The organism is Alitabrizicola rongguiensis, from assembly GCF_021491355.1.
Classification (GTDB): domain Bacteria; phylum Pseudomonadota; class Alphaproteobacteria; order Rhodobacterales; family Rhodobacteraceae; genus Aliitabrizicola; species Aliitabrizicola rongguiensis.
Genome location: NZ_JAKENF010000001.1, coordinates 57,381 through 170,191 on the forward strand (window position 1 = coordinate 57,381; position 112,811 = coordinate 170,191).

At 64.6% G+C, this 112,811-nt stretch carries 113 protein-coding genes and 1 pseudogene (2 of these 114 cut by a window edge); 52 read left to right on the plus strand and 62 right to left on the minus strand.

Annotation, left to right across the window (positions count from 1 at the left end; translation table 11 throughout):
- The 4 genes in view from L0V05_RS00250 to L0V05_RS00265 are tightly spaced (each overlapping or abutting the next) and all read left to right on the plus strand, a layout consistent with a single transcriptional unit that may run on beyond the window.
- Positions 1–344: the 3' portion of an ArsR/SmtB family transcription factor gene (locus L0V05_RS00250; RefSeq protein ID WP_234867210.1), read on the plus strand. 19 nt of this gene lie to the left of the window's left edge; only the last 344 of its 363 coding nucleotides appear in the window; the start codon falls outside the window, past its left edge; the stop codon is at positions 342–344.
- Positions 322–834, plus strand: coding sequence for an SRPBCC family protein (locus tag L0V05_RS00255; protein ID WP_234867212.1), 513 nt, complete (start codon positions 322–324; stop codon positions 832–834). The genes L0V05_RS00250 and L0V05_RS00255 overlap by 23 nt, the downstream gene beginning before the upstream one ends.
- A complete protein-coding gene (locus L0V05_RS00260) occupies positions 812–1,291 on the plus strand; it encodes an SRPBCC family protein (RefSeq protein WP_234867215.1) in 480 nt (159 codons plus the stop codon). The genes L0V05_RS00255 and L0V05_RS00260 overlap by 23 nt, the downstream gene beginning before the upstream one ends.
- Positions 1,288–1,731, plus strand: a complete 444-nt coding sequence (locus L0V05_RS00265; protein ID WP_234867217.1) for an SRPBCC domain-containing protein — start codon at positions 1,288–1,290, stop codon at positions 1,729–1,731. The genes L0V05_RS00260 and L0V05_RS00265 overlap by 4 nt, the downstream gene beginning before the upstream one ends.
- Positions 1,732–1,775: 44 nt before the next feature.
- Here L0V05_RS00265 and L0V05_RS00270 read toward each other — a convergent pair whose 3' ends face one another.
- Positions 1,776–1,934, minus strand: coding sequence for a DUF2256 domain-containing protein (locus L0V05_RS00270; protein ID WP_234867219.1), 159 nt, complete (start codon positions 1,932–1,934; stop codon positions 1,776–1,778).
- 127 nt (positions 1,935–2,061) lie between these two features.
- On the opposite strand from L0V05_RS00270, the gene pepN reads away from it, so the two are divergent.
- Positions 2,062–4,626 (plus strand): aminopeptidase N, encoded by a 2,565-nt coding sequence (gene pepN, locus L0V05_RS00275; RefSeq protein ID WP_234867221.1) that lies wholly within the window; start codon positions 2,062–2,064, stop codon positions 4,624–4,626.
- A gap of 71 nt (positions 4,627–4,697) precedes the next feature.
- Here pepN and L0V05_RS00280 read toward each other — a convergent pair whose 3' ends face one another.
- Positions 4,698–5,306 carry a transglycosylase SLT domain-containing protein gene (locus L0V05_RS00280; RefSeq protein ID WP_234867223.1) on the minus strand — a complete coding sequence of 203 codons (609 nt, stop codon included), beginning with the start codon at positions 5,304–5,306 and terminating at the stop codon, positions 4,698–4,700.
- Positions 5,307–5,520: 214 nt separating this feature from the next.
- On the opposite strand from L0V05_RS00280, the gene gatB reads away from it, so the two are divergent.
- A complete protein-coding gene (gene gatB, locus L0V05_RS00285; protein WP_234867226.1) occupies positions 5,521–7,032 on the plus strand; it encodes an Asp-tRNA(Asn)/Glu-tRNA(Gln) amidotransferase subunit GatB in 1,512 nt (503 codons plus the stop codon).
- A 355-nt stretch (positions 7,033–7,387) separates the two neighbouring features.
- Positions 7,388–7,771 carry a DUF4177 domain-containing protein gene (locus L0V05_RS00290; protein ID WP_234867228.1) on the plus strand — a complete coding sequence of 128 codons (384 nt, stop codon included), beginning with the start codon at positions 7,388–7,390 and terminating at the stop codon, positions 7,769–7,771.
- Positions 7,772–7,773: 2 nt separating this feature from the next.
- On the opposite strand, the gene L0V05_RS00295 is transcribed toward L0V05_RS00290, so the two are convergent.
- Entirely contained in the window at positions 7,774–8,043 is a 270-nt protein-coding gene (locus L0V05_RS00295; protein WP_234867230.1) for a BolA family protein, read from the minus strand.
- Between the two features lie 72 nt (positions 8,044–8,115).
- On the opposite strand from L0V05_RS00295, the gene L0V05_RS00300 reads away from it, so the two are divergent.
- On the plus strand, positions 8,116–8,751 hold the full coding sequence (locus tag L0V05_RS00300) for a J domain-containing protein (protein WP_234867233.1): 636 nt from the start codon (positions 8,116–8,118) through the stop codon (positions 8,749–8,751).
- 13 nt (positions 8,752–8,764) lie between these two features.
- On the opposite strand, the gene L0V05_RS00305 is transcribed toward L0V05_RS00300, so the two are convergent.
- Positions 8,765–9,664: a LysR family transcriptional regulator gene (locus tag L0V05_RS00305; RefSeq protein WP_234867235.1), complete on the minus strand. Its 900-nt coding sequence runs from the start codon at positions 9,662–9,664 to the stop codon at positions 8,765–8,767.
- A gap of 120 nt (positions 9,665–9,784) precedes the next feature.
- Here L0V05_RS00305 and L0V05_RS00310 point away from each other — a divergent pair, with 120 nt between their 5' ends.
- Positions 9,785–10,699: a sulfotransferase domain-containing protein gene (locus L0V05_RS00310; protein WP_234867237.1), complete on the plus strand. Its 915-nt coding sequence runs from the start codon at positions 9,785–9,787 to the stop codon at positions 10,697–10,699.
- A gap of 61 nt (positions 10,700–10,760) precedes the next feature.
- On the opposite strand, the gene msrB is transcribed toward L0V05_RS00310, so the two are convergent.
- Positions 10,761–11,228 carry a peptide-methionine (R)-S-oxide reductase MsrB gene (msrB, locus tag L0V05_RS00315; RefSeq protein ID WP_234867240.1) on the minus strand — a complete coding sequence of 156 codons (468 nt, stop codon included), beginning with the start codon at positions 11,226–11,228 and terminating at the stop codon, positions 10,761–10,763.
- A gap of 205 nt (positions 11,229–11,433) precedes the next feature.
- Between msrB and cobS the strand changes: the two genes are divergently transcribed.
- The 5 genes from cobS (at position 11,434) to L0V05_RS00340 (ending at position 15,087) form a co-directional block, all read left to right on the plus strand.
- Positions 11,434–12,420 (plus strand): cobaltochelatase subunit CobS, encoded by a 987-nt coding sequence (gene cobS / locus L0V05_RS00320; protein ID WP_234867242.1) that lies wholly within the window; start codon positions 11,434–11,436, stop codon positions 12,418–12,420.
- A gap of 326 nt (positions 12,421–12,746) precedes the next feature.
- Positions 12,747–13,613 (plus strand): hypothetical protein, encoded by an 867-nt coding sequence (locus L0V05_RS00325; RefSeq protein ID WP_234867244.1) that lies wholly within the window; start codon positions 12,747–12,749, stop codon positions 13,611–13,613.
- Positions 13,614–13,615: 2 nt separating this feature from the next.
- On the plus strand, positions 13,616–13,903 hold the full coding sequence (locus L0V05_RS00330) for a helix-turn-helix domain-containing protein (RefSeq protein ID WP_234867246.1): 288 nt from the start codon (positions 13,616–13,618) through the stop codon (positions 13,901–13,903).
- A 28-nt stretch (positions 13,904–13,931) separates the two neighbouring features.
- Positions 13,932–14,633 (plus strand): aspartate/glutamate racemase family protein, encoded by a 702-nt coding sequence (locus tag L0V05_RS00335; protein ID WP_234867248.1) that lies wholly within the window; start codon positions 13,932–13,934, stop codon positions 14,631–14,633.
- A gap of 64 nt (positions 14,634–14,697) precedes the next feature.
- Complete coding sequence (locus L0V05_RS00340) at positions 14,698–15,087, plus strand: hypothetical protein (RefSeq protein ID WP_234867251.1); 390 nt, start codon at positions 14,698–14,700, stop codon at positions 15,085–15,087.
- Between the two features lie 4 nt (positions 15,088–15,091).
- Here L0V05_RS00340 and L0V05_RS00345 read toward each other — a convergent pair whose 3' ends face one another.
- Positions 15,092–15,694 (minus strand): NADPH-dependent FMN reductase, encoded by a 603-nt coding sequence (locus L0V05_RS00345; RefSeq protein WP_234867253.1) that lies wholly within the window; start codon positions 15,692–15,694, stop codon positions 15,092–15,094.
- Between the two features lie 125 nt (positions 15,695–15,819).
- A complete protein-coding gene (locus tag L0V05_RS00350; protein WP_234867256.1) occupies positions 15,820–16,203 on the minus strand; it encodes a phage holin family protein in 384 nt (127 codons plus the stop codon).
- 99 nt (positions 16,204–16,302) lie between these two features.
- On the opposite strand from L0V05_RS00350, the gene cobT reads away from it, so the two are divergent.
- Positions 16,303–18,180 carry a cobaltochelatase subunit CobT gene (gene cobT / locus L0V05_RS00355; protein ID WP_234869163.1) on the plus strand — a complete coding sequence of 626 codons (1,878 nt, stop codon included), beginning with the start codon at positions 16,303–16,305 and terminating at the stop codon, positions 18,178–18,180.
- Here cobT and L0V05_RS00360 read toward each other — a convergent pair whose 3' ends face one another.
- Complete coding sequence (locus L0V05_RS00360; RefSeq protein WP_234867259.1) at positions 18,181–18,630, minus strand: Lrp/AsnC family transcriptional regulator; 450 nt, start codon at positions 18,628–18,630, stop codon at positions 18,181–18,183.
- A gap of 129 nt (positions 18,631–18,759) precedes the next feature.
- Between L0V05_RS00360 and L0V05_RS00365 the strand changes: the two genes are divergently transcribed.
- The 3 genes from L0V05_RS00365 to L0V05_RS00375 all read left to right on the plus strand — a co-directional run bounded on the left by L0V05_RS00365 (position 18,760) and on the right by L0V05_RS00375 (position 23,520).
- Positions 18,760–20,205 (plus strand): aminotransferase class V-fold PLP-dependent enzyme, encoded by a 1,446-nt coding sequence (locus L0V05_RS00365; protein ID WP_234867261.1) that lies wholly within the window; start codon positions 18,760–18,762, stop codon positions 20,203–20,205.
- Between the two features lie 199 nt (positions 20,206–20,404).
- Positions 20,405–21,628 (plus strand): VPLPA-CTERM sorting domain-containing protein, encoded by a 1,224-nt coding sequence (locus L0V05_RS00370; protein WP_234867263.1) that lies wholly within the window; start codon positions 20,405–20,407, stop codon positions 21,626–21,628.
- 86 nt (positions 21,629–21,714) lie between these two features.
- Positions 21,715–23,520, plus strand: a complete 1,806-nt coding sequence (locus L0V05_RS00375; RefSeq protein WP_234867266.1) for an aminopeptidase P family protein — start codon at positions 21,715–21,717, stop codon at positions 23,518–23,520.
- A gap of 84 nt (positions 23,521–23,604) precedes the next feature.
- On the opposite strand, the gene recN is transcribed toward L0V05_RS00375, so the two are convergent.
- The 13 genes from recN to L0V05_RS00440 all read right to left on the minus strand — a co-directional run bounded on the left by recN (position 23,605) and on the right by L0V05_RS00440 (position 38,601).
- A complete protein-coding gene (gene recN / locus L0V05_RS00380) occupies positions 23,605–25,248 on the minus strand; it encodes a DNA repair protein RecN (protein ID WP_234867267.1) in 1,644 nt (547 codons plus the stop codon).
- A 12-nt stretch (positions 25,249–25,260) separates the two neighbouring features.
- Positions 25,261–26,100: an outer membrane protein assembly factor BamD gene (locus tag L0V05_RS00385; protein WP_234867270.1), complete on the minus strand. Its 840-nt coding sequence runs from the start codon at positions 26,098–26,100 to the stop codon at positions 25,261–25,263.
- 131 nt (positions 26,101–26,231) lie between these two features.
- Positions 26,232–27,152, minus strand: a complete 921-nt coding sequence (lpxC, locus tag L0V05_RS00390; protein WP_234867272.1) for a UDP-3-O-acyl-N-acetylglucosamine deacetylase — start codon at positions 27,150–27,152, stop codon at positions 26,232–26,234.
- A gap of 315 nt (positions 27,153–27,467) precedes the next feature.
- A complete protein-coding gene (locus L0V05_RS00395) occupies positions 27,468–28,985 on the minus strand; it encodes a serine hydrolase (protein WP_234867274.1) in 1,518 nt (505 codons plus the stop codon).
- A 167-nt stretch (positions 28,986–29,152) separates the two neighbouring features.
- Complete coding sequence (gene ftsZ, locus L0V05_RS00400; protein ID WP_234867277.1) at positions 29,153–30,787, minus strand: cell division protein FtsZ; 1,635 nt, start codon at positions 30,785–30,787, stop codon at positions 29,153–29,155.
- A 204-nt stretch (positions 30,788–30,991) separates the two neighbouring features.
- Positions 30,992–32,326, minus strand: a complete 1,335-nt coding sequence (gene ftsA, locus L0V05_RS00405; RefSeq protein ID WP_234867279.1) for a cell division protein FtsA — start codon at positions 32,324–32,326, stop codon at positions 30,992–30,994.
- Complete coding sequence (locus L0V05_RS00410; RefSeq protein WP_234867281.1) at positions 32,323–33,213, minus strand: cell division protein FtsQ/DivIB; 891 nt, start codon at positions 33,211–33,213, stop codon at positions 32,323–32,325. The genes ftsA and L0V05_RS00410 overlap by 4 nt, the downstream gene beginning before the upstream one ends.
- On the minus strand, positions 33,201–34,115 hold the full coding sequence (locus L0V05_RS00415; RefSeq protein WP_234867283.1) for a D-alanine--D-alanine ligase: 915 nt from the start codon (positions 34,113–34,115) through the stop codon (positions 33,201–33,203). The genes L0V05_RS00410 and L0V05_RS00415 overlap by 13 nt, the downstream gene beginning before the upstream one ends.
- Before the next feature lie 61 nt (positions 34,116–34,176).
- The gene (murB, locus tag L0V05_RS00420) at positions 34,177–35,112 is read right to left on the minus strand and encodes a UDP-N-acetylmuramate dehydrogenase (protein WP_234867285.1); all 936 of its coding nucleotides are present in this window, start codon (positions 35,110–35,112) and stop codon (positions 34,177–34,179) included.
- A 191-nt stretch (positions 35,113–35,303) separates the two neighbouring features.
- Positions 35,304–35,846 carry a biotin transporter BioY gene (locus L0V05_RS00425; protein WP_234867288.1) on the minus strand — a complete coding sequence of 181 codons (543 nt, stop codon included), beginning with the start codon at positions 35,844–35,846 and terminating at the stop codon, positions 35,304–35,306.
- Between the two features lie 16 nt (positions 35,847–35,862).
- Entirely contained in the window at positions 35,863–36,459 is a 597-nt protein-coding gene (locus tag L0V05_RS00430; RefSeq protein WP_234867290.1) for an energy-coupling factor transporter transmembrane component T family protein, read from the minus strand.
- Positions 36,434–37,159, minus strand: coding sequence for an energy-coupling factor ABC transporter ATP-binding protein (locus L0V05_RS00435; RefSeq protein WP_234867292.1), 726 nt, complete (start codon positions 37,157–37,159; stop codon positions 36,434–36,436). The genes L0V05_RS00430 and L0V05_RS00435 overlap by 26 nt, the downstream gene beginning before the upstream one ends.
- 164 nt (positions 37,160–37,323) lie before the next feature.
- Positions 37,324–38,601, minus strand: a complete 1,278-nt coding sequence (locus tag L0V05_RS00440; protein WP_234867294.1) for a 4-aminobutyrate--2-oxoglutarate transaminase — start codon at positions 38,599–38,601, stop codon at positions 37,324–37,326.
- Positions 38,602–38,802: 201 nt separating this feature from the next.
- On the opposite strand from L0V05_RS00440, the gene dprA reads away from it, so the two are divergent.
- The 5 genes from dprA to L0V05_RS00465 all read left to right on the plus strand — a co-directional run bounded on the left by dprA (position 38,803) and on the right by L0V05_RS00465 (position 44,501).
- Complete coding sequence (gene dprA / locus L0V05_RS00445; protein ID WP_406565936.1) at positions 38,803–39,957, plus strand: DNA-processing protein DprA; 1,155 nt, start codon at positions 38,803–38,805, stop codon at positions 39,955–39,957.
- 217 nt (positions 39,958–40,174) lie between these two features.
- Positions 40,175–42,787: a type I DNA topoisomerase gene (gene topA, locus L0V05_RS00450; RefSeq protein ID WP_234867297.1), complete on the plus strand. Its 2,613-nt coding sequence runs from the start codon at positions 40,175–40,177 to the stop codon at positions 42,785–42,787.
- 82 nt (positions 42,788–42,869) lie between these two features.
- Entirely contained in the window at positions 42,870–43,574 is a 705-nt protein-coding gene (locus L0V05_RS00455; protein WP_234867299.1) for a CoA transferase subunit A, read from the plus strand.
- Positions 43,574–44,218: a 3-oxoacid CoA-transferase subunit B gene (locus L0V05_RS00460; RefSeq protein WP_234867302.1), complete on the plus strand. Its 645-nt coding sequence runs from the start codon at positions 43,574–43,576 to the stop codon at positions 44,216–44,218. The genes L0V05_RS00455 and L0V05_RS00460 overlap by 1 nt, the downstream gene beginning before the upstream one ends.
- Positions 44,211–44,501, plus strand: coding sequence for a GNAT family N-acetyltransferase (locus tag L0V05_RS00465; RefSeq protein ID WP_234867304.1), 291 nt, complete (start codon positions 44,211–44,213; stop codon positions 44,499–44,501). Before L0V05_RS00460 ends, L0V05_RS00465 begins: the two co-directional genes overlap by 8 nt.
- 74 nt (positions 44,502–44,575) lie before the next feature.
- Here L0V05_RS00465 and L0V05_RS00470 read toward each other — a convergent pair whose 3' ends face one another.
- Entirely contained in the window at positions 44,576–45,418 is an 843-nt protein-coding gene (locus L0V05_RS00470) for a lytic transglycosylase domain-containing protein (protein WP_234867306.1), read from the minus strand.
- A 390-nt stretch (positions 45,419–45,808) separates the two neighbouring features.
- Between L0V05_RS00470 and L0V05_RS00475 the strand changes: the two genes are divergently transcribed.
- The 14 genes from L0V05_RS00475 (at position 45,809) to L0V05_RS00540 (ending at position 58,444) form a co-directional block, all read left to right on the plus strand.
- Positions 45,809–46,009, plus strand: a complete 201-nt coding sequence (locus L0V05_RS00475; protein WP_234867308.1) for a Flp family type IVb pilin — start codon at positions 45,809–45,811, stop codon at positions 46,007–46,009.
- 311 nt (positions 46,010–46,320) lie between these two features.
- Complete coding sequence (locus L0V05_RS00480; protein ID WP_234867310.1) at positions 46,321–46,521, plus strand: Flp family type IVb pilin; 201 nt, start codon at positions 46,321–46,323, stop codon at positions 46,519–46,521.
- A gap of 212 nt (positions 46,522–46,733) precedes the next feature.
- Positions 46,734–46,922 (plus strand): Flp family type IVb pilin, encoded by a 189-nt coding sequence (locus L0V05_RS00485; protein WP_234867312.1) that lies wholly within the window; start codon positions 46,734–46,736, stop codon positions 46,920–46,922.
- 160 nt (positions 46,923–47,082) lie between these two features.
- A complete protein-coding gene (cpaB, locus tag L0V05_RS00490; RefSeq protein WP_234867315.1) occupies positions 47,083–47,925 on the plus strand; it encodes a Flp pilus assembly protein CpaB in 843 nt (280 codons plus the stop codon).
- 195 nt (positions 47,926–48,120) lie between these two features.
- On the plus strand, positions 48,121–49,527 hold the full coding sequence (locus L0V05_RS00495) for a type II and III secretion system protein family protein (protein ID WP_234867317.1): 1,407 nt from the start codon (positions 48,121–48,123) through the stop codon (positions 49,525–49,527).
- Positions 49,528–49,533: 6 nt separating this feature from the next.
- Positions 49,534–50,175, plus strand: coding sequence for an OmpA family protein (locus L0V05_RS00500; RefSeq protein ID WP_234867319.1), 642 nt, complete (start codon positions 49,534–49,536; stop codon positions 50,173–50,175).
- Between the two features lie 251 nt (positions 50,176–50,426).
- The gene (locus L0V05_RS00505; protein WP_234867321.1) at positions 50,427–51,692 is read left to right on the plus strand and encodes a CpaE/TadZ family protein; all 1,266 of its coding nucleotides are present in this window, start codon (positions 50,427–50,429) and stop codon (positions 51,690–51,692) included.
- 3 nt (positions 51,693–51,695) lie between these two features.
- Complete coding sequence (locus L0V05_RS00510) at positions 51,696–53,153, plus strand: TadA family conjugal transfer-associated ATPase (RefSeq protein WP_234867323.1); 1,458 nt, start codon at positions 51,696–51,698, stop codon at positions 53,151–53,153.
- Between the two features lie 9 nt (positions 53,154–53,162).
- The gene (locus L0V05_RS00515) at positions 53,163–54,131 is read left to right on the plus strand and encodes a type II secretion system F family protein (protein ID WP_234867325.1); all 969 of its coding nucleotides are present in this window, start codon (positions 53,163–53,165) and stop codon (positions 54,129–54,131) included.
- A gap of 9 nt (positions 54,132–54,140) precedes the next feature.
- A complete protein-coding gene (locus L0V05_RS00520; RefSeq protein ID WP_234867328.1) occupies positions 54,141–55,118 on the plus strand; it encodes a type II secretion system F family protein in 978 nt (325 codons plus the stop codon).
- A gap of 23 nt (positions 55,119–55,141) precedes the next feature.
- The gene (locus tag L0V05_RS00525) at positions 55,142–55,684 is read left to right on the plus strand and encodes a tetratricopeptide repeat protein (RefSeq protein WP_234867330.1); all 543 of its coding nucleotides are present in this window, start codon (positions 55,142–55,144) and stop codon (positions 55,682–55,684) included.
- Between the two features lie 25 nt (positions 55,685–55,709).
- Positions 55,710–56,576 (plus strand): tetratricopeptide repeat protein, encoded by an 867-nt coding sequence (locus L0V05_RS00530; protein ID WP_234867332.1) that lies wholly within the window; start codon positions 55,710–55,712, stop codon positions 56,574–56,576.
- A complete protein-coding gene (locus L0V05_RS00535) occupies positions 56,576–57,076 on the plus strand; it encodes an A24 family peptidase (protein ID WP_234867334.1) in 501 nt (166 codons plus the stop codon). Before L0V05_RS00530 ends, L0V05_RS00535 begins: the two co-directional genes overlap by 1 nt.
- Positions 57,077–57,130: 54 nt before the next feature.
- Positions 57,131–58,444 (plus strand): DUF8689 domain-containing protein, encoded by a 1,314-nt coding sequence (locus tag L0V05_RS00540; RefSeq protein WP_234867336.1) that lies wholly within the window; start codon positions 57,131–57,133, stop codon positions 58,442–58,444.
- Positions 58,445–58,459: 15 nt separating this feature from the next.
- Here the strand turns inward: L0V05_RS00540 and L0V05_RS00545 are convergent, their stop codons facing one another.
- A complete protein-coding gene (locus L0V05_RS00545; RefSeq protein WP_234867338.1) occupies positions 58,460–59,110 on the minus strand; it encodes a hypothetical protein in 651 nt (216 codons plus the stop codon).
- A gap of 96 nt (positions 59,111–59,206) precedes the next feature.
- Between L0V05_RS00545 and L0V05_RS00550 the strand changes: the two genes are divergently transcribed.
- The gene (locus tag L0V05_RS00550) at positions 59,207–61,609 is read left to right on the plus strand and encodes a ligase-associated DNA damage response DEXH box helicase (protein ID WP_234867341.1); all 2,403 of its coding nucleotides are present in this window, start codon (positions 59,207–59,209) and stop codon (positions 61,607–61,609) included.
- A 27-nt stretch (positions 61,610–61,636) separates the two neighbouring features.
- Positions 61,637–62,287 carry a ligase-associated DNA damage response endonuclease PdeM gene (gene pdeM / locus L0V05_RS00555; RefSeq protein WP_234867343.1) on the plus strand — a complete coding sequence of 217 codons (651 nt, stop codon included), beginning with the start codon at positions 61,637–61,639 and terminating at the stop codon, positions 62,285–62,287.
- Between the two features lie 82 nt (positions 62,288–62,369).
- Here pdeM and folD read toward each other — a convergent pair whose 3' ends face one another.
- The 15 genes from folD to L0V05_RS00630 all read right to left on the minus strand — a co-directional run bounded on the left by folD (position 62,370) and on the right by L0V05_RS00630 (position 76,581).
- Positions 62,370–63,260, minus strand: a complete 891-nt coding sequence (gene folD, locus L0V05_RS00560) for a bifunctional methylenetetrahydrofolate dehydrogenase/methenyltetrahydrofolate cyclohydrolase FolD (RefSeq protein WP_234867345.1) — start codon at positions 63,258–63,260, stop codon at positions 62,370–62,372.
- Entirely contained in the window at positions 63,261–63,575 is a 315-nt protein-coding gene (locus tag L0V05_RS00565) for a chorismate mutase (protein WP_234867348.1), read from the minus strand.
- Positions 63,576–63,645: 70 nt separating this feature from the next.
- On the minus strand, positions 63,646–65,322 hold the full coding sequence (locus L0V05_RS00570; RefSeq protein ID WP_234867350.1) for a formate--tetrahydrofolate ligase: 1,677 nt from the start codon (positions 65,320–65,322) through the stop codon (positions 63,646–63,648).
- Positions 65,323–65,495: 173 nt separating this feature from the next.
- Positions 65,496–66,095 carry an MOSC domain-containing protein gene (locus tag L0V05_RS00575; protein ID WP_234867352.1) on the minus strand — a complete coding sequence of 200 codons (600 nt, stop codon included), beginning with the start codon at positions 66,093–66,095 and terminating at the stop codon, positions 65,496–65,498.
- A gap of 3 nt (positions 66,096–66,098) precedes the next feature.
- Positions 66,099–66,869 (minus strand): methyltransferase domain-containing protein, encoded by a 771-nt coding sequence (locus tag L0V05_RS00580; protein WP_234867355.1) that lies wholly within the window; start codon positions 66,867–66,869, stop codon positions 66,099–66,101.
- Between the two features lie 16 nt (positions 66,870–66,885).
- Positions 66,886–68,799 (minus strand): ATP-dependent zinc metalloprotease FtsH, encoded by a 1,914-nt coding sequence (gene ftsH / locus L0V05_RS00585; protein ID WP_234867357.1) that lies wholly within the window; start codon positions 68,797–68,799, stop codon positions 66,886–66,888.
- A gap of 76 nt (positions 68,800–68,875) precedes the next feature.
- Positions 68,876–70,099, minus strand: coding sequence for a tRNA lysidine(34) synthetase TilS (tilS, locus tag L0V05_RS00590; RefSeq protein ID WP_234867359.1), 1,224 nt, complete (start codon positions 70,097–70,099; stop codon positions 68,876–68,878).
- A complete protein-coding gene (gene ybgF, locus L0V05_RS00595; protein ID WP_234867361.1) occupies positions 70,096–70,935 on the minus strand; it encodes a tol-pal system protein YbgF in 840 nt (279 codons plus the stop codon). The genes tilS and ybgF overlap by 4 nt, the downstream gene beginning before the upstream one ends.
- Before the next feature lie 25 nt (positions 70,936–70,960).
- A complete protein-coding gene (pal, locus tag L0V05_RS00600) occupies positions 70,961–71,494 on the minus strand; it encodes a peptidoglycan-associated lipoprotein Pal (protein WP_234867363.1) in 534 nt (177 codons plus the stop codon).
- Positions 71,495–71,594: 100 nt separating this feature from the next.
- Positions 71,595–72,932 carry a Tol-Pal system beta propeller repeat protein TolB gene (gene tolB / locus L0V05_RS00605; RefSeq protein WP_234867365.1) on the minus strand — a complete coding sequence of 446 codons (1,338 nt, stop codon included), beginning with the start codon at positions 72,930–72,932 and terminating at the stop codon, positions 71,595–71,597.
- A complete protein-coding gene (locus tag L0V05_RS00610) occupies positions 72,929–74,131 on the minus strand; it encodes a cell envelope biogenesis protein TolA (RefSeq protein WP_234867367.1) in 1,203 nt (400 codons plus the stop codon). Before L0V05_RS00610 ends, tolB begins: the two co-directional genes overlap by 4 nt.
- Positions 74,132–74,144: 13 nt before the next feature.
- Positions 74,145–74,639 (minus strand): protein TolR, encoded by a 495-nt coding sequence (tolR, locus tag L0V05_RS00615; RefSeq protein ID WP_234867370.1) that lies wholly within the window; start codon positions 74,637–74,639, stop codon positions 74,145–74,147.
- A gap of 1 nt (position 74,640) precedes the next feature.
- Positions 74,641–75,339, minus strand: coding sequence for a protein TolQ (gene tolQ, locus L0V05_RS00620; protein ID WP_234867372.1), 699 nt, complete (start codon positions 75,337–75,339; stop codon positions 74,641–74,643).
- A gap of 168 nt (positions 75,340–75,507) precedes the next feature.
- Entirely contained in the window at positions 75,508–75,921 is a 414-nt protein-coding gene (gene ybgC, locus L0V05_RS00625; protein ID WP_234867374.1) for a tol-pal system-associated acyl-CoA thioesterase, read from the minus strand.
- 63 nt (positions 75,922–75,984) lie between these two features.
- A complete protein-coding gene (locus L0V05_RS00630; RefSeq protein WP_234867376.1) occupies positions 75,985–76,581 on the minus strand; it encodes a nitroreductase family protein in 597 nt (198 codons plus the stop codon).
- A 155-nt stretch (positions 76,582–76,736) separates the two neighbouring features.
- On the opposite strand from L0V05_RS00630, the gene L0V05_RS00635 reads away from it, so the two are divergent.
- Both L0V05_RS00635 and L0V05_RS00640 read left to right on the plus strand, forming a co-directional pair.
- Complete coding sequence (locus L0V05_RS00635; protein WP_234869165.1) at positions 76,737–76,943, plus strand: sulfotransferase; 207 nt, start codon at positions 76,737–76,739, stop codon at positions 76,941–76,943.
- Between the two features lie 73 nt (positions 76,944–77,016).
- On the plus strand, positions 77,017–77,481 hold the full coding sequence (locus L0V05_RS00640; RefSeq protein ID WP_234867378.1) for a CreA family protein: 465 nt from the start codon (positions 77,017–77,019) through the stop codon (positions 77,479–77,481).
- Here L0V05_RS00640 and L0V05_RS00645 read toward each other — a convergent pair.
- The 3 genes from L0V05_RS00645 to L0V05_RS00655 all read right to left on the minus strand — a co-directional run bounded on the left by L0V05_RS00645 (position 77,478) and on the right by L0V05_RS00655 (position 78,967).
- On the minus strand, positions 77,478–78,113 hold the full coding sequence (locus L0V05_RS00645) for a DUF2927 domain-containing protein (RefSeq protein WP_234867380.1): 636 nt from the start codon (positions 78,111–78,113) through the stop codon (positions 77,478–77,480). The two genes, L0V05_RS00640 and L0V05_RS00645, sit on opposite strands and share 4 nt — an antisense overlap.
- Before the next feature lie 84 nt (positions 78,114–78,197).
- Positions 78,198–78,404: a hypothetical protein gene (locus L0V05_RS00650; RefSeq protein WP_234867382.1), complete on the minus strand. Its 207-nt coding sequence runs from the start codon at positions 78,402–78,404 to the stop codon at positions 78,198–78,200.
- 152 nt (positions 78,405–78,556) lie between these two features.
- Positions 78,557–78,967: a hypothetical protein gene (locus tag L0V05_RS00655; RefSeq protein WP_234867384.1), complete on the minus strand. Its 411-nt coding sequence runs from the start codon at positions 78,965–78,967 to the stop codon at positions 78,557–78,559.
- A 130-nt stretch (positions 78,968–79,097) separates the two neighbouring features.
- Between L0V05_RS00655 and L0V05_RS00660 the strand changes: the two genes are divergently transcribed.
- Positions 79,098–80,090, plus strand: coding sequence for a helix-turn-helix transcriptional regulator (locus L0V05_RS00660; protein ID WP_234867386.1), 993 nt, complete (start codon positions 79,098–79,100; stop codon positions 80,088–80,090).
- Here L0V05_RS00660 and ruvB read toward each other — a convergent pair.
- The 4 genes from ruvB to ruvC form a co-directional block, all read right to left on the minus strand.
- Complete coding sequence (ruvB, locus tag L0V05_RS00665) at positions 80,087–81,115, minus strand: Holliday junction branch migration DNA helicase RuvB (protein ID WP_234867389.1); 1,029 nt, start codon at positions 81,113–81,115, stop codon at positions 80,087–80,089. The two genes, L0V05_RS00660 and ruvB, sit on opposite strands and share 4 nt — an antisense overlap.
- Positions 81,116–81,180: 65 nt before the next feature.
- Positions 81,181–82,086 (minus strand): zinc metalloprotease HtpX, encoded by a 906-nt coding sequence (gene htpX / locus L0V05_RS00670; protein WP_234867391.1) that lies wholly within the window; start codon positions 82,084–82,086, stop codon positions 81,181–81,183.
- A gap of 78 nt (positions 82,087–82,164) precedes the next feature.
- On the minus strand, positions 82,165–82,839 hold the full coding sequence (ruvA, locus tag L0V05_RS00675; protein ID WP_234867394.1) for a Holliday junction branch migration protein RuvA: 675 nt from the start codon (positions 82,837–82,839) through the stop codon (positions 82,165–82,167).
- Positions 82,836–83,354, minus strand: a complete 519-nt coding sequence (gene ruvC / locus L0V05_RS00680; RefSeq protein WP_234867396.1) for a crossover junction endodeoxyribonuclease RuvC — start codon at positions 83,352–83,354, stop codon at positions 82,836–82,838. Before ruvC ends, ruvA begins: the two co-directional genes overlap by 4 nt.
- Before the next feature lie 312 nt (positions 83,355–83,666).
- Here ruvC and L0V05_RS00685 point away from each other — a divergent pair, with 312 nt between their 5' ends.
- Positions 83,667–83,870 carry a DUF1127 domain-containing protein gene (locus L0V05_RS00685; protein ID WP_234867399.1) on the plus strand — a complete coding sequence of 68 codons (204 nt, stop codon included), beginning with the start codon at positions 83,667–83,669 and terminating at the stop codon, positions 83,868–83,870.
- A gap of 99 nt (positions 83,871–83,969) precedes the next feature.
- On the opposite strand, the gene L0V05_RS00690 is transcribed toward L0V05_RS00685, so the two are convergent.
- From L0V05_RS00690 to L0V05_RS00710, 5 genes are all read right to left on the minus strand, one after another.
- Positions 83,970–84,311: a hypothetical protein gene (locus L0V05_RS00690; RefSeq protein WP_234867401.1), complete on the minus strand. Its 342-nt coding sequence runs from the start codon at positions 84,309–84,311 to the stop codon at positions 83,970–83,972.
- A gap of 193 nt (positions 84,312–84,504) precedes the next feature.
- Positions 84,505–85,377, minus strand: a complete 873-nt coding sequence (locus L0V05_RS00695) for a 50S ribosomal protein L11 methyltransferase (protein ID WP_234867403.1) — start codon at positions 85,375–85,377, stop codon at positions 84,505–84,507.
- A 51-nt stretch (positions 85,378–85,428) separates the two neighbouring features.
- Entirely contained in the window at positions 85,429–86,595 is a 1,167-nt protein-coding gene (locus L0V05_RS00700; RefSeq protein WP_234867405.1) for an NAD(P)/FAD-dependent oxidoreductase, read from the minus strand.
- Positions 86,596–86,601: 6 nt separating this feature from the next.
- Entirely contained in the window at positions 86,602–87,132 is a 531-nt protein-coding gene (locus tag L0V05_RS00705) for a YybH family protein (protein ID WP_234867407.1), read from the minus strand.
- Between the two features lie 133 nt (positions 87,133–87,265).
- The gene (locus L0V05_RS00710) at positions 87,266–89,467 is read right to left on the minus strand and encodes a primosomal protein N' (RefSeq protein WP_234867410.1); all 2,202 of its coding nucleotides are present in this window, start codon (positions 89,465–89,467) and stop codon (positions 87,266–87,268) included.
- Positions 89,468–89,574: 107 nt separating this feature from the next.
- On the opposite strand from L0V05_RS00710, the gene fsa reads away from it, so the two are divergent.
- The 5 genes from fsa (at position 89,575) to L0V05_RS00735 (ending at position 93,963) form a co-directional block, all read left to right on the plus strand.
- Positions 89,575–90,228, plus strand: coding sequence for a fructose-6-phosphate aldolase (gene fsa / locus L0V05_RS00715; RefSeq protein ID WP_234867412.1), 654 nt, complete (start codon positions 89,575–89,577; stop codon positions 90,226–90,228).
- Between the two features lie 69 nt (positions 90,229–90,297).
- Positions 90,298–90,990, plus strand: coding sequence for a DUF484 family protein (locus L0V05_RS00720; RefSeq protein ID WP_234867415.1), 693 nt, complete (start codon positions 90,298–90,300; stop codon positions 90,988–90,990).
- Entirely contained in the window at positions 90,987–91,922 is a 936-nt protein-coding gene (locus L0V05_RS00725; RefSeq protein ID WP_234867417.1) for a tyrosine recombinase XerC, read from the plus strand. Before L0V05_RS00720 ends, L0V05_RS00725 begins: the two co-directional genes overlap by 4 nt.
- Before the next feature lie 39 nt (positions 91,923–91,961).
- Positions 91,962–92,672 carry a CDP-alcohol phosphatidyltransferase family protein gene (locus tag L0V05_RS00730; RefSeq protein WP_234867419.1) on the plus strand — a complete coding sequence of 237 codons (711 nt, stop codon included), beginning with the start codon at positions 91,962–91,964 and terminating at the stop codon, positions 92,670–92,672.
- Between the two features lie 217 nt (positions 92,673–92,889).
- Positions 92,890–93,963, plus strand: coding sequence for a DUF475 domain-containing protein (locus L0V05_RS00735; RefSeq protein WP_234867422.1), 1,074 nt, complete (start codon positions 92,890–92,892; stop codon positions 93,961–93,963).
- Here L0V05_RS00735 and L0V05_RS00740 read toward each other — a convergent pair.
- From L0V05_RS00740 to L0V05_RS00760, 5 genes and pseudogenes are all read right to left on the minus strand, one after another.
- Positions 93,956–94,405: a methylated-DNA--[protein]-cysteine S-methyltransferase gene (locus tag L0V05_RS00740; protein ID WP_234867424.1), complete on the minus strand. Its 450-nt coding sequence runs from the start codon at positions 94,403–94,405 to the stop codon at positions 93,956–93,958. The two genes, L0V05_RS00735 and L0V05_RS00740, sit on opposite strands and share 8 nt — an antisense overlap.
- A complete protein-coding gene (ileS, locus tag L0V05_RS00745) occupies positions 94,405–97,317 on the minus strand; it encodes an isoleucine--tRNA ligase (RefSeq protein ID WP_234867427.1) in 2,913 nt (970 codons plus the stop codon). The genes L0V05_RS00740 and ileS overlap by 1 nt, the downstream gene beginning before the upstream one ends.
- 196 nt (positions 97,318–97,513) lie before the next feature.
- Positions 97,514–100,279: pseudogene (locus tag L0V05_RS00750) on the minus strand (DUF2339 domain-containing protein).
- Positions 100,280–100,356: 77 nt separating this feature from the next.
- A complete protein-coding gene (locus L0V05_RS00755; RefSeq protein ID WP_234867429.1) occupies positions 100,357–101,364 on the minus strand; it encodes a YcjF family protein in 1,008 nt (335 codons plus the stop codon).
- The gene (locus L0V05_RS00760) at positions 101,361–102,773 is read right to left on the minus strand and encodes a YcjX family GTP-binding protein (protein ID WP_234867432.1); all 1,413 of its coding nucleotides are present in this window, start codon (positions 102,771–102,773) and stop codon (positions 101,361–101,363) included. Before L0V05_RS00760 ends, L0V05_RS00755 begins: the two co-directional genes overlap by 4 nt.
- Before the next feature lie 118 nt (positions 102,774–102,891).
- Between L0V05_RS00760 and truA the strand changes: the two genes are divergently transcribed.
- Together truA and L0V05_RS00770 are read left to right on the plus strand one after the other, a co-directional pair.
- A complete protein-coding gene (gene truA, locus L0V05_RS00765) occupies positions 102,892–103,692 on the plus strand; it encodes a tRNA pseudouridine(38-40) synthase TruA (protein WP_234867434.1) in 801 nt (266 codons plus the stop codon).
- A 10-nt stretch (positions 103,693–103,702) separates the two neighbouring features.
- Positions 103,703–104,194, plus strand: coding sequence for a HugZ family pyridoxamine 5'-phosphate oxidase (locus L0V05_RS00770; protein WP_234867436.1), 492 nt, complete (start codon positions 103,703–103,705; stop codon positions 104,192–104,194).
- Between the two features lie 3 nt (positions 104,195–104,197).
- On the opposite strand, the gene L0V05_RS00775 is transcribed toward L0V05_RS00770, so the two are convergent.
- The 4 genes from L0V05_RS00775 to L0V05_RS00790 form a co-directional block, all read right to left on the minus strand.
- Positions 104,198–106,486 carry a glycosyl hydrolase family 28-related protein gene (locus L0V05_RS00775; RefSeq protein WP_234867439.1) on the minus strand — a complete coding sequence of 763 codons (2,289 nt, stop codon included), beginning with the start codon at positions 106,484–106,486 and terminating at the stop codon, positions 104,198–104,200.
- 124 nt (positions 106,487–106,610) lie between these two features.
- Positions 106,611–106,910, minus strand: coding sequence for a hypothetical protein (locus tag L0V05_RS00780; RefSeq protein WP_234867441.1), 300 nt, complete (start codon positions 106,908–106,910; stop codon positions 106,611–106,613).
- On the minus strand, positions 106,910–107,464 hold the full coding sequence (locus tag L0V05_RS00785) for a hypothetical protein (protein ID WP_234867443.1): 555 nt from the start codon (positions 107,462–107,464) through the stop codon (positions 106,910–106,912). The genes L0V05_RS00780 and L0V05_RS00785 overlap by 1 nt, the downstream gene beginning before the upstream one ends.
- A gap of 88 nt (positions 107,465–107,552) precedes the next feature.
- On the minus strand, positions 107,553–107,966 hold the full coding sequence (locus tag L0V05_RS00790) for a DUF4864 domain-containing protein (protein ID WP_234867445.1): 414 nt from the start codon (positions 107,964–107,966) through the stop codon (positions 107,553–107,555).
- Between the two features lie 118 nt (positions 107,967–108,084).
- Between L0V05_RS00790 and L0V05_RS00795 the strand changes: the two genes are divergently transcribed.
- Complete coding sequence (locus L0V05_RS00795; protein WP_234867447.1) at positions 108,085–108,960, plus strand: CHAD domain-containing protein; 876 nt, start codon at positions 108,085–108,087, stop codon at positions 108,958–108,960.
- Here L0V05_RS00795 and L0V05_RS00800 read toward each other — a convergent pair whose 3' ends face one another.
- A complete protein-coding gene (locus L0V05_RS00800) occupies positions 108,961–109,359 on the minus strand; it encodes a GFA family protein (RefSeq protein ID WP_234867449.1) in 399 nt (132 codons plus the stop codon).
- Positions 109,356–110,936 carry a lysine--tRNA ligase gene (locus tag L0V05_RS00805; protein ID WP_234867451.1) on the minus strand — a complete coding sequence of 527 codons (1,581 nt, stop codon included), beginning with the start codon at positions 110,934–110,936 and terminating at the stop codon, positions 109,356–109,358. Before L0V05_RS00805 ends, L0V05_RS00800 begins: the two co-directional genes overlap by 4 nt.
- A gap of 133 nt (positions 110,937–111,069) precedes the next feature.
- Here L0V05_RS00805 and L0V05_RS00810 point away from each other — a divergent pair, with 133 nt between their 5' ends.
- Entirely contained in the window at positions 111,070–111,492 is a 423-nt protein-coding gene (locus L0V05_RS00810; RefSeq protein WP_234867453.1) for a tellurite resistance TerB family protein, read from the plus strand.
- An 8-nt stretch (positions 111,493–111,500) separates the two neighbouring features.
- On the opposite strand, the gene dacB is transcribed toward L0V05_RS00810, so the two are convergent.
- A protein-coding gene (gene dacB / locus L0V05_RS00815; RefSeq protein WP_234867455.1) for a D-alanyl-D-alanine carboxypeptidase/D-alanyl-D-alanine endopeptidase crosses the window boundary here: on the minus strand, positions 111,501–112,811 show its 3' portion. Its footprint extends 207 nt past the window's final position; the window shows 1,311 of its 1,518 coding nt (coding positions 208–1,518); the start codon falls outside the window, past its right edge; its stop codon occupies positions 111,501–111,503.

Consider the following 112,811-nt stretch of genomic DNA (forward strand, 5'->3'; position numbering starts at 1 on the left):
ACCTCTCCCTGCTGTTCCAGGCGCTTTCCGACCCGACGCGGCGATCGATCCTGTCACGGTTGATGGAGGGACCGGCCCCCGTCTCGGTTCTGGCGGAACCGACGGGTATGGCGCTGCCGACCGTGCTGCGCCACCTGTCGGTGTTGGAGGATGCCCGGCTGATCGAGACCGAGAAGACCGGGCGCACGCGGCTCTGCCGGGCACGCCCGACCGCGCTTCAGGCAGCGACTGCCTGGCTCGATGACCAACGCCGCATCTGGGAGGCGCGGACTGACCGGCTCGAGGCACTCCTGGAGACATTGCAGGACAAGGGTGAGGCTGATGAAGATCGACCCGGAACGTGACCTCGTGATCGAGCGGTTGCTGATGGCGCCGCCATCCCTTGTCTGGCGCTGCTGGACCGAGCCGGACCTGTTCCGCCAGTGGTACGCGCCAAAGCCGATGCAGTTGACGGCGGTGGAACTGGAACTGCGAGCCGGTGGTCGATTCTTCATGGAAATGACCGGACCGGACGGGCAGCGGATGCCGAATGAAGGCTCGTTCCTTGTCGTCGAGCCGGAGTCGAAGATTGTCTTCACCGACCTGATGACCCAGGATTTCTCGCCGGTCGAGAAGGTGAGCGACGACTTCGGCCCGGCCTTCACCGCGGTCATCTCCTTTGCTCCAGAGGGCACAGGCACCCGCTATCGCGCCGTGGCCCGACATGCCTCGGCCAGAGAGGCAAAGATCAATCTCGATATGGGCTTCGAACAGGGCTGGGGCATCCAGGCCGCCCAACTGGAAGCACTTCTTGCGAAGATGGAGGAAACAGATGATCGCGCCATTCAACCCTGATCTCGATCTTGAGATCAACCGCCTCCTGAAGGCGCCCGTCGCCAAGGTCTGGCGGTGCTGGACCGAGCCCGAACTGGTGAAGCAGTGGTTTACACCGAAGCCGGTCGTGACGCGTGATGTCGAGATCGACCTGCGGCCCGGCGGTCGGTTCCACACGGTCATGGTGATGGTCGATGGCAGCGAGCATCCAGGCGAGGGCTGCTTTCTCGACATTGAATTCGAACGGCGGCTGGTTTGGACCGACACGCTTGAGGCAGGCTTTCGGCCGGCGACATCTGCAATGTTCGGCTTCACGGGCTGCATCTTGATGCATCCCGAGGATGGCGGCACCCGCTACATTGCCCGTGCCATCCATGGAAAGCGCGAAGTGGCCCGGCAGCACGAGGAAATGGGCTTCCACGAGGGGTGGGGAACGGTGGCGCAACAGCTGGAAGCCTTCGCGAGGACACTGGCATGACCGAGGATCGCCAGATCACTCTGAGCCGTCTGATCCGCGCACCGCAATCAAGGGTCTGGCAGGCATGGACCGATCCCCAATTGCTTCCGCAATGGTTCGGCCCCGAGGGATATTCCTGCCAGACGAAGGAAATCGACCTGCGGGAAGGTGGTGTCTGGCGCTTCGACATGATCGGCCCCGACGGAAAGGTCTGGGCCAATCGCCACCGCATAACCCGGCATGATCCAGAGCGAAGGATCGAATTCATCCTCGACAGCGATGACGATGCTTCGCCTCGGATGCAGGTGGTGGTGACGATGGAGCCGGAGGCAGACGGCACGCGACTGACCCAGGTGATGACCTTTCCCGACGCCGCGATGCGCGACGGCGCCATCAGTTTCGGCGCGGTCGAATTGGGCAAGACCACGCTCTCCAAGCTGGCGCGGCTGGTCGAAGCGTGAAGAGGGCCCGATACTCGCGGGCTTGACGGCGCCCGCCCGCCGTTTCAGCGGGCGCTCGGGCCGCGCCTTTCGGAGCGGCAGCGATCCGAGCAGTATTTCACCTCGTCCCAGATCTTGGCCCATGCCTTGCGCCAGGCGAAAGGCCGGCCACAGCTGACGCAGATCTTCGAGGGAAGTTCGGCCTTCCGGCGCATCTTGGGCATGGCTTCCTCACTTTAGGACTTAGGTACTGACAAGATCGTTCTAGAACGCGACCTGCGGCAGGAAAGCCGGGCGAATGCTTGCACCCGCCGCCCGGGCGACTAGGGTTAGGGGCTCCGGAGGAAAACCATGACCGAAGCGCCGACGATCCGCCTTTCCGACTATCAGCCCTTCACCCACCGCATCGAGCAGGTCGAACTGACCTTCCGTTTGCATCCCACCGCGACGAAGGTGATGGCGAGGATGACGCTGGAGCCCAATCCGGCGCGACCGGGCCCGCAGGATCTGCGGCTGGATGGCGAGAAGCTTCGGCTTCTGTCGCTTCGGATCGACGGCAAAGGGGCGATATTCCACCAGGACGGCACCGGTCTGACAGTGCCCGCGAGCGCGCTGCCCGCCGGTCGCTTCACCCTGGAGACCGAGGTCGAGATCGCGCCGGAAGGGAATACCGCGCTGGAAGGGCTCTACATGTCGAATGGCATGTATTGCACGCAATGCGAGGCCGAGGGCTTCCGAAAGATTACCTTCTATCCCGACCGCCCCGACGTGATGGCGCCGTTCCGCGTGCGGATCGAAAGCGACCTGCCGGTGCTCCTGTCGAATGGCAACCCTGCGGGCCGGGGCGAGGCGTGGGCGGAATGGGACGATCCCTGGCCGAAGCCCTCCTACCTCTTCGCGCTGGTGGCGGGTGATCTCATCGCTCATCCCGACCGCTTCACCACCGTCTCGGGGCGTGATGTCGAGCTGAACATCTGGGTCCGAAAGGGTGACGAGGGGAAATGCGCCTATGCGATGGAGGCGCTGAAACGCTCGATGGCCTGGGACGAGCGCACCTATGGCCGTGAATACGACTTGGACATCTTCAACATCGTCGCCGTCGATGACTTCAATATGGGGGCGATGGAGAACAAGGGCTTGAACATCTTCAACTCGAAGTATGTTTTGGCCCTGCCCGAGACCGCGACCGACGACGACTTTGCCCGGATCGAGTCGATCATCGCGCATGAGTATTTTCATAACTGGACCGGCAACCGCATCACCTGCCGCGACTGGTTCCAGCTGTGCCTGAAAGAGGGGCTGACCGTTTTCCGCGACCAGCAATTCTCGGCCGACATGCGCTCAGGCCCAGTGAAGCGGATCGAGGACGTGCTGACCCTCCGCGCCCGGCAGTTCCGCGAGGATAACGGGCCGCTGGCCCATGCCGTCCGGCCCGACCATTACGTCGAGATCAACAACTTCTACACGGCCACCGTCTACGAGAAGGGGGCCGAGGTCATCGGAATGCTGAAACGGCTGGTGGGCGAGGCCGGCTACAAGGCGGCGCTCGACCTCTATTTCGACCGCCATGACGGCGAGGCGGCGACGATCGAGGACTGGCTTAAGGTCTTCGAGGATGCGACGGGCCGCGACCTGGCCCAATTCAAGCGATGGTACACGGAAGCCGGAACGCCACGCCTTTCGGTGACCGAGCACTGGCAGGACGGCACCTATCGACTGACGTTCCGCCAGACGAACCCGCCAACACCGGGCGAACCACTCAAGCGCCCGAAGGTCATCCCGATCGCGATTGGCCTGCTCAATCCGAATGGCGCCGAGGTCTTGCCGACCACGGTTCTGGAAATGACCGAGGCCGAACAGAGCTTTGTCTTCAAGGATATGGCGACGAAACCCATCCCCTCGATCCTGCGCGGTTTCTCGGCACCGGTCATCCTCGAGCGCGAGGTCAGCCCCGAGGAACGCGCCTTCCTCCTTGCCCATGATACCGACCCCTTCAACAAATGGGAGGCGGGCCGGGCACTGGCCAAGGACGTGATGGCGCGCATGGTGACCGAGGGAGCCCAGCCGGGGCCGGACTGGCTGGATGCGCTGGCGCGGGTGGCGCAGGACGAAAGCCTCGACCCCGCCTTCCGCGCGCTGGCGCTGCGCCTGCCCGGTGAGGACGACATGGCGCAGACGCTGCACGATGCCGGTGTCACCCCCGATCCCGATCGCATCCACGCCGCCCGTCGCCGCATGGGCGAGGCGCTGGCGCGACACCTCGCCTCCGCCCTGCCCCGGCTGATCGAATCCATGGCGGAGCCCGGCCCCTTCACTCCCGAAGCACGGGCGGCCGGGAGGCGGGCGCTGCGGCTGGTGCTTCTGGGGCTTCAGTCCCGTCTCGACGATGGCGCGCGCGCTGCCGCCGCCTTCCGCACCGCCGACAACATGACCGAACAGGTCGGCGCGCTCGCCTGCCTGCTGGAGAATCGCCGGGGTGAGGCCGAGCTTCAGGCCTTTGAGTCGCAGTGGCGACATGACCGGCTGGTGATGGACAAATGGTTCTCGCTGCAGATCCTCTGCGCCGAACCGGCGCGGGCTGCCGAGGTCACGGACCGCCTGACCCGTCACCCAGATTTCGACTGGAAGAACCCCAACCGCTTCCGTTCCGTAATCGGCGCGCTGTCCGGCAACCATGCCGGTTTCCACAAGTCCGACGGTTCTGCCTACCGGCTTGTGGCGGACTGGCTGATGCGACTCGATCCGCTGAACCCGCAGACAGCGGCCCGGATGTCGACCGCCTTCGAGACCTGGGGGCGCTACGATGCCGATAGACAGGCGCTGATCCGGGTGGAGCTGGAACGCATCATGCAGGCGCCGGACCTCAGCCGCGATCTGGCCGAGATGGCGGGACGCATGTTGGGCGTCACCGACTAGCAGCTACGGATAAAGAAAACCCCCGGCCGGTTGTCCGGACGGAGGCTTGCCTGCTCGACGTTCTTTTGCGCTCAGAGCGCGGCCATGACCCGCTTCTTGGGCTGGCAATATTCCTGCGCCCGGGTCCAGGCCGCCATATCGGCGCGCTTGGAGGCATTGCGGAACGGCGCCCAGTCGCGACCGAGGCCCTGAGCCCCGTTGCCGGCAACCATGCCATCGCGCTGCACCTGCACTGAGGCGATCTTGATCGCGCAGGCGAGGTTCTCGCTCCCATCCTTCAGCGCCGCCGTGCTCTTGGCATCGCAGCCATACTGGCGCGCGGTCTGCGGGGAAATCTGCAGAAGCCCGATCCAGCGCCCGCCGCCGCCCGAGGCAGCCGGGTTCCAGGTGCTTTCATGCTTGGCCAGAGCCGAGAAAACGCCCGTCCAGAACGCTTCGCGTTCGGCTTCGGTCGCATGGGTGTAGCCGGGGCACCAGGTATTTATGTCGCCCGGGACAAGGGCGGGAAGGTTCGCCGCGTCTTCGTCGATCGCCGCGAGGGCTGTCTTGGTCCAGACGGTTGCTTCGGGCCGGTGATCCCACCGCATGGGTGGAAGCGTGGAAGTGGTCTTGTCGGCGCAGCCCATCGGCAACGCGAGAATCGCACCCAGAAGTACCGCTCTGGTCAGTTTGAAAGCCATTACCCAGCCTGTTGTCGCATCGCGCCCCAAACGCGACCGGGCGAATTGGCCCGGATCAAGTCACTCACGCAACCCTTCAAACCGAAACAATCCGTGCGTCGGCGATTCTTTGCCCGTCGCCGGTTTTGGCCTCTGCGAGAATCCGCCCATGCGCCCACCCTTGCCCCTAGACCTGCGCCTGCCTTAAAAGATCGCGAACCTTTCGGAGACGCCCATGCTCGACCTCACCTATACCGCGCCTACGCCCAAGGTCATTTCCGGGGCCAAGCACGACTGGGAACTGGTGATCGGGATGGAGATCCACGCCCAGGTCTCGTCGAATGCCAAACTCTTCTCTGGCGCCTCGACCGCCTTCGGGGCGGAACCGAACTCCAACGTGGCATTCGTCGACGCCGCGATGCCGGGGATGCTGCCGGTCATCAACGAATTCTGCGTGGAACAGGCGGTGCGCACCGGTCTTGGCCTGAAGGCGGTCATCAACCTGACCTCGGCCTTCGACCGGAAGAACTATTTCTACCCCGACCTGCCGCAGGGCTACCAGATCAGCCAGCTTTACCACCCGATCGTCGGCGAGGGCGAAGTGCTGGTCGAGATGGGGCCGGGCGTGGCCCGCCGCGTCAGGATCGAGCGCATCCATCTGGAGCAGGACGCGGGCAAGTCGATCCATGACATGGACCCGACCCTGTCCTTCGTCGACTTCAACCGCACGGGTGTCGCGCTGATGGAGATCGTCAGCCGCCCCGACATCCGTGGCCCCGAAGAGGCGGCGGCCTATGTGACCAAGCTGCGCCAGATCCTGCGCTACTTGGGCACCTGCGACGGCAACATGCAGAACGGCAACCTCCGCGCTGACGTGAACGTCTCGGTCTGCCGGCCGGGTCAGTATGAGAAGTATCAGCAAACGCAGGATTTCTCGCATCTCGGCACGCGCTGCGAGATCAAGAACATGAACTCGATGCGGTTCATCCAGCAGGCGATCGAATACGAAGCGCGCCGCCAGATCGCGATTCTGGAGGATGGCGGCGAGGTGGTGCAGGAAACCCGCCTTTACGACCCCGACAAGGGCGAAACGCGCTCGATGCGGTCCAAGGAAGAGGCGCATGACTATCGCTACTTCCCCGACCCCGACCTGCTGCCGCTCGAGATCGAACAGGCCTGGGTCGACCATATCCGCGAGACGATGCCGGAACTGCCGGACGCCAAGAAGGCACGCTTCATGGGCGATTTCGGGCTGACCGATTATGACGCCAACGTGCTGACCGCAGAACTCGACGCGGCAGCCTTCTTCGAAGCAGTGGCACAGGGTCGCGACGGCAAGCAGGCCGCGAACTGGGTCATCAACGAGCTGTTCGGCCGACTGAACAAGGAAGGCAAGTCGATCGCCGAAAGCCCGGTAACAACCGCGCAACTCGGTGGCGTCCTCGACCTGATCGCCAAGGGGGATATCTCGGGCAAGATGGCCAAGGACCTGTTCGAGATCCTCTGGACCGACGGCGGCGACCCGGCAGAGATCGCCGCGGCGCGGGGCATGAAGCAGGTCACCGACACCGGCGCCATCGAGGCGGCGGTGGACGAGATCATTGCGGCCAACCCGGCGCAGGTCGAGAAGGCAAAACAGAACCCCAAACTCGCGGGATGGTTCACTGGCCAGGTTTTGAAAGCCACCGGTGGCAAGGCGAATCCGGCGGTGGTGAACGAGTTGGTGGCGAAGAAACTCGGTCTCTGAACGAAAACGGGGCGGCCCCAGAGGGACCGCCCTTTACTCGTCATGCAAACGTATTGCGCGAAACTCCGACGGTGGGCCGCTCGGGCGGGAGGAGGGATGCTCCCAAGCGGTGACCCTTGATCGTCGCGTAGGCTCTGTTTGACGGCGCAAGCGGGAGATTCAGCGGAATTTCCTAGAAATCCGGCGGTATTCTCGTGATTTCGATGCCACGATTGGCGCCAATGGAAACGGCCGTCGCCCTGAAACCGGACTGGCGCCGGATCGGAAACGACTCTCTGCCGATCCCGATGTTGCCGGCTTGGACAGATTGGCGCCGCCCCGCTATGGTCTCGCCGTCCCTCAAGGTGAGTCGCTCATGCCCGTCTACGAATACAAGGTCGTGCCTGCCCCCCAGAAAGGCGAGAAAGCCAAGGGTGCCAAGACCACAGCCGACCGCTTTGCCGTGGCATTGACCGGCCTGATGAACCAGCTTGGCCGCGATGGCTGGGACTATGTCCGCGCCGATACCCTGCCCTGCGAGGAACGCACGGGCTTTACCGGGCGGACGACGACCACATACCAGAACATGCTGGTCTTCCGCCGCGTGGTCGAAGCGGCACCCGTCGCGCAGCCCGAGGTGAAACCAGCGCTCTCCGCCTATGCACCCGAGGGCGCTGCCCCGCGCCTGACGCTGCCGGACGATCAGGTGGCGCCTGTTCCGGGTCTTGGCCCGGCGGGCAAGGATGTCGCGGCGGAATAGGACTAGCCGCTGATCTCCAGCGCAAGCGCGTGGACGCGCCCGGTGATTCCGGGGCCAAGAGCGGCATGGACGGCGCGATGGCGCTCGATCCTGCTCATCGGGCCAAAGGCAGGTGCAGCGATCGCGATGCGGAAATGGCTTTCGCCTGACCCGTCATCGCCGGCATGTCCGGCATGGCGGTGGCTTTCGTTGACGATTTCGAGCCGCGTCGGCGCGAAAGCCGCCTGCAGCTTTTCGCGCATCTCGTCCGCAACCGGAATTTTCATCGTCATTTCCCCTGTCAAGACCTTCAATCCCGCGCCGGAACCCCTAAACTCTTGCGTCCGAGTCGGAAAGGCAAGCGCATGACGAACCGTCCCCCCTTCGAATTCGACATCCGCGTCTCGGCGGACAAGAAGCGCCGCAAGACGGGTCGTCGGGGTATGTCCGGCGCCTTCGAGACGGGCGGTCGCCCCTGCGATCATCCCGGCTGCAAGGAAGAAGGCCAGTATCGCGCGCCAAAGTCACCGGACCTACTCGACGAGTTCTGGTGGTTCTGCCGCGACCATGTTCGCGAGTACAACCTGAAGTGGAACTTCTTCCAGGGCACCTCGGACGAGGAGTTCCAGAAGTTCCTCGACAAGGACCGTGTCTGGGGCCGCGACACGCAGCCCTTCGGCAAGCGCCCCGACGAAGGTCGCGCCTGGTCCCGCCTCGGGGTGAACGATCCGATGTCGCTTCTTGGCGACAAGGCCACCCAGAACCCCGGCAAGCCGACCGGCAACGCGACCCGCAAGCTGCCGGCGCAGGAACGGAAGGCGCTGGAGATCCTCGATGCGCGCGATACCTGGACCCGGACGGAAATCCGCAAGCAATACAAGAGCCTGGTGAAGGATCTTCACCCAGACATGAACGGCGGCAACCGCGCCGACGAAGAGCGTCTGCAAGAGGTCGTCTGGGCCTGGGACCAGATCAAGGAAAGCCGCTACTTCCGCGAGTGAGCTGCAGCGGGGGTCATGTCACCCCCTCGATGCGGCGGGCCTCGCCATCGCGGAACCAGGCAAGGGCGACCTTGATGAAGGCTGCCACGCGCGGCTTGCGGCGGGCCTCTGGCGTGGTGACCAGCCACATTTGGCTGGTCAGCTCGGGAATGGGGCCAAAACACAGGCATAAGGTCTTTTCCTGGAGGGCCGAGACCACTGGCAGAATGCCGATGCCAAGGCCCGCATGAAGGATGTTGGCCATGTTCGGCACGGAACTTGCGACACCAGAGATCCGCGACGGATCAACATGGCGCATGAACCATTCGTTCGCCGGCCCGGCCCCGATTGCTCCACTCAGCGCCACGACGGGAAAGCTGCGTATATCCTCCATGCAGGCCGGCATCCCATGCCTTTGGGCAAAGGCTGGGCTGCAATAGACGCCCCATTGATGCTGATGCACCAGATCGAACGCATGGCTCTGATCCGGTTCGGCAAAACCGGCGCGGAAGACGACATCAGCCTCGCCAGCATGCAGGTCAAACCGCTTTTCGGACCCGTCATATTCGACCAGGACATCGGGATAGCGGCCGCGGAACGCCTCGATGATCGGCGCCACGAACAGGACACCCACCGTCTGCGGCGCCGTGATCTTCAGGGTTCCCCGCAGCGACCTGCGCAGCTTCTCGGCCTCGACCAGCACGCGGCCCGCCTCGGGCTCCATCGGCGCCGCCACGTCGGCGATGGCCCGCCCCTGTTCCGTCAGGGCGAAGCCTCGGGTCGAGCGATCGAATAGCACCAGATTGAGATCGTGTTCGAGCACGTCCATGCGCCGGTTCACGGTGGACTGGTTGACACCCTGCTCGATGGCGGCCGCGCGGATAGATCCGGTCCGCGCCACGGCAAGAAACAGCTTCAGGTCGTTCCAGTCCATGTTGGGAAGGCCCTTTGCAATTCTGCAAAACCGAAACCCATTTGGAGGAATATGTCACCCCCGGCTCGTGATGCACAGTGGGTTCATTCTCCGATACCTCGTCAGAAAAGGACGCCCGCCATGCCGACCCTGCCCGTCAAGACCCGCGAGATGCACAACCATCACTTCGACAGCACCATCTGGAACGACTTCGCCTTCCGCCCCGATGACATCATCCTGGCCACCTATGCCAAGTCAGGGACCACCTGGATGCAGCAGATCGTCGGGCAGATCCTGTTCGACGGGGCCGAGGGGCTGAACCTTGCCGCGATGAGCCCGTGGATGGACCTGCGCGTGCCACCGAAAGAAGTGAAGCTGGCCGAGGTCGAGGCCCAGGCCCATCGCCGCTTCCTCAAGACCCACCTGCCGGTCGACGCGCTCGTCTTCTCCCCCGAGGCCAAATACATCTATATCGGCCGCGATGGTCGCGACATGGTCTGGAGCCTGCACAACCACCACAGTCGCGCCAACGAACACTGGTATGGCGCCCTGAACGACACGCCCGGCCGCGTCGGTCCGCCCATCGGCAAGCCGAATCCGGATCAGCGCGAGTATTTCCTGGACTGGCTCGAGAATGATGGCGCGCCCTTCTGGTCCTACTGGGACAATGTCCGCACCTGGTGGGCGATCCGCGACCTGCCGAACGTTCTGGTCGTCCATTTCCAGGACCTGAAAGATGATCTTCCCGGTGAGATCGCGCGGATCGCCGCCTTCCTCGGGGCAAAGCCGGACGCCGAAACGCTCCAGCGCATCACGAGCCACTGCACCTTCGACTACATGAAATCCCATGCCGACGAGGTGGCACCACTCGGCGGGGCGCTTTGGGAAGGCGGTGGGGACAGCTTCATCCACAAGGGCACGAATGGCCGCTGGCGCGACATGCTCACGGCAGAGGACGTGGCCGCCTACGAGGCGCGCGCCCTCGCGGAACTCGGACCGGACTGCGCCCGGTGGCTGGCCAGTGGCAGCCTTGCCGGTCGGAGAGCGGCCGCCTGAAGGACCACGGCGACGGGATGAGAAAAGGGGGCCGTGAGCCCCCTTTTCCTTGCCCTGGCCATCAGGCGGGCACGAATACCAACGCAAGGCCATTCATGCAGTATCGCAGACCGGTAGGCGGCGGCCCATCGTCGAAGACATGGCCCAGATGCCCGCCGCACCGGCGGCAATGAACCTCGGTCCGGATCGAGAGCCAGCCTTTGTCCTCGCGCGTGGCGACGGCATCCGACAGGGGCTGCCAGAAGCTCGGCCAACCGGTGCCGCTGTCATACTTGGCCTTCGACGAGAACAGCGGCAGGTCGCAGCCGGCGCAGTGATAGAGGCCCGCGCGTTTCTCGTGGTCGAGCGGGCTCGATCCGGCACGCTCGGTCTCTTCCTGGCGCAGCACGGCATATTGGCCGGGGGTCAATCGAGCGCGCCACTCGGCATCGGTCAGGGTGAATTCGAAGCTGTCGCTTGCAGAGGCCGGCCGGATTGCGGCCAACGCCGACAGGGTCAAGCCGAGCCACAGAAAGGAACGCCGCTGCATCGTCATCACTCCGAAAAGAGGGGCCGCCCGATGCTGCCCCGATCCCTTGTCCATACGTGGCGGTTGCCCCCCCGTTTCATCGTTCACGCAAACGGGAATGCCATCACCTCGATCTCCTGCGACCGCCTTCCCCTTGAACCCCCCGCCGATATGTTCCATCAAACGGGCTGACCAGCATGCCGGCGTGGCATGCCCAAGTTAGCTCATGGCGGACGGAATGCTCGACACAACTGCGAAACCCACCGAGGAAATCTCTGTCCGCGACGTGTTCGGCATCGACACGGACATGAAGGTGAAGGCCTTCCCCGAGCGCTCGGAGCGGGTGCCGGAGATCGACCCGACCTACAAATTCGACCCGGACACCACGCTCGCCATCCTTGCAGGCTTTGCCTACAACCGCCGCGTGATGATCCAGGGCTATCACGGCACCGGCAAGTCCACCCATATCGAGCAGGTCGCCGCGCGGCTGAACTGGCCCTGCGTTCGGGTGAACCTCGACAGCCATATCAGCCGCATCGACCTGATCGGCAAGGACGCGATCAAGCTGCGCGACGGCAAGCAGGTGACAGAGTTCCACGAAGGCATCCTGCCCTGGGCCCTGCGCAACCCGGTGGCCATCGTCTTCGACGAATACGATGCAGGCCGCGCCGACGTGATGTTCGTGATCCAGCGCGTGCTGGAGCATGATGGCAAGCTGACGCTTCTGGACCAGAACGAGATCATCACGCCGAACCCCTATTTCCGGCTGTTCGCCACCTCGAACACCGTGGGCCTGGGCGACACGACCGGCCTCTATCACGGCGTCCAGCAGATCAACCAGGCGCAGATGGACCGCTGGAGCCTTGTCGCCACCCTGAACTACCTCAGCCACGACGCCGAAGCCGCGATCGTGCTGGCGAAAGCCCCGCACTACAACACCGAGAAGGGCCGCAAGACCATCAGCCAGATGGTGACCGTGGCCGACCTGACCCGCACGGCCTTCATGAACGGCGACCTCTCGACCGTCATGTCGCCGCGCACGGTCATCACCTGGGCCCAGAACGCCGAGATCTTCCGCAATGTCGGCTATGCCTTCCGGCTGACCTTCCTGAACAAATGCGACGAGCTGGAACGCCAGACCGTAGCCGAGTTCTACCAGCGCTGCTTTGCCGAGGAACTGCCGGAAAGCGCCGCCAGCATGGCGATGCGGTAACGGATCCGGATTCACTTCATGTCAGTCACGACACCGCCCCTGCCGGGCGGTGTTTTGGTTTCCGTGGCAGACGCGGTGGAGGGATGGCAGCACGGCGCAACTGAACTTGCTGATACTGGAAATCGACCAAAGCACCATGCCGCCACCTGTCATCTTGGAGATGCTTTGCCCTCCGCGCATGATGCAAATGCACTATTTGCGCAGATTTTTCTGCTGGACTTGTGGTCGCTAGCCAGCGGCCGGCACCGCCTCAGGTGCAATTTCCCGGCAACCCTTAGCGAAAGCGTGTAGCCTGACGGCAGTCGATTGGTGAATCGGTATTCGTGATGCTGAACGGGAAAGCAGCGCGCCGCCTTGTTGAAGTCATCCACCGTGCGGCGCTCGACCCAAGTTGCTGGCAGCTCGTAGTCGACGAACTTCATTGGGCAAACGAAGAGAGTCCGATCGCTCTGCACCAGCTGTACTCCCGCACCGGGCAGATTGTGACCAGCGCAGCTTCTGGTTTTGATCCCGGCTACGTAACCACCTATGTCGAACACTATTCACTGCTGTCACCGTGGATCGAGTGTTTTCGGGCCTATCCCGAACGCCGGGCCTTGCTTGTGTCCGAGATGGGGCTGCCTGCCGATTACGAAAGGGGCGCGTTCTACAACGAATGGGTCGTTCCGCAAGACATTCGTTTCGGCGCGTCGATCCGCACCAGAGGAGTTGGATCGCGCGCGTTGATCGCGGGGATAAGTACGCGGGCGCGTGACAGGGACAGGATGGAACGGGTCTCGCAACGCCTTCTGACCTGGCTCGAACCACACCTCGCACACGCCCTTGCGGTGAACGAAGAGATTGCACGCCTGACGGCCAATTCGATGTTGAAGCCGACCGACGGGGCAATGCCTTCACCTGCAGCGGGCGGCATCCTCATTGTGACGACACAACACCTACTCTGCTGGGCCGATGCCGGTGCAGTGCCCTTGTTCGGTGAGGTAGTGCGAGTCGCCCCATCTGGGCGACTTGGCTTCGTCGATCCACTGATCCAGACTTGGTTCGAAGTACTGACCGCTTTTTTCGATGTCCCCTACCGGTCCGCGCGAGGGCTTGGGTTGGAGATCGAAATGCGCCGTGGACAGCAAGCATGGACGATCCGGGCGCTTCAGTGTACGATCAGACTGCCGCAACCGTTTCCTTTCCCGACCTGATGATGAGCTTGCGGCCACCCGGCGGCCGCGCGCTGGCACTTGTGATTGCGCCTCGAGAGCCAGATCACGGCCCGTCCGGCTTCCTGCGCCGCTGCTTCCATCTGTCCGAGGCCGAAGAGGAAGTCGCGCTTTGTCTTGCTGATGGGCTGGACACCGAGGAAATCGCAAGCCTAAGGCAGGTCAGCCGCAACACGATCCGCAACCAGATCCAGTCAGTTCTGACCAAGCTTGGCGCGCGCAATCGCGGCGACGTGGTGAGGATCGTGTCGCAGGTCCCCCGGAAAGGCTGATATTGTCTCCGCATCGGGAGGAGACATCATGCATATCGGACTGATCGGCGGAATCGGACCCGCAGCGACGGTGGTCTATTACCAGCGGCTCGTCACCCGGATGAAGGCGCTTGGCTCCCCACTCGAACTGACCATCGCCCATACGCCAGACATCCAGGTGCTGATCCGCAACAACCTCGCGGACCGCAGGGAAGAGCAGGCACGGGAATACGCGCCCCTGATCGACCGGCTGAAAGCGGCAGGGTGTGACTGCGCGGCGATCACGTCACTCGGCGGGCATTTCTGTTTTGCCGAGACACGGGCGATCTCTTCACTTCCGCTTGTTTCGGCGGTGGAACCGCTCGACGAGGCCTTCGTGGCAAAGGGGATTCGGCGGATCGGCCTGCTGGGGACTCGGGTGGTGATGCGGACGCGGCTTTACGGGCAGCTTACCCGGACAGAAGCGGTGGCACTCGACGACCGGATCGACGAACTCGGCCAGATGTATCAGGACATCGCTGTGGCCGGGACCTGCGACGAAACACAACGCGAAACCTTCCTTGCCGCCGGACGCGAGATGGTCGACCGGCTTGGGGCCGAGGCGATCGTGCTGGCTGGAACGGACCTCAATCTTGCGTTCGACGGGAAAGACCCCGGATATCCCGTGGTCGATGCTCTCGACATTCATGTCGACCTTCTGGCCGACCTTGCGGTCGGGCGCAGGCGGCTGGACGCGGTGACTGGCGCCTGATCGCCACGGAGAGTTTCCAAAACGCCCGATTGTCAGGCGCAAAAAACCGCTGCATGATGCAATCATGGGCGGTTTGCAAAGATTTCTTGCCGTTTCAAGTTTGGGCCTGTGCGGCATTGCCCAGACCACTCCCGCTCTGGCTCAAACCGCAGACCTGGACATCTTCGCCACCTGCGCGGGTCGCTTCTCGGCCTTGCTGGAGCATCAGTGGCTACTGTCCGATCCACGCGCAGACGAGACCGAGCGACAGCGCACTGCAATGCTGTCGCTTGTCGAGGCGGTTGTTCCATCAGGCGGGGAAGCCGAGGCGCTGAACCGCCGGATCGAAGCCAAGGTCGCGCTGGCCAATCTTCTGTCCGAGGCGACCTTTGGCAGACTCGAAACGACCGCCACGCAGGCTGCGCGGCGGTCGGAGGAGCTTATCGGGGCCTGTCGAGGCCTGCTTCTGGGCTGACGGCTCAGGCTGCCTTCGCCGCGTCCGTAGCGCGGGCGGCCATCGTGGCCTTGGCCCACCACACGACGTCATCGAGCATCGCCTTGGCCGACGGGGCGAGCGTTGCCTCGATCTCTTCGATCGGGCCGTTCGACCCGAGCGGGTGCACCTTCCACAGGTCGGCACCGCCAATATGGGCCGCGTTGCGCACCGGAACCATCTGCAGCTCTACAGCGATGGCGCGCAGGTGCTGCAGCGCCGAGGTGCCGCCCATCGAGCCATAGGCGATCGCGCCCATCGGCTTGTGTGCCCATTCGACATAGGCCTGGTCGAGCGCGTTCTTCAGTGCGCCGGTGATCGAGCGGTTGTATTCGGCAACGACGAAGATGTAGCCGTCAAATTCCGCAAGTTTCTTCTGCCAACGAACGGCTTCGGCGTTCTGGCTTGGCATCCAGGCGTTCGAGGCCATCTCGTCGAAGAAGGGCAGCTTGTAGTCGCGCAGGTCCAGCACTTCGACATCCATGTCGTTGCGCGCCTTGATCTGTTTCAGCAGCCACTCGGCCGGCTTGTCGGCGAACCGCGTCGGGCGGGTCGAGCCGATGATGAGGGCGATGCGGGGTTTGGTCATTGCGGGTCCGTCCTTGATGTTCGGGGAGGGTTTGAACTCAACGGTTCAAATGTGGCCCTCCCTGCCCCTCAAGAAAACGGGCGCCGGCGCGCGGGGGCTGTGCGCTGTAGCACAGCACGGACACTTTACTCGGATGCGGCGCTCAAGGACTTGAAAATATGGGGAAGCGCGATTTCGACGATGAGGCTGACCAGCCATACGATCAGGGTGGCGGCAAGCCAGTTCGACAACCCGTCGATCGACATCGCCGAAACCGCCATGTCGGTGATCCATAGCCCGACAAAGACCGTGATGAGCGAGATGCTACCCATGATCTGGGGCAGGTTCTTGGCAGCGAGTTTCTCCAGGATCGGCCGGGCGATGGCCTGAACTGCGGTGAAGATCACCACAGCCATCAGGAAACCGAGAAAACCAATTTCGAACCCCGGGCCGAGGATGATGGCCGCAAACAGGATAGCCGCTGCATTGGCAATGCCATAGGTCGTGGCGGCGACAAGGAACTTCTTCATGACCGGGCTCCGGCAAATGCTGTGGGCCTAGGTTAGTCGGCCTTGCGCGCCGCGACAATCGCCCTTGCCCTCGACCTCGCCCCGCGCGAAAACATCTCCATGTCCAAGCCCGTCGACAACCCCGCAGATCCGTTCAAGAAGGCCCTCGCCGAGGCCACCAAGGTCATGGCCGATGACCCGGAAATGACGGTGACCTATTCGGTCGATCCGCCGGGCATGACCAAGGATGGCGTGCGCCTGCCGCAGGTCAGCCGCCGGATGAGCCGCGACGAGGTTCTCCTGGCGCGCGGGACGGCGGATGCCTTCGCGCTGCGCCGCAAGTTTCATGATGACGCGGTCGATGCGCGCTATGCCCCGACCGGGCAGATGGCGCGCGAGATCTACGATGCGATGGAGACCGCCCGCTGCGAGGCGGTCGGCGCCCGCTACATGCCCGGTACCGCGGTGAACATCGACGCCAAGATCGGCCAGGAAGCGGACCGCAAGGGCTATGCCCAGATCACCCAGGCGGCCGACGCGCCGCTGGCAGCGGCCGCGGGCTTCCTTGTCCGCAATCTCGCCACCGGGCGCGACCTGCCGAAGGGCGCCGCGAACGTGATGGAGCTGTGGCGCGGGTTCATCGAACAGCAGGCCGGCGGCACGCTGGAAAACCTCGACCATGTGCTGGCCGATCAGGCGGCATTTGCCCGGATGGCCCGCAAGGTGATCGCCGACCTCGGCTACGGCGACCAACTGGGCGACGATCCGGACATGGACGATCAGGACGACGCCGCCGACGACGCCGAGCAGGATCCCGACAGCCCCGAAAGCGCCGGCGAGGAGCAGGACCAGTCCGAGGATGCCGAGGCCAGCCCCGAGCGCAGCCAGGACGAGCAGCAGGACCAGAGCCAGGCCCAGGTGTCGATGGAAGATTCCGCCGACATGGAGCAGGGCGACGAGGCCGAACTGCCCGAGGGCGAGGCTCCCCTTGAGCCGCCGCCCCCTGCCCCGCATTCCGACGCCGATCCGAACTACACTGTCTACACCACCGAATTCGACGAAGAGATCGCCGCCGAGGATCTGGCCGAGCCGGCTGAACTCGAACGCCTGCGCGCCTATCTCGACCAGCAGCTCGAGCCGCTGAAGGGTGCCGTGTCGCGACTGGCCAACAAGCTTCAGCGCCGGTTGCAGGCCCAGCAGAACCGGTCCTGGGAATTCGATCTGGAGGAAGGCACGCTCGATGCCGGCCGCCTTGCCCGCGTGGTCGCGAACCCGACGACGCCGCTGTCGTTCAAGGTCGAGAAGGACACCGAGTTCCGCGACACCTGCGTGACGCTGCTGCTCGACAATTCCGGCTCGATGCGCGGCCGCCCGATCTCGATCGCCGCTATCTGTGCCGATGTGCTGGCCCGCACGCTGGAGCGCTGCGACGTGAAGGTGGAAATCCTCGGCTTCACCACCCGTGCCTGGAAGGGCGGACAGAGCCGCGAGAAATGGCTCGCCTCGGGCCGCCCGCAGCAGCCGGGGCGCCTGAACGACCTGCGCCACATCGTCTACAAGTCCGCCGACGCGCCCTGGCGGCGGGTGCGGCCGAACCTTGGCCTGATGATGAAGGAAGGGCTCCTGAAGGAGAACATCGACGGCGAGGCGCTGGAATGGGCGCATCGCCGCATGACCCGCCGCCCCGAGGCGCGGCGTATCCTGATGGTGATCTCGGACGGCGCGCCGGTCGATGACTCGACGCTCTCGGTCAACCCGGCCAACTACCTCGAGAAGCACCTGCGCGACGTGATCGCGATGGTCGAGAAGCGCAAGCAGGTGGAATTGATCGCCATCGGCATCGGCCATGACGTGACCCGCTACTACAACCGCGCCGTCACCATCACCGATGTCGAGCAGTTGGCCGGAGCGATGACCGAACAGCTGGCCAGCCTCTTCGACAGCGACCCGCGCAAGCGCGCGCGGGTGATGGGGATGAAGCGGGTCGCGGCGCGCTGATCAGACGGGCAAATCCCGCGCGTTCACGATGGCCTCCATCGTGATGTAGCTGGTGACCGTCTCCAGCTCTACCTTGCCGATCATGCGCTGATAGACGCGGTCGAAATCGTTCATGTCCTCGGCCACGACCTTGAGCATGTAGTCGTAGTCCCCGGCGATCCGGTAGAAATCGATCACGTTCGGGATCGCCTGCACCTCGCGCCGGAAGGTATCTAGCCACTCGGCCGAATGGTGGCGGGTGCGGATCATCACGAACACAGTCAGCCCCAGGCCGACCGCCTTGGCATCAAGCCGGATCGTGTGCCCGGTGATGGGGCCCGACTCCTCCAGCGCCTTCAGCCGCCGCCAGCAGGCATTCTGCGACAGACCGACTTCCTCGGCCAGTTCGCGCTGCGAGAGGGCGGAGTTTCGTTGCAGAACACGCAGGATGCGTCGATCAATTTGGTCCATTTTGCGTCAGCTTTCGATCAGGTGACCCAATATGGAGGCAATCCTCGCAAAAATCGAGAAGGTTCTCACACCGATTCAGGGGTAGCATTGCTCAACGCCCGCCCGTGACCCAGCCAGAGGACCCGCCCCATGTCCCCCTCCGATGCCTTCGACGCCTTCGCTACCTCGCTTTCCGGTCCCGACCGCATCGCCCGCCTGCGCGACGGTGTCATCGGCGAGGGGATGGAGATTCCCGGCCCCTTCGGCCCGAAGAAGCTGGTCTATGCCGATTACGTCGCCTCGGGCCGCGCGCTGCGCCAGGTCGAGGGCTTCGTGATGGAGAAGGTCCTCCCCTTCTACGCCAACAGCCATACCGAGGCGTCCTTCTGCGGCGCCTACATGACAGGGATGCGCCGCGCCTCGCGCGCCGCCATCGCGCGTCTCTGCGGCGCAGATGACAGCTTCGCCACCATCTTTACCGGCTCCGGCGCGACGGCGGGGCTCAACCGGCTGGTCACGCTCCTTGGCGTACCCGAGGCACTGGCTTCGGGGCAGCGGGTGGTGATCCTGATCGGCCCCTACGAGCATCATTCGAACATCCTTCCCTGGCGCGAAAGCGGAGCCGAGGTGATCGAGATTGCCGAAGCCGCGACCGGAGGCCCGGACATGGCCGATCTCGAGGCGGCGCTGGTCGCCGCCGGCCCGGACGCGCTGAAGATCGGCAGCTTCTCGGCGGCGTCGAATGTGACGGGCATCGTGACCGATACCGATGCCGTGACTACGCTCCTGAAACGCCACGGCGCGCTGGCGGTCTGGGACTATGCGGGCGGCGGCCCCTACCTGCCGATCGACATGCGGGCCGGGACCGAGGCGGAGAAGGATGCCGTCGTCGTCTCGCCGCACAAGTTCGTCGGTGGTCCGGGCGCTTCGGGCGTGCTGATCCTGCGCAAAGGAGCGGTCCATCATGACCGCCCGACCGTCACCGGCGGCGGCACGGTGCGCTTCGTCTCGCCCTGGGGGCATGACTATTCCGCCGACGTGACGGTGCGCGAGGAAGCGGGCACCCCCAACGTCATCGGCGACATCCGCGCCGGCCTCGCCTTCCTCGTCAAGGACGCGATCGGCCAGGCCTTCATGGATCGCCGCCACGAGGAACTCCGCCAGCGCGCGCTGGCCGTCTGGTCGAAGAACCCCAACATCCAGATCATGGGCAACCCGGACGCGGCCCATCGCCTGCCGATCTTCTCGCTCCGCATCCGCGACCCGAAAGGGGGCATGGTCCACCAGCAGCTTTTCACCCGGATGCTTTCCGACATCCACGGCATCCAGGCCCGCGGCGGCTGCGCCTGCGCCGGGCCTTATGCGCATCGCCTGCTCGGCATAGACCGGGAGCAGTCGGAAACGCTGCGCACCGCGATCCTCGGCGGCGAAGAGGTGCAAAAGCCTGGCTGGACCCGCCTGAACTTCAGCGCGCTGATTGACGACGCCAAGGCCGACTTCATCATCGCCTCGGTCGATGCGCTGGCCGCCAATCCCTACCCCATGATCGAGTCCTATCGCGGCGACGACGCGACGGCGCGGTTCAAGGCGGCGTGACGGCGGTCCAAGGCCATCGTTTCCATTTGGTCGCCATTGGGTTTCCCAAAAGGCATCAATCTGGGCGCCGCCCTATTCTTGACAAAATCACTCAACATCCCTAATCCTTCCGCATCTCTCCCAGCCCGCACCGCAAGGAAGAGCGACCACACACCGCGTGGTTCGCCTTCGGGCCACGCCTGCATTGCGGAGTTTACCAATGACCAGACGTCTTCATGCCGCCGGGCTGCTGCCCGCGCTGGCCCTTCTAGCTGCGCCTGCAGGCGCAGCGACCTCGTCCTTCCTCGTATCCGACCAGGGCACCGACCAGATCCTGCTGGCCACCGACCTCAACGGCGATGGCGACACCAATGACGAAGGCGAGGTCGGCGTGTTCTTCAGCGCCACCAATGCCTCGGGCCTCGCTTCGCCCTCTGGCAACGTGTTCGGGCTCAGCCAGACCAAATCCGGATCCGTCCTGATCGGCGACGGCGACACGGACTCGGTCTATCGCCTGTTCGACCTGGATGGCGACGGCACCGCCGAAAGCGCGGGCGAGGCGGCGGTCTGGTTCTCGGGCACTGCCAATGCGGCGGGCTACAAGCTGAACACACCGAACGGCGTCGCCGAGGGGCCGGACGGCGCGGTCTATGTGGTGGAGGCCGACACCACCGGCTCGCCGACCGGCGACTGGGTCTATCGCACGCAGGACCTGAACGGCGACGGCGATGCCAATGACGAAGGCGAGGCGACGCGCTGGCTGAGCCTGACTGGCCTGAAGGCGACCTCCTCGCCCTTCGAGATCCGCTTCGACGGCGACACGGCCTACATCACCGATACGGCGGGCGGCGCGGCCGACGTTATCTATCAGGCGCGCGATGCGGACGGCAACGGCGTGATCGATGCCGGCGAGGTCCATGAGTTTGCCAGCGAGGCGAACTCCTATGGCGCCTTGTTCGACTTTGCCCTGGATGTGGGCATGGGCTCGGTCTGGACCTGGCAATGGCTGGCCGAGGGCGGCATCGCCTCGGTCTTCCGGCTGACCGACCTTGACGGGTCCGGCGTGATCGACGCGGCAAGCGAGGTGGTAGAGGCCTGGAACACCTCGCTTCTGCCGGCCGGTTACAGCTTCCTCGCGGGTTTCGGCCTCGACCTGAACGAAGAGACCGGCGAAGTCTTCATCACCTCGAACGGCTCGACGCCGGGCAGCGACTGGATCATCCGCCTGCTCGACGAGAACGGCGACGGAACCTTCTGGGATGACGGCGAAACGACTGTTGCCCTCAGCCGCCTCGATCAGGGCACCTGGCCCGACCGCCCGCGCAACGTCGCGGTCTATTCGACGCCGGGCGACGCCCCTGCCCCCGTTCCCCTTCCCGCCGCGCTGCCGCTGCTGGCGGCCGGGATCGGGGCGCTCGGCCTGATGCGCCGCCGCCGCGCCTGAGCCCAGCCTTGCACCGGGGTCGCGCGGGCTGCTAAGCCCGTCCTGCGGCCCCGGACGGCCGGCGCGGGAAGCGGAGGACGTGCCTGATGTTCCAGACATTTGAAACCACCTCCGATCCCTCCGCAGGCCCGGCCCGCCTTCAGGCCCTGCGCAATCGGCTGGCGATGGACAGTCTGGCGGGGTTCCTTGTACCGCGCGCCGATGCGCATCAGGGCGAATACGTCGCTCCGCATGATGACCGACTGCAGTGGCTGACGGGGTTCACCGGCTCGGCCGGGTTCTGCGTCGTGCTGCCGAGCATTGCAGGCGTTTTCATCGACGGACGCTATCGGACACAGGTCAAGAGCCAGGTCGATCTGGCGCATTTCACCCCGGTGCCCTGGCCCGAAACCAAGCCGGGCGACTGGATCAAGGCACATCTTGCCACGGGCGTGGTCGGCTTCGACCCATGGCTGCACACCGAGGACGAGATCACGAAGCTGACCGAGGCGCTCTGCGGTACGGATCTGTCCCTTCGTGCTGTCGAAGCCAACCCGCTCGATGCGATCTGGCCCGATCAACCGGCCCCGCCGCAGGGCAAGGCTTTTGCCCATCCGCTTGAATTCGCCGGAGAAAGCGCCGAGGCAAAGCGTGACCGGCTAGCGGCGGCCCTGCGGGATGCAGGCCATCGGGCCGCCGTCCTGACGTTGCCCGACTCCATCTGCTGGCTTCTGAACATCCGGGGCGAGGACGTTCCGCGCAACCCGGTGCTCCACGCTTTCGCGATCCTGCACGATGACGGAAGGGTCGACCTGTTTGCCGATCCCGCGAAGTTCGATGACGCCACCCGAGCCCATCTGGGCGCGGGCGTGGCCCTGTCTTCCCCCGACGCCTTCCTGCCTGCGCTCGACCGGCTGAGCGGCCCAGTCCGGCTCGACCGGACCTCCGCGCCCGTGGCGCTCCGCCAGCGGCTCGAAGCGGCGGGCATCGCGGTCGCCTGGGGCGACGATCCCTGCCGCTTGCCCAAGGCGCGCAAGAATGCCGCCGAACTGGCCGCAACCCGCGAGGCGCATCTGCGCGACGGCGCGGCAATGGTCGAGTTCCTTGCCTGGCTGGACGAGGCCGCGCCAAGCGGCGGGCTGACCGAGATCGACGTGGTGCGCGCGCTGGAGGGCTATCGCCGCGCCACGAATGCCCTGCATGACATCAGCTTCGATACGATCTGCGGGGCGGGCCCGCACGGAGCGGTCATCCATTACCGTGTGACCGAAGGGACAAACCGGCCCATCGTGCAGAACGAACTTCTGCTGGTGGATTCGGGCGGGCAATATGTCGACGGCACCACCGACATCACCCGCACCGTCGCCGTGGGCGACCCGGGGGAGGAGGCGCGCATTGCATTCACACGCGTCTTGCAGGGCATGGTCGCCATCTCTCGGATCCGTTTCCCGGCGGGGCTGGCGGGGCGCGACCTCGATCCGCTGGCGCGGGCGGCGCTGTGGATGGCGGGGCAGGATTACGACCACGGCACCGGGCATGGCGTGGGCGCCTTCCTGTCGGTGCATGAGGGGCCGCAGCGGATCAGCCGGATTTCCGAGGTGCCGCTGGAGCCGGGCATGATCCTGTCGAACGAGCCTGGGTATTACCGGGAAGGTGAGTTCGGCATCCGCATCGAGAACCTGATCGTGGTCGAGGAAGCGCCCAGGCTAGAAGGCGGCGACGACCGCAAGCAGCTTCAGTTCGAGACGCTGACCTGGGTGCCGATCGACCGCCGCCTGATCGTGACGGCGATGCTGTCACCCGGCGAACGGGTCTGGATAGACGCGTACCACGCGGCGACATGGGCGAAGCTATCTGATCGGGTCTCCGCCCCGGCGCGCGATTGGCTGAAGGCGGCTACGGCGCCGCTTTGACGGCAAGAAGGGGGCTTTCAGCCCCCTCGCCCCTTCGGGGCTCACCCCCGAGGGTATTTTTTCAACGGAAGAAGACCTTGGGGTTCAGCCTGCCAGAAGCGCCCGGGCCGCTTCGCGGGCGGCGTCGGTGACGGTATCGCCGGAAAGCATCCGGGCGATCTCATCCACCCGGTCGGCCTCAGCAAGGGCGGTCACGGTCGATGTGGTCACGTCGTCCGTCACCCGCTTCTCCACCCGCCAGTGATGCGCGCCACGGGCGGCGACCTGCGGGGAATGGGTTACGACCAGCACCTGTCCGCTTTCCGCCAGGGCCTTGAGGCGGCGGCCCACGGCATCGGCGGTTGCACCTCCGACGCCGTGGTCGATCTCGTCGAAGATAAGGGTCAGGCCGCTGTCATCGCCGGTGAGGCAAACCTTGAGCGCGAGGAGAAAGCGCGACAGCTCACCCCCAGACGCGATCCGGTCCAGCGGACCTGCGGGTGCGCCGGGGTTGGTGGCGACAAGGAAGGTGACCTGGTCGCGACCTTCGGGTCCCGGCTCGGCCGGAACGATGTCGGTGGTAAACACGGCGCGCTCCATCTTGAGGGGCGCAAGCTCGGCCATCACCGCCTCGTCCAGCCGACCGGCAGCCTGAGAGCGGCGGTCGGAGACAACCGCAGCTGCGGCGTCATAGGCCGCGTCGGCCTCTGCCACCGCCCGGGCCAGCGCCGCGAGGTTGCGCGCCCCGCCGTCCAGCGCCTCGAGCCGCTGCCTGAGTCCTTGGGCGAAAGCGCCAAGATCGTCCGGCAGCACACCATGCTTGCGCGCCAGGGCCCGGATGGCGAAGAGGCGCTCTTCCAGCGCCTCAAGCTCTGCGGGGTTGAAGTCGAGCTTTTCCAGCGCCGACTCGACGCCGGCTTGCGCCTCGCCAAGTTCGGTCAGCGCCCGGCCAAGCGCGGCGAGCGGGTCTTCCAGAACGCCTTCGGCCTTGTCCGCCGCGCCTTCCAGCCAGCGCCGCGCATCGGCGATCAGCCCTTCCGCGCCCTCTGCTGACAGGGCCTGCCAGGCACGCTGCACATCCTGGCGGATGCGGCCGGCCGCCTGCATCAGGCGACGGCGGGCGTCGAGCGTCGCCTCCTCGCCCGGCTGCGGATCAAGCTTATCGAGTTCGGCAACAGCGTGACGCAGGAAGTCCTCCTCGGCCCTCACCTGCGCCAGGGCAGCCTCGGCATCGGCCAGCGCCTTGCGCGCCGCACCCCGGCCGGTCCAGGCCGAACGTAGGGGCGCAAGATCGATCGCGGCATAGGCATCGAGCAACTGGCGATGGCCGCGCGGGTTCAGCAGGCCGCGGTCGTCATGTTGGCCGTGTAGTTCCACCAGCCGGTCGGACAGGGCGCGCAGCACCTCGCCCGTCACGCGCCGGTCGTTGACCCAGGCGGTCTTGCGGCCATCAGCGGTGTTGATCCGGCGCAGGATCAGCTCGTCCTCGGTCTCGATCCCGGCCTCGTCCAGCACGGTCCGCGCCGGGTGGCCAGGCGCAAGCTGGAACTCGGCAGTCACCTCTCCCTGCGTGGCCCCCTGCCGCACAAGTTCGGCCCGGCCCCGCCAGCCCAGCACAAAGCCAAGCGCATCGAGCAGGATCGACTTGCCCGCACCGGTTTCGCCGGTCAGCACGTTCAACCCCGGCTGGAAGTCGAGGCTGAGCCGGTCGATGATCAGCAGGTCGCGGATTTCAAGAGAGCGGAGCATGGCCCGCCCCCTTTACAGCCACTCGCCGCGAACCATCTGGCGATAGACCTTGTTGAGCCAGTTGTCGCCTTTGGCTTCGGGGCTCAGGCCTGCACTGGTCAGCAGACGATAGGCATCGTCATAGAACGGGCTGGCGCGATAGTTGTAGCCCAGGATCGCCCCGGCCGTCTGCGCCTCGTTGGTGAAGCCGAGTGCAAGATAGCATTCGACCAGGCGCATGAGCGCCTCGGCTGTGTGCGTGGTCGTCTGGTAATCCTCGACCACGACGCGGAAGCGGTTGATCGCCGCCGTGTAGTTGCCGCGCTTCAGGTAGTAGCGGCCGATCTCCATCTCCTTGCCGGCGAGATGGTCGAAGGCGAGGTCGAACTTCAGGATCGCCGACTGCGCGTAGTCGCTGTCGGGATAGAGTTCGATCACGTCGCGCAGGGCCTTGAGAGCCTGGAACGTCAGCCCCTGGTCGCGACCGACAAGGTCGATCTGGTCGTAGTAGGAGAGCGCGAGCAGATATTGCGCATAGGGCGCATCAGAGTCGCCCGGATAGAATTCAAGGAAACGCTCCGCCGCGGCCCGAGATTCCTCGTACTGCTTCGCCTGATGATAGGAATAGGCTTCCATGATCAGGGCGCGCTTGGCCCATTCCGTATAGGGATAAAGCCGCTCGACCTCGGCGAAGTAGTGAACGGCATCCTTAGGGCGCTGACGGCCTTCCAGCTCGTATTCGCCCATCTGGTAGATCTGCTCGGCCGTAAGGTTCTCCAGCGACTCGTTTTTCTGGCTTCCGCCGCAGGCCGCCAGAAATCCAACCAGAACGGCGGTGCCCATCCAGCGCGCCCCGGTTCTCAAGCCTGCCATCTGCGACCTACCTCGAAGAATCCTTGTGCCGGGCCACTTGCCGTGATCCGAACTGTTGCCCGGTTCCTAACACAGATAAATCCGGGGCGCAAAACGCCTTTCGGCGCTGAAAGCTCCCGCAGATGCGCAGCTCAGGCGAAAACCGGCAGATCGGAAGCGACAACGCCGGCACCCGGTAGCTTGCGGCCGGCCTTGGGCTCGATCTCGATCATTTCCCAGGCATCTGGGCGCGCAAACAGGGCCCGCAGAAGCCGGTTGGTCAGCGCATGACCGGCGCGAATGCCGGTGTAGCGGCCAAGGATCGGGCCGCCAGCAAGCGACAGGTCACCCAGGGCGTCCAGCATCTTGTGGCGAACAGGTTCATCGCGGTGGCGGAAGCCGCCGGGGCTGAGGACCCGGTCGTCGTCGACGACAACGGCGTTTTCGAAGGTTCCGCCAAGCGCAAGACCGTTGGCCAGCATCGCATCGACATCCGCCTGACGGCAGAAGGTCCGGCTGTCGGCCAGTTCGCGCACGAAGGCGCCGTTTGCCATGTTGAGGCTTTTCTCCTGCCGGCCGATGGCTCGGTCGGTGAAGTCGATTTCGAAATCGATCTCGAGCACGTCCGACGGTTCAAGCCGCGCGACAGCTTCACCCTCGCGCACCTCGACTGGCTTGAGGACACGGATCGCACGCACCGGGACGTTCTGCGCGCGCAGGCCCTTTGCAAGGAAGGCACGCACGAACGGCGCGGCGCTGCCGTCAAGAATCGGCACTTCCGGTCCGTCGATCTCGATCAGGGCGTTATGGATGCCGCAGCCAGCGAGCGCGGCCATCAGGTGCTCGATCGTCGAAACGGTCACGCCGGCCGAGTTACCGACCAGGGTGCACAGGCGCGAGGGGATCACCGCATCCCACCGGGCTGCGATCATCCGATCGCCGCCGACATCGTCGGTGCGCTTGAACCAGATCCCGTAATCGGCCGAGGCCGGGCTGACCACCATACGCACCGGAGCGCCGGAATGAAGACCGACGCCGGTAAAGACCACCGAAGATTTGATCGTGTTCTGCACGCGACTTAACCCCAAGTTTTTCGCGGACCGTTTTCTCGGCTTTTTCCCGCAGTTTGCAGGTAGTCGCACAGCCCCTGCATCACAATTCACTCTTTGTGACGCCTTGTAACACAGGAATGGATTGCCGGCGCAAACCCGCCAAATGATACATAAGCATATGATTTAAATTATAAAATTATCGGATATCCACAACCATCAACAGTATTTTTGTTACCGTCAAGTTAGGGAAACTCGTCAACCCGACACATGCAGTGCAGCAAAGATTGCTGCAACTGCACGGCATCCCGTGGTTGCGGCCGTGATAGTGACGTTGCGTTACTCGGCCAGACGGGTCACTTTCCCAAGCCCGTTTGCATCGAGTGTGTCCAGAACCAGGGCATTCGCCTTGCCATCCGTTCCGATCTGGAACGTGGCTGGCGAAGGCAGGTCTGGCATCTCGGGCGCCGCGAAATACACGAAGGTGTCGCGGTCGAAATGCGTGAGCGGATAGTGGGTCTTGCCTTCGGGACCAAGCGCCACGGTCAGACCATCGGCTGTCGCCTGGACCTCGACGACACCGACATAGTCGTTGGCGTAGCGGCCGACATAGGCGCTGTCCGGCAGAGCGGGTGTTGTGTCCGCAGGTGGCTTGGCGAACTCGGCCTTCGCGGCTTCGATTGCGGGGCCGAACAGGCCTGAAAATGCGTCGTTCCAGGGGCCGATGTGGTCCTTCGCGATCTTCCCGTCAAAAACCAGATCCGCGAAATTGTCCGAGATCCCCTCGGGCACGCCAGTCGGGAAGGCATTGGCGAGAATTGTGACGCCAAGCCCGGTATCGGGCCAGAGGGTGACAAGGGTGCGCGCGCCGTTGCTGAAGGCCCCGGCATGGCCCCAGGTTTCGCCATGGCGACCGAATTCGACATTCCAGCCCAGACCATAGAAGGACGGTGCGCCCGAAACGGGATTTTTCCCGCGCGAGGTCAGGGGCTGATGCGTGGCGGCAAGAGCCTCTTCCGAGATCAGCGGATAGCCCTTCCATTTGCCGTTCGCCAATTCCAGCTGCATCCAGCTGGCAAGATCAACGACGCTGGCGCTTGCACCGCCAGCGGGGGCTTGCGGGTCGGCGTCGCGCGTGACCTTGGCCGTCCAGGCGCCGTCGATCTGCACATGCAGGGCGGCTCGATCCGTCCGTGCGGCAAAGTCATCGTACCGATAGCTCGCCGTAGCCATCCCGAGCGGGCCGAAAAGCTCATCCTGCGCGATATCCTCCCATGCCTTGCCCGCAGCATTTGCCGCGGCCATCCCGCCCATGGTCAGCCCGGCATTGCTGTAGGAATACCCCCCGCGAAAGCTGACCCAGGCCGGAACCAGCCGCAGGCGCTCCATGATCGTATCGCGGTCAAAGCCGATATCCTCGATATCGTTGCCCGCGCTGCCGGGAAGGCCGGAGCGGTGGTTGAACAGGTCCCGTAGGGTCACTTCGCTGCTGGGATAGGCATCGTGAAGCTGGAACTGCGGAGCGATATGCGACACCTGGCTCTCCCAATCCACGATCCCCTTCGAGACAAGCGCCGCAACGACTGTCGACGAGATCGGCTTGGACATCGACGCCAGTTGGAAGACCGTGTCGGCATCTACCTTGTCGGGCTTGCCCATCTCCTTCACGCCGAACCCTTCGGCAAAGAGGACGCTGTCTCCCAACACGACGGCAATCGACAGTCCGGGCACCTGCCCGTCATCGACCGCCTTCTGCGCCATTTCCCTGAGCGCGGGAAGCGCGGCCTCGACCTGCTCTCGCCTCAGGGGGTCCGCCATCGCGCCGGTGGCCGCCAGACCCGTAGCAAGAATGGTCATGACGATGGACTTGTCGACAATACGCATACCGCCCCCGTAATTTCCTTGTCCCGTGCGCCGCCAGCTTGATGCGGGCCGACGGGTGACTCAACGGATTTCTTGGCGGGGCTGGAAATTGAAAAAGGCCCGGACACTCCGGGCCTTCTTCGCCGAGATGTTCGCTAGGCTCAGTTCGCCTGGCGGCGCAGGAAGGCGGGAATCTCGATCCGCTCCTGGTCGGCGCTCAGTTCAGGCTCGTCGTCGTAGCCGGTTACGGGCGGCTGCTGGCGGGCCGCAGAGGCACGCTCGGCGGCATCGCTATGGCCGGCCATCCGGTTGATGAGCGAGCCGATGCCGAAGCGCGGCTTCTCGACCGGGCGCGCGGCGGGCGCAGGAGCAGCCGCGGCGGCGCGAGGCGCGGCTGATGGTGCGGCGGCGCGCGGTGGCACCTTGCTGGCCGCAGCCTGCAGACGCGCAAGCGCCTCGGGCGACGGCTGTCCTGCCGAACGGCCACGCGGCGCAACGAAAGCGCCCGGATCGGTGTCGAACGCGGCGGGAGCGGGCGCGGCAGCACGCGGCGGTTGAGCCGCAGCCTGTTGCGGCTGATAGGCCGGCGGCGGCAGTTCGTCGCTGCTATCCTCGTCGAAGAACTCTTCCTCTGCCTCGTCTGCCAGCCCCTGGAACAGCGAGGGCTCGTCATCTTCCACCTCGGCAACCGGCGCTTCACGGCGCGGTTCCGGCCGGCTTTCGACCACGGGTTCGGCTGCGGCCTTCATCGATACGGGGGCAACCGGAGCAGGGATCGGCGTTGCCATCGAGCGGCGCGGAACCGGCGCATCGGCGCGGTTCGACATCGAGGCGTCGATACCGGTCGCGACGACCGAAACCCGGATCGCGCCTTCCATCGACGTGTCGAGCGTCGAGCCCACGATGATGTTGGCGTCGGGATCGACCTTTTCACGGATGATGTTCGCGGCTTCGTCCAGCTCGAACAGCGTCAGGTCGTAGCCGCCGGTGATGTTGATGAGCACACCCTTGGCGCCATTCAGGCTGATCTCGTCGAGCAGCGGGTTGGCGATCGCCTTCTCTGCGGCTTGCACGGCCCGGTCCTGGCCGGTCGCTTCGCCCGTGCCCATCATCGCCTTGCCCATCTCGTCCATAACCGCGCGCACGTCGGCGAAGTCGAGGTTGATGAGGCCCGGACGCACCATCAGGTCGGTCACGCCCTTGACGCCCTGGTAGAGGACGTCGTCGGCCATGGCGAAGGCTTCGGTGAAGGTCGTCTTTTCGTTGGCCAGCCGGAACAGGTTCTGGTTCGGGATGATGATGAGCGTGTCGACGACTTTCTGAAGCGCCTCGACGCCTTCCTCGGCCTGGCGCATCCGCTTCGCGCCCTCGAACTGGAAGGGCTTGGTCACGACGCCCACGGTCAGCACGCCCAGCTCGCGCGCCGCCTGAGCGATGATCGGTGCGGCGCCGGTGCCGGTGCCGCCGCCCATACCGGCGGTGATGAAGCACATGTGCGCGCCGGCGAGATGGTCGACGATCTGCTCGATCGACTCCTCTGCCGCGGCGGCGCCGACGGTCGGACGGGCGCCTGCGCCGAGTCCCTCGGTCACGCGAACACCCATCTGGATGCGGCTCGCCGCGCGACTCTGCATCAGCGCCTGCGCGTCGGTATTCGCGACAACAAATTCGACCCCCTCAAGGTTCTGGTCGATCATGTTGTTGACGGCGTTGCCTCCGGCGCCGCCAACGCCGAACACCGTGATCCGCGGCTTCAGCTCTTCTTTTTCGGTGTTCGCTACAAAGTTCAATGTCATCGCCAATCCGCCTATTTCCTGTTGCCCCGGCCTCGCCCCTGCACGGCGCTTCTGCCTGCGCCTTTCGCGGGTTTCCGCTTGATTGTTGCCGATTTTACTCACTGCTCGCCCCAAGGTCACGAAAAAAAGCGGCATGGCCCACAAAATGTGGGGCAGCCGTCCCGCCGCTCAGCGGGATTTCGCCGTCTTGACTTGATGTTGCGGTTACCAGTTATCGCGGAACCATCTGATGGCCCTCTTCAAGGATCGGGCTGGGATACGTTCAGATGGGATGTCAAAGTCCCACCACTCGTCTTGCGGGTGCGCTGCGAACAGACACAACCCCACGGCGCTGGAAAATGCTGGCCCGGTTGTGGCTTGCGGCAGTCCTTGCACGCGGAGCGGGCGCCCAAGGCGCACGCGCTGCCCCAGAACGCGGGCAGCCAGGCCATCCAGTCCCGGAATCTGGCTTGCGCCGCCGGTCAGCACGATCTGCTGGCTCGGCAGATGGTCGAAACCGGCCGCGTCCAGCCGCGCCCGGACCTCCTCGAGGATCTCCTCGACACGCGGGCGCATGATCCCGATCAACTCGGTCCGGCTGACCGTACGACGGTCCTTGTCCCAGTCACCCGAATCAGCCCCGATCTCGATCATCTCGCGGTCGTCCATGCCGGTGGCCACTACGCCTCCGTGACGGGTCTTGATCCGCTCGGCGGTTGCGATCGGTACCTGCAGGCCCTTGGAGATGTCCGAGGTGACATGGTCGCCGCCCATGCGCACCGCATCGGCATAGATCATGTGCTTCTTGATGAAGATCGAAATGCCCGTCGAGCCGCCGCCCATGTCGATGCAGGCCGCGCCCAGTTCCTGCTCATCCTCGACAAGGCTCGAAAAGCCCGAGACATAGGCAGAAGAGGCGATGCCGGCCAGTTCGAGGTCGCAGCGCTTGATGCAGTAGAGAAGATTCTGGATCGCCGCCGCCTCGACCGTCAGCATGTGCATGTCGCAGGCCAGCCGGTTGCCGATCTGCCCCCTCGGATCGCCCAGCCCGCTGCGATGATCCAGCGCGAAGTTCACCGGCTGGGCGTGCATAACCTCACGGCCCTGACCGATATCGGGCACATCGCAGGCGGCCAGCACCCTGGCCACGTCCTGCTCGGTCACGACGCTGTCCTGGAGATCCCACTCGCCCGCCAGCCCATAGCTGCGAGGCTCGGCGCCCGAGAAGCAGGCGATGGCATGGTCCACCCGGACATTGGCCATCTTCTGCGCCGCCTGGACCGCGGTGCGGATGGCGCGCTCGGTCTCGTTCATCTGGGCGATCTCGCCAAAGCGCACGCCCCGCGACCGGGTGGTCGCCGCGCCGATGATGCGGAAGCTCGACTGCCCCGCCATCGGGCCGATGCCCTCCGCCTCGCGCAGCACGTCCGGACCGTCGAAGCGCAGGATAAGGCAGGCGATCTTGGAGCTGCCCACGTCGAGAATGGCGATCACCCCTCGCTGCATCGCAACCCGGCGCATGTGACGCATGGCACGCTGAGACTGGTAGAGATCGGTCATAGATTGCTTGCTCCGGTTTCGGTGGGGGCGCCGGCGTTGCGCATCTGTTCGAGCGCGCCGGGGGTCAGGCGCAGCACCGGACGGTGTTCGTTCCTGAAATCGACCGCGACCACGTCGCGATCCAGAAGCTTCTCGGCCTTGTCGAGCGCGATCACCCGCTCGAGCGCCGGGATCGGGTCGACCTCGGGCAGGAGAATGCGCTGATCCCGGTCAAGGACCATGTCCCACCGCCGCTCGCCCACCCGGACAAGCCCGCGCAGCCGACTGGCGATCGGCTCGGCGGCAGCGATCAGCGCCAGCGCCTCGGCCACCGCGTCATTCGCCCCCTGCCCGGTTACGATCGGCAGGTCCGGGCGATCGGCACGCTCGAAAATCCGGGCGACGCGCGTCCCCGACGCATCAAGCAGGGACAATTCGCTCTCGGTCCGCCAGATGATCACCGGCACCCGTTCCTGAATCGTCACCTGCAGAACGCCCCCTGTCCGCACACGCAGTTCGGCAGTGGCGACGGCATCCAGTTCTTCGGCCTTCAGCTTCAGCGCCGCCATATCGAGTTGCAGGGACGAGGCCGGCAGCGTCAGCGCCAGCTTCGCGCGAACGGCTTCGGACAGGGCCGGCGAGGCACCGTCGATCGCCAGGAGATTGACCATGAATTCCGGCCGCTCCTGCACCGCCTCCCAGATCCCGGCAGAGGCCGAATTCAGGCTGGCGCGCCTTTGGTCGTCCGACAGGTAAAGGCCGATGGAAAAGATTAGCGTGAAGGACGGAAGCCCGACCCGAAGCATCGCGCGGAACAGGGGTGTCAGCCATAGCCGATGCATCCGGTAGGCCCAGCGGCTTGGGGCCGGATCATGAGGAGCAAGGGGCACGGATCTCAGCGGTTGCACGAGGCATCCTCCACCATCCAGCGGCACAACTCCGGGAAGGACATTCCCAGATGGGCCGCCTGTTCGGGGGCGAGCGAGGTCGGCGTCATTCCCGGCTGGGTGTTCGTCTCGAGCAGGAACAGCCCGGCCAGGCCGCGCGCCTCGTCCCAGCGCAAGTCGGTGCGGCTCACTCCGCGGCAGCCAAGCGCCCGATGCGCTCTCAGCGCATAGTCGAGACAGGCAGCAGTGATTTCCTCAGGCAGTTCAGCGGGAACGACATGGCGTGATCCACCCGGCTTGTACTTGGCGTCATAGTCGTACCAGCCGTCGGTGATGATGTCGGTCACACAGAGCGCGCGGTCGCCCATCACCGTCACGGTCAGTTCCCGGCCCGGCACATAGGTCTCAACCATCACCGTCGGCGGCATCTGTGGCGACAGCTGCGGCGGGCCGTTCGCCGCCTCGTGGACCAGATAGATCCCGACCGAAGAGCCTTCGTTGTTGGGTTTCACAACATAGGGCGGCGTCAAGACATGGCGCGTGCGCACTTCCTCGACCGGCGCAAGGACACTTTCGACCACCGGCAGGCCGACCGACTGGTAGGCATCCTTGGCCCGCGCCTTGTCCATCGCCAGCGCCGAGGCGAGCACGCCGGAATGGGTATAGGGAATCCGTAGCCATTCTAGGATGCCTTGCACACAGCCATCCTCACCCCAGCGGCCATGGAGTGCATTGAAGCAGACGTCGGGCTTCAGCGCAGCAAGGCGCACAGGCAGATCGAGGCCTGCATCGACCTCTTCGACCTCGAATCCTGCCACCCGCAGCGCGGTTGCGCATTCGCGCCCGCTGACAAGAGAAACCTCCCGCTCTGCGGAAAGGCCACCCTTCAGTACCGCCACTTTGGGGGCTGCCCTGCTCGACATGCCCACCGCCGCCTCTGTCTCGGCCTTTTGGCCGATTGTTCTTCTTCAATATGACCTTAGGTCATCCGCGCGCCGGTTCACCGACCCGCATGATTTCCCACTCTAGCGTCAAACCACTGGAATCGAAAACCCTTTTTCTCACTTCCTCCCCCAATTCCTCGAGATCGGCGGCCGTCGCACCGCCGGTGTTGATGAGGAAGTTGGAGTGCATCTCGCTCATCTGGGCACCCCCCCGCCGCGCGCCCCGCATGCCGGCCCGATCGATCACCTTCCAGGCCTTCAACTCATGCGTGTCATCGGTGCGTCCGGTGCTGGAGAACCCAGCGGGATTGCGGAAGGTCGACCCAGCGCTGCGCTCCTTCGTCGGCTGGCTCGCATCGCGTTTCGCGATCTGCTCGGCCATCCGCGCCTCCAGAGCCGCCGGATCACCGGGATCTGCCCGGAAGCTGGCGGCAACGATCACCCATCCCTCTGGCAGATCGCTCTGCCGATAGCGCAGATGCAGGTCGGCAGCCGGGATCGTGACAACATCACCGGCACGCGTCACTGCTCGAACCTCGACGAGACTGTCCGCGACATAAGAGCCGTAGCACCCCGCGTTCATCCGCACCGCCCCGCCGATCGAACCCGGAATGGTCCGAAGGAAGGTCAGGTCACGCCCCGCTTCGGCCGCCTTGCGCGCCACATGGGCGTCAAGTGCCGCCGCCCCGGCGATTACCCGATCCCCTTCGACCGAAATGCCGTTGAAGCCACGCCCCAGACGGATCACCACAGCCCGCAATCCGCCATCACGCACGATCAGGTTGGATCCGACGCCCATGGGGAAGACCGGCACCGCCGGGTCAAGTTCGCGCAGGAGATCGCAAAGATCCGCCTCATCCGCAGGCTGGAACAGCCAGTCCGCCGGCCCTCCCACGCGCAGCCAGGTCAGGTCGGCAAGCGACCGGTCGGGCGTCAGCGTGCCGCGGACAGCACAGGGAAGCGAATGTGTCGTCATGCCCCTGCCCTATCGCAGCCGATTCCGCCGGGCAAGCAAGTCGTGGAATGGTCGGCGAGCCGCTGCCGGCGTGGTTCGACCGGCGGTCCCGCTTCATCGGCAGCTGGACGGGGCGACTTCTCGCTAGAAGTGCCGGGTCATTCCCTGCAATACGAAGGCAATACGGAAGCCGGATGGCTTCCAGGCGCGCCTCAACTGCGCGAAAGAACCATATCCGGACGGACCCTGGCGATCCCGCTGGTGATGAACCCGGCAAGCCCGGCCTTGATGATATCCCCTGCCAGGAACGGCGCTGCCAGCAGCATTGCCTCCGGCAGCGACTTGCCGAGGACCAGCGCCATGCCGGGAATGCCGAAGGCATAAAGCACGACGATGCCCCCCAGGATTGCACCCGCGAATGCGGACAGTCCGACGCCCGACCGCCACTGTTCTGTCACCCAGCCTGCGACAAAGGCCGCGAAGGGAAAGCCGACGATGTAGCCGACCGAAGGGCCCGCAAACACGCCGAGACCACCGCGCCCGCCCGACAGAAGCGGCAGGCCAAGCGCCACCAGGAACACGAAAAGCAGCACCGCCAGCGCGCCACGGCGCGCACCGAGGACCGTGCCGCAAAGCATGACGCCCAGGGACTGGGCCGTGATCGGAACACCTGAAATCAGGTCGATTTTCGGCACCAGCCCAAGAACCGCGATCAAGGCCGCGAACAGGGCGATCATCGTCACATTGCGTTCCAAATCGTCGTTCCTTTCGTCATAGTCCGCCCCGCGCCCGCAGCGCCTCGGCCACGCGCTCGGCATCGTCGAGCGCAGACAGCGCCAGCGGCGCCACGACCTGCCAGCCCGGCCGGCGCGGACTTCGCGCACGCCAGGCCTCCATAAGCTGCCCCGCGCGCAACAACAACACTGGTGTGAAGCGGATGACGAGTGCAATCGCCACGGCGAGGGTCCGGGGGTTCAATCCAATCCGCACAAGGGGTCGGGCACACCGCTCGACAACCGCGATCAGGTCGTCGAGACGTGTCGTCATCGTTACAAGGTTTGCAATCGCGATTGCCGTCAGCATTCGCAGCGCTATGCCGAACCCCGCGACCAGATCGCCCGTCACCGCATGCCAGACCGCAAGCACGACCAGAAATGGCCAGAGCGGCCAGAGCATCCTTGCGCCCGCTTTGGCGAATGCGACGCCCTGCATCAGGTAAAGGCCCACAACCAGCGCCGCAGCCACAGCAATCCAGCGCAAGTCGGTCATCGGCACGACCACCAGCGTGGCCAGCGCAAGCCCGACCAGCTTCCAGCCAGCGGGCATCCGGTGGAGTGCTGTTTCAACCGGAGAGGTCAGCGTCAGCATCGACCGCACCCAGCCTTTTCATCTCGCGTGCGAATTCCTCCAGCACTGGCCCAGCAGGTCCATCGCTCTGCACTCGCCCGCCTTCGATCCAGACGACCCGCTCCATTTCGGCCAGAACATCCGGATCATGGCTGACGACGATCAGCCGCTGCTCCAGGGTTTCGAGGCGCCGACTGAGCCGAATCTGGGTCGGCATGTCCAGCGCGGCAAAGGGTTCGTCCAGAAGGATGGTTCCCGGCCCCATGGCAAGGACCGCCAACAGGCACAGATACTGCCTCTGTCCCTGCGACAACGTATGAACCGGGGCCGAGGCCCAATGGGCGCGCCCTTCATTCGCCAGGATCCGAGCGACGGCCTCACGCGCCGTCGCATCAGTCTGGCCCATCTGTCTCAGACCGAATGCCAGTTCCTCTCCCACCGTGGGAAAGATGATCTGGTGGTCGGGGTTCTGGAAAAGGATGCCTACACGTGACAGCGCCGCTTTCCGATCGGTCCATGGGTCTATTCCGTCGAGCAGCACCGTTCCGGATGAGGGGGCGACCAGCCCGGCCATCACGCGCAGAAGTGTCGTCTTGCCTGACCCGTTCCGCCCGGCAATCCCGATCCGCTTTTCGCCCAGCTCCAGCGAAATGCCCGACAGGATCGCCTTTCCCTGCTGGGAAAAGCCGACATCCTTCAGGATCAGGCCGCTTTCCGTCATGGCAACACAAACTCCGATCCGGCCGTGCTTACCGCTCTCACCGGCTGATGCCAAATGCAAAGGGCGGCCCAACTGGCGGGCCGCCCCTGTTTCTCCCCGGCGGAAGTACCTTATGAGAGGTGCGGGGCAGACAGCCCCCGCCAGCAGCCCTTAGCCCTCAGCCCTCAGCCCTGACGCGCAGCGGCGATGGCTTCTTCCAGGATGTCCATGGCTTCGGCGAAATGCGCGTCCGGAATGGTGATCGGCGCGAGGAAACGGATGACGTTGCCATAAACCCCGCAGGTCAAGAGGATCAGCCCGCGCTTCAGCGCCTCGACCCGTACACGGCCGGTGAAGCCCGCATCGGGCTCGTGCGTACCAGGCTTGCCGAACTCGACCGCGACCATGAAGCCGGGGCCGCGGATGTCCATGATCTCGGGCGTGGTGGCGCGGATCGCCTCGAGCTTCTGCTTCAGGCGCGAGCCGAGTTCATTGGCGCGGGCGCAGAGGTCTTCCTCCTCGATCACGTCGAGCACGGCATTGGCAGCCGCGATGCCAAGCGGGTTGCCGGCATAGGTGCCGCCGAGGCCACCGGGTTGAGAGGCATCCATCAGGTCGGCGCGGCCAGTGACGGCCGAGATCGGCAGACCGCCGCCCAGGCCCTTGGCCATGCAGGTAATGTCGGCCGCGACACCATGGGCTTCCATGGCGAACAACGTGCCGGTGCGCGCGAAGCCGGTCTGGACCTCGTCGGCGATCATCACGATGCCATGCTCGTCACAAAGCTTGCGGACCGCCTTCACCAGGTCGGTCGGCGCCGGGTAGAAGCCGCCCTCGCCCTGCACCGGCTCGAGGATGATCGCGGCGACGCGGGCCGGATCGACATCGGCCTTGAACAGCTTGTTGATCCCCTCCATCGCCTGGGCGGTCGAGACGCCATGCACTTCCTGCGGATAGGGCACGTGGTAGACGTCAGGCATCATCGTGCCGAAGCCCTTCTTGTAGGGCTCGACCTTGCCGGTCAGCGTCATGCCCATGAAAGTCCGGCCGTGGAAGGCACCGCCAAACGCAATGACGGCGTTGCGGCCCGTGGCGACACGGGCGATCTTGATCGCGTTCTCGACGGCTTCGGCGCCTGTCGTCGCGAAGATCGTCTTCTTCGGGAAGTTGCCCGGCACCTTCTCGTTCAGGCGCTCGGCCAGACGGATGTAGTTCTCGTAGGGCAGGACCTGGTGGCAGGTATGGGTGAAGCGGTTCAACTGTTCGGCGACGGCTGCCATGACCTTCGGGTGCCGGTGGCCGGTGTTCACCACGGCGATGCCGGCGGCGAAGTCGATATAGCGATTGCCCTCGATGTCCCAGATTTCCGCGTTCAGCGCCTTGTCGGCGTAGATCTGGGTGGTCATCCCGACCCCGCGCGAAATCGCGGTCTCGCGGCGGCGGGCTACATCAGCGTTCAGCATGGCTTTCTCCGAATCGGTCCGGGGCGCCAATGGGCGCCCGACATGTCCTGCTTCGATTTGATCAAATTTCGCAAGGAAGTTCAATCGGCGTTTCACAGTTACAAGCATGGTTTCTCGAAAAACGCTGCGGGTCCGTCGCACCTTTACCCTGCATTAACCCTGAACCCGCAGGGTGGCCTGGCGCATGATGCGAGGTTGGCGATGGCTGAAGGTCCGTTCCTGTCCCCCACACCCTTCACCCCACCCACCCCGGAGGATGACGGATCGTCGTGGCTTCGCCTCATGCGCTCCCGCAGGGTCGGACCTGCAACCTTTCACCGACTGATGGCCGAGCATGGCTCGGCCGGGGCGGCCCTGCGGGAACTTCCCAAGATCGCCAAGGCGGCGGGGGTGGAGAACTACCTGGCCTGCCCTGTCGAGGTCGTGCAGCACGAGATGGCCCAGGCCCGCCTTGCCGGCGCGAGGCTCCTGCTCTGGGGCCAGCCCGGATACCCCTCTGCGCTGATGGACATGCCCGATGCGCCGCCCCTCCTTTGGGCGCAGGGGGATATCGGCCTCCTCGGCCAACCCATGGTAGCCCTGGTCGGTGCCCGGAACGCCTCGAGCCTAGGCCTGCGGATGGCCAGACGACTGGCCGATGGGTTGGGACAAGCCGGTCACGTGATCGTCTCGGGCTTGGCGCGCGGCATCGATGCCGCCGCCCACGAGGTCGCGTTGCCGCACGGCACTGTCGCGGTGCAGGCGGGCGGCGTCGATGTGATCTACCCCGAGGAAAACAAGGCCCTTGCTGCGCGCATTGCCGCCGAGGGCTGCCGGATCTCCGAACAGCCGATGGGCCTGATACCGCAGGCGCGGCACTTTCCGGCCCGCAATCGCATCGTTGCCGGTCTTTCCCGCGCTGTCGTCGTGGTCGAGGCCGCGGCGCGGTCCGGCAGCCTCATCACCGCCCGCGCCGCACTCGATCTGGGGCGCGAGGTCATGGCCGTGCCGGGCCACCCGTTCGATTCCCGTGCTGCAGGCTGCAACATGCTGATCCGCGACGGCGCGACCCTTGTGCGCGGCCCGCAGGACGTGCTCGAAGCGCTCGGTGCACCAATCCCTGTTGCCCAACAGGTGGTGCCCGAACCGCCTCCGCCGCCGCTACCCGGCCCGATCGCGGCGGCGCGCCCTCTGGCCGAGATCGCGCGGCTCCATTCGCGCATTCTCGACCGCCTCGGCCCCAGCCCATTGGCGGAAGACCAACTGATCCGCGACCTTGACCTGCCCGCAGCGCATGTCACCTCGGAACTGGTGACCCTGGAACTCGAAGGGCGGGTTCTGCGGCAGCCGGGCGGGCTGCTGTCCCGCATCGCCTGAGCCTCGTCCTGGCGCCTCCCGGAGGTGCGGCCAAAACTCTTCGAAGAGTTTTCGCAGGAGTTTTCGACAACGCTTGCCCGCACCCAGCATTCAGGGCGTAGCGGGCAAGGGCCCGGAAGGTCCTTGCCGACCTGCCTCATGGCCTTCCTTGACATTGCCGCGCCGACCCCCAATTTTGCGCCGCCATGTCATTCGTCGCTTTGGAAAGAGGTCCTTGATGCCCGTCGTCGTCGTCGAGTCCCCCGCCAAAGCCAAGACAATCAACAAATATCTCGGCTCCGACTATACGGTGCTCGCCTCTTACGGCCATGTCCGTGACCTGCCGGCCAAGGATGGTTCCGTCGATCCCGAGCATGATTTCGCGATGGATTGGGAAGTTCCGCCCGAGTCGAAGAAGCACATCCGCGCCATTGCCGAGGCGCTGAAATCCGACGATGCGCTGATCCTCGCCACCGACCCCGACCGCGAGGGCGAGGCGATTTCCTGGCACCTGCAGCAGGCGCTGGCCTCATCCCTCAAGAAGGGCAAGACTGTCCGCCGCGTGACCTTCAATGCCATCACCAAGGATGCGGTGACCCAGGCGATGAAGGAGCCGCGCGATGTCGATCAGGCACTGGTCGAGGCGTACCTCGCCCGCCGGGCACTCGACTACCTTGTAGGCTTCACCCTGTCGCCGGTGCTCTGGCGCAAGCTGCCGGGCGCGAAATCTGCGGGTCGAGTGCAGTCGGTCTGTCTGCGTCTGATCGTCGAGCGCGAGATGGAGATCGAGGCCTTCCGCGCCCGCGAGTACTGGACGGTGAAGGCGCTCCTTTCCACGCCGCGCGGCCAGGAATACGAGGCAAGGCTGACCGTTCTCGGCGGCCGGAAGCTGGATAAATTCGACATCGCGAACGAAACTGCTGCCGAACTGGCGGTTCAGGCAGTCACGTCCCGCAGCTTGTCGGTGAAGTCCGTCGAGGCGAAGCCAGCCAGCCGCAATCCCTGGCCGCCCTTCATGACCTCGACCCTCCAGCAGGAGGCGAGCCGCAAATACGGCATGGGCGCCAAGGCTACCATGTCGGCGGCACAGCGGCTCTACGAGGCGGGCCATATCACCTACATGCGGACCGACGGGATCGACATGGCGCCCGAGGCAGTGATGGCCGCCCGGGCCGAGATCGGCCGCCGCTTCGGCGCGGCCTATGTCCCGGACAGTCCGCGGATGTACAAGAACAAGGCCAAAAACGCGCAGGAAGCCCATGAATGCATCAGGCCGACCGACATGTCGGCCGCACCCGACAACCTGCGCCTGACCGAGACCGATCAGAGGAAGCTCTACGACCTCATCTGGAAGCGCACCATCGCCAGCCAGATGGCCGCCGCCCGTCTGGAACGCACCACGGTCGATGTGGCCAGTCCCGATGGTCAGGTCGAGCTTCGCGCCACGGGCCAGGTCGTGCTCTTTGATGGCTTCCTCAAGGTTTATGACGAAGGCCGCGACGAGGATCCGGAAGATGGCGAAGGCCGCCTTCCGCAAATCATGCAGGGCGAGCCGGCCGAGAAGCGGTCCGTGACGCCCGAACAGCACTTCACCCAGCCGCCGCCCCGCTACACCGAGGCGACGCTCGTGAAGCGGATGGAGGAACTCGGGATAGGCCGGCCTTCGACCTATGCCTCGGTCCTGTCGACGATCCAGGACCGCGAATATGTCCGCAAGGACAAGAACCGCCTGATCCCCGAAGACAAGGGACGTCTGGTCACGGCCTTCCTGACCAACTTCTTCCGCAAATACGTCGAGTACGATTTCACCGCCGACCTTGAGACGGAGCTTGACGATGTCTCGGCGGGCGAACGCAACTACAAGGATGTGCTGGCCCGTTTCTGGCGCGATTTCTCGGCGGCCATCGCCGAAACAGCCGACCTGCGGATCGGCGAGGTGCTGGAAAAGATCGACGACTTCCTGGCGCCGCACCTCTATCCGCCGCGCGCCGATGGCGGCGACCCGCGTGCCTGCCCGGTCTGCGGGACCGGTCGGTTGCACCTGAAGACCGCCCGGTCGGGCGGGGCCTTCATCGGCTGCGGCAACTACCCGGAATGCCGCTATACCCGGCCGATCTCTGTGCCGAACGGCGAAGATGGCGGGACGCTAACCGCAGACGGAAAGGTGCTGGGTCAAGATGAGGCTGGGCGCGACATCACGCTCCGGTCGGGTCGGTTCGGCCCCTACGTGCAGCGCGGCGAGGCGACGGCTGAAGAGCCGAAGCCAGCCCGTGCCAGCCTGCCCAAAGGCTGGTCGCCGGACAGCCTGACACTGGAACGGGCGCTGATGCTTCTGAATCTGCCTCGCCAGATTGGTGCGCATCCCGAGGATGGCCAGCTTGTAGAGGCCGGGATCGGCCGTTTCGGACCCTATGTGAAGCACAATTCGACCTATGCGAACCTGCCGGACGTGGAAGAGGTCTTCACCATCGGTATGAACCGCGCGGTCGAGGTGCTGGCCCAGAAGGCGGCGCGCGGCCGGCCCTCGACCCCTGCCACCGCGCTGCGCGATCTGGGCGAACACCCCGATGGCGGCGTTCTTCAGGTCATGCCCGGCCGTTACGGCCCCTACATCAAATGGGGCAAGGTGAACGCCACCCTGCCGAAGGAGCTGTCGCCCGAAGCGGTGACGCTGGACGAGGCACTTGTCCTGGTGGCGGAAAAGGCGGCGAAGGGCGGCAAGACCAAGGCTCCGCGCAAGACAGCTGCCAAGCCTGCATCGGCCAAGGCCGGCAAACCTGCGGCCAAGAAAGCGGCACCCAAGGCCAAGGCGCCGGTCCGCAAGGCAGCCCCCAAGACCGCCAAGGCCTGAGGCGCTTCTGCCGCAGCGCGGCGATTGACCTTCCCGCGCCGAGCCGCCACAAAAGGCGCCGAGAGTTTGCGGGAGGGCCAAGATGAACAAGACCTACGGTTCCGCCAAGGAGGCCCTGGACGGCCTTCTCTTCGACGGGATGCTGATCGCCGCGGGGGGCTTCGGCCTGTGCGGCATTCCGGAACTGCTGATCGCTGCGATCCGCGAGGCCGGGACGAAGAACCTCACTGTCGCCTCGAACAACGCCGGTGTGGATGGCTTCGGTCTGGGCGTGCTCCTGGAAACGCGGCAGGTGAAAAAGATGATCTCGTCCTATGTGGGCGAGAATGCCGAATTCATGCGCCAGTATCTTTCCGGTGAGCTGGAGCTGGAATTCAACCCGCAGGGTACGCTGGCCGAGCGGATGCGGGCGGGCGGCGCGGGCATTCCCGGCTTTTTTACCGCTACCGGCGTCGGTACGGTCATCGCCGAGGGCAAGGAACATCACGACTTCGACGGCAAGACCTATATCCTCGAGCGCGGGATCGTCGCCGATGTCTCGATCGTCAAGGCGTGGAAGGCCGACCCCTCGGGCAACCTCGTCTTCCGCAAGACGGCGCGCAACTTCAACGTGCCCGCCGCGACTTGCGGCAAGGTCTGCGTGGCCGAGGTCGAGGAAATCGTGCCGCTCGGCTCGCTCGACCCCGATGCGATCCACCTGCCCGGCATCTATGTTCATCGCCTGATCAAGGGCCCGCATGAGAAGCGGATCGAACAGCGCACCGTCCGCAAGAAGGAGACCGCTTGATGGCTGAGGATGTGAAGGGCTGGGATCGTAACCAGATGGCTGCCCGCGCCGCGCAGGAACTGCGCGACGGGATGTATGTGAACCTCGGCATCGGCATCCCCACGCTGGTGGCGAACTACATTCCCGCCGGCGTGAACGTGACACTGCAGTCGGAAAACGGGATGCTCGGCATGGGCCCCTTCCCCTTCGAGGGCGAAGAAGACCCTGACCTCATCAATGCCGGCAAGCAGACGATCACCGAACTGCCGCAGACCGCGTTCTTCGACAGCGCGACCTCCTTCGCCATGATCCGTGGCGGCAAGATCGCCATGGCGATCCTTGGCGCGATGGAAGTGGCCGAGAATGGCGACCTCGCGAACTGGATGATCCCCGGCAAGCTCGTCAAGGGCATGGGCGGGGCGATGGACCTTGTCGCGGGCGTGGGTCGTGTCGTGGTCGTGATGGACCATACCTCGAAACACGGCGAGTCGAAGGTGCTGCACCAGTGCACCCTGCCGCTGACCGGCAAGGGCGTGGTCGACCGCATCATCACCAATCTCGGTGTGCTCGACGTGGGCCACAAGGGGCTGCATATCGTCGAGATTGCACCGGGCGTGACCGAGGAAGAGCTGCGCGCGGCGACCGAGGCGACGATCGTTGGCTGAGTTCGAGATCACCCGCGAGGAGACGGTCTCGAAAGGCCGCTACGTGATCCGCAAGGACGGCGAGGAGGCGGAGCTGACCTACTCCATAACCTCGCCGGTGTTGCGGATCGCCGATCACACCGGCGTGCCGGACAGCTTCCGCGGCACCGGGGCGGGTCTTGCCCTCGTGACGCGGCTCGTGGCCGATGCACGGGCCGAGGGGTTCAAGATCATGCCGCTTTGCCCCTTCGTGAATGCGCAGCGCAAGCGCCATCCGGAATGGGCCGACGCCTTTTCGGTCTAGCGCGCCGCCTGCACCCGATCGGAAGACCCCGGAGCGATCCGGGGTCTCTCTCGTTTCAACAGCCGTCGCACCGCTCAGTTGCTTGCGGACATGATGCGGAACACGCAGGGATCCGTCACAAGCTCGGGCGGGGTCATGCATAGCCCCTGCGCTACCTGCCAGGCCGCCAGAACCTTCGGCACATAGTCGCGGGTCTCGGAATAGGGTGGCACGCCGCCATTTGCCGTGACCGCGCCTTCGCCGGCGTTATAGGCGGCAAGGACCATCAGCGGGTCCCGGTCGAAATTCTTCATCAACCAGTCAAGGTAGGCGACCCCGCCCTTGATGTTCTGGACCGGATCATTGGCGTCCGCGACACCAAAACGCTCGGCAGTTGCCGGGATGAGTTGCATCAGCCCCTGCGCGCCAGCGGGGCTCATGGCCTGCGCCTGACCGCCGCTCTCCACACCGATCACGGCAAGCACCAGCGCAGGTGACACCTCGGTTCCGATCGTGGCCGTCAGGATCGCGGTGCCGTATCTGGTGGCGATGTCCTGCATCGTCTGCATCCGCGGCGCCGAAACCGCAGCCCCGCTCGGCCCCTGCGAAAGAGTAGCCATCGCCAGTGGGAACCGGCCATCCTTCGCCTCGATCGCAGTCGGCACCTTGTCCCAGAACCAGCCGTAACTTGCTTGGGCCGGCGCGGGCGCGGGGATCAGGTCGGGCGGTCGCGGATCGGCCTGCGTGACCGGAGGCAGCACGGTCGCCTCTTCTCTCGGCGTGACCTTGGGATACGCGGCCAGAACGCGGGCCTGCTCTTCGGGATCGATCTGGACGGTGATGCGCTTCTGGCCGGCAGCCGGCGGTTTGACCATCTTGAACGTGAAGCTGCTCGCAGCCTCCGGCTCCTCGGCCAACAGGACGGCAGGTGCGATCATGCAACCCGCAAGGATTGCTATCAGACGATTCCGCATTTCAGGAGGCCTGCTCTGCCCCGTTTATCGTTCTCTGTTTCCATCCTGTCAGAAAACCGGACGCTACGCCAGTTTTTCACCAGAAACAGAGATGATCGAATGGCCAGCAACCCCAGGTTGCGCCCATTTTGACGCCAAATTCAAAAAATTTTTCGTTCTAAAACAATGCCTTGAAAGAATTATTGGGGCTTTAGCCGTTCGTCAAGAAATACCCCGTTCCCGCCCAAATGGAGCCACGATTCGAGGGCTATATGCACCCATGCCGAACGGAAAGCGGAACGGTTCAGAGGCCCGGAAGCGAAGACCCGAAGCGGCGAGACTGAAGCAAGCAACTCCTCAGAAGGGACACATACCATGAAACTGCTCAACATCTTCAAGAACTTCCGCAAAGACGAAGACGGTGCCGTGACCGTTGACTGGGTCGTGCTGACCGCTGCCATCGTTGGCCTGGGCCTGGTCGTCATGACGACCGTTGGCGGCGCGATCTCGACCAACGCCACGACCGTTGCCGGCGACATCACCGCCACCGTCGGTGCGGCGTCCTCGGGCAACTGATATCGCCTGAGACAGACAATCGTCTGATCCAAAGAGGGTCGTGTCTTGCAAGAGACACGGCCCTTCTACTTTTTTCCAGCACACAGGAGCGACCGGCAGAGCTGCGCCGCTTTGAGATCCCGCCCCATCACGTCGTCGTTACCAATCCAACAATTAGCGATTTGTCAGGAATTACCTTTGTGCTGCCCAAATGCCGACAAGATGTGGGTGCTTCATTCTTGCATGCCGATCGGAGCGGCGGGCCAACCGGCCTGATGCGCAGATCCGAACGGCGGAAACGCAGCCCGCAACCCTGAAGGGGGATTTTTGACATGAAACTGATCGACATCTTCAAGAACTTCCGCAAAGACGAAGACGGCGCCGTGACCGTTGACTGGGTCGTGCTGACTGCAGCGATCGTCGGTCTGGGCCTGGTCGTCATGACGACCGTTGGCGGCGCGATCTCGACCAACGCCACAACCGTGGCCAGCGACATCACCGCCACCGTCGGTGCGGCGTCCTCGGGCAACTGATCGACCCGCAGTCGAAATCCAGATTTGCAAAGCCGCGCCGGACTGGCGCGGCTTTCTTAATTATAGTTTCCGGATCACGAACAGATCTTCCCCGGAATCGCGCTTCATGACTTAAACCCCACCCCACTGTACCCCATTTGGGCCACATTCCCGCACCACCATGACGACAAGGACGGTTCGGCGCGAACCGCGAAGAAACCGGAGTATGAACGATGATCAAGGTGCTGACGGCCTTTCGCCGTGATGAAGACGGAGCGGTGACCGTCGATTGGGTGGTGCTGACCGCTTCGATCGTCGGGCTTGGACTTGCGGTTCTGACTGCGATCAATGGCGGCCTCACGACAGCGATGGCCACGCTGATTACCAATCTGGGGACGATCCATACCGTCTTTAACTGGTAGATTTCTGAACAATCATCGCGCAACTGCCGCAACTGATCCACGAATCCGCCTCAATCCCCGGTCATTCCTGCTTCCTGAAGAAAGTCGTCAGATCCTGTCTTTGTCCGGTGATCTCACCGGGAAGCATGACAGGAGTTTGCATCGAGCAGGAGGTTAAGCCATGCGGATCGTCTTCGGACTTGTCCTGATCCTTGGGCTGTCACTGGCCGGCTTTGCCGTCTACATGGCCCAGAACTACATCAACGCCACCCAGGCACAGCTCGACGAGGAACGCGCCCGCAGCGCCAAGCTTGGGCCGATGGTCGATGTCCTTATCACAACGAAGGCCCTCAACTACGGCGACGTGCTGACCAAGGAAGACATCCGGTCGATCCCCTGGCCGCAGTCCGCACTGCCAGAAACCGCCTTCGTCAAGATGGAGGATCTCTTCCCCGAGGGCGCCGAACCCCGCCTCGTCCTGCGTCAGATGGAAAAGTTCGAGCCGGTCCTGGCGGTCAAGGTCACCGAACCCGGCGAGGAAGCCGGCCTGACCACCCGCCTGGCAAAAGGGATGCGGGCCTTTGCAATCAAGGTCGACGTGGAGTCGGGCGTGTCCGGCTTCTTGCGGCCGGGTGACAGGGTCGATGTCTACTGGACTGGTTCGGTCAATGGATCTGACGGCGAAGTGACCCGAGCAATCGAATCCGCGATCAAGCTTGCGGCAGTCGACCAATCGTCAGACTCCGAAAGCACCGACGCGATTATTGCCCGTACGGTGACCGTCGAAGCAACGCCGCAGCAGGTTGCGCGCCTGGCACAGGCGCAGGCCACGGGCCGACTTTCGCTTGCCCTCGTCGGCAATGGTGACGAGACCACGTCGGATGTGGTCGAGGTCGACAGCAAGACCCTGCTTGGCATCACCGAGGAAGCCCCCGCTCCCGCGCCTGTCGAGGAACGCGTCTGCTCGGTCAAGACCCGCAAGGGCGCAGATGTAATCGACACTGCGATCCCCTGCACCGACTGAAATCCGTGCGAGGGGCCTACTGCATCTTGCGGTAGGCCCCTACGCTTTCATCCAAGCGTTGGATAACTGCGGGTCCACAAACTTCAAAATCCCCGCGCAAGGTTTTGATTCTTGCAAAAAAACGACTTCTGCTCCATTCTGATCCAAATTTCGGGCGTCAAGACCCGGTCAGAGGCGTGTGAACGAGGCAGTAAAATGGGCAGCCGCTCTTTCGTGAAGGCCGGACTCTTGGCGTGCGCCTTGAGCCTCTCTGTGTCGCACTTGGCGATGGCAGAAACGCTGCACGTCATGCAAGGGTCTCCATCCAGCGCGCTGGATGTTCCGATGAACAGGGCCGTCGTGGTTGAAAGCGACGTTCCCTTCGCAGAGCTGTCGATCGCCAACCCTGGCATTGCCGATATCTCCACGCTTTCCGACAAATCCATCTACGTGCTTGGCAAGGCGCCTGGCCGCACGACGATGACGCTGCTTTCGGCAGACGGAAAGCTCATCTCGAACGTGGATGTGCATGTCAGCCCCGACGTGGCCGAGTTCAAGGAACGTCTGCGCCAGATCCTGCCTGGCGAGAATATCGAGGTCCGCACCGCCAATGACGGAATCGTGCTGTCCGGCACGGTTTCAAGCACGGCCAAGCTGGATCGCGCATTGGACCTTGCCAACCGCTACGCACCGGAACGTGTTTCAAACCTGATGACCGTCGGCGGCAGCCAGCAGGTCATGCTGAAGGTCCGCTTCGCCGAGATGCAGCGGGCGGTCAGCAAAAGCCTGTCAGCCTCGATTGCAGGCAAGTCGACCAGCGGCAACTTCATCATGGGCACCGGCAACTTCACGGCCGAAGGTGCGATCGACAACCTCATCAACAACGGCACGGCACCGATCAACGGCGAGTCAAAGGGCGCGCTCGGCTTCACCTTCAACACCGGAAGCCTGGAGTTCGCGGTGCTGCTTGAAGCGCTCGAATCCAAGGGGCTGGTCCGCACCTTGGCAGAGCCGAACCTGACAGCGCTGTCCGGGCAAGAAGCCAAGTTCCTCGCCGGCGGCGAATACCCCATCCCCGTCTCGAACGGCGACAACGGTATCTCGATCGAATACAAGCCATTCGGCGTCGAGTTGAACTTCACCCCGACCGTCGTCGATGGCGATCTCATCAACCTCGTCATCAACGCGGCCGTGTCGTCGATCGACAACACGATCACGGTCGAAACGGACGGCTTCAACATCAACGCCTTCAAGCGCCGCGAGACGTCCTCGACCGTCGAGCTGCGCGATGGTGAGAGCTTCGCGATCGCCGGCCTCTTGCAGGACGACTTCCGCGACCTCAACGGTCAGGTTCCTTGGCTGGGCGACATTCCGGTCCTCGGTGCACTGTTCCGCTCGACCGAATACCAGCGCGCGCAAAGCGAACTGGTAATCATCGTCACACCGCATCTGGTGACCGCAACCAAGGGCGATGCGATGGCGCTTCCAACCGACCGCGTCAGACTTCCGTCCGAAAAGGATCTATTCCTGTTCGGTCGTGTCACGGGCGGTGCCGCCAACGGACCCGCCGGCGAGGTTGCGCGGCAGGACTACAGCGGCTCCTACGGCTATGTGATGGAGTAAGCCCAGATGCGGACCCCTGCGATCCTTTTGGTGGCTGCGCTTTCGACCCTCTCCGCCTGCGATCAGGAAGCGGGCTGGTCCGTCAACTCCACCGGCACCTTCGGAAACGCGACGACGCAGAACACCGGCATCATGACCGGAGCACTGGATGCAACGGTTGCGCTGAACCAGCGTTTCGCTGCCGAAGTGCCGAACACGGTCAACTTCGCGTTCAACAGGTCTGATCTTGATCCAGCCGCCCAGGCGATCCTGCGCCAGCAAGCCAACTGGATCCGCCAGTTCCCTGAAGTCCGCTTCCGCGTTTTCGGCTTCACCGACCTTGTCGGCAGCGAAGGCTACAACTACGCGCTTGGCAAGCGCCGGGCCGAGGCTGTCGTCGCCTTCCTCGGAACACAGGGCATCAGCCGCTCGCGTCTCGAGGCGCTTGTCTCTTTTGGCAAGACCCGCCCGCTGGTCAACACGCCCGGACCCGAGGTGCTGAACCGCCGGGCCGTCACCGAGGTATCCGGCTTCGTCAAGGGCAGCGCCCCGGACCTGAACGGCAAGTATGCCGAAGTTGTCTGGCGGGACTATGTCAAGTCGGCTGAAACGCCGCATCCCCAGAACCAGATCATCCAGACGCAGACCTCAGGTTCCACCGGCCAGTAACTGGGCCCGTGGACCGTCCGGGGCCGGATGCAATCCTGCGAACCGGCCCCGACAGTCGCCAAATACCAAACAATCACGGTCTTTTGGCCCAATTCTCGCCACCATTGCACATGAACCTCCGCTCAATGGCAGCAGTGCGCGCGACCGAGAATCGCGTGCGGGTGCAGGCCAAGGGGGAAGTTCGGGGACCAGACGAATAGGGATGGTCCCGCCCCCTTGCCGGCCCAAGAGGTGGAAAGGGACGCAAGGCAATGACCAGTGTGGCGACTCTCCAGCCGGAACCGGCACCGATCATCGCGTGCACGATTTCGCGGGACGTTCAGAACTTCGATCTTCTGATCGATGACATGGAGTTGGAGCTTGGCGAAAGCTGGGGCGATCTCAGCTTCGAAGATGCTCTGCTTTTCCTCGGGCAACCCGAAGCGGCGGCTCTGGAATTCGTGGTTCTTGCCGCAGACGGCGAGGACGAGACGAACCTTGACGGCATAGCTGCAGTGATCCGAGCCGCGAAGGAACGCGGCGTGAAGGTGATCCTGGTCGCAAACCAGATCAGCCCGATCGCCCTGCATCAGCTCCTGCGCCTCGGTGCCGACGACTTCCTGCCCTATCCGCTTCCGGAAGGCGGCCTGCGCGAGTCGATCGCCAAGCTGAAACACAAGCCGGAACCTGCTCCGGCGCCGGCTCAGGCAATGGTCCCTGCAAACGCACCTGCCCCGACCTTCAAGGCAACCGGCGATCGCGACGGTGTGTTGCTGCCAGTCCACGGGCTTGCCGGTGGCGTCGGAGCGACCACCTTCGCCACGAACCTTGCCTGGGAATTGGCCACGATCAGCAAGACGGACGCGCCGCGAGTCTGCATCCTGGACCTTGATTTCCAGTATGGCTCTGTCGCGACCTATCTCGACCTGCCCCGTCGCGAGGCGGTCTTCGAAGTTCTGCAGGACACGGCCAACACAGACAGCGAGGCCTTCCTGCAATCGATGGTCACGTTCAACGAAAAGTTGCACGTTTTCACCGCGCCAGCCGAAATGATCCCGCTGGAACTCGTCACCGGCGAAGACATAAGCCGCCTCATCGCGATGGCCGAAGCCAACTTCGACTTCGTTATCGTCGACATGCCTTCGACCGTGGTCAGCTGGACCGAAGCGGTTCTCAGCCGCGCCCATGTCTACTTCGCGCTCCTGGAGCTTGATCTGCGCTCGGCGCAGAACGTGCTGCGCATGGTGCGGGCGCTGAAATCCGAGGATCTGCCGTTCGAGAAGCTGCGCTACGTCCTCAACCGCGCGCCCAAGTTCACCGAGCTTTCGGCTCGTGGCCGGGTGAAGCGCATGGCCGAAAGCCTGGACATCGACATCGAGGTTCAACTCCCCGATGGCGGGCACCAGATCACCCAGGCGAACGATCACGGTCTGCCCATTGCCGAAAGCGCTGCCAAGAACCCGCTGCGCAAAGAGATCAACAAGCTCGCGAAATCACTGTTCGATCTGAACAAGGCCGTCGAAGCCGGGAAGAAGTAACCGATGTTCTCTCGCTACCGCAAACCTGCCGAACAAGCGGCGAAACCGGCGACGTCGGCGCCGGTCGCTGCGGCCCATGCCGCACCCAAGGCCGATGCCATCGCCAAGCCGGTTGCCGCGCCCGTCCCGAAAGTCGGGGCACCCCAGATGCGCACCCCAGCCGAGGCGGTTGCTGCCGAGAAGGAAAAGAAGCGCAAGGAGAAGATGGGCGAGTTGAAGGTCGAACTTCACAAGCGCCTTCTCGACAACCTGAACCTCTCCGCACTGGAACACGCCTCGGAAGCGAGCCTGAGGTCGGAGATCGCGACGATCACCGCCGAAGCCCTGGAAGAGATGAGCGTCGTCCTCAACAAGGAAGATCGCCAGTCGCTGCACCAGGAGCTTTACGACGAGGTCATGGGCCTTGGCCCCATCGAGCCGCTCCTGAAAGACGAGACGGTCAACGACATCCTGATCAACGGGCCGCGGCGGATCTTCGTGGAACGCGGCGGCAAACTGCAGCTCACCGACATCACCTTCAAGGACGAGCGCCACCTGCTGCGCATCATCGACAAGATCGTGTCGGCCGTGGGCCGTCGCGTCGATGAATCGAACCCCTATGTCGACGCCCGCCTTGCCGACGGATCGCGTTTCAACGCAATGGTTCCTCCGGTCGCGGTGGACGGCTCGCTGGTCTCGATCCGGAAATTCAAAAAGGAAAAGCTCGGCATCCCCGACCTCGTGCGCTTCGGCGCCTTCACCGAGGAAATGGCGGCCTACCTGCAGGCTGCGGTTTCGACCAGACTGAACATCATCGTGTCGGGCGGTACGGGTTCCGGTAAGACGACGACATTGAACGCTCTGTCTTCATTCATCGACAACACCGAGCGCGTGCTGACGATCGAGGATACGGCCGAACTTCAGCTTCAACAGGTTCATGTGGGCCGGATGGAAAGCCGCCCGGCCAACGTCGAAGGCAAGGGCGCTGTCACTCAGCGGGACTGTCTGCGCAACGCTCTGCGGATGCGACCCGACCGGATCATCGTGGGCGAAACGCGCGGCGAAGAGGTCATCGATATGCTCCAGGCCATGAACACAGGCCACGACGGCTCCATGACCACGATCCACGCCAACTCGGCCCGCGACGGCGTCAGCCGTCTGGAAAACATGATCGCGATGGCCGGTATCGAAATGCCGATCAAAGCCGTCCGTGCCCAGATCGCCAGCGCCGTGAACCTGATCGTGCAGGCCAGCCGCCTGCAGGACGGCTCTCGCCGAATGACCTCGATCACAGAGATCACCGGCATGGAAGGCGACGTGATCTCGATGCAGGAAATCTTCCGTTACGAACGCCTCGGAATCGAGCCTTCGGGCAAGATCATCGGCCGCTTCAACGCGACCGGCGTGCGCTCGCATTACTCCGAACGGTTCAAGCAGTGGGGCTACAACCTGCCGGCCTCGATCTACGAACCCCTGCCGTAAGGAAAGATCATGACGATCAGCGCAGCGCCACTCATCTACATCCTGATCTTCGTCGCGGTTCTGTTCCTCGTCGAAGGCATCTACCTGACGGTCTTCGGCAAGTCGATCAGCCTCAACAGCCGCGTCAGCCGCCGTCTGGCGCTGATGGAGAAGGGCGGCAACCGCGAACAGGTTCTGGAACAGCTCCGCAAGGAGATGAGCCAGCACATGTCGGCAAAGGGCATTCCGCTTTACTCGATCCTGGCCAACAAGGCGCAAAAGGCCAACATCGCCTTCTCGCCCAAGGCCTTGGTCGGGATCATGGCCCTGCTGGCCGTCTTCGCCTATCTCGGGTTGACCATCGGCACCGCGGCCGCACTGCCGTTGCGAATTGCCATCGCGGTCGCGATGGGGATCGGCGGCGTCTATGTCTGGGTGAACAACAAGGCCAAGAAGCGCCTGGCCCTGATCGAGGAGCAGCTGCCCGACGCAGTGGAACTGATGGTCCGCTCGCTGCGCGTCGGCCACCCTTTCTCGTCGGCGATCGGTATTGTGGCGAAAGAGGTCGGCGATCCGCTCGGCTCGGAATTCGGCTTCATCGCCGACGAGGCCGCCTATGGCCGCAACGTGGCCGACAGCCTCAAGGCCTTTGCCGAACGGATGGACATGCAGGATTTGCGCTTCCTCGCCGTTGCCGTGTCGATCCAGCAAACCTCGGGCGGCAACCTGGCCGAAATCCTCGAAGGCTTGGCAAAGGTCATCCGCGCCCGCTTCAAGCTGTTCCGGCGGGTGAAGGCGATCACCGCCGAAGCGAAGTGGTCGGGCATGTTCCTGTCGGGCTTCCCGATCGTCGCGCTGATCCTCATCAACGTGATCAAGCCGGACTATTTCGACGGCGTGAAGGACACGGCGGCCTTCATTCCCGCCTGCCTCGTCGTCGCTGTGCTGCTCATCATGAACGTGATCTTCATGAAGATCATGGTCAACATCAAGGTCTGAGGTCCGGCCATGTCCATGCTGTCTTCCCTGAACCAGGCCCTGATCGACAAGCTCGGCCCTCTCGGCCCGCTGATCGCCGTTGGCGGCTTCGGTCTGCTGCTGGTGCTGATCGTCCTGCCGACCTTGCTGAAGAAGCAGGTCGATCCGCTGGACAAGATCAAGGCGCAGGCAACCGTCACCCCCAAGGCCGCACCGGCGCAGCAGGCGCTGCGCCGTGCCGACAAGACCGACAAGCTGCAAAAGTTTGCGACCTTCCTTGAACCGCAGGACGCGGAAGAGCTTTCGTCCTCTCGGCTCAACATGATGCGGGCCGGCTATCGGTCGAAGAACGCCGTCCGGGCTTTCCACTTCGCGCAATTCGCTCTTGGAATCGGCTTTCTGCTGATCGGCGTGATCTATGCGCTGTTCATCTCGGCGACCGGCGATATCGGTACACAGACACTCGTGCTTTCGACCATCGGACCGGGTGCTGCCGGATACTACCTGCCGCAATACTGGATCAAGCGCCGCACCCAGGAACGTCAGGGCCAGATTACCTCGGGGTTCCCTGACGCGCTTGATATGATGCTCGTCTGCGTCGAGGCAGGTCAGTCTCTCGACCAGTCGATCCTCCGCGTGTCCAAGGAAATCCGTGCGGGTTATCCTGCGCTGGCCGAGGAGTTCGAGATCGTCGGTCAGGAAGTGAAAGCCGGCAAGGAACGCGTGCTCGTGCTCAAGGACATGGCCGAGCGCGTTGGTCTGACGGATGTATCCTCTTTCGTGACCGTGCTGGTCCAGTCGGCAACCTTCGGTACCTCGATCGCCGACGCGCTTCGCGTCTATGCGGCGGAAATGCGTGACAAACGCGTGATGCGCGCCGAAGAGAAAGCGAACACCTTGCCGACGAAGCTTACCCTCGGCACAATGATGTTCACCGTGCCGCCGCTGATGATCATCCTTGTCGGACCATCGATCTACAGTGTCGCCACCACGCTCGGGAAGGGATAGCGCTTCGAATGAACAGGCCCTGGATGTCCGCGCTGCTTGCGGTGGTACTTCTGGGGGCCTGCGACACGGGGCGGCCGCTTTCTGCCGAAAACGCTGCCCCCGCCGTCGACCCGCATGGCAACGCCGTAAGCGGGCTGGATGTCGGCAATCAGTTGATGGCTGCCGGTGAATACGAACTAGCGCTCAAGGCCTATTACCGGGCGGCGAGCGAGGAAGGCATGACTGCTGACGTCCTCTCGGGGATCGGGTCGGCGGATCTGAAGCTGGGCCGGCTGGGCCAGGCGGAAATGATCCTGCGCCGCGCACTCGAGATGGATCCAAGGAACGTCCCCGCGCTGAACAACCTTGGCGTGGTGCTGATGGAGGAAGGCAAGACCGGTGAAGCGCGCAGGGTGTTCGAGCAAGCCTTTGCCTATGACAGTGGCGCGTCGGACGCGATCCGCGAAAATCTGCGCCTTGCCATCGCCAAGACCGAGAGCACCGCTTACACTGAGACCAATGAGGACAATGGGTTCTCATTGGTTCGCAAGGGACAGGGCGAATACCTGCTTCTTACGGACCTCTGAGGGCCGAGCAGCAACAGGACGCAAAATGCGCCACCCAGTCTTACTCGCGCTGTGCCTCAGTGGCACTGCGCTGACCGTCGGTTGCGTCGGAAACAACGATGCCGATGTCAGACGTGCAATGGACAGCGTCAACGTCATCGACGAAAGCAACCTCAACGACATCATGCTGACCGTCGGCGACCCTGACGAGGCCGTGAACTATTTCCAGAATGCGGTCCAGCAGAAGCCGGACCGGATCGACCTCAAGCGGGGCCTCGCGAAGTCGCTGGTCCGCGCCGACAAGCCGAACGAGGCAGCCGCAGTGTGGGCGACCATCGTCGCAAGCCCGCAGGCGACCAATGCAGACCGTGTCGACTATGCCGACGCGCTGATCCGCAGCAACGATTGGACGAAGGCCGAGGCGCAGCTGGCCCAGATCCCGCCCACCTACGAGACTTTCGAGCGCTACCGCCTCGAGGCGATGGTGGCAGACAGCAAGAAGCAGTGGAAGAAGGCAGACAGCTTCTATGACACGGCGCAGGGGCTGACGACGCAGCCGGCCGGAGTGCTGAACAACTGGGGTTTCTCGAAACTGTCGCGCGGCGATTATCCGGGAGCCGAGAAGCTGTTCCTTGAATCGCTGACTTACGATCCGACCAAGTTCACCACCAAGAACAACCTGATCCTGGCCCGCGGCGCCCAGCATAAATATGACATGCCGGTCATCGACATGACCCAGCAGGAACGGGCGCAGCTCATGTACACGCTGGCGCTGACGGCGATCAAGCAGGGCGACGTGACCGTCGGCAAGGGCCTGCTCCAGGATGCGATCGACACCAGCCCGCAGTATTTCGAGGCCGCCCAACGCAGCCTCGACGCGCTGACCGACAACGCCAACACAAGTACGAACTGATGACCACAACCGTCTGGACCGCACTCTGGTTTCTGCCCTTCCTGCTCCCGATCGCGGTCTGGGTCGCCTGGAGCGACATGAAGTTCATGAAGATCCCGAACATGGCGGTGCTGGCAATGATCGCCGTGTTCGCGGTCATCGGCCTGATCGCCCTGCCGGTCGATGTCTGGGCCTGGCGGTGGGTGCAGGCCCTTGTCGTGCTGGTGATTACGTTTCTGCTCAATGCGGGCGGCGCGATGGGGGCGGGCGATTCCAAGTTCATCGCCGCGATGGCGCTGTTCATTCCCCAGGACGACGCCCGCTTCGCCCTGGCGCTTCTTGCCGCGGCCATCCTTGGCGCCTTTGCCAGCCACCGCGCCGCACGCGCGATCGGACCGATCCGCGCCGCTACCGCCGACTGGGCCTCGTGGACACACCGCAAGTTCCCGATGGGTCTCGCCCTGTCGGGTACGCTGATCTTCTACTTCCTCGCCGCGCTCTGGCTTGGCCTCGCGCATTAACGATTTCACAAGTGCTGCCGGGAAAGATCGCCCGGCCGACCTTCAGGTGACGCGATGAACGTGCAGTCGAAACCCGGAGTGACCGCCCCCCCCGCGCCGCGCACGCTGGCCGAAACCGGGCTGGGCGTCGTGATGATGCGGGACATCCTGCTCAAGACCATGTTCCGCATGAACCTCGATCTGGTCAGCGTGATCTCGCGCCAGATCTGCCTGCCTGTGAACGTTACGCAGGAACTCGTCGACCTTGCCCGAGGCCAGAAGCTGCTCGAGGCGACGGGGACGCTGCATGCCACCAGCGGCAACGAGATGGGCTATCAGCTGACCGATGCCGGCCGCTCGCGCGCGCTCGATGCGCTCAGCCAGTCCGAGTACTACGGCGCAATGCCAGTGCCGCTCGACATCTATCAGGAGCAGGTGAAGCGCCAGTCAATCCGCGACATCAAGATCAGCCGCCAGCAGCTCGTTGGCGCCATGGGCCACCTGATCCTGCCAAGCGACCTGCTCGACCACCTTGGCCCCGCCGTCACCTCGGGCCGGTCGATCCTGATGTATGGCCCGCCCGGCAACGGAAAATCCTCGATCTCGAACGGCATCCGCGCCGCGATGGGCGACAAGATCTACATCCCGCGCGCCATCGAGTATTCCGGGCAGGTGATCTCGGTCTACGACCCGATCGTGCACCGCGCCGCGGAAGAGGCCGTAGATGACCCGACGTCGTTGCGCCGCACCTCGAACCGCTTCGACAACCGCTATGTCTATTGCGAACGGCCCAGTGTCATCACCGGGGGCGAGCTGTCGCTCGACATGCTCGACCTGACCTACAACCCGGTCGCCCGCACCTATCAGGCGCCGCTGCAGCTGAAATCGACCGGCGGCATCTTCATCATCGACGACCTTGGCCGCCAGCAGGAGCCGCCGCAGAAGATCGTCAACCGCTGGATCGTGCCGCTGGAAGAGGGCCGCGACATCCTCGCCCTGCAATCGGGCGAGAAGTTCACCGTGCCCTTCGACACGCTGGTGATCTTTTCCACCAACTTCCACCCCAACGAGATCTTCGACGGCGCCGCCCTGCGCCGGATCTTCTTCAAGATCAAGATCGACGGCCCGAACCAGGAAAACTTCCTGAAGATCTTCGCCATGGTCGCCCGCAAGAAGAAGATGCCGCTGGACGAGACCGCGCTTCTGCACCTGATGAAGAACAAGTTCCCCAGCATCAACAACAACTACGCCAACTACCAGCCGGTCTATCTGATCGACCAGATGATCTCGGTCTGCGAGTTCGAGGGCCTGCCCTACCAGATGACCCCCGAACTGATCGACCGCGCCTGGGCCAACATGTTCGTCCGCGACGAGAAGATCGCGAAGTAGGGTTGGCGCCTGCAATCAATCAATCTTGACCGCGCTATACTCGGTCTGGCGTACTCCGTCAGCACGATATTCAGTAATGTCTGCGTTCAGATTGAACAATCCTCGCGGGTCCATGTCCCTAAGCACGATGACTACTGGTCTGAGATTAGGGCCGACCTGAGTTCTGACCTTGAATACTCTGTACCTGCAACCATCGACCTCGACGACAGATTCCCTGAGAATTGCGACAACCATCTCCACAGGTGTCTCGCTGTTGTCCGGATGGACCATATGACCAGTCCGTCGGACGACGGTCCCCACGCGGAGGGCTTCACGAGATGGTAGTTCACTGTCCCAGACATATCGGTTCGTCTTCCTGCCCTCATCCCATGTGTTCTCGATAGGGAACAAGCCAAGATGGGTCACGGCTGTCAGGCTCTGGCCGTTGCTCGTAAACACCGAATAATGAAATCGTAGCCCGTCGACGCGCTCGTTTGTTTGGACCGTACCATCCCGGTAGACGATACGATGTGGAACTTGGCCTGCTTCCGTGTCGATGCACTTGGCCAACAGAGCCGACGGAAAAGAAAGCACTGCCGCCATGACCAGTGCGAGCACACAACGCTGCGGCCCAGCAATGGCCGAATCTGCCCGAGGCATGGTTGCCGCTACTCCCAACTTGTCCATCGCGATTGCTCCGGCAAGACCTCATCAGCTTGATCCTAGAGTTTGAGCACCTCGAAGTCAGTAGAGTTCTGACCCATCGCCCTATACGTCTTCGAAATGGTCGACCTTCCCGCCCCCCTTGCCCGATGGTTCGCGTCCCGTGGATGGACGCTGCATCCACACCAGCAGGCGATGCTCGACCGGGGCGACGAACCGGCCCTTCTGTTGATCGCACCCACGGGTGGCGGCAAGACCCTGGCGGGCTTCCTGCCCACGCTCGCCGAGCTGGCCGACGGCCGGCACAAGGGCCTGCACACGCTTTACATTTCCCCCCTGAAGGCGCTGGCCGCCGACATCCGCCGCAACCTGCGAACGCCGGTCGAAGGGGCGGGCCTGCCGATCCGGATCGAGGACCGGACCGGCGACACGAGCTATACCCAACGCCGCCGCCAGCGCGCCGACCCGCCGCATATCCTGCTGACCACGCCGGAAAGCCTCGCCCTTCTGCTCAGCTACGAGGACGCCCCCCGCATCTTCGTCGGCCTGCGCCGCGTGATCGTCGACGAAATCCACGCCCTTGCCGAAAGCAAGCGCGGTGACCAGCTGATGCTGAGCCTCTCTCGGCTGGAAACCCTTGCCCCCGGCCTTCGCCGGGTCGGCCTGTCGGCCACGGTCGAGGACCCGCCGGCGCTGGCCCGCTTCCTTGGCCGCAACCCCGACCCCTGCCCGGTGCTGCTCGCCGATCCGGGGCCGGAGCCCGACATTTCGATGCTGGTGACCGAGGAGCCGCCCCCGTGGTCTGGCGGCGGTGGCCGCTACGCCATCCCGGCGATCCTGGACGAGGTCAAACGCCACCGCACCACCTTGATCTTTCACAACACACGGGCCCAGGCCGAGATCTTCTTTCACGCCCTGTGGTTGCAGAATTCCGATGATCTGCCGATCGGCATCCATCACGGCAGTCTCGCCCGCGAGCAGCGTGAGCGGGTGGAACAGGCGATGGTCGAGGGCCGCCTGCGCGCGGTCGTCTGCACCGGCTCGCTCGACCTCGGTATCGACTGGGGTGACGTGGACCTGGTGATCCAGGTCGGCGCGCCAAAGAACGTCAAGCGCCTCGTCCAGCGCATCGGTCGCGCCAACCACCGCTATAACGCCCCCTCCAAGGCGCTGCTCGTCCCCGCCAACCGCTTCGAGGTGGTCGAATGCCAGGCCGCGCTCGATGCCGTGCGCGAGCACGACCTCGACGGCGAGCCTCGCGGCCCGGGCCCCCGCGACGTGCTGTGCCAGCACATCCTCGCCACCGCCTGCGCCGGTCCTTTCGACGCCGACGACCTCTACGCTGAAGTCATAGCAGCAGGACCCTATACCGCCCTCACCCGCCCCGCCTTCGACGCCTGTCTCGACTTCACGGCGACCGGCGGCTATGCGCTGCGTGCCTATGACCGCTGGCAGCGGCTGATGCAGGTGAACGGCCGCTGGCAGCTCCGCGATCCGCGCGCGGCGGCAGTGATCCGCCAGAACCTCGGCACGATCATCGACACCGAACTCCTGAAGGTGCGCCTCCACAACCGCTTCGGCGGTTCCCCCCTTGGTGAAGTCGAGGAGGATTTCGCCGCCTCCCTGACCCCTGGCGACACCTTCCTGATCGGCGGCGAGGTCGTGCGCTACGAAAGCCTGCAGGAGATGACCGTGCAGGTCAGCCGCCAGCCCGGCCGCGACCCGCGCGTCGCGGTGTTCATGGGCACGAAATTCTCGACCTCGACTCTTCTGACGCACCGGATCCTCGAGATATTCCGCCAGCCGAGTTGGCCCGAATTGCCCCGCCACACCGCCGAATGGCTGGCCCTGCAACGCGAGGTCTCGCGCCTGCCCACCGAGGACCGGCTGCTTCTGGAAAGCTTCCCCTATGACGGGCGCGAACACCTCGCCGTCTATGGGTTCGCCGGCCGCAACGGCCAGCAGACGCTCGGGTTGCTCCTGACCAAGCGGATGGAGGAGATGGGCCTTGCCCCCCTCGGCTTCGTCGCCACCGACTATGCCACGCTGATCTGGGGGCTGGACCCGGTCACTGACCCCGCGCCGCTCTTCGATCCCGACCTGTTGCGGCAAGGGCTGGAAACCTGGCTGCAGGGAAACACGGTGATGAAGCGTACCTTCCGCAACGTGGCGATCGTCGCCGGCCTGATCGAGCGCAGCCACCAGGGCCGTCGCAAGACCGGGAGGCAAGCGAGCTTTTCCTCCGACATCCTCTACGACACGCTCCGCAAATACGACCCCGACCACCTCATGCTGAAGATCACCCGCGAAGAGGCGATGCGCGGCTTGGTCGATTTCGGGCGGATCGAGGCGATGCTTGCCCGCATCGGCGGTCGCATCGACCTTGTCCGCCGCGACCGGGTCACACCCCTCGCCGCGCCGATGTTCTTCGAGCCCGGCAAGATCCCGGTCGAAGGTGCCGGCCGCGAGCGCCTGATGTCCGTGGCGGCAGAGCGCCTCATGCAGGAAGCGGGTCTTGCCTGATGTCACCCGCCGGTGCATGAACGAAGCATGAACTGGCATGACGTCACCTTCACAGGACAACGCCTGCGCGCCTTTCCCTCCGGTGCGCTTTTCTGGCCGGAAGAGAACCTCCTCTGCGTCTCCGACCTGCATCTCGGCAAGTCCGAACGCCTCGCCCGACGCGGCGGCGCGCTGCTGCCGCCCTACGAGACGCGCGAGACCCTCGCCCGCCTTGATGCGGACCTCGCGGCCACGGGCGCGGTGCGGGTGGTCTGCCTCGGCGACAGCTTCGACGATAGCGGGGTCGCCGAGGCTCTGGCTGAAGAAGAAACGCTCTGGCTCCTGCGCATGATGGCCGGGCGCGACTGGACCTGGATTGCCGGGAACCACGATCCCGCGCCACTGACCCTGGGCGGCGAACACCGAGCGGAACTGCGGCTTGGCCCCCTCACCTTCCGCCACATCGCCGAGCCGCCAGCCACAGGCGAGGTCTCCGGCCACTACCACCCCAAGGCCAGCCTCGCCGGACAGAGCCGCCCCTGCTTTCTCATCGACACGACCCGGATCATCCTGCCCGCCTATGGCGCCTACACGGGCGGCCTGCGCAGCCATGACCCGGCGCTGACTGCGCTCATGGACCGGACCGCGCTCGCCATCCTGACCGGCACGCGCTGCCTCGTCCGGCCGATGCCGCGATAGCCGCGTCCTGCCCGTCTCTTTTGCCCAAGTATCCCGAGGGTGAATGGGCCGAAGGCCCAGAGGGGGCAGCGCCCCTTTCCCCTTACGCCGTCAGGCCAGCCGGCTCCGGCAGCCCGTTCGCGCGGCAGCAGGCGGTCAGAGTGTTGGCGAGCAGGCAGGCAATGGTCATCGGCCCGACCCCACCCGGCACCGGCGTGATCGCGCCCGCGACCTTCACCGCGCTGCCGAAATCGACGTCGCCCACCAGCTTGCCCTTGCCGTCCCGCTCGATGCGGTTGATGCCCACGTCGATCACCGTCGCGCCCGGCTTAACCCAGTCGCCCGGGATCATCTCGGGCCGGCCGACCGCCGCCACGAGGATATCCGCGCCCCGGCAGACCGCCCCGAGGTCCTTAGTCCTGGAATGGGCAATAGTCACCGTGCAGCTATCCCCCAGTAGAAGCTGCGCCATCGGCTTGCCGACGATGTTCGACCGCCCGACCACCACCGCGTTCAGCCCGGCGAGCGAGCCATGATGGTCGCGCAGCATCATCAGGCAGCCAAGCGGCGTACAGGGCACCATCGACTTCTGCCCGGTGCCAAGAAGGCCCACGTTCGAGATATGGAACCCATCCACATCCTTCGCCGGGTCGATGGCGTTGATGACCAGATCGCTGTCGAGGTGCTTCGGCAGTGGCAGCTGCACCAGGATGCCGTGCACCGCCGGATCGGCGTTGAGGTTGGCGATCAGCGCCAGCAGGTCGGCTTCCGAGGTCTCGGCGGGCAGCTTGTGCTCGAAGCTCGCCATGCCGACCTCGAGCGTCTGGGTGCCCTTGTTGCGGACATAGACCTGGCTCGCAGGGTCTTCGCCCACCAGCACCACGGCGAGGCCAGGCGTGATCCCGTGCTCTTCCTTCAGCCGCGCCACATGGGCCGCCACTTCGCCCCGCACCTTGGCCGCAAACGCTTTCCCGTCGATGATCGTCGCCGTCATTCACTTGTCCCCTCTGAGCGAGTCCGGCCCGAGCACGGATTCCTCGCGGGCAATCGACCAGTCGATCAGCCGACGCCACAGTTTTTCGACCAGTTCCGGCGGCAGGCCATGCGTCACAGCATGACGGCGCACGTTGGTCACCACCTCCTCGACCCTGGGCGTGATCCGCGCCGGCAGGCCGAGCGTTGCCTTGAGTTCCCCGGCCCGGTCGATATAGGACGCCCGCTCCGCAAAGAGGGCGACCAGCGTTTCGTCGATCCGGTCGATCTCGGCCCGGATATCGGCCATCGAGGTGCAATCGGCAGGGGATTTCATCGCGGCTCTCACTGTGACTGGGACGCCTGCACTTAGCGCGGACGCCCCGATCACGCAACGCGACAGGCTGTCAGAACAGCCCTTCGACGTTGCCCTCTTCGTTCAGCCGGATCACCTCGGCCGACGGCACCTTGGGCAGGCCCGGCATGGTCATGATCTCGCCGCAGATGACCACGATGAAGCCGGCACCTGCCGAGAGGCGCACTTCGCGCACCGGAACCGAGTGACCCGTCGGCGCGCCGCGGACGTTCGGATCGGTGGTGAAGCTGTACTGCGTCTTGGCCATGCAGATCGGCAAGTGACCGTAACCCGCCGCTTCCCAAGCCTTCAGCTGGTCGCGGATCGACTTGTCGGCCAGCACCTCGTCGGCGTGGTAGATCCGCTTGGCGATGGTCTCGATCTTCTGGAACAGCGGCATTTCGTCCGGGTAGAGCGGGGCGAAGTGCGACGCGCCGCTTTCCGCCAGCTGCACCACCTTCTTTGCCAGTTCCTCGATCCCGGCCGAGCCTTGGGCCCAGTGCTTGCAAAGGATCGCCTCGGCGCCTTGCGCCGCGACATAGTCCTTCACCGCCTGGATCTCGGCATCGGTGTCCGAATAGAAATGGTTGATCGCCACCACGACCGGCACGCCGAAGGATTTCACGTTGGCGATGTGGCGGCCGAGGTTCGGGCAGCCTTTCTTCACGGCATCGACGTTCTCGGCACCAAGGTCAGCCTTGGCGACGCCGCCGTTCATCTTCATCGCACGGACGGTCGCCACGATCACCGCGGCGGCCGGCTTCAGCCCGGCCTTGCGGCACTTGATGTCGAAGAACTTCTCGGCACCCAGGTCGGCGCCGAAGCCGGCTTCGGTGACCACATACTCGCCGAGCTTCAGCGCGGTCGTCGTCGCGATGACCGAGTTGCAGCCGTGGGCGATGTTGGCGAAGGGGCCGCCATGCACGAAGGCCGGGTTGTTTTCCAGCGTCTGCACGAGGTTCGGCTGCATCGCGTCCTTCAGAAGCACCGTCATCGCGCCGTCTGCCTTGATGTCCCGGCAGTAGATCGGCTTCTTGTCGCGGGTATAGGCCACGACGATATCGCCCAGACGCTTCTGCAGGTCCTTGAGGTCCTTCGACAGACACAGGATCGCCATGACTTCCGATGCCACGGTGATGTCGAAACCGGTCTGGCGCGGGAAGCCGTTCGAGACGCCGCCGAGCGAGACGACGATGTCGCGCAGCGCGCGGTCATTCATGTCCATCACCCGGCGCCACACCACGCGGCGCTCGTCGACGCCAAGCTCGTTGCCCCAGTAGATGTGGTTGTCGATCATCGCCGACAGCAGGTTGTGGGCGGACGTGATCGCGTGGAAGTCGCCGGTGAAGTGAAGGTTCATCTCCTCCATCGGGACGACCTGGGCATAGCCGCCGCCGGCCGCGCCACCCTTCATGCCGAAGTTCGGGCCAAGCGAGGCTTCGCGGATGCAGACGACCGCCTTCTTGCCGATGCGGTTCAAGCCGTCGCCCAGACCCACGGTCGTTGTCGTCTTGCCCTCGCCCGCCGGGGTCGGGTTGATCGCGGTCACGAGGATCAGCTTGCCGTCCGGCTTGCCTTCAAGCGACTTGATGAAGTCCTGCCCGATCTTGGCCTTGTCGTGGCCGTAGGGGAGCAGGTGTTCCTGCGGAATGCCCAGCTTCGATCCGATTTCCTGGATCGGCTTTTTCTTGGCTTCACGCGCAATTTCGATATCGGTCTTCACGGCCATGAACAGTCTCCCTGGCGGGCCCTTGCCCTTGGCCACGGTGATAGCGGCCCGTTTGCGACGCGGAAGGCGTTTTCCGACCTCTCGGCCCCAAATTCCGCCAGAGGCTGTTTCCGATCGGAAAGTCTGGAATGATCAGAGAGAAAATTCCGCAAGCGGAACTTTCATTCCAACGATCAGACGTCGCGTGCCTCGTCGTAATGCGCCCAAACAGGCTGATCGGGGACGTGCAGACGAATGGCTTCACCCAGGCGGAAGGTGCCCTCGCGCTCGACCCAGGCGGTGATCCCGCGCCGCCCGGCAGCGGAGGGCTTGAACGCCTTGCCAAAGCCCGGATGCGCGTTTTCGATCGGACGGGCCGGCAGAGTGCAGGGCCGGTTCTCCATGTCCACGACGATGGTTGCGCCGCCCTCGCCCTGAAGACGCGCCGAGGGCGGAACGCGACTGAAATCAGGGATCCCGGCGATCACCATCGTTGCGCCGACCAAAGCGGGATCAAGCGCGCGCAACCCCATCTCTGCGGCGATGGCATCAAGCTCCTCCTGCGACAAGACTGAAAGCTGGCGAGTATTCCGTATCTCGGTACCCCTCGGATACTGCGAGGTGACGCGGCTGCAGGACGACCGCGTCAGGCCGCCATGTGATTCCTCCTCTGGACCGCCGAAGGAGACGGCAAGCGTCTCGCGCGGCGTCGAGGCCAGTGCAGCATCCCGGTCCGGCACTGTCCCCAGCCAGACGATGCGCCCGGTGAACCGGGTGGGGATCAGGGCAGGCATCGGTCAGACCTCCAGCGTGATGAACAACCGCCGGAAGGGAAACAGCACGCTGCCATCAGGCGCAAGTGGATAAGCCTCGGACAGTGCAGCATCGTATGCGGCAACAAAGGCGTCGGCTTCCTCGACCGACATCGCCTCGACGAAGGGCCGCATCCCTGTGCTTTCGGTGAAGCGGCGCACGGGGTGACCGCTCTCTGTCATGTCGAGATTCTGGAGATACTCGGTCTCCCAGAGATTGACCCGCCCGAGCGGCGCCAGCATCTGCCAATAGGCCTCGGCCGACCAGACGGGCGGTTGCCAACCGGCGAAAGAGAACCGGCGGGGATGCAACTTTTCCGCGAGGTCGCGCATCAGCCGATGCGACGGCGCATCGTACTGGCGCGGCATCTGGATAGCGAGCCAGCCACCCGGTGCCAGCAGCCGCGCAAGCCGCGGCAACAGAAGCTCATGCCCACTCAGCCATTGCAGCGCAGCATTGGAGAAGATCAGCGCGGGCGGCTTGTCAGGTTGCCATAGCGCTGCATCCGCCTCGGACAGGCGATGGTAACAGCCCGTATCCGCGGCCTTCGCCAGCATAGCGGGCGAGGTGTCTATCCCGATGCGCTCGTGATCTGGCCAGCGGGCCGCCAGCGCCTCGGCCACGGCGCCGTTGCCGCAGCCCAGATCAACCACCGGACCATCAGGCAGTGCCCCGACCTGCGCCAGGAGGTCAAGCGCAGGGCGCAAACGCAAACCCCGAAACCTGGCATAGGTCTCGGGGTTCCAGTCGTTCATCGCCAGCGATCCGGCTTCAGGCAGAGGGCTCGGGTTCTAGCCCACCCGAACGCGGGGCCTTCGGCTTGGTCTTCGGGATCGAGACAAGGCTAGGCGCATTGCCTCCGGCCGGAGGCGCGTCGGCATCGTCGCCACCGCCAAGCGCCTCGCCGCGGATCACCTTCTGGATCTCGTCGCCGGTCAGCGTTTCGTATTCCAGAAGACCCTTGGCGAGCCGCTCGAACTCCTCGGATTTCTCCAGAAGGATCTTCCGCGCCGTCTCATAACCTTCGTCGATCAGCCGCTTCACCTCGGCCTCGATCAACTCCTTGGTATGGGCCGAGACCGAGAAGCCGGGCGTATTGCCCTGATAGCCGGCATGGGCTTCGGAGTAATCGATGTTGCCGACCGAGTCCGACATGCCCCAGTGCATCACCATCGCGCGAGCCAGCGAGCTGGCCTGCTGGATGTCCCCTGCGGGGCCAGACGAAACGCCTTCCTCGCCATACTTGATGATCTCGGCCGCCTTGCCGGCCATGGTCATGGCGATCTTCTGCTTGCCCTCGTCCTTGTGCATGTTCAACCGGTCCATCTCGGGCAGGCTGACCACCATGCCAAGCGCACCGCCGCGCGGGATGATCGTGGCCTTGTAGACCGGATCGCATTTCGGCAGGCTGAGGCCGACGATGGCGTGACCGGCCTCGTGATAGGCGGTCTTTTCCTTCTGGTCGGCGGTCAGCACCATGCTGCGGCGCTCGGCGCCCATCATGACCTTGTCCTTGGCATTCTCGAAATCGACCATCGTCACGAACCGCCGCCCGACGCGCGCAGCCAGCAGCGCCGCCTCGTTGACGAGGTTCATGAGGTCGGCGCCCGAGAAGCCCGGCGTGCCGCGCGCGATCAGGCGCAGGTCGACGTCGGGCCCGAGCGGAACCTTGCGGGCATGGACGTTGAGGATCTTCTCGCGGCCCTTGATGTCGGGGTTCGGCACGTGGATCGTCCGGTCGAAGCGGCCGGGACGCAGCAGCGCCGGGTCGAGCACGTCCTTGCGGTTGGTCGCCGCGACGATGATCACGCCCTCGTTCGCCTCGAAACCGTCCATCTCGACCAGAAGCTGGTTCAGCGTCTGTTCACGCTCGTCGTTGCCACCGCCAATGCCCACGCCGCGCGCACGGCCCACGGCGTCGATCTCGTCGATGAAGACGATGCAGGGGGCGTTTTTCTTGGCCTGTTCGAACATGTCGCGGACGCGGGACGCACCCACACCGACGAACATCTCCACGAAGTCCGAGCCCGAGATGGTAAAGAACGGCACGCCAGCCTCGCCTGCAATGGCGCGGGCGAGCAGCGTCTTACCCGTGCCGGGCGGACCGACAAGCAGCGCCCCTTTCGGGATTTTGCCGCCGAGACGGCTGAATTTTTGCGGGTTGCGCAGGAATTCGACGATTTCCTCAAGCTCTTCCTTGGCCTCGTCGATGCCGGCAACATCATCGAAGGTCACACGACCATGCTTCTCGGTCAGCAGCTTGGCCCGGCTCTTGCCAAAGCCCATGGCGCCACCGCGGCCCCCGCCCTGCATCCGGTTCATGAAGAAAATCCAGATGCCGATCAGGACGAGGAAGGGCAGCCAGAGTGACAGCAGGCTGAAGAAGCCCGACTGTTCCTGCGGCTCGACCCGGACTTCGACATTCTTGGCGATCAGCCGATCGGCGACATTCTCGCCCGTCGGCTTCACCGAAACGAGCTGGTTGCCGTCCTTGGTACGGATCAGGATCCGTTCGCCATCAAGCGTGACACCGGAGATATCGCCCGCATCCACCTTGGCGATGAAATCCGAATAGGAAATCGACCGCGACGACACCGTCGCCTGACTTCCGCTGAATAGATTGAAGAGCGCCAGGATCAGAAGGAAGAGGACGACCCAGAACGCGATGTTTCGTGCATTGCCCACGAATAAACTCCCAAACCGCCATGCAGCGACGCGGGCTGCAGCGTTGACACATAAGATAGACATATCGACGGGGCGTTCAATGCGATAACGGCAAAAGTTGCAGGTCGGCAGTCCCCCTGACGGGCTCTGCGCGCCATTCCGCCTCGGCCCGAGCAAGCGGAGCGGCGACAAGCTCTGTCCCGGACCAGATCGCGGGGGACGCCAGAAGTGCCGGGCGGGGCAGACCGGAGGCCCGCCAATCGGGGCAATGCGCCAGCCCCTGCGCGCCAAGGGCCCGCACCTCGACGCCCGGCTTTACAGGTCCCTCCACCCGCCACCGCCGGTCCCAGATCGCACCGGGAACTGCCGCAGGCCCCACTGCCTTCGCCTCGCGAACCGCGCGGATCCCGCCTTCATGGCGAAGGAAGCGGCAGCCGGCCAGTGTCGCGGTGCGCCCCTGCCGAAGTGTCGAGAGAAGCCCCATGACCTGCCCGGAGCGCGGCGGATAATCTGCCGGAGCGACAAACGAGATCGTTGCCAGCAACAGGCGCCGCGCGATCTCGTCGGTCTGCTCGGCCAGCGCGGCAGGCGAAAGGACGACGTCAGCCCGATCGGCCCGCATCGCCCCGCGCGCGACGTCGGCCGTTAGCCGCTCCAGTGCCTGGCGGGCTGACTGCATCTGGCGCGCGACATCGGCAAGGACCTCAGATGTGATGCCGAGTTGCCCCAGAACCGTTAGCGCCCGCCGCGCCCTCACCCGATCGAAGCGCAGCGCTTCGTTCGACGGGTCCTCGATCCAGCCCTGTCCCCTAGCCCGGAGGTAGTCTCGGAGTTCCTCTCGCCCGACATCGAGAAGCGGCCTTGCCCAGGTGATGCCCAGGTGATGTCTCCGCGGCGACATGGCCGAAAGCCCATCCACCCCGGCACGCCGTGCAAGGCGCATCACCACGGTCTCAGCCTGGTCGTCGCGCGTATGGGCAAGGGCGACGCTGGAAAGGCCCCTGCCCTTCGCCCAATCAGAGATCAGCCGCAGCCGCGCCCGGCGCGCTTCGTCCTGCAGGTTGCCGGTGCGGTCCCAGCCCTGCCAGCACAGCACGGTATGTGGCACACCCAGCCGATCGCAGAGGCCCGCGACCCAGTCCGCCTCTGCCGCCGCCTCGGGACGCAGGCCGTGATCAACCGTCACGGCGACTGGACGTAGACCCGCCTGGACCGCGAGGCAAAGGAGCGCGACCGAGTCCCCGCCCCCCGAAACGGCAAGGCCCGGCGTTTCCGCCGGGCCGAAAAAGCGCGCCACCCTGTCGGGCAGAGTGTCCGTCACTGGCAGGCCATGCCCTGCAGCGAGACCGTAGCCTGCGAGGCCTGCTCGGTTCCCGGGAAACGAGCACCAACCTCTTTCAGCGTCACACAGGCCTCGGGCGTCTGACCAAGGGTACCAAGGCTCTGGCCAAGGCGCAGCAGCGCATCAGGCGCGAAGCTGCCGTTCGGGGTGCCCGAGAAGCTTTCGAGATAGGAGCGCGCCGCATTCGGGATGTCCCCGAGCTGGGTCAGCGCATCGCCCCGCAGAAGCAGCGCCTCTGCACTCAGGGGGCTGCCCGGGTAGGTTTCGGTAAAGGTCTTAAGCTGGTCCGCGGCGGCTCGAAAGTCACCCTGACCGAGCACCCCCTTGGCTCGGTCGAAGTCTGCCTTTTCGTTGACCGCAAGATCGGGCGCAGGATCGGCAGAACCGGCCTGTGCCGCAGGGTCCGACGTTGCGGCAGCCGCACCGACCGTTGCTGCGGCCTGGCCCCCGAGCGGAGCGGTATCGCCCAGCTTGCTGACGTCACCGCCTTCGAGTTCGGTCACGCGGAATTCGAGATCCCCGATGCGGTTGGTGCCATCGGTGACGACCCGGTTGATGCGGTTCTGCAGTTCCTCGGTCTTCGAGGTGAGCTCTGCAAGCGCCGCTTCAATCGCATCCATGCGTTGGAGGGCCGACCCGCCCGCCACGTTCGGGTTGGATGCCCCAGATGCCGTCAGCTCGGCCTTCAGCGAGTTCACATCCGCAGTCAACGTGTTCAACTCGGCCCGGATGTCGGCGAGCGTTTGCGTGCGGTCTTGCGCCAGTGCCGGAACCGGCAGCAGCACAAGAACCAGGACGGCGATCAGGCGGCGCATCGATGGCTACTCCCGCAATCCGGACTTACGCTCCGCCGCCCATCTGCAGGACGGTCACCGCGCGGCGGTTCTGCGCGAAGCAGCTTTCTTCCGAGCAGACGGCGATCGGGCGTTCCTTGCCGTAGGACACGGTGCGCATCCGGCTGGGCGCGACGCCTTGGGAAATCAGGTAATCCTGAACCGAGCTGGCGCGACGGGCGCCAAGTGCGAGGTTATACTCACGCGTTCCTTGTTCGTCGGCGTGACCTTCGATAATGATGGCATAGTCCGGGTTGGACTTCAGCCAGGTGGCCTGACCGTTCAGCGTCATGCGGGCCGCGTCGCTGAGCGTGCTCTGGTCCACGGCGAACAGCACGCGGTCGCCGACGCGCTGGTTGAAATAGGCCACAGATCTCGGATCGTTCGGATCGCCAAGAGCAGACGAGCCGATACCACCCGCGCCGCCTACCCCACCGGCGCCACCCGCGCCACCAGCACCATTGGCATAGCGGTTGGGATTGTTGCAGGCCGCGAGACTCAGCGCCGCGACGATCAGCAGCACCTTCGGAAAGATCGACATGGGGACTTCCTTCTTGCTCTTCTTGGTTCGGAATTTGCTCGATGGGCGAAAGAATAACAGTGTTCGCGCCGCCCTGCAAACCAGGGCGGCGCGCGTTTGGTCAGGGCAGAAGCGGCGACCAGGACGGGTCGGAAGCCGGGGTCGTGGTGTTTACCTTCCGGAGGTTCCGGCCCGAGATGTCGACCGTGTAGAGCGCCGGTTCGCCATTCGCGCCTGCCCCCTGCCGGGTGAACATGATGACGCGGCCGTTCGGCGCCCAGGTCGGGCCTTCGTCGAGGAACGACGAAGTCAGCAGACGTTCTTCCGAGCCGTCGATGCGCATGACGCCGATGTGGAACCGGCCTTGGTGCTGCTTGGTGAAGGCGATGTAGTCGCCGCGGGGCGACCAGACCGGTGTGCCGTAACGGCCGGGACCGAAGCTGATACGCACCGGCTCGCCGCCACCCGCTGGCATGACGTAGAGTTGCTGCGTGCCTGACCGGTCGCTTTCAAAGACGATCTGCGATCCGTCCGGCGAATAGGATGGCGCGTTCTCGATCGACGGCGCGGTGGTCAGTCGCTGCGAGTTGCCAGATTTGCTGTCCATAAGGAACACGTCGGTATTCCCGCCCTGCTCCAGCGAGAAGGCGATCGTGCGGCCATCCGGGGCAAAGCGCGGCGCGAAAGTCATCGTGCCCTGTTGTTCCTGCAAGGCCCGCGCCTGCATGTTCCCGAGGTTCATCATGTAGATGCGCGGGAAACCGCTCTGGAACGAGGTGAACAGGATCGAGTTGCCGTCGGGCGAGAAGCGCGGCGCCAGCACGATGGTCGAGCTGTCGGTCAGGTACTGCGCATTGGCGCCGTCGTAATCCATGATCGCCAGACGCTTCAGGCGGTTGTCCTTGGGACCGGATTCCGAGACATAGACCACGCGGGTGTCGAAATAGCCGCCCTCGCCCGTGATCCGGCTATAGACCTGATCGGCAACCTTGTGCGCCATCCGTCGCCATCCCGAAGCGGAACCGGCGAATTGCAGACCCTCGCCCATCGGCTGTTCCGAGAAGACGTCGAACAGGCGGAACTTGACCACCACTCGGTCGCCGCTGGCGCTGACCGCACCTGTGACCAGCGCCTGCGCGTTGATCGCCTTCCAGTCGGCATAGGTGACCGGAGCGTCGAAGCTCGTCACGTTCGAGATGAAGGCGTTGGAGGGAATGGTGCGGAACAGGCCCGTTCCTTCCAGATCGGCTGCAACGACCGCCGAGATGTTGGCCGCAAGCTCGGCTGCCGCGGCATTCTCGGCGATGAACTGAGGCACGGCGATCGGCATAGGCTCGATCACACCTTCGGTGATGTCGATACGCAGCGGGCCGTCCTGGGCGAGCACAGGCAGGCCAAACCCAGCCACCAGCCCCATCGCCAGCGCGACCGGCAAGGTCAGCTGTTTCAAAAGGGTCATTTGATCCTCATCTTGTCCGGGTTGAAGGTCATTTCGATGTTCTTCCACTCGTCGTACTTGTCAGCGGGCAAAGGAAAACCCGAGGCTCCGCAGCGGATGATGGCGCGCCGGGCGGCCTCGAAGGCCTGACGGGCACTGGCATCGCTACCGCCCTCATAACCGATCATCTGGATCGAGCTCGCATCCGGCATCCGGTTCTGTCCGACCGAGACACTGACCGTCACGGTCGTGTTCAGCGCTTCGGAAGACAGCGATCCGACGTTCCAGCATTTCTGCACAGCGACACGCAACGCGTCTTTCTCGGCCCCGGTCATCGGCGGACCCGACGAACCGCCACCGGAACTGCCACCAGTCTCGGCTGGCGCATCCTCGGTCAGGGCCGATGCCAGCGCGTCGTCAATCGCCGATTGGTCCGCCGCATCCTCGGTCGCAGCCGCCTGCTCCTCGGCGGAATTGTCTGCGGCGGTGGCGGTCTCGGTCGGCGCTTCGGTGGTTTCCTTCGGCGGTTCGGCGGCCTTGGCGGGCTTCTCGGGACGCTGGCGCGGCAATATGCTGGCCGTCGGCGCAAGCTGTTGCGGCTCGTTGGTCTCAACGGCGTCGGGGTTGATCTCGGTGGTCGCCTCTTCCGGCGCGGCGGCCTTCTTCGGCTCCTCGACCACCTGCGCGTCGGGGCTTTCCTTCGGCGTCTCGGCTGGCGTGGGCGTTTCGGCCAGTTCGGCATCAGGGGCCGGCTTGTCGGCGGGGAGAGGCGCGACACGGTCGGCTTTCTTCGGCTTCGGCGGTGCGGTTGTCGGCGGCACGACGACAGGCTGCTCCTGGTCCGTGATCGGCGCCAGGGGCTCGGGCGCAACAACTTCGTCCGGCACCGGCAAGGGCGCGATCTCGGTCACGTCCGGGTTCTCGTCGGGCTTGGGCTCCGGCTCGGCCTTGGGCTTTGGCGGCGCCTTGGGCTTGGGCGAGGTCTTGGGCGTGGTTGTCGTTTCGGTCTCGGTCTTCGCCGGCTTTTGCTCGGGGGACTCGGCCTTGGGCTTGTCGGGCTGGGCAGCCATCATCGCGTCGAACTCTGAGTTCGACATCAGCGATACTTCGGTCACGGCGACAGCAGGGGCATCCGGCGGGGTCGAGAAGAACCCGCCCACCAGCACCCACAGGATCAGCACGCCGTGCCCGATACCCGAGATGATCTGCCCCGTGTTCATCCGCGCCGGGCCCTCAGCCGCCCGAACCGCCGTTGCCCGACCCGCCGTTGAACGTCGGGCCGTCGGAATCCGTCACCAGACCGATGTTCCGGAAGCCACCGGCATTCAGCGCCCCCATGACCTGCGCCACACGCTGATACGGCACCGATCCGTCAGCCCGCAGGAAGATCTTGTCGCTCGTCCGCTCGGCGGAGATTGCCTGGAGCTTCGGGATCAGGTCCGCGTCCGCGACATCGGTCGTCTGCAGCGCAAGCCCGCCGTCGGCCTTGATGGTGATCGACAGCGGCTCTTCCTGCTCGGTCGGAAGTGCAGTCGCCGCCGTATCGGGCAGTTCGACCGGAACGCCAACCGTCAGCATCGGGGCCGCCACCATGAAGATGATGAGCAGAACAAGCATCACGTCCACGAAGGGCGTGATGTTGATGTCCGACATCGCGGCGCTCGAACCGCGCCGGCGGCGGCCTCGACGCCCGCTCGCCCCTTTGCCCTTGACGACCCCCGCGCCCATCTCAGTCGGCGTCCAGTTGACGGGACAGAATGGTGGCGAACTCGTCTGCGAAAGCTTCGTAGCCCGAGATGATCCGCTCGCTGTCGGCGTTCAGCTTGTTGTAGAAGACGACAGCCGGAATGGCGGCCACGAGGCCGACCGCCGTCGCCATCAGCGCTTCGGCGATGCCCGGGGCCACGACGGCAAGGTTGGTGTTCTGGCTGATCGCGATCTGCTCGAAGCTGTGCTTGATCCCCCAGACGGTGCCGAAGAGGCCAATGAAGGGTGCCGTCGAGCCGACGGTCGCAAGGAAACTCAGACCGGCGTTGAGGTATTCGCTTTCCTTCGAGATCGCGACGTCCATCGACCGGTCGATCCGTGACTGCGCGCCGGCGATCAGCGCCCCGTCCTGCCTGTGGCTGCGACGCCATTCCAGCATTCCGGCGGCAAAGATCTTCTCGCTCGCGCCTTCGGGATTTGGGCCGATATTCTCGAAAAGCTCGTCCAGCGGCTCGCCCGACCAGAAGGACCGGTCGAAGATCGCGGCCTCGGCCCGTGCCTTGCGGAAGATGATATGGCGTTGGATGATGATCGCCCACGACCAGAAGGACGCGACGATCAGCATGATCATCACGATCTTCACAGTTAGGGTCGCGCGGGCGAAAAGGGCGAGCATGGAGAAGTCGATCTCCTGCGCCGTCGCAAGGGTTTGGGTATCCATCGAACCTGCTCGTGGGTTGGCCGCGTTCTTTTTTCGGCGGCTCATTGCATGTGATTCTAGCCGGTTTCCAGAGGGAATGCCAACACATCTGCGTTTATGCGCGGCGCGGCGCCCGCATTGGCTCACAAATGGCAAGATCGTTATGCCGCAACGCGGCGAAGTGAAAGATTATGTCGCAGAGCTGTGATCGCCCGAGACAAGTTGCCTTGCCAGAGCCTTGGGAACGCGGGCCGCGCGTCCATCCCGGGTGATGGCGACCAGCGTCACCTCGGCTTCGAACAGTCGTTCGTCGCCCCGAAAAACCGTCTGTCGAAGGACGATCCGCGCGCCGGTAAAGCTCAGAAACTCCGTCTCCACGACCAATTCGTCATCGAAACGGGCCGCCAGCAGATAGTCGGCCTCGACCCGGCGGACGGCAAAGACCAGACCTTCCTCGTCGCGCAGACGGGTCTGGTCGATGCCAAGGCTGCGCACCCATTCGGTACGGCCGCGCTCGATGAATTTCAGGTAGTTGGCGTAGTAGACGATCCCTGCCAGGTCTGTGTCTTCGTAATACACGCGGACGGGAAATCGATGCGGCATCGGACCCTCGGGGAAGTTACACCCCCTGCTACAGGCCGATGCCGCCAAAATGCAAGCGCAGGCTCAGAAGGATCCGCGAAGGACTGTCTCGCTCAACGGGCGGCGCTGGCTCGGCACTTCGCGGGCACGAAGAGCCTCCGGCAGCGTCGCCGGGTCACCGAGTTCGCCAATCGCCACCACGGCATTGATGGCGTGATCCGCGGGCAGCCGGATCGTCGCGGCGAGAGCTTCGCGGTCAAACCCGGCCATGCCGTGAGTATGCCAGCCCTCCTTGCGGGCCTGGATCGCAAACGACGCCCAAGCGGCGCCGGTATCAAATGCATGGAGTCCGTTCGGCGCAGGTTCGCTCGCCCCGGGCCAGACCGCCGTGGTGACCGACGCAAAGATGACAAGCGCTGCGGCATTGCCGGCCCACAGCCGATTATTGCCGGACAAGGTCTCGACAATTCGATCGAAGGCAGGCTCGCCGCGCAGCGCAACCACAAACCGCCAGGGCTGCACGTTGGCCGCCGAGGGCGCCCAACGGGCAGCCTCGAGAAGGCCCAGCAATTCGGACTCGCTGATCGGCGCATCGCCGAAAGCGCGCGGAGACCAACGCTCGACGAAGACGGGGTCGACGGGGTGATCCGGGCTCCGGGTTGAAAAAGACAGCGCGTTCATTGCTCTAGCCTCCAAGGCAAACTAAACTGTTCACTTTGAAGATTGAACTCTCAGCCGATCCTTTCAACCTTCGCACCCGCAGAACGACCTGCACAGAAATGCACAAGTCGGCTGATCCGGCAGCCAGATTACCGAGGGATACAACCATGTCGCTGATGGTCTTGGGGTCAGGTTTCGGACGAACAGGAACGACAGCGCTGAAGGATGCCCTCGAGACCCCGGGCTTTGGCCCTTGCCGCCAAATGAAGGAAGGCTTTGCCAATCCGGGAACAGGTCCTGCAAGGGCAGGCGCTTGCAGATGGCGGGGATGTCGACCTGACGGAGGAGTTCGGCGGGTCTGTCTCACAGGTGGACTGGCCTGATCTGGGATCTTGCCCTTGTGCCGGAGGCGAGGTTTCCTAAGTCCGAAGACGTCGCCAAACGAAAGGGCATGCCATGACGCTCCGCTCAACACTCCTCTCCGGGGCCATGGTGCTGGGAACCGTCTTGCCGTCAATGAGTGGCGCCCAGGAGGTCGGTCGCGTCGGAGTGGACTGGGTCGGCAACGACATCGTGATCGAGGCTATCCCCGATCCGAAGGTGCAGGGCGTGACCTGCCACGTCGCCTATTTCGACCGCTCGCTGATTGACCGGCTTCAGCAGGGGAACTGGTTCGAGGACCCTTCCTATTCCGCCATCGATTGCAGCCAGACCGGCCCGATCGTTCTGGGCGACATCGACGAAAGCTCAAGCGGCGAAGACGTGTTCTCGGAGAGCCGATCGCTGATCTTCAAGACGATCAAGGTCACACGGATCTATGACAAGACGAACCACACTCTGGTCTATCTTGCCCATGCCAGCGAATTGACCCAAGGGTCGGGCAAGATGTCGATCTCGACGGTGCAGGTGCCGCAGAACTAGTTGGCGCGCGGCAGTCGCGCCGCGAGTCGCAAGGCATGGCTCGGATCGCGCGCGACCTTGGGCAGGACGGGATCGTAAGCTGCCCGGATCACCGCAGCGATTTCGGGTCTCAGGATGACAGTTCCGCCGGACTGGGCGAGCGGTGACTGGCGGCCGAAGGCCTGGTCGGACCAAAGCAGCACCGTATGCACCGCCTGGGCCAAGGCGAGCGTCTCGACTGACGTCTCGGAGAGGTGAGCATCCATCCGTAGGAAAACGAAGGCGGCCTTGATTGCGCCGTCCCGGTCGAAACGGAAATGGCGGTACTGGTTCGCCTCGTCCTTTGTCAGCCGGCTGCAGAGCGAACGCAAATTCGGGATCAGCCGATCCAGATCGGGCACCTCCAGCAGTTCGGCCCAGTCACGGATGAAGAAGACCATCAGGTTGACGCCAAGCTCGGGATCGGTCTCGGCCATCGGAAGGCCGGCGAGGGCGGCAACCGCCTCGAATGCGCCCTTCACGACACGGAGGGTCGCGTCCTCGACGCCAAACACGACCGGCGCGATGGGACGTCCCCATCGTGAGAACAGGTAGCTTCCATCTGAGCGGGTAAACAGCCCCGCAAGGGTGTTGCTCATAATCGTGTCGGCCATGAACTATCCTTCCGGCGGCACTCGGTCGCGCCGCCGGAAGGTCTTAGCGAGGCCTCGCTTCCCCGCCAAGATGCCGGTTCCGGATCAGAGCGTCCCTTCATTTGTCATGGACATGACCTCCACGACCGCTCCTCCGTTGATCAAGCATTTCCACGGTGCGCGGTCTGGCCCGACCCCAACCATCACCATGTTGTTGGCCTCGGACGTTTGCGAACTCAGCACGGTCACCGTATTGCCCGTCTGCGCCGCAACCGCACCAAGGCAGGCGCTCTCGTCAGAGGCGGGTGCCATGCGCAGGGCGTCGGTGGAAGACCCTGAGGTTTCGGATTCCACGCAGGCGGAAAGCCCGGCTAAGGCAGCAAGGGCGAGACCAAGGCAAAGGGCGTTCATGTCGTTCCTTTCTTCGTTCGGTTGGCGGTAGGTGAACTCCGGCTAGGCAAGGGTCACGTGATGGTGACCGACAGGGTGAAGGGAATGGTCTTCCGATCGGAATCGTCCGCCCCCATCAGATAGACCCGGATCCGGTAGTCTCCGGAACGAGGCAAGCGGACGCCGACGGCGGAATTGCCATCGATCGACGCGTTGTAGATCGCCTCGTAGGTCGCTCCGGGCGGCATGATGTTGAAGTAGGCACTGCCCTCTGTCACCAGCGCCACATTCATCGTCTGGTCGGCCCTCGCCGAAAGAAGGTAGTCTCGGTAGCTGCCTCCCTTGACGGCGCCCTGTACCGAGGCATTGTCGGCGCCTTTTCCGAACCTTATGCGTTCGACAGATTGCGCAAGGGCCGGCCCGGAGAGAGCAAGGACTGCCCCCCAGATCAGGAAACTCCGGCGTTCGGGGCTCGACGGACGCATGGGTGTCCCTTTGACCTCATGATAGGTCTTGGCGTAAGCGGTTGCTGCCAAGAGGATTTTCCCGTACTTTGAAACGAAATTGTAGTTGCGCAGCCATGGCGCGCTATCCGATTTGCGCGGAGTTCGGTCGATGATTTCATCCCGTTGCGTGGCGCCCGATCTCGGATGGAGCAACCGCGTGCTTGGCCCAAGCCGCAGTGGCGGCGGCAGCGGTTTTTTCGAGCGTATCCACTACTTCGATCTGAGCGACGCCGAATCCGGCCATGCCGCGACGAAGATCCTGTTGCGGAACGGGGGATCGGTCGGATTTTCGGTAGTCAGAAGCACCGGGCACGAAGTCGGGCTGGAGGATGGCAGCGCGCTGACAGTCCTCTTTCCGCTTCGAGGAAAGGTGATGAGCGCCACAGACGCGTTTGATCTGACAGCCCGCCCGGGCGAAGCGATGATACTTCCGCCCGGGCGGCGGCGCACCGTCGTCAACAGGTCGTCCGAGGAGAGGTTCGAGGCGATCACACTGACCATGCCGGCATCCGCCCGACGTCTGCCATCAGTCGGCGCAAGGGTGCTGAGGACATCCGAGATCGACGACCTTGCCAAAGCTGCCGCCACGGCACGAGTCATCGCGCGCCAGGCGGACCCCATGATCCTGAACACCCTGCTTCCCGCTGCGCAGAACCTGTTGGAAGGAGCCCTCGCTGAAATCGCCTCGTCTCCCGCCGTAGGTGGCCTGATGCGAGGGGCACAGGCGGTCCTTCAGCGGGCCGAAGTCCTCATGCGCGAGCGCTTATCAGAAGATTTCACCATGCGGTCCCTCGCCGAGGAAATCGGCATCAGTCTGCGGCAGTTGCAGGATCTGTTCCGGCGCCAATACGGACGTTCGCCCCACGCCTATCTCACGCGCCTCAGGCTGGAACATGCGCATCTGATGCTGAAGGGCGCGATGCCGGTGCCTTCGGTCACCGACATCGCGTTGTTGTCGGGGTTCAACCACCTTGGGCGTTTCCCACGGTCCTACCGTGATCGGTTCGGCAACCTGCCATCGAGGAACCGGCAAGCCGGCCGTTTACAGGATCGAAGCCTTCCGCGCGCCTCGAGTTCGAACATACCCGCGCTGGCTCACTAGCCGTCGAAAAGGTCCGCCTGTCCCGGCACCTTGGGCGCTTCGAGGCCCAGATGGCGCCAGGCCTTAGCCCCGAGCATCCGGCCCCGCGGAGTGCGCAGAAGCAGCCCCTGTTGAAGCAGATAGGGCTCGATCACTTCCTCGATCGCATCCCGGCTTTCCGACAGGGCCGCCGCAATGGTCTCGACGCCCACGGGACCGCCGCCATAGTTCTCGGCCAAAAGCGTCAGATACCGGCGGTCGGCACCGTCCAGGCCCAGATGATCGACCCCGAGGCGCGTCAGGGCCCGATCTGCCAGCGCACGGCTGACCCGCCCGCCTTCTTCGACCAGCGCGAAATCGACGACCCGGCGCAAAAGGCGCCCGGCGATGCGCGGCGTGCCTCGGGCCCGACGCGCAATCTCGCGGCAACCACCCGCATCGGCCTGCACCCCCAGCAGGCGTGCGCCACGGGTGACGATCTCGTTCAGTTCATCCTCGGTATAGAACTGCAGGCGGGTCGGAATGCCAAAGCGGTCGCGCAATGGTGTGGTCAGCAGACCAAGTCGCGTGGTTGCACCGACCAGAGTGAAGGGCGGCAGGTCAATCCGTACGGTCCGCGCTGCGGGACCCTCGCCGATCACCAGATCGAGCGCGAAATCCTCCATCGCCGGATAGAGCACTTCCTCGACCACCGGCGAAAGGCGATGGATCTCGTCGATGAAGAGTACGTCGCGGGGCTCGAGATTGGTCAGGATCGCTGCAAGGTCGCCAGCCTTGGCCAGGACAGGTCCAGAGGTCATCCGGAACCCTACCCCCAGTTCCCGCGCCATGATCTGCGCGAGCGTGGTCTTTCCCAGCCCCGGCGGACCGTGGAACAGCGTGTGATCCATCGCCTCGCCACGCATCCGGGCACTTTCAATGAAGACACGCAGGTTGGCCCGGGCGTCGGCCTGTCCGATGAATTCCTCCAGAAGCTGCGGCCGCAGGGCGCGGTCGGCGTCTTCGGGCAAGCGGTCGGGACGCAGGGTCGGATCGGGTTCGGACATGGTTTCGCCGGTTGGATCAGGCAGAACAATCCCCGAACGCGAGTGTCAATGCAAGGGGCGCCGCGTCAGCCCCAGGGGCCGTCCGCATCGCGCCGGGTCGTCGGGATGCGGCTGGGCGCAAACTCCTCGCGGGGCATCGACCGCGCCAGTTCCTGCAATGCCGCAATCCGGTTCGCGGTCGAGGGATGGGTCGCGAACAGCCGATCACGGGCATGGGCATGCAGCGGGTTGATAATGAACATATGGGCGCTGGCCGGGTTGCGCTCGGCTGTCGGATAGTCGATCGCATGTGCCATGCGGTCGATCTTGCCGAGCGCCGAGGCAAGCCACAGCGGCTGGCCGCAGATGCCCGCGCCGATGCGGTCGGCCTCGTATTCGCGCGATCGGCTGATCGCCATCTGTACAAGGCCCGCCGCCAGGGGCGCGAGGATCATGATCGCCAGAGAGCCGAGCAGTCCGCCCTCGCGATTGCGGTTGCCGCCGAACCAGAATGCCATGTTCGCCAGCCAGGAAATCGCCCCGGCAAAAGTCGCCGTGACAGTCATGATCAGCGTGTCGCGATGCTTGATATGGGCCAGTTCATGCGCCATCACCCCTGCGATCTCTTCCCGGCTGAGGCGCGACAATAGCCCGGTTGAAGCCGCGACGGCGGCGTTCTGCGGGTTGCGGCCGGTGGCAAAGGCATTGGGCTGGTCGGACTGGATGATGTAGACCTTCGGCATCGGCAGCCCTGCCCTGTCGGCCAGTTCCCTCACCAGCCCGACAAACTCCGGCGCGCTTTGCATGTCCACTTCCCTAGCGCCATAGGTCCGCAGCACTGCCTTGTCCGAGTTCCACCAGGCGAAGAGGTTCATCGCGCCGGCCATCACCAGCGCAACCCCGGCACCGCTGCGCCCGCCGATCATGCCGCCGACCACCATGAACAGGGCGGTCATCGCCGCCATCAGGATCGCTGTCTTGACGTAACCCATCTGCCCCTCCGGCCTGCCGTCCAAACAGGTGATATGGCGACGACAGATCGCGTGGCAAGATCGGCGGCCGGGTGCCGCTCACCGCGGGGCGAGCAGCTTCAGCGACAGGCGGATCAGTTGTGCCGTGTCGGCGTCGGGCGCCTCGGCGCTTGCCGTCGCCACCGCCTGAGCCGCATCACCTGGCGCATATCCGAGGTTGGTCAGCGCCGACAGCGCATCGGCGGTGAAGGCGGCGCGCGACTTCCCGGCAGACGCGGCCTTTGTCCGTGCAGGGGCGGGTTGCGAAGTGGCGACGGGTTCGAGCACCTCGACGAGCGGTTCCGCCGACAGCGCCACGCCCGAGGCCATGACGGCGGGCGCCTTGGACTTGAGCTCCAGCACCACCCGCTGCGCCAGTTTCGGACCGATGCCCGGCGCCGACTGGATGGCGCGGGCATCGCCAAGCGTGATGGCGCGCGAGACGCCCTCTGCTCCGAGCGCACCGAGGATTGCGAGCCCGGCCTTGGCGCCGATCCCCTGAACGGTGGTCAGCAGCCGGTGCCATTCCTTCTCGACCAGCGAGGGGAAGCCGATCAGCTGAAGCAGATCCTCGCGCACGATCAGTTCGGTGTAGAGCGCAACCGCTTCGCCCGGACCGGGCATCGCAGCAAGCGTACGGTCCGAGACATAGACGATATAGCCGACCCCGCGCACGTCGATCAGCACGTGGTCGGATCCGCGATACTCCAGTCGCCCGCTGATCTTTCCGATCATCGTGCCGCTCCCGCCCGTTTCAGCGCCGCCTCGAAGCGGCCGGCGGACTGCAGGTGATGCGCATGACAGATCGCGATGGCCAGCGCGTCGGCCGCGTCCGGGCCGGCAATCGTCACGCCCGGCAGATGCAGCCGCACCATGTGGTCGACCTGGACCTTTGCGGCATGGCCGACGCCGACGACCGTCTTCTTGACGGCATTCGGCGCATATTCCCCGACCGTCAGTCCGAACTGCGCCGGCACCAGCAGCGCGATCCCACGGGCCTGGCCCAGCTTCAGCGTCGCGACGGCATCCTTGTTCACGAAGGTATGCTCAACCGCAGCCGCTTCGGGCGCGTAGGTGCGCAGAACCTCGGTCAGTTGGCCATGAAGGCTGAGAAGGCGGTCGGCCAGATCCCCCTCTCCGGACTGCGAATGGCAGATACCGTTCGCCACATGCGTGAGTCGCGTGCCCACCACGTCAATCACGCCCCATCCGAGGTTTCGAAGCCCCGGATCGATGCCCAGAACGCGCATTCGCTGCCCTTTTCCTGCCCCTGTTGCAGGAATAGCACGAAGCAGGAACACCCGCCAGCGCCACCGTTTCGCTGCGCTTGCGATGCTGCACATGCGAATTGCGGCAGACGAAGGTCTGAAACCGACATTAATCCTAGCGAGAATGGATACGTTCCTAAAAACAATGAAGAAATCATGACGGTAGCTATGCGCCGAATGCATGGTGGCCATGCTTGGCCTCGCCTTGTTGTTGTCGAGCCGCACGTCTAGATGGCAACGCGAGGGCAGAAATGCCCCGCAAACAGGCAATATGTAAACGCAAGGAAAAGCATCATGGCCGCCTATGAAACGAGCCGCCCGGCGCCGTTCGGCGCCACTGCGACCTTTAAGGCCTTCCAATTCGTGTCGAGCACGATGGCTGGGCTGAAAAGCTGGAATGACGCCCGCGTGACCCGCAAGGCACTGGGCAATCTGTCGGATCGCGAGCTAGACGATATCGGTCTGTGCCGCGGCGACATCGACCGTATCCGCGGCTGAGCCGGATGGCTTGGCGGGATACCGGGTCAACCGGACGCAGATAAGGCCGCGCCCCGAACGGGACGCGGCCTTTGGCTTTTCAAGGGGTCCGGAACCCGATCAACGGGCCAGATCGTGGAGCGCGGAAGAAATCCACAGCGTCGCCGGATCCGCCTGCATGAGCCAGCCGCCAATCTTGTCGATCGATCCGCCCTGCATCAGGTCTGCAACCCGCTCGTTGTAAGTGGCCTCGCCGATCCGATAATGGATGGCGCCCTTCAGCACCAAGCTCATCACGATCACGAAGAAAAGCGGGCCCCAGATCGAGGTGCGTTTGCGTTCGGCCTTGCGGTAGTAGGACAACCCCAAGGTACCAGGCGCCTCAAATCCGTAGCCCTGGCTACGCGCGTCCTGAATGCGCGAGACGCGATTGTAAAAGTCGCGCAAATTAGGGTCGGGCACGATCGAAACTCCAATTCTTTCAGGCCCCCGCCCTGAAATCTTGATACCGCGAAATTGTGGCAGGAATGGGGCAAAGCGGGCAAAACCAAGACCTGCGAGGCAAAACCAAGACGCGCGCCGGGTATTACCGAGACACGCAGGGGTTGCAAGCCAAAACGTTAGAAAAACAAAGCCGCTTCGACAGCCGAGACTGTCAGGCGCTCCGCACCAATGTCAGTGCCGACCATTCGCCAAGGTCTTCCCGGCGTTCGAGTGTGAAGCCCTGCGCGCGATAGGCATCCAGCACCGATTCGGCCTGGACCACCAGCAGACCCGACAGGATGGCCCGCCCTCCAGGAGAGATGTGCCGTGCCATGTCGGGCGCAAGCTCGATCAGCGGACCCTTGAGGATATTGGCGAAAACAAGGTCGAACGGCGCGGCAGCCTGCAGGCGCGGATGGCCGAAACCCGCTGCCTCGAGACATTCCACTCGGTCCGCCAGGCCGTTGACTTCGGCATTGGCTCGCGCCACTTCGACGGCCACCTCGTCGATGTCCGACGCGATGACCGGGTTCGGAAAGACCCGCGCCGCCGCCATCGCCAGTACCGCAGTCCCGCAACCGATGTCGGCGACGTTTTGCGCCACGACTCCTTGGTCGACAAGCCAGTCCAGCGCCCGCAGGCAGCCCAAGGTTGTGCCATGATGGCCCGTACCGAAGGCCACCGTCGCCTCGATCAGCAGGGCAATACGGCCGGGCGGCACCTTGTCGGCGTCGTGGCTGCCATAGACGAAGAACCGGCCGGCCTCGACAGGCGACAGTTCGCGCCGGACCTTGGCCACCCAGTCGATCTCGGGCAGTTCCGAGATCGCAAAGGGCTGAGCACCCCAGGCCGCCGCAAGCAGTGCCAGCGCAATCTCGTCGGGCGGTTCAAGAAAATAGGCCCCGACTTCCCAAAGCCCGGAATCATCCTCGATCTCGAAGACGCCGACGCCTGTCGGTTCTGTCTCAAGATCCTCAAGCGCCTCGGCCAGCGCCTCAGCGGCCTCCTGCCCGGTCAGCGTGGTCAGCGCGGTATAGGTGGGCATGGCATTCTCCAGGGTTGGGTCCGGCGGCGATAGCGCGGGGGGCGACAGGGGTCAAGCGCCGGTCAGGAAGGACCGGCCGGCCATTCGCGCGGCCAGACGCGGCAGCGCACGCCAGCCGAGATCGGCGTAGTCTGCCTCGCCCGACAGCAGCGCAAGGTAGCGCCGCTGGAGGCGCGGTTCCCCGGCAAGAAGGCGCAGGAACGCAGGTTGCAACATTGGCTGGTAGAACAACCAGCGCAGCGCCCGCGCGCGCCGCAGCTCCGCACAGATCGGAGCAATCGCCCGACGGTAGCGCGGCAACGCCATCTCGGGACCGCGCCCGGCCAGAGCTTCAGCAGCAGCACCCGCCGCAAGCTGGCCGCTTTTCATCGCCCAGGCGATGCCTTCGCCGGTGATCGGATCGACAAGACCCGCCGCATCGCCGGCAAGCAGCGTCGTCCCCATCCCCGGGACCGGCCGCACTTCGCCGAAAGGCAGGAACGCCCCGCGCGGCCGCAGTCGGGCGGCGTCCTGGTCGCGGCCGCCGAGGAACCGGTCGAGCGTCGCGGGCATTGTCGGGTTGCGGCGGTGGATGCCTCCGACACCAACCGTGATCGAGCCGGGCTTGGGAAAGGACCATCCATAGCCCCACTCGGCAGCTGAAAGGTCAATCTCGACCGCGTCCGCATCCGAGGCGCCGTCGCGGGGCAGTTCGACCTCCATCCCGAAACCGACCCGTGCCGGATCGTAGGCGCGCCCGAAGAGGCGGCGCGCCACCATGCTCGTTGCGCCATCGGCCCCGATGATGACCGGTGCGGATACCTCCTCGCCAGAGGCCAGCACGACCTGCCCCAGTTTGGGATCGAAAGACGCGATCCGCTGGCCCGTTGCCATTCCACAGCCCGCGTCCTCTGCCGCCGACAGGAGCATCGCATCGAACGCGCGCCGCATTGTCAGCCAGATGGTCGGAGCATCGGCGAGTTCCGCGACAGTTCTTGCGCCAGCCGTCAGTCTGAAGCGGTTGCAGGGCAGGAACAGGTCGGGCGTTACATCCCGACCGAAGATTTCGCCCATGTGGCGCCGGCTCCGGCCCGTAAAACCTCCACCGCACAGTTTTTCCCGCGGGAACGTGGCCTTGTCGATCAGAAGAACGTCCAGGCCCGCCCTAGCCGCCGTGATTCCGGCGGCTGCACCTGCGGGGCCCCCGCCGATCACGATCAAGTCTCGCCGCCGACCCATCCCTAGCTACTCGATCGTGTAAGCCAGATAGCGAACAATCCGCCACTTCCCGTCCGCTTCCTTGCGGAACAGGTCAAAGCCCCTCTCGCTGCTCGTGGTCACATCGCCGTTTCGATCGATCCGCAATGACCAGGTCAGCCGGATGAGGGCGTAATCACCCATCGGCAACACCTCGTCGATCTGTGGGGTGTAGGTCAGCTCGACATCATCCTTCCCCAGCAGCTCGCCGATCTTCGAGCAGACCGCCGCATGATCGGCAGTCGGGCCGTCTTGGATTTCGGCAACCACGTCGGCCGAAAACAGATCGCAGGCCGCCGCCACATCCTTCTTTGCGAAGGCATCGGACCACTCCTGAAGGCGCGCGCGGATTTCCGCCTCGTCCTTGTCGGCGTCAGCAGACCCGTCGGTTGACGGAGGTGGCGCCTCGACGGTCGCGGTCAGGCTGTCTGCCAGGTCGGCGTCATCAACAGCGCCGCCATCCCCAAAGGCAGGCGGTGCAAAGGCAAGAAGGACTGCAAGCGCAAGGGAAGCCCGCACAGACCGGCAGGGAAAAGACTGTGAAAAGTCAGATCGGCGAAAACACATTCGGGTTGAGCCCGTCTGGGACAGTCACGGGACTATCGGTCGGGGGTCGCGCTGCGTCAATTGGGGCGACGCACGGCAGCGTAGATCAGAGAAAGCTTTGCGGATCAATGTCGATGGACAGGCGGAGGTTCGCCGGAAGCTTCACCTGAGCCACCCATTCGGCAAGCGCTGGCTGAAGGGCGGCGCCCTTTGCCGCCTTCACCAGAAGTCGGACCCGGTGACGCCCGCGCACCCGCGCGATGGGCGCGGGCGCAGGGCCGAAGACCTGCGCGCCGATCCGCCGAAGCGGTCCGTCACGCCGGGCTAGTTCGCCCCCCAGATCGAACACCTGGGCAACATCTGGTGACGACAGGATGATCCCCGCCATCCGTCCGTAGGGCGGGACGCCGGCCGCCCGGCGCTCGGCAGCTTCCGCCCGCCAGAAGGCCTCTTCATCGCCCCCAAGAATGGCCCGGATCACCGGATGCTCGGGTTGATAGGTCTGGAGAAGTGCCAGCCCCTTGCGCTCGGCGCGGCCCGCGCGGCCTGCAACCTGTCGCATAAGCTGAAATGTCCGCTCGGCCGCGCGCAGGTCCGATCCCTGCAGGCCCAAATCGGCGTCGATGACCCCCACCAATGTCAAAAGGGGAAAGTTGTGCCCCTTGGCCACGATCTGGGTACCGATGATGATGTCGGCGCCGCCTTCGGCGATGGCGACGATCTGTTCCTTGAGCGCCCGGGCCGAGCCGAACAGGTCCGAGGACAGCACGGCAATCCGCGCCTGCGGGAAGCGCGCCGTCACCTCTTCCGCCAGCCGCTCCACCCCAGGCCCCACGGCAGCCATCCGTCCCTCGACCCCACAAGACGGGCAAACGACGGGAATAGGCTTCGTCGCGCCACACTGGTGGCAGACCAGCCGTTTGAGGAAGCGGTGCTCGACCATGCGCGCGTCGCAATGGTCGCAGCCCACCTGATGCCCGCAGGCCCGGCAGATGGTGACGGGCGCATAGCCGCGCCGGTTAAGGAACAGAAGCGCCTGCTCGCCCTGCCCGATCCTTGCCTCGACCGCATGGGCCAGAGTATCCGAGATCCAGCGATCCCCCGGCAGCTTTTCGGCCCGCATGTCGATCGCCCGCATCTCGGGCAGTTCAGCGGTCCCGAAGCGCGAGGTCAGGTCCAGACGCGCATATTTCCCGGCCTCGACATTGGCCCAGGTCTCAAGACTCGGCGTGGCCGAGGCCAGCACCACCGGGCAGCCGAGGATCGCCGCGCGCAAGACCGCCATGTCACGGGCGTTGTAGAGGACACCTTCCTCCTGCTTGTAGGAGGTGTCGTGTTCCTCATCGACGACGATCAGGCCCAAATTCCGGAATGGAAGGAAAAGCGCCGAGCGGGCACCGACGACCAGTTGCGCCCCGCCCTCTGCCACCATCTTCCACAGACGCCGGCGTTCGGTGACCGTCACGCCCGAATGCCACTCCGCCGGCCGCGCGCCGAACCGGCCCTCGACGCGGGCAAGGAAATCTGCCGTCAGCGCGATTTCAGGCAGCAGCACGAGCGCCTGCCGGCCAAGGCGCAGGCATTCCGCCACGGCTTCAAGATAGACCTCGGTCTTGCCCGAGCCGGTCACGCCCTTGAGCAGCGTCGTCGAATAGCCGTCAGTCGAGACAGCGGCAATCAGCGCGTCGGCGGCCGCGATCTGGTCGCCCGCCAGCGCGACGCCCGGCAAATCGGGGTTGAGCCGCGGATAAGGCAGGTCCCTCGGGGCCTCCTCCTCGATCAGCACTCCCGCTGCGACCAGGCCCTTGACGACCCCGCCACCCACCGCAGCGGCCTGCGTGAGTTCGCCAAGCGTCACAGCCGCGCCACCAAAATCGCGCAGCACGTCGATCACCCGCAGCCGCGCATCGGTAAGCCGCGCCGGTTCGGCATCGGCCAGACGATAGATCCGTCGCGTCGCCGGCGCGTCGCCGAGTCCAGGTGCACGGGTGGCAAGCCGCAGCATCTGCGGCAAGGGCGTCAGCGTGTAGTCGGCGGCGCGAGACAGGAACAGCCGCAACTCCTCGCGCATCGGCTCGGCGTCAAGCACACGGTTGACCGGCCGCAGACGTGCCTCGTCGAACCGCCCGTCGCCCTGCCCCCAGACCACGCCCAGCACACGGCGCGGCCCAAGTGGCACCTCGACGAAATCTCCCGTCCCGCAGCCGCCTTCGGGCGCACGGTAATCCAGCAGGCCGGCGAAACCACCAACCGGCTCGGTCGTGACTACGCCGACCCGCGCCCCCGCTGCAAAGACTTCATCCGACACCGTTAGCGCTCACACCCATCTTTCGCCCAGTCCCCCTTTGCGCTAATACGGGGCCGCACCCCCCGCAACCCCGGACGAAGCGCCCGCAGAAAGTAAGGACCACCACCATGAAATTCTTTGTCGATACCGCCGATGTCGCGGCGATTGCCGAACTGAACGACCTGGGCATGGTGGACGGGGTCACGACCAACCCGTCGCTGATCCTGAAATCGGGCCGCAATATCCTCGAGGTGACCAAGGAGATCTGCGATCTGGTCGCGGGCCCCGTTTCGGCCGAAGTCGTTGCGCTGCAAGCCGACGAGATGATCGCCGAAGGCCGCAAGCTCGCCGCGATTGCCCCGAACATCGCCGTTAAGGTGCCGCTGACCTGGGACGGGCTGAAGGCCTGCAAGGTGCTTTCGGGCGAAGGCTTCATGGTCAACGTGACGCTCTGCTTCAGTGCCAACCAGGCCCTGCTGGCCGCCAAGGCGGGCGCGACCTTCATCAGCCCCTTCGTCGGGCGGCTCGACGACATCAACCTCGATGGGCTGGACCTGATCGCCGACATCCGCACGATCTACGACAATTACGACTTCGACACGCAGATCCTCGCCGCCTCGATCCGCACGGTGAACCACATCGCCGACTGCGCTAAGATCGGGGCCGATGTCATCACCGCGCCCCCGGCCGTCATCAAGTCGATGGCAAGCCACGTCCTGACCGACAAGGGCATCGACCAGTTCATGAAGGACTGGGCGAAGACGGGTCAGAAAATTCTCTGATTCCCGTTAGTCCTTCCGTGTGTATAACCGTCCCGATGAAGGCAACTCCGGCACCGGGGCAGTGACGGCATGATTGATCAGGACCTGCGGGACGTCATTCTGGCGGAACCCGAGAAGATCCTAGAGGATCGCGATGTCATGGCGGCGCTTATCGCCGCCAACGAACGCGCCATGGGATCGAACATCGTCGACTTGCGCGGCATCGCCATGGAGCGGCTTGGTCAACGGCTTGACCGGCTGGAAGATACGCACCGCTCCGTCATCGCTGCAGCCTATGAGAACCTGGCAGGCACCAACCAGGTGCATCGCGCCATCCTGCAGATGCTCGACCCTCTTTCCTTCGAGGATTTCCTCAAAGGGCTGGGGGGCGAGGTCGCGCAGACACTCAGGGTCGATTGCATACGGCTGGTGCTGGAATCGGTGCAGAATGCCGATGACCCGGCACTGCGTCGTCTAGGTGATGTGCTCTGCGTGGCCGAACCGGGTTTCATCGCCGACTATCTTGCAGGCGGGCGGAATGTTCCCCTGCGGACGGTCACGCTGCGCCAGACCATGCCGGACTCCACGGTCATCTATGGCGAAAAGGCGGGCTGGATTCGGTCCGAGGCATTGCTGCGCCTCGATTTCGGCAAGGGACGGCTGCCGGGATTGCTCGTTCTCGGCTCCGAGGACCCGCATCATTTCAAGCCGGCGCAGGGCACCGACCTGCTGGCCTTCTTCGCCGGGGTATTCGAGCGCACGATGCGCCGCTGGCTGTCGTGAGCGAGGGCGGACTGACTGCGATCTCGCCCGCACAGCGGGATGCACTGGCGCAATGGCTGTCGCATCTGAAGGCCCTGGATGGCGCTGCGGCCAACACCGTCAACGCCTATGCCGCAGACGTGACCCGCTGGCTCGACTTTCTTGGCCGGCATCGCGGCGGGGCCGAGGGGCTGCGCGCGACGATCTCCGTCCGCCAGACAGACCTGCGCGCGTGGATGGCGCATGAACGCGGTCGTGGCCTCGGTCCTCGCTCGCTGGCCCGCGCCCTGTCGGCGGTCAAGGGCTTCACCGGCTGGCTGGCCGAGCGTGAAGGCGTGGATGCGACCGTCGTGCTGTCGGCGCGCGGGCCAAAATACAAGCGCAAGCTCCCCCGCCCCCTGAGCGAGGATGCCGCGCGCGAGATGATCGAGACGGTCGACGCCCAGGCGCGCGAGGACTGGATCGCGGCCCGCGACGCGGCGGTGGTGACGCTGCTCTACGGCTGCGGCCTGCGGATCTCCGAGGCACTTGGCCTGACCGGCGCCGCGCATCCCCTGCCGGAGGTGCTCCGCATCACCGGCAAGGGCGACAAGACCAGGCTCGTTCCGGTGATCCCGGCTGCCCGCGCTGCAGTGGACCGCTACGTGGCCCTCGTCCCCTTCAAGATCACCCGCGACGGACCGCTCTTTGTCGGCGCGCGGGGCGGCCCGCTGAACCCTCGGCTGATCGCAAAAGCGATGGAACAGGCTCGCGCCCGGCTTGGCCTGCCGGCCACCGCAACCCCCCATGCCATGCGCCATTCCTTCGCCACGCATCTGCTGTCGGCCGGGGGTGACCTTCGTGCGATCCAGGAACTTCTGGGCCATGCCTCGCTTTCGACCACTCAGGCCTATACCGCCGTCGATGCGGCACGGCTGATGGAAGTCTATGAAAAGGCGCATCCCCGCGCCTGAGCCTTTGCCAGAGGCGCCCGATCCGGTAATAAGACTGTGATGACACCACGCCTCAAAGCCCTTCTCGTTCACCTGCTGACCGCCACCGGCTCGGTCCTGTCGATGCTGGCCATGCTGGCGGCAGTCGAGGAGAAGTGGAGCCTCATGTTCCTCTGGCTGGTGGTGGCGCTGATCGTCGATGGCGTAGATGGCCCGCTGGCTCGCCGCTATCACGTGAAGACCAACTGGCCGACTTATGACGGGGTCCTGATGGACCTGATCGTCGACTACCTGACCTATGTCTTCATTCCCGCTTTTGCCCTATTCAAGTCCGGCCTTCTGACAGGCTGGCCTGGTTGGTGTGTCATCATCGCGATCGTCTATGGCAGCGTCGTCTACTTCGCGGACACCCGGATGAAGACGAAGGACAACTCATTTGCCGGATTCCCGGCGTGCTGGAACATGGTCGTCCTCGTCATGTTCGCGATCAAACCGCCCGAGATGGTGATCCTCTTCATCGTTATCGCCTTGGCCGTCGCGATGTTCACCAACCTCAAGTTCATCCATCCTGTGCGCACAGACCGCTGGCGCGCGCTGTCGCTGCCGATGACCGTGGGCTGGGTGTTTTTCGCTGGTTGGGCCGCCTGGGTGGATTTCGACCCGAAAAGCTGGGCGCTCTGGGGCCTTATCATCAGTTCGGTCTATCTGGCGACTGCCGGCATCGTGCAGCAGATCGTCCCGCCACATCCTCTCGCAAGGCGCATTCGGTGACTTGTTTCGCGCCACTGCGCGCACTAGTTACAGACGACGTCCTCACGAGGACGTGAATTCGGGTGACCGGGCCCCTCTGGCGAAAGTCTTGCGGCGCTTTCGTGATGTCGGCACCCTGACCGCAATCAGCCGTGAAAAGCAGGATCATGACCTACATTTCCGGCCATCGCGGCCTTCCGTGGGCAAACCGTATCTGCACAGCCAAGAGGGGCGCGTGATGCAGGCCGGAACCCAATCAACACTCAGCTATTTCCGGTGGGCCTTCATCGTCACCGCGATCGGCCTGATCCTGGGCGTCGTTCTGGGATGGCAATCGACGGGCACCGTCGGCGGCACGCTGACCATATTCTTCATCTGCCTGGTGCTCGCAGTTCTGGAGATCTCGCTGTCCTTCGACAACGCGATCGTCAACGCCAACAAGCTGAAGGAAATGACGCCAGAGTGGCAGCACCGCTTCCTGACCTGGGGCATCATCATCGCGGTCTTCGGGATGCGGATCGTCTTCCCGTTGCTGATCGTCGTGGTCGCGGCCAACATCGGCCCGATCGCCGCGCTAAAGCTCGCGGCCTTCCAGCCCGAGCGCTATTCCGAGATCATGTACGACGCCCACCTGCCGATCGCGGCCTTCGGTGGCACCTTCCTGATGATGGTGGCGCTGAGCTACTTCTTCGACCATGAGAAGGATATCCATTGGGTCAGCTGGCTCGAGCGGCGGATGGCGCGCTACGCGACGATCCGCGGGATCGAGATCGCCGTCGTTCTGGGGCTGATCCTGATCTTCTCGAGCTTCCAGAAGACCGAGTCAGAAGCCGAGGTCTTCCTCGTCGCCGCGATCTGGGGGCTGCTGACCTTCCTGCTGGTCGAGGTTCTGGGCGGCCTGCTCGACGCCTCGCAAGAGGCAATGTCGACGGCAGCGAAGGGCGGTCTTGGCGCCTTCCTCTATCTGGAGGTTTTGGATGCCTCCTTCTCGTTCGACGGGGTGATCGGGGCCTTCGCGCTGACGCACAACCTGTTCATCATCGCCATCGGCCTTGGCATCGGCGCGATGTATGTGCGTTCGATGACGATCATGCTGGTCGAGAAGGGCACGCTGACCCAGTACCGCTTCCTCGAGCACGGGGCCTTCTACGCGATCCTGATCCTGTCGGTCATCATGTTCGCCCAGTCGCTGTTCCACATCCCCGAGGTCGTCACCGGTCTGGGTGGCGCGGGCCTGATCGGCATTTCGCTCTGGTCCTCGATCCGGTGGAACCGCCGGACGGTCGCGGCGGAGACGAACGCGGTCAGATAAGCAGCGAGGCCGCGCCCTCGAGCTTGAGGAGCGCGACCTTGGTCTCGACTCCACCCTTGGCGGAGAACCCGCCAAGGGACGTGGCCCCCAGGACTCGGTGGCACGGAATGATGACGGGGATCGTGTTTGCCCCGCACCCCTGCCCCACCACCTGCGCCGGCACACCCAGATCTCTGGCGATCTCGCCATAGGTGCGGGTGTGGCCATAGGGTATCGCCACCATCGCCCGGCGGATATCGGCCTTCAGCCCCTCGCCCAAGGCCAGCGGCAGGTCGAACGCGGTCAGGCGGCGGTCGAAATAGGCGGCAAGCTGCCTGACCGCCTCGTCCAGCAGCGGCGACCCCTCGCCGGGCTGGTCAGTCCAGCCAAGCGAGGTGATCTGCCCATCCTCTTCGGTCAGCGTCAGGGGCCCGAGCGGCCCGTGATAGACCGCCCGCCGCATCACCCGAGCGCGTCGTTGCAGCGCTTGCAGGTATGCGGGTGCTTGTGGGTGTTCACATCCGGAAGGATCTTCCAGCAACGCTGGCACTTTTCGCCCGGCGCCAGTTCAAAGACCACGCCCACACCCGGCACGTCCGGCAGCCGGAACGCTTCCTGCGGGGCGGGATCGCCGGTCACCACGATGCCCGAGGTGATGCAGAGGTCCGCGAAGGGCACGCCCTTCAGAACCGCCAGCACGTCCTTGTCCTCGACATGCACCACCGGCGCCGCTTCAAGGCTCGCGCCGATCACCTTGGCTGTCCGCTGGACCTCGAGCGCCGCCGTCACCGCGCGGCGGACCTGACGGATCGTCGACCATTTCTCGGCCAGCGCCGGGTTCCGCCAGTTCGCAGGCGTTTCCGGGATGTCCTGCAGATGGACCGAGCTGTCCTCACCCGGGAAGCGCGAAAGCCAGACATCCTCCATCGTGAAGACGAGGATCGGCGCAAGCCAGGTCGAGAGGCGGTGGAACAAAAGGTCCAGCACCGTCCGCGCCGACCGCCGCGTCAGGCTGCCCGGCGCATCGCAGTAAAGCGAGTCCTTCCGGATGTCGAAATAGACCGCCGACAGATCGACCGTGCAGAACTGGAACAGCTTCTGGAACACGCCCTGGAAGTCATAGGCCGCATAGCCAGCCCGCACCTCGGCATCGAGTTCGGACAGGCGGTGCAGGATCCAGCGCTCCAGCTCCGGCATCTCAGCCGGCTCCACGCGCTCGGCCTCGGTGAAGCCTGCAAGGTTCCCCAGGATGAAGCGGAGTGTGTTGCGCAGGCGGCGGTAGCTGTCGGCGGCGCCTTTCAGGATTTCCGGACCGATCCGCAGGTCGATGGTGTAGTCCGACTGCGCGACCCAGAGCCGCAGGATGTCGGCGCCGTATTCCTTGACGACCGCCTCCGGCGCCACGGTATTGCCGAGCGACTTGGACATCTTCATGCCCTTCTCGTCCAGCGTGAAGCCGTGGGTCAGCACGCCCCGGTAGGGCGCGCGGCCCTTGGTGCCGCAGGCCTGCAGCATCGAGGAATGGAACCAGCCGCGATGCTGGTCGGTGCCTTCCAGGTAGAGGTCGGCAATCCCGTCCTCCGACCCGTCCGGCCTGTCGCGCAGCACGAAGGCATGGGTCGAACCGCTATCGAACCAGACGTCCAGCACGTCCTTCACCTGTTCAAAAAGCGACGGGTCGTGCAGGGCATCAAGGATGCGCTCCTTGAATCCTTCCACATACCAGACATCCGCGCCGTCCTTCTCGAAGGCCTCGACGATGCGGGCGTTGACGCGGGCATCCTTCAGCAGGAAGTCCGGATCGGTCGGCTTGGCGCCCTTCTTGACGAAACAGGTCAGCGGCACGCCCCAGGCGCGCTGGCGCGACAGCACCCAGTCCGGCCGCGCCTCCATCATCGAGTTCAGCCGGTTCCGGCCCGAGGCCGGGGTCCATTCGACCAACTGGTTGATCGAGGTCAGCGCCCGCGAGCGGATCGTGCGGCCATAGGTCGTCATGCCGTCGTCGAGGTCCTTGTCGATCGCGACGAACCACTGCGGCGTGTTGCGATAGATCAGCGGCGCCTTCGACCGCCAGCTATGCGGATAGCTGTGCTTGAGCTTGCCCTTGGCGAACAAGGCCCCGGCATAGGCCAGTTCCTTGATGACGCTGACATTGGCCGGGCCTTCCTTGCCATCGGGCAGGATGATCGCCTGTCCGCCGAAGATCGGCAGGTCGGTGCGATAGGTGCCGTCGGGTTCGACGTTGTAGGTCATCGGCAGGCCGAACTTCAGGCCCAACTGGTAGTCGTCGTCGCCATGGCTGGGGGCGGTATGGACAAAGCCGGTTCCGGCGTCGTCGGTCACATGGTCGCCCGGCAGCACCGGAACGTTGAAGTCCCATTCCCGGTTCTCGGTACGGCCCCGGAACGGATGGGCCAGCGTCAGCCCCGCCAGTTCCTCGGCCGAAACGCCGCGCAGCCGCTCAAAGCCGTCCACACGGGCGGCCTTCATGACCTCGGCCGCCAGCTTGTCGGCCAGCAGCACCGTCTCGCCAACCTTGGCCGTGCTGTTCTCGCCCAGGCCGTTGACCCGGTAGAGGCCGTAGCTGATCTCGGGGTTGAAGGCGACAGCCCGGTTCTGCGGGATGGTCCATGGGGTCGTCGTCCAGATCACGACCGAGGCAGAGCCGAGATCATCAGACGCCCCAACCGGCGCAAACCGCACCCAGATCATGTGGCTGGTGTGGTCGTGATACTCGACCTCGGCCTCGGCCAGCGCGGTCTTCTCGACCGGCGACCACATGACCGGCTTCGAGCCCTGATAGAGCGAGCCGTTCATCAGGAACTTCATGAACTCGTCGGCGATCACCGCCTCGGCATGGTAGTCCATCGTCAGATAGGGATGGTCCCAGTTGCCGGTCACTCCCAGCCGCTTGAACTCCTCGCGCTGGATGTCGATCCAGCCTTCGGCGAACTTCCTGCATTCCTGGCGGAAGGCGACGATATCGACGTCGTCCTTGTTCAGGCCCTTGGCGCGGTACTGCTCCTCGATCTTCCATTCGATCGGCAGGCCGTGGCAATCCCAACCCGGCACATAGCGGGCGTCGCGACCCATCATCTGCTGGCTGCGCACCACCATGTCCTTGAGGATCTTGTTCAGCGCGTGGCCGATATGGAGATGCCCGTTGGCATAGGGAGGGCCGTCATGCAGGGTGAAGGGAGTGCGGTTGCCCGCCTTTGCCTTTTCGCGAAGGCGGTCATAAACGCGCAGGCGTTCCCACCGGGCGAGCCATTCCGGCTCGCGCTGCGGCAGGCCCGCGCGCATGGGAAACTCGGTTTCGGGCAAAAAGACGGTGTCGCGGTAGTCGGCGGCGGTATCGGTCGTTTCGGCGCACATCGGATGCGGTCCTTCGGAGAATCGGCGAACGGTGGAATGAAGGGCGGTGCGGCGCGGCAGGCACCTTGTCCCGGCGCCTGAGGTCAGGTCGCCGGGCCGATAATTCGCAGGATCATCGCCAGCCGATCAGTCATGGCGGCCTTATAGACGCGGTCGTGGGGGCGGTCCAGCCTGCGAACGGTCGGAAAACTGCGACCTATCCGGCCTTTTGCCCGCTTTCGCCCGACTGCGCCCCCGCCCACCGGTTCAGCCAAGCCAGGCCTGCCAGCAACAGGCCGAGCCCGAGGAACGAGAACACCCGGCTCAGCCCGGTCAGCCCCGAGGCGTCGATCAGGAAGACCTTGGCGATGGTCAGCGCGATAATCGCCATGGCAATGCGCCGGAGCACCGAGGATCGCCGCGCGATCGCCTGGTAAAGCAGCAGCGCACCGGTCACCATCAACGCGATCGTGTAGCTGTAAAGCTCGGGCTGGGTCACACCCTCGACCGACAGGATGTCGCCGCGCCAGAAGCGGCGGATTTCCAGCCCAACGTAAAGCGCCGCCAGGACGCATCCCGCCCCGAGGAACCCCAGCCGCAGCAGGCGGGGCAGGTTCAGGACAAGCCGCGGCGCCGCCAGCAACACCAGCGCCGGCATCAAGTATGTCACCATCAGCGTGTCGAAGACCAGCGGCCCGCGGACCGGCTGCACCTTGAACAGCCAGCCATCAGCCAGAAGCGGGTTGGCCGGAACAGCAGCGCCCAGAAGTCCGGCCGCCGCGATCACCCCGCCAAGTGCCGCAAGCCCGCCCCTCAGCGGGCGGAGCGGGCCGCCGAGCGGCATACGATAGAGCTGAACCACCATCAGGATCAGCCAGGGCATCGCGTTCAGCGTCAGCTCGAGCGCCTCGCCCGACCAGTCGGCCAGCGACGAATAGCCGAGCGCCCGGGCAATCAGCACGTTAGCGAATAGAGCCGTGAAGCCCGCCACACCGGATTCAAGCACGCCTCTCGCTGTCACCCTGTCCAAAGGCAGCAGCAGGACCAGCGCCCCCGCAAGAGCAAGGATCACCCCGCCATAGACCGCCAGAACCGGCAGGAGTGCCGCCGTCAGGGCCCAGTCGGCGCCCGGATCGATGGTGATCCGCCAGCCCAGGACCGCGACCCCGACCTGCACGAGGACCGACAGCTCGCGCAGGTCGAAACGCCGGTCGAGCCCCGCCGTGGCCAGCACGAGCACCGCCAGCGCCAGCGTCAACGCCTCGCCCGACGTCACCAGGAACAGCGCCAGCGCGATCAGGACCAGAGCCGCGATTGTCGCATAGGCTGGCCGCCGGTGGTCGGCACCATCCCGCGCGGCGAAGCGCAGCGCGAAGGCCACCATCAGCGCCGCCCCCGCCATGACATGCAGCGCCCATACATAGTCGCCCAGCACAAGCGATGGCCTCCAGACCTGATCGAGCCCGAACAGGACCAGAGGCAGGGGCAGGATCGCGCCCAAGCCGAAGGCGATTCCGAGGCGCCCCGCCGTGACCGCCTTCTGGAACGCCGCAAGACTGATGAGCGCGGTCAGTGCCACGAGGATGGTCACCGTCCACGGGGCAGAGGTTTCCGGCGGACGCAGGGCAAGAGCCTGTTGGTGGAACGCCTGCCCAAGCGGCCCTGTCATGCCCTCGGTCATGATCCGCAGGCCGAAACCGATGGCGGGCAGCAGCGCCAGATCGTCCAGCCCCGGCGCGCGATCGGCCCAGACGAGGTAGGCGATCGCCAGTCCGGCCAGCACCCCGAGCGCGATCCAGGCCTCCGCCGTGGTTTGTGCATCGCTGGTGGTGATGAAGAATGCGCTGGCAAGAACCGCCCCGGCAGCCAGCCGCACCGGAAAACCCGGCCAGGGATGCTTTGCCCTGCCAATCATCCAGGGCAGCACGGCCGGTCCCTCATGCTGGGGAACGATGTCGAAGGTCGGCAGGATGGTCGTGGCAAGGGCCAGCACCGCCAGCATTGAAACCCAGCCCGGCGCCCCCGCACCGGCCAGCATCATCAGGTAGCCGAACCCATAGCCAAGGATCAGCGCCAGGACCGAGATCCAACCCCAACGGCGAACGGCATCGACGGCAAGGCCGGTGGCCGCGATCAGCGCGTAGTAGCCGTAAAGCCAAGGTGGCGTCTCGGTATCGCTTCCGACCAGAAAGGGAGCGGCGCTGGCACCGATCAGGCCCACCGCGACAAGGAATGGCTAGTTCCGCCAGCCAAGGCCGATCGCCAGAGCGGCGGTCGCAACCAGCCTCGCGAAGGTCACTTCCGGGCCGTAAAGCCCATAGAGGAGCCGCCCGGCGATGATCCCGGCAAAGATCGACACGAGACCCGCCCCGGAAAAGACCGCGGGCAGGTGCAGCGTCGCCTGTTTCGGGTCATCGACGCGGCGGCGCAGCCACTCGCCGGCGCCGATCAGCGCCAGCCCGAACAGGATCGCGAGCGCGACCCGGACCGGCGGCGGCAGCAGCCCCTTCTCGATCCCGTACTGCACGAAAAACACGCCCGCTGCCGCCAGCGATGCCGCCGAAACAAGGTAGACCCAGTTTCCCTTCACCCAGGCGGCAAGCTCGGGCATGCGGTCGCGCCTGAGAACGATCGGCCGGTCCTGGTCGGAGACAGCAGTGGACGGCCCGCGTGCGCGCTCCACTACGGGAGGGGGCCGGTCTGGCGCAACTTCGCGTGCGACGACGGAACCGGTCTCGGCGCTCTCGGTCGCTTGCGGGGCGTCAGGAGCAGGCTTGACCTCACCCTGCGGCTCGGGCCAGGCGATGTCCGGCACGGGTTCCGCAGGCGAGACTGGACTTTGTGAAACCACTACCGGATGGGGTGCGGACTCAAGCAGCGCCACTCGGCGCTTGAGCCTGGACAGCCCGACCAGTGCCGCAATCAGGCCGATCGGCAGGCCCAACACATAAGCGAAGGCGAGCAATCCCAGGAGCACTTCCATATACGCCCCTTCCGGCAAGATGCTGACGGGATGTTAGAGCCGGTCAGCCAGTCTGGATAGGTCCCTCTTTGCCGTTCTCAGCGCGGTCCCGTCGCGTCATCACCCGTGCCGAACAGCCCCGCCAACCCGCGCGAGATAAGGTTGGTAACCTTGGGCTTCGCCAGCGCCCTAAACGGCAGCGGTCGACAGACCTCCATCGCGGCAACGCCGACCCTGGCGGTGAGCGAGCCGTTGATCACACCCTCGCCAAAGCGCTTGGAGATGCGCGACAGCACACCGCCGCCCGCGACCGAGTGGATCAGATCATCGCCCACGGCCAGCGCGCCGGTCGCCGCGAGATGGGTCATCACCCCCCGCAGAAGGCGCAGGCTGCCTAGCGTCCCCGACCGACCGCCATAGATCGAGGCGATCCGACCGATCATCCGCACGTTGGCGTAAAGCGCCGTCGCCACATCGGCCAGCGCGAGCGGCACCAGCGCCGTCACCGTCGCCACCTGCCGCGCCGCCGCCTCGATCTCGCGCCGGGCGGCCTGATCTGGGCCGGAGAGCAGTTCTTGCTCGGCCAGCGCCAGAAGCCCGTCGGCATCGAACACCTCGGGCGCGCGTTTGGCGAGCCGTGCGCGGGCGTCGGCAAGTTCGGGGCGGCCGGCATAGATCGCCTCCAGCCCTTCGACCACGCCGCGAGCCGCCTTGATATCCAGCGCCTCATGCGCCGCCTCGGCCCTTGTCCGCAGATGGTCGATCCGGGCCATCCGCGCGAAGACCAGAAGCTCGCGCAGCGCCAGAAGCAAGGCCGCCAAGACCGCGAGTCCGACCAAGACGAGGGCGATCCAGCCGAGGATTGTGTTGGACGCCAGAAGATCGGTGACGAATGTCCAGGCCGCCACCGACAAGACGAAGGTGAAAAGTGTGCCGAAAGCCCAGAGCGCAAAGCGGTTCAGCGGCGAGGACTTGGCCCGCACCAGCCGAACTGCCGGCATGTCCATCCCCAGATCGGGGACCGGCGGCACACTGGCGGGCGTTGGGTCGTCCTCACGCTCCTCGCGCTCGATCAGCACCGGTTTCATCGGTCGCGGTTCAGTCACAGCCGGTCTCCGATCAGAAACTCCGCCGCACGGTCAAGGCGAATATGGGGCGGTCCCTCGTTCGGACCAAGGTTCATGCGGGCCGGGGCGAAGGCCATGACCTGGTAATCGACGTCCAGCCACTTCTCGGCTCCTTCCCGCGCCGGAGCCATCAATCGGGCCGGATCGGCGGGCAGTTCGCCTGCATACATCGTCGCCATCTTGCCGGTCGAAATCAGCCGCCCTCGCACGGCCGGAACCACATGACCGTCATGCTGCAACTCTTCTTCCACCGTCGCCCGAACCGAGGCCAGCGACATTGCCGCGATCTGGGCCCCGGCAAAGGCCGCGCGATCCTTCGCGTCGCGCAGCATCGCCTCCATGATCGCGGTGAGGCGGGGATGCTGGACATGGTGCAGATGATCGGCCTTGGTGGCGGCGAAGAGCACCTTCTCCACCCGCCGACCGAGCAGGATCGAGGACAGGAAATCGTTCTTGCCCGGCCGGAACGCCGTCAGGATCTCGGCCATCGTCCGGCGCAGGTCCTCGACCGCCTGCGGTCCGGCATGGATCGCGCCAAGGGCATCGATCAGCACCACCTGCCGATCGATGCGGCTGAAATGATCGCGGAAAAAGGGCCGCACCACCTCGCGTTTGTAGGCGTCGTAACGCCGTTCCATCTCGCGCCAGAGGCTGCCACGCGGAGTGCTGGCCGGCATCGGCAGGGGCGCGAAGGTCAGTGCCGGCGATCCGGCCAGATCGCCCGGCATCAGGAACCGCCCCGGCGTGCAGTCGGAATAACCCGCCTCGCGCGCAGCTGTCAGGTAAGTGGTGAAGGCCGCCGCCAGCGCCTGCGCCTTGGGTTCTTCCAGACGAAGGCTGCCATCCTCGGCGCGCGCCGTGGCCAGAAAGTCCGCCGCCATCGGCCGCTTGCCGATCCGCTCAAGCGTCGCCTCGGACCATTCGGCATAAGACTTGTCCATCAGCGCGAGGTCCATCAGCCACTCACCGGGATAGTCCACGATGTCCAGATGCACGGTCCGTGGCCCACCGAGTGAGGCGAAGAGCCCCACCGGCTGCACCCGGAACGACAGGCGCAACTCGGAAACCGTGCGGGTCGAGGCCGGCCAGCGCGGGTCATCGCCGGTCAGCGCCGCCATATGGGTCTCGAAATCGAAACGCGCCACCGTGTCATGCGGCTGCGGCTGCAACCATGCCGCCGAGATCCGCCCCTCGGCGGCAGCGGACAATTGCGGCATGCGCCCCCGGTTCATCAGGTTGGCGACCAGCCCGGTGATGAATACAGTCTTGCCCGAGCGCGACAGGCCCGTGACCCCCAGCCGGATCACCGGCTCGAAAAAGGTATTCGACACCGAGGCGAAGGCGCCCTCGACGCTTCGCGTCAACCCATCAGCAATCGAGCCCAGCACAGCCTGTCCCTTGTTCGTTCAGGCTCAAGATATGCACGCAGTGCAAGGATGGATAGGGGGCGCCCCTCAGCGCGGCTCGCCGTTGCCCTCTGCCCCGTTCCGCGCTACCCCCGGGGCCATGCCCAGATACGCGCTCAGGATCGAATATGACGGCGTCCCCTTCGCGGGATGGCAGCGGCAGGCGGGCCAGCCCTCCGTGCAGGAAGCGGTCGAGACGGCCCTGTCCAAGCTCGAGCCGGACGTGCCATCCATCGCCGCAGCCGGTCGCACCGATGCAGGCGTCCATGCGATGGCCCAGGTCGCCCATTGTGACCTTGCCAAGGACTGGGATCCCTTCCGCCTGTCCGAAGCCCTGAACTGGCACCTAAAGCCCGCGCCGGTCGCCATCACTGCCTGCGCCCGCGTATCCCACGAGTTTCACGCCCGCTTTTCGGCGGTCGAACGGCGCTACCTGTTCCGCCTCGTCGCCCGCCGTGCTCCGGTTACCCATGACAGGGGACGTGTCTGGCAGGTGCTGAACCGGCTCGACGTTGCGGCGATGCGCGCAGGAGCAGAGTACCTCGTAGGGCGGCACGACTTCACCACCTTCCGCTCGGTGATGTGCCAGTCGAACTCGCCGGTGAAGACGCTGGACGATATCACGGTGACCGAACACGCCTATCCGGGTGGCGCCGAATATCGCTTCGCGCTCCGCGCCCGCAGCTTCCTGCACAACCAGGTCCGTTCGATCGTCGGCACGCTGGAGCGGGTTGGCGCAGGCTCCTGGTCGCCAATCGATGTGAAGACAGCGCTCGACGCCCACGATCGCGCCGCCTGCGGCCCTGTCTGCCCGCCGCAGGGGCTCTACCTTGTCGGCGTTTCCTACCTAATCGACCCCTTCGCCAGCACGGGCGAACCCGTAGCCAACGATCTGCCCTGAGGAAGGCCCGATGCCCGACCGCAACGATCCGTTCCTACCACCGGATGACGAGGGCCGCGCCCTCGCCCGCCGCCTGCTGGCCGAGGCGCGGCATGCGGCGCTTGCCTATGCGGACCCGGCTGCCGGAACCCCGATGATCAGCCGCATCGCCTTTGGCCTAGGCTGCGATGGGACACCGGTTACCCTCATCTCAACCTTGTCGGCTCATGACGCGGGACTCAGGGCGCAACCGCTCGCCTCGGTCATGGTCGGCGAACCCGGCGCAAAGGGCGACCCCCTCACCCATCCGCGCCTGATGGTGCAGGTGCGGGCCGAACCACTTGACCGTGCCGCGCCCGACCTTTCCGCGATCCGCGAACGCTGGCTCGCCGATCATCCGAAGTCGAGGCTCTACATCGACTTTGCCGATTTCGGCTTCTTCCGCCTCACGCCCATCGCGGCATTGCTGAACGGCGGCTTCGGCCGGGCGATGAAACTCGCCCCGGCCGATCTGCGTCCGTGATCCTCAGATCGGGTTGTCGCAGCGCACCGTCACCTGCGCCGTACCCTTCACCGCTGTCAGCCAGCGGAGGTTGGCCTGCGCCCCGGCGCTGCCCTGCTCGACCTGCACATAAGGCGCATCGGCGCGCGGCGCGCCCGCGGCGGTTGTGGGCGGCGTCTCCATCACCACCGCAGGCACCGTCCGCGCCCGCCCGCCGAAAGGCAAATAGGCTGAGGCGTCGATGATCCAGGTATCCGCCGCACTCGACTGCACATGCTTCACCGTCACCGGGCTCATCGTCATCTGCGTCACGCCGTTGAAGGTGTTGTTCTCGAAGACCAGGTTGCGCAGGCGCGTCTTGTCGAGCGAGGCCCAGGTCGTGTCGATCGCCTCGACCCGGTCGATTGTGGCGTTGACCGTTCGGAACACGTTGCCGGTCACACTAAGCCCTTGGATGTAATGCCCTGCCCCGCGCGGGGTGACGACGATCCAGCGGAACCAGCTTGCGACGTTGCTTGCCATGAAGATGTTCGCCGTGACCGTCAGCCCGCCAAAGGAAAACTCGTTCGAAAAGGGCGGCTCGGGATCATGCTCGTTCGTCAGTTCGATGAAACAGTTGTCGACATAGTTGCCGGTGATCGTCGTCTTGCTGTTCGGCTGGGTCAGCACGATCCCCGCGCGCCGCACACCCAGCACCTCGTCGTCGCCCTGGAAGAAGTGGTTGCCAAGGATGAGGTGGCCCGACCCGTCCAGCACCGCGAAATGGGCGAAGCGGACCACCCGGTTGTCGCGCAGCTTGGCGTCGTTGGCGTTCACGTTCAGCGCGATCGTCGTGCGATCCTGCGCCTTCACCGACTGCTCGTTCGACAGAAGTTGGCACTGCTCGACGAACAACCCCTGGCAGCCCTCGCCGATTGAGGTCAGCGCCCGGTCCTTCGGCCGGTTGATGACCGACCCCGCGAGGCGGAAGGTCAGCCCGTCCGGTGGCAGCATGATCGCGCTCGCCAGACCGTTGCACTGGAACTCAACATTGAGGATTTCGAACTTCGAAAGCGACGCGAATGTGCTGAAATCCAGCATGTACTTGTAGCGTTCGAACGTGAAGGTCCGCGTCCCGGCCGCAGCCCACAGAGGCGCGCTGAGTTCCAGGGTCCCCGCCGCGACGTTCTTCGACCGCACGTAGATTTCCCGTCCCACGCCCGTCCCCGAGACCCGCGCGCCAACGGGAATGCCCGCGATATTCGCAACGGCGGTCAGTTTCGTTGGCGTGCTGATCGAATAGGTCGCGACCGCGCTGACAGTATCGGTCGTCCAGCCACTGCCGCTGATCGCGTTGAGCTGCCCGTTGGTCAGCACCCGACGTTGCGAATAGGTCGTCAGCGCTGCCACCGAGGCGACATCCAGGGGCTCGGACAGATCGACCCGCCGACCCGACATGTCGAAAGTCACGTGATCGGTAAAGAAGAACAGCGCCTGAAGCGCCTTCTTGAACCCTGCGAGTTCGCCACCAAAGGCCGAGGCATAGGTGTCGAGGTCGAAGTTGCGGGTGCAGGCCAGCCGGATGTTGGCAGGCATGGCGACGGTCCCTTCAAATCGGACCCGGTTCTCGAATGTCACGTTTCCGCCAAGGTAGTAAGTCCCGGCCGATACCAGCACCCCACGTCCCGCCGCCGCCGCATCGGCGGCCTCGAAGGCGGCGCTGTCATCGGTCACACCGTCCCCGATAGCGCCATAGTCGCGCACATCCACCCAGTCGATCAGCTTGCGGTGGAAGACCGAGGTGACATCCTCGATCACGATATCGTCGATCCGAACCACCCCGCCATTCGCCCCCGTCAGGTCGATGCCGAAATGGCCATAGGCGGGCGCTGTCCCCCAGACCATGTTGCAACCCTGACGATTGCCAGACCCGATGATCGCCGAAATCGTCACGACCGCCCCGTAGCTGGTCAGGGCAACCTCGGTCCCGGCCTGCTGGACGCTTGCCACGTTCCCACCCGAACTGTTCGCCGCGTAGGCCGCGATCCGGACGGAGGGCAGACTGCCCGAGATCGCCTTCACCCGGGCCGTCACTCGCAGATAAATTCCCGGCAGAAACGGGATTTGCTGGAAGCAACGCAGTTTCTGAACGCTCTGGGTCTTCTGCAACTCAAGACAGCCGCCGAAATCCTGATCCGCCGGCACATAGGCCGCATTGGACTGGCCAGCATAGCTGCCCGAACCCGGCGTGCCATTTTCGCGCGACCACAAGCCAAGACCGGCGGAGAACGCCGGCGGCATAAGGACCAGACCATCGGTAATGGCAACGTTCATAAGCAAACTCCCCGCATGCGCCGGGCCATCCACGCCGGACGGCCCACCTGAGGGGAGTGCTAGTATTGGCCGGCTAACACCGCATTATCGCGGCGGTCGCCGGGCCTGTCCTTGGTGCAACGCTCTATCGACCGCGCCCGCCGCCGCCACCGCCGCCCAAACCGCCGCCGCCGCCACGCAGGCCACCACCGGCACCGATGGCACCGCCGTAGTTGGCGCGACCGGGATTGACGTTCGATCTCGCGAAGTCGAGGTTGTTCTGCTGCGATGTCGTACACGAGGCGCAGCCGTTTCCGATACCATAGGCGTCGGACGCGATGGCCCTGCGGTAATTGTCATCCTGCGGGTCGCCCTGCGGAGGCGTCGAGTTCACGCAGCCTGCAATACTCGTGACAACTGCAAGGGAAATCAAAAGTTTACGCATTACTTCGCCTCCCCTGCAGGCCGAACTGTCGCAAGCATGTCAGACAGTTCCTTCTCGTAGCGATCAAAATCTGCGCGCTCCCCGATGAACGCGACAACCGCAAGCTCATCCGGCTGGATCTGAACTGCAGCAAAAGCCAAATCGTACCACTTGCCTTCTCGCATGCCGGTCGCGGCCCAGATGCCTACCGGCAGGCCGTTGATCACGCGCTTGTCGGTATAGGTCACGTGCGACTTTGACATTAGTCGTCCGCGCAGGCCCTTCAGCTTGGCGCCGAATTCCTTGATCGTCGACGCATGGTCGGGCGACCAGGTGCCTACCCACATCGAATCCCCGGTATGCTTGGGACGGAGCGAATAGATAGGGGGCGTCTCGCTCATCCCGGCGGGGGCAGGGTCAAGCCGGTAGGTGCCCTTCCTCAACTTCCAGCCTTTCGGCGGATCGAACTGATAGACGGCTTCTCCACCCTTCGAATAGACCACTTCGGCAAGCGAAAGGCTGGTACTGGCCACGACCACCGCCAGCCCAATAAGTGCCACGCGCAGTATCCGCATCACGACTCCTCCCTCAGACCTGTGCTGACTCTACGCCCGAAGGCTTTCCGGAACAACGATCACGCAATGCGGCAGATTGGCTTTGCCTCTAGGCGCCGAGCCCCTCGTTCTTCAGCAGTTGGACGGCGTTGATACGCCAGCCGTCGGCTCCCGGGATCATCTGATAGTCCAGCAGATGGCTGCGACCGTCGGGATCGGTGACCATCACCCTCTGCCATAGTGCGCCAGCCACATCGCGTAGCTCCAGGAAACGGACATCTCCCGGTGACCACACCATTGGATAGCCGCGCTGTACCATCTGCCCGAAGTTTTCCGGTGTTCCGAACATCTGCTCGATCCCTGGCGAGGCATACTTGAATGCCCCCGAGACATCGCCGCGCCGGAACGCATCCATCTGTGACTCGATCGTTTGCTGAATCGCGGATGACTGATCGGCATCCTGCGCATGAAGCGCAGCCGGAACCATCATCGTCACCATCAACATCGCCGTGAGTCCGCGCATGTCCCACCTCGCCAGGTTTCTTTCACCCGAAAAAAACTAGGAGGAGAGGATTAGCGGGCAAGATGCTTGTGCGACATGTGCTCCGGCCCCACTATGGCAAGGTTCTTCTGGGATGTTCATGGCATACCGCTTCCTCAACACCGACACCGATCTGACCGTCGCCTTGCGCCGGATTGCGCAGTCCGAACTCGGCGCGGCGGTTGCACATCTCCGCGATGACAAACCTCCGCCCGCGTCCGGGGTGCATGACCTGCGCAAGCGCATCAAGAAGGTGCGTGGCCTCCTGCGCCTCCTGCGACCGGGCTTTGCCGAGTTCGATGCCGAGAACGCTGCCCTGCGGGACACGGCACAGGCCCTGTCTGGCCTCAGGGATGCCGAGGTCAGGCTCGCGACATTCGACCGCCTCGCAGGAAAACCCCGTCCCCGGAACCTGTCGAAACTGCACGATCACCTTTTGGCCGAGCGCGAGGCAGCCCATCACATCCATACCGACATCTCTCCCCCTCGCGCAGAGCTCACTGCGTTGATCCGGCGTGCCGCCGACTGGCGGATCGAGGGCAATGACCGTGAGGTGTTGCACCAGGGTCTGACCGCGACCCGCCGGGCCGGTATCGCAAGGATGAAGGCCGCGGCACGCCATCTCGGCGTCGAAGAGATCCACGACTGGCGCAAGCGGGCCAAGGACCTGTGGTATCAGTCCCGACTTCTCGCCCCACTCTGGCCGCAGATGCTCGATCCGCTTGCGGCCGCTCTCTCAGACCTTACCGAGGATTTGGGCGATCACCACGACATTGCCGTTCTGCGCGAGATGCTGCACTCGGTCCCGCCCGGCACGCTAAGCCCTGTGGCCATGGTTGATCTGCATACACGCGGAACCGAGACACAGGCCGAGATTGAAACGCGCGCTTTTGCGGCGGGCCGGCGCATATACGCCGGCAAACCTTCTGCAGTCGCCGATCAGTGGATCGACTGGTGGAAGGCCTGGCGCGGCTGATCAGGCAGGTGCCGCACCAGGATAAGCCGGTACGGACGGATCGAGCACAACCCAGGGCTGGCGGCTTTCCACGAAGATATGCGCCTCGGGCACGAACAGCGACGGGTCGTCCAGCGATCCCGATGTCAGTCCGATAACGTTGGCCGCAGCGCGGTACGAGTAGATCGTTGTGCCGCAGCGGGGGCAAAAGCCCCGCAGGATCGCGTCAGAAGACGGATGTTCAGCGACCGGGCCGGTGATCTCGACATCGCCGCGCCGGAACAGGAGCCGCGCATTGAAGGCGGCACCTATCGCCCGCTGGCACAGATGGCAATGGCAGACCCGTGAATTCACCACGGGCCCTTTCGCCACATAACTCACTGCCCCGCAGAGGCACCTGCCGGTGGTGTCGCTGCTCATGCCGCGAGGTCGCCGGCAAGTCCACGGTCAATCAGCGCCACGGTCTCGTCCACTCCGTAAAGCGCGACGAACCCGCCGAACCGCGGGCCCTCGGATGCGCCCAGCAGCACTTCGTAGAGCGCCTTGAACCAGTCGCGCAGCGGCTCGAATCCATGCTCCTTGCCAACGGCAAAGACCATCGACTGCAGCGCCTCGGCATCAAGCCCGCCGTCCCAGGCAACCAGCCGCGCCCGTAGATCCTCCATCGCCGCCCGCTCCTTGTCGGAAGGCTGGCGGAAGGTGCGCGTCGGTGCCACGAAGTCAGCGAAGTAGCGCACGGCAAAGCCCGCCGCTTGATCGAGCTGCGGGTTCGTCTCCGGACTCGCCTCGGGTGCATAGCGCTTGATGAAGCCCCAAAGCCCCTTGGCATCCTTCGCCCCGGCCACGCTGGCGAGGTTCAAAAGCATCGCAAATGGCACAACCATGTCCGAGGCCGGCGGTTCGCCATTGTGGATGTGCCAGACCGGGTTGTTGACCTGTCCGTCCACGTCCTGCGTCGGATAAGCGCGCAGTTGCTGGTGATACTCGTCCACCGCTTTCGGGATGACGTCCCACCACAGCCGCTTCGCTGTCTTCGGCTTCTGGTACATGAAGTAGGACAGGCTCTCGGTCGCGGCATAGGTCAGCCATTCGTCGATCGTCAGCCCGTTGCCTTTCGATTTCGAGATCTTCTGGCCCTGCTCGTCGAGGAACAGCTCGTAGGTGAAGTGGTTGGGTTTGCGGCCCCCCAGCACTTCGCAGATGCCGTCATAGATCGGCGTGTTGGTGGAATGGTCCTTGCCGTACATCTCGAAATCGACGCCAAGCGCGGCCCACCGCGCACCGAAATCCGGCTTCCACTGCAGCTTTACATGCCCGCCGGTGACCGGCAGCGTCCATTCCCGCCCGTCCTCGTCGTCGAAGGTCACGGTGCCGTTCTTCGCATCCACATGCTTGATCGGGACATAAAGGACACGGCCCGTCTCGGGATGGATCGGCAGGAAGCAGGAATAGGTCTGCTGACGCTCTTCCCGAAGCGAGGCCAGCATGATCTCCATGATCGCGTCATAGCGTTCCGCCGCCAGCCGCAGCGTGTCGTCGAACTGGCCCGACTTGTAGAACTCGGTCGCCGAGAAGAACTCGTATTCGAAGCCGAACGTGTCGAGGAACCGCCGCAGCATGGCGTTGTTGTGGTCGCCGAAGCTCTTGTACTGCCCGAAGGGATCGGGGACGCTCGTCAGCGGCCGCTGCAGGTTCTCGCGCAGCATCTCGGGATGGGGCACGTTGTCCGGCACCTTCCGCATCCCGTCCAGATCGTCCGAGAAACAGAACAGCCGCGTCGGGATGTCCGAGATGATCTCGAACGCCCGGCGGATCATCGTCGTCCGCGCCACTTCGCCGAAGGTGCCGATATGCGGCAGGCCAGACGGGCCATAGCCGGTCTCGAACAGGACATAGCCCTTTTCCGGGTCCTTCTTCTCATAGCGTTTGAGGATCGCGCGGGCCTCTTCGAACGGCCAGGCTTTCGATTTCATCGCGGCGTCACGCAGGGCAGACATCGGCAGATCCTCATTCCGCAAGCCAGACCCCATGCCCGCTGCGGATGGCGGTGTCCTATTGCCGCACCTCTGGCGCGTCAATATTCTCTGTCCCCAGATAGACCGAACCATTTCACCGCAAAGGATCGTCCCCGTGCCCGATACCCCCCCGTCCCTGACCCCGCAGGATGCGCTCGTCGCGCTGATGATCGCGGTTTCCTTCTCGGACGAGACGATCCGTACCTCGGAACTGGTCGCGATCACCCGCATCGTGAACCACATGCCGATCTTCGGCGGCTATGACTCGGATCGCATCCGCACCGTCGCCCAGACGGTCTTCGACCTGATGGAAGAGGAAGACGGCCTCGACGCCCTTTTCGGGCTGATCCGCGATGCCTTGCCCGAGCGACTCTATGAGACCGCCTATGCGCTGTCCTGCGATGTCGTGGCCGCCGATGGCCGCGCGCGCGACGTGGAGTTGCGGATGCTCGAAGAGGTCCGGGAAGAACTGAACATCGACCGCCTCCACGCAGCCGCCATCGAGCGTGGCGCTCGGGCGCGTCACATGATGGTCTGAACGGGCGCTCAGGCGCTCAAGACGGACCAGCGCTCGATCAGCTGCGATTCCATCACCCGCGACCGCGACGCCCAGGCCGATCCGCCGGGTGGGTCCTCGCGGAGTGCCAAAGGCAGCGCGTCGCGCCGGGCGACATCCGCCGAGTAGACGGCAAAGGCCAGCCGCCGCCCGGCGGGTGTCTGCACGAACCCGACCAGCCCCGAGGCAAAGTTCAGCGTGCCGGTCTTGGCCTGCACGGTCAGTGCCGGGTCTTTCGTCCCCTTCGCCGGCTGGCCCTCGAGCCCGCGCAACTTGAACGGCTTCATCAGCCCGACCAGTTGCCCGCCCGACGGCGCGGCCAGCGCCGCGACCATGTCTGCGGGCGCGACGCGGCTGTCCGGGCCAAGTCCGGAATGGTCCACGAAGGATCCCGATCGGCCAAACTTCGCATTGGCCCAGCCGCTCATCCGCCGCCCCGACTCCCGCAAGGTGCCCGCTTCCGGCCCGGAAGAGGACAGGCCAAGAACCTCGGCCGTCAGATTGGTCGAATACTTCAGCATTGACCGGATGACACTTGTAAGCTGCTCGCTCGATTGCCGCACAAGGATGGTCCCGGACGGGGCACCGCGCACCTCGCGCGGTTCGGGCAGCGTCAAACCCTGCGATTTGCAGAGCGCCCGGAACACGTCACCGGCATAGGCGCCCGGCTGGCGCACCGGAAGCCAGCGCGAGCCGGAATTGCCCAGCGCCGTCGCTGCCACCGTCCAGCTGTCGATCCCGCCCTTCTGATCGAAGGTAAAGAGTGGCTTGTCGCGGTTCACCACCTTCATCTGCGCCATCTGCACCGGCGGTACGAACCGGTCCGACCGCGCATCCATCGCCAACGACCAGCCATTGCCCTTTCGCTTCCATTCGAAATGGACGCGGTTGTAGTTCAGGTTCAGGCCCGAGATCGCAGGGTTGTACCCTACATAATCGGGCTGTTCCGGGTCGATCAGCGGCAGGTTCGGCAGCGCGCCGTCATCGACCAGGAAGCGCCCCGTCACACCGCGGACGCCCTTGGAACTCAGCGTTGCAGCCATCGCAGCCAGCATGTCGGTGGACAAGGTGGGATCGCCTGTCCCCGAAAGGACCAGATCACCCTGCACGATACCGCCCGCCACTGGACCGGTTGCCAACACCCGCGTCTCGAACTGGTGAGCGCCTCCAAGGCGGTCGAGCGCATAGAGCGTCGTGATTGCCTTGGCTGTCGAGGCCGGCGGCAAGACAAGGTCCGGATTGCGGGCATCGATCGTCTCGCCGGTCGTCGGATCGACGCACAGATATGCGACCTGGCCGCC

Coding starts and splice junctions, on each gene's coding strand:
- L0V05_RS00255 (WP_234867212.1), top strand. CDS start 322: ATGAAGATCGACCCGGAACGTGACCTCGTGATCGAGCGGTTGCTGATG.
- L0V05_RS00260 (WP_234867215.1), top strand. CDS start 812: ATGATCGCGCCATTCAACCCTGATCTCGATCTTGAGATCAACCGCCTC.
- L0V05_RS00265 (WP_234867217.1), top strand. CDS start 1,288: ATGACCGAGGATCGCCAGATCACTCTGAGCCGTCTGATCCGCGCACCG.
- L0V05_RS00270 (WP_234867219.1), bottom strand. CDS start 1,934: ATGCCCAAGATGCGCCGGAAGGCCGAACTTCCCTCGAAGATCTGCGTC.
- pepN (WP_234867221.1), top strand. CDS start 2,062: ATGACCGAAGCGCCGACGATCCGCCTTTCCGACTATCAGCCCTTCACC.
- L0V05_RS00280 (WP_234867223.1), bottom strand. CDS start 5,306: ATGGCTTTCAAACTGACCAGAGCGGTACTTCTGGGTGCGATTCTCGCG.
- gatB (WP_234867226.1), top strand. CDS start 5,521: ATGCTCGACCTCACCTATACCGCGCCTACGCCCAAGGTCATTTCCGGG.
- L0V05_RS00290 (WP_234867228.1), top strand. CDS start 7,388: ATGCCCGTCTACGAATACAAGGTCGTGCCTGCCCCCCAGAAAGGCGAG.
- L0V05_RS00295 (WP_234867230.1), bottom strand. CDS start 8,043: ATGACGATGAAAATTCCGGTTGCGGACGAGATGCGCGAAAAGCTGCAG.
- L0V05_RS00300 (WP_234867233.1), top strand. CDS start 8,116: ATGACGAACCGTCCCCCCTTCGAATTCGACATCCGCGTCTCGGCGGAC.
- L0V05_RS00305 (WP_234867235.1), bottom strand. CDS start 9,664: ATGGACTGGAACGACCTGAAGCTGTTTCTTGCCGTGGCGCGGACCGGA.
- L0V05_RS00310 (WP_234867237.1), top strand. CDS start 9,785: ATGCCGACCCTGCCCGTCAAGACCCGCGAGATGCACAACCATCACTTC.
- msrB (WP_234867240.1), bottom strand. CDS start 11,228: ATGCAGCGGCGTTCCTTTCTGTGGCTCGGCTTGACCCTGTCGGCGTTG.
- cobS (WP_234867242.1), top strand. CDS start 11,434: ATGGCGGACGGAATGCTCGACACAACTGCGAAACCCACCGAGGAAATC.
- L0V05_RS00325 (WP_234867244.1), top strand. CDS start 12,747: ATGCTGAACGGGAAAGCAGCGCGCCGCCTTGTTGAAGTCATCCACCGT.
- L0V05_RS00330 (WP_234867246.1), top strand. CDS start 13,616: ATGAGCTTGCGGCCACCCGGCGGCCGCGCGCTGGCACTTGTGATTGCG.
- L0V05_RS00335 (WP_234867248.1), top strand. CDS start 13,932: ATGCATATCGGACTGATCGGCGGAATCGGACCCGCAGCGACGGTGGTC.
- L0V05_RS00340 (WP_234867251.1), top strand. CDS start 14,698: ATGGGCGGTTTGCAAAGATTTCTTGCCGTTTCAAGTTTGGGCCTGTGC.
- L0V05_RS00345 (WP_234867253.1), bottom strand. CDS start 15,694: ATGACCAAACCCCGCATCGCCCTCATCATCGGCTCGACCCGCCCGACG.
- L0V05_RS00350 (WP_234867256.1), bottom strand. CDS start 16,203: ATGAAGAAGTTCCTTGTCGCCGCCACGACCTATGGCATTGCCAATGCA.
- cobT (WP_234869163.1), top strand. CDS start 16,303: ATGTCCAAGCCCGTCGACAACCCCGCAGATCCGTTCAAGAAGGCCCTC.
- L0V05_RS00360 (WP_234867259.1), bottom strand. CDS start 18,630: ATGGACCAAATTGATCGACGCATCCTGCGTGTTCTGCAACGAAACTCC.
- L0V05_RS00365 (WP_234867261.1), top strand. CDS start 18,760: ATGTCCCCCTCCGATGCCTTCGACGCCTTCGCTACCTCGCTTTCCGGT.
- L0V05_RS00370 (WP_234867263.1), top strand. CDS start 20,405: ATGACCAGACGTCTTCATGCCGCCGGGCTGCTGCCCGCGCTGGCCCTT.
- L0V05_RS00375 (WP_234867266.1), top strand. CDS start 21,715: ATGTTCCAGACATTTGAAACCACCTCCGATCCCTCCGCAGGCCCGGCC.
- recN (WP_234867267.1), bottom strand. CDS start 25,248: ATGCTCCGCTCTCTTGAAATCCGCGACCTGCTGATCATCGACCGGCTC.
- L0V05_RS00385 (WP_234867270.1), bottom strand. CDS start 26,100: ATGGCAGGCTTGAGAACCGGGGCGCGCTGGATGGGCACCGCCGTTCTG.
- L0V05_RS00395 (WP_234867274.1), bottom strand. CDS start 28,985: ATGACCATTCTTGCTACGGGTCTGGCGGCCACCGGCGCGATGGCGGAC.
- ftsZ (WP_234867277.1), bottom strand. CDS start 30,787: ATGACATTGAACTTTGTAGCGAACACCGAAAAAGAAGAGCTGAAGCCG.
- ftsA (WP_234867279.1), bottom strand. CDS start 32,326: ATGACCGATCTCTACCAGTCTCAGCGTGCCATGCGTCACATGCGCCGG.
- L0V05_RS00415 (WP_234867283.1), bottom strand. CDS start 34,115: ATGTCGAGCAGGGCAGCCCCCAAAGTGGCGGTACTGAAGGGTGGCCTT.
- murB (WP_234867285.1), bottom strand. CDS start 35,112: ATGACGACACATTCGCTTCCCTGTGCTGTCCGCGGCACGCTGACGCCC.
- L0V05_RS00430 (WP_234867290.1), bottom strand. CDS start 36,459: ATGCTGACGCTGACCTCTCCGGTTGAAACAGCACTCCACCGGATGCCC.
- L0V05_RS00435 (WP_234867292.1), bottom strand. CDS start 37,159: ATGACGGAAAGCGGCCTGATCCTGAAGGATGTCGGCTTTTCCCAGCAG.
- L0V05_RS00440 (WP_234867294.1), bottom strand. CDS start 38,601: ATGCTGAACGCTGATGTAGCCCGCCGCCGCGAGACCGCGATTTCGCGC.
- dprA (WP_406565936.1), top strand. CDS start 38,803: ATGGCTGAAGGTCCGTTCCTGTCCCCCACACCCTTCACCCCACCCACC.
- topA (WP_234867297.1), top strand. CDS start 40,175: ATGCCCGTCGTCGTCGTCGAGTCCCCCGCCAAAGCCAAGACAATCAAC.
- L0V05_RS00455 (WP_234867299.1), top strand. CDS start 42,870: ATGAACAAGACCTACGGTTCCGCCAAGGAGGCCCTGGACGGCCTTCTC.
- L0V05_RS00460 (WP_234867302.1), top strand. CDS start 43,574: ATGGCTGAGGATGTGAAGGGCTGGGATCGTAACCAGATGGCTGCCCGC.
- L0V05_RS00470 (WP_234867306.1), bottom strand. CDS start 45,418: ATGATCGCACCTGCCGTCCTGTTGGCCGAGGAGCCGGAGGCTGCGAGC.
- L0V05_RS00475 (WP_234867308.1), top strand. CDS start 45,809: ATGAAACTGCTCAACATCTTCAAGAACTTCCGCAAAGACGAAGACGGT.
- L0V05_RS00480 (WP_234867310.1), top strand. CDS start 46,321: ATGAAACTGATCGACATCTTCAAGAACTTCCGCAAAGACGAAGACGGC.
- L0V05_RS00485 (WP_234867312.1), top strand. CDS start 46,734: ATGATCAAGGTGCTGACGGCCTTTCGCCGTGATGAAGACGGAGCGGTG.
- cpaB (WP_234867315.1), top strand. CDS start 47,083: ATGCGGATCGTCTTCGGACTTGTCCTGATCCTTGGGCTGTCACTGGCC.
- L0V05_RS00495 (WP_234867317.1), top strand. CDS start 48,121: ATGGGCAGCCGCTCTTTCGTGAAGGCCGGACTCTTGGCGTGCGCCTTG.
- L0V05_RS00500 (WP_234867319.1), top strand. CDS start 49,534: ATGCGGACCCCTGCGATCCTTTTGGTGGCTGCGCTTTCGACCCTCTCC.
- L0V05_RS00505 (WP_234867321.1), top strand. CDS start 50,427: ATGACCAGTGTGGCGACTCTCCAGCCGGAACCGGCACCGATCATCGCG.
- L0V05_RS00510 (WP_234867323.1), top strand. CDS start 51,696: ATGTTCTCTCGCTACCGCAAACCTGCCGAACAAGCGGCGAAACCGGCG.
- L0V05_RS00515 (WP_234867325.1), top strand. CDS start 53,163: ATGACGATCAGCGCAGCGCCACTCATCTACATCCTGATCTTCGTCGCG.
- L0V05_RS00520 (WP_234867328.1), top strand. CDS start 54,141: ATGTCCATGCTGTCTTCCCTGAACCAGGCCCTGATCGACAAGCTCGGC.
- L0V05_RS00525 (WP_234867330.1), top strand. CDS start 55,142: ATGTCCGCGCTGCTTGCGGTGGTACTTCTGGGGGCCTGCGACACGGGG.
- L0V05_RS00530 (WP_234867332.1), top strand. CDS start 55,710: ATGCGCCACCCAGTCTTACTCGCGCTGTGCCTCAGTGGCACTGCGCTG.
- L0V05_RS00535 (WP_234867334.1), top strand. CDS start 56,576: ATGACCACAACCGTCTGGACCGCACTCTGGTTTCTGCCCTTCCTGCTC.
- L0V05_RS00540 (WP_234867336.1), top strand. CDS start 57,131: ATGAACGTGCAGTCGAAACCCGGAGTGACCGCCCCCCCCGCGCCGCGC.
- L0V05_RS00545 (WP_234867338.1), bottom strand. CDS start 59,110: ATGGACAAGTTGGGAGTAGCGGCAACCATGCCTCGGGCAGATTCGGCC.
- L0V05_RS00550 (WP_234867341.1), top strand. CDS start 59,207: ATGGTCGACCTTCCCGCCCCCCTTGCCCGATGGTTCGCGTCCCGTGGA.
- pdeM (WP_234867343.1), top strand. CDS start 61,637: ATGAACTGGCATGACGTCACCTTCACAGGACAACGCCTGCGCGCCTTT.
- folD (WP_234867345.1), bottom strand. CDS start 63,260: ATGACGGCGACGATCATCGACGGGAAAGCGTTTGCGGCCAAGGTGCGG.
- L0V05_RS00565 (WP_234867348.1), bottom strand. CDS start 63,575: ATGAAATCCCCTGCCGATTGCACCTCGATGGCCGATATCCGGGCCGAG.
- L0V05_RS00570 (WP_234867350.1), bottom strand. CDS start 65,322: ATGGCCGTGAAGACCGATATCGAAATTGCGCGTGAAGCCAAGAAAAAG.
- L0V05_RS00575 (WP_234867352.1), bottom strand. CDS start 66,095: ATGCCTGCCCTGATCCCCACCCGGTTCACCGGGCGCATCGTCTGGCTG.
- L0V05_RS00580 (WP_234867355.1), bottom strand. CDS start 66,869: ATGAACGACTGGAACCCCGAGACCTATGCCAGGTTTCGGGGTTTGCGT.
- ybgF (WP_234867361.1), bottom strand. CDS start 70,935: ATGCGCCGCCTGATCGCCGTCCTGGTTCTTGTGCTGCTGCCGGTTCCG.
- pal (WP_234867363.1), bottom strand. CDS start 71,494: ATGTCGATCTTTCCGAAGGTGCTGCTGATCGTCGCGGCGCTGAGTCTC.
- tolB (WP_234867365.1), bottom strand. CDS start 72,932: ATGACCCTTTTGAAACAGCTGACCTTGCCGGTCGCGCTGGCGATGGGG.
- L0V05_RS00610 (WP_234867367.1), bottom strand. CDS start 74,131: ATGAACACGGGGCAGATCATCTCGGGTATCGGGCACGGCGTGCTGATC.
- tolR (WP_234867370.1), bottom strand. CDS start 74,639: ATGGGCGCGGGGGTCGTCAAGGGCAAAGGGGCGAGCGGGCGTCGAGGC.
- tolQ (WP_234867372.1), bottom strand. CDS start 75,339: ATGGATACCCAAACCCTTGCGACGGCGCAGGAGATCGACTTCTCCATG.
- ybgC (WP_234867374.1), bottom strand. CDS start 75,921: ATGCCGCATCGATTTCCCGTCCGCGTGTATTACGAAGACACAGACCTG.
- L0V05_RS00630 (WP_234867376.1), bottom strand. CDS start 76,581: ATGAACGCGCTGTCTTTTTCAACCCGGAGCCCGGATCACCCCGTCGAC.
- L0V05_RS00635 (WP_234869165.1), top strand. CDS start 76,737: ATGGTCTTGGGGTCAGGTTTCGGACGAACAGGAACGACAGCGCTGAAG.
- L0V05_RS00640 (WP_234867378.1), top strand. CDS start 77,017: ATGACGCTCCGCTCAACACTCCTCTCCGGGGCCATGGTGCTGGGAACC.
- L0V05_RS00645 (WP_234867380.1), bottom strand. CDS start 78,113: ATGGCCGACACGATTATGAGCAACACCCTTGCGGGGCTGTTTACCCGC.
- L0V05_RS00650 (WP_234867382.1), bottom strand. CDS start 78,404: ATGGCACCCGCCTCTGACGAGAGCGCCTGCCTTGGTGCGGTTGCGGCG.
- L0V05_RS00655 (WP_234867384.1), bottom strand. CDS start 78,967: ATGCGTCCGTCGAGCCCCGAACGCCGGAGTTTCCTGATCTGGGGGGCA.
- L0V05_RS00660 (WP_234867386.1), top strand. CDS start 79,098: ATGATTTCATCCCGTTGCGTGGCGCCCGATCTCGGATGGAGCAACCGC.
- ruvB (WP_234867389.1), bottom strand. CDS start 81,115: ATGTCCGAACCCGATCCGACCCTGCGTCCCGACCGCTTGCCCGAAGAC.
- htpX (WP_234867391.1), bottom strand. CDS start 82,086: ATGGGTTACGTCAAGACAGCGATCCTGATGGCGGCGATGACCGCCCTG.
- ruvA (WP_234867394.1), bottom strand. CDS start 82,839: ATGATCGGAAAGATCAGCGGGCGACTGGAGTATCGCGGATCCGACCAC.
- ruvC (WP_234867396.1), bottom strand. CDS start 83,354: ATGCGCGTTCTGGGCATCGATCCGGGGCTTCGAAACCTCGGATGGGGC.
- L0V05_RS00685 (WP_234867399.1), top strand. CDS start 83,667: ATGGCCGCCTATGAAACGAGCCGCCCGGCGCCGTTCGGCGCCACTGCG.
- L0V05_RS00695 (WP_234867403.1), bottom strand. CDS start 85,377: ATGCCCACCTATACCGCGCTGACCACGCTGACCGGGCAGGAGGCCGCT.
- L0V05_RS00700 (WP_234867405.1), bottom strand. CDS start 86,595: ATGGGTCGGCGGCGAGACTTGATCGTGATCGGCGGGGGCCCCGCAGGT.
- fsa (WP_234867412.1), top strand. CDS start 89,575: ATGAAATTCTTTGTCGATACCGCCGATGTCGCGGCGATTGCCGAACTG.
- L0V05_RS00720 (WP_234867415.1), top strand. CDS start 90,298: ATGATTGATCAGGACCTGCGGGACGTCATTCTGGCGGAACCCGAGAAG.
- L0V05_RS00730 (WP_234867419.1), top strand. CDS start 91,962: ATGACACCACGCCTCAAAGCCCTTCTCGTTCACCTGCTGACCGCCACC.
- L0V05_RS00735 (WP_234867422.1), top strand. CDS start 92,890: ATGCAGGCCGGAACCCAATCAACACTCAGCTATTTCCGGTGGGCCTTC.
- L0V05_RS00740 (WP_234867424.1), bottom strand. CDS start 94,405: ATGCGGCGGGCGGTCTATCACGGGCCGCTCGGGCCCCTGACGCTGACC.
- ileS (WP_234867427.1), bottom strand. CDS start 97,317: ATGTGCGCCGAAACGACCGATACCGCCGCCGACTACCGCGACACCGTC.
- truA (WP_234867434.1), top strand. CDS start 102,892: ATGCCCAGATACGCGCTCAGGATCGAATATGACGGCGTCCCCTTCGCG.
- L0V05_RS00770 (WP_234867436.1), top strand. CDS start 103,703: ATGCCCGACCGCAACGATCCGTTCCTACCACCGGATGACGAGGGCCGC.
- L0V05_RS00775 (WP_234867439.1), bottom strand. CDS start 106,486: ATGAACGTTGCCATTACCGATGGTCTGGTCCTTATGCCGCCGGCGTTC.
- L0V05_RS00780 (WP_234867441.1), bottom strand. CDS start 106,910: ATGCGTAAACTTTTGATTTCCCTTGCAGTTGTCACGAGTATTGCAGGC.
- L0V05_RS00785 (WP_234867443.1), bottom strand. CDS start 107,464: ATGCGGATACTGCGCGTGGCACTTATTGGGCTGGCGGTGGTCGTGGCC.
- L0V05_RS00790 (WP_234867445.1), bottom strand. CDS start 107,966: ATGCGCGGACTCACGGCGATGTTGATGGTGACGATGATGGTTCCGGCT.
- L0V05_RS00795 (WP_234867447.1), top strand. CDS start 108,085: ATGGCATACCGCTTCCTCAACACCGACACCGATCTGACCGTCGCCTTG.
- L0V05_RS00800 (WP_234867449.1), bottom strand. CDS start 109,359: ATGAGCAGCGACACCACCGGCAGGTGCCTCTGCGGGGCAGTGAGTTAT.
- L0V05_RS00805 (WP_234867451.1), bottom strand. CDS start 110,936: ATGTCTGCCCTGCGTGACGCCGCGATGAAATCGAAAGCCTGGCCGTTC.